Origin of the sequence: Pseudomonas sp. MF6751 (assembly GCF_016613265.1) — a bacterium.
GTDB lineage: Bacteria > Pseudomonadota > Gammaproteobacteria > Pseudomonadales > Pseudomonadaceae > Aquipseudomonas > Aquipseudomonas fluorescens_BV.
In genome coordinates this window covers 171,443-283,678 of sequence record NZ_JAENSV010000002.1, presented here as the reverse complement: position 1 = coordinate 283,678, position 112,236 = coordinate 171,443, and the positions used below count along the sequence as shown (strand labels likewise).

Below are 112,236 nucleotides of genomic sequence, written 5' to 3'. Positions count from 1 at the left end.
CTGAGCAAGCATTGCAGTACCGTGGATGTGTGGCGCACCACCTATCAACACCCCTTGGCGGACCACGCAGCGGTGGTGGAGTGGTTCAAGGCTTCGGCATTGCGGCCTTTTCTTGCGCCGTTGACGGACGATGAAAAAGCCGCCTTCCTGCAGCAATACCAGGCGCGAATTACCCAGGCTTATCCAGCCCTGGCCGATGGCACGGTGTTGTTGCCCTTTCCGCGGCTGTTCATCATTGCCACACGCTAAAGCGATCAGCCCAGGTGGCGGTCACGCAGCCGCTGTTTGGGCTTTCAGATATTCCTCTGCCGACACTACACCCGCATAGCCAAATGCCAGGGAGGCCATGTACGCCCCGTGCACCTGTGCCGCCGGAATCACCTGGCCGTTGAATTCCTGGTCGCGGGTCGCGCAGGCGTCATGGATCACCGTAACCTTGTAGCCCAGGTCCGCTGCCGCCCGCACCACGGCGTCAACGCACATATGGCTCATGCTGCCCACTACCACCACATCGGTGATGCTGCGCTGTTCCAGCAGTTCGCGCAGGTTGGTTTGGCGAAACGCATTCACGAAGTGTTTGAGCACCACCGGTTCATCGCCCTCGTTGAGCACCTTGGCATGCAAATGCGCGCCTTCGGAGCCCGGTGTGAAGAACGGTGCGTCGTCGCCAGCGAACTCATGCCGTACATGAATCACCGCATCGCCTGCTTGTCGAAACGCTTGGAGCACCTGCGCCGCCTTGTCCGCTGCGGCTTCCACGCCGTCGAGCGGCCACTTGCCCTGGGGGAAGTAGTCGTTCTGGATATCGATTAGGATGAGCGCCTGCTTGGCCATGTGTGTTGCCTCGTGATGGGTTGATGGGCCTAGTATCTTAGCTGGCGATCACACCGAGAATTGGCTGCACCGACAATAACAGGGGGAAAACTGACAATGGCCGCGCAACGCAGCACTGTCGAGCTGGGTGTGTTGATCTACCAGGGCGCGCAACTCGCCGCAGTCCACGGGCTGACCGACCTGTTCGGGGTCGCTAACCGCATCGCCGCCGAGCATGAATCTGCGCAATTACCGCTGCTGCGGGTCAGCCACTGGCAGGTAGATGCCCACGGCACGCCCGCGCGCACGTTCGACAGCCACCCAGGCCCCGAGCAACCGATGATGGCCGTGTTGGTGCCGCCCTCGATTGCAGAGTTCACCGAAGACCAGGCGCCGCTTGCGCTGCTGGAATGGCTGCGCCTGCAACATGCGGGCGGCACCGTGCTGGGCGGCGTGTGCATCGGCTCGATCATGCTGGCGCGCAGCGGCCTGTTGGATGGCCGCAGTGCCACCACCCACTGGTCCTCCGCGAAGTCTTTTGCGGCCTGTTACCCGGCGGTGCGACTGGAAGCGGATAAACCTATTGTCGATGACGGCGACCTGATCACCTCCGCTGGGCTGATGGCCTGGTCGGAATTGGGCCTGCGCCTGGTCGATCGGCTTATGGGGCCGAGCATTGCAGCTGACACTGCGCGCTTTCTGGTGATCGAGCACAGCGCCAGTGCCAGCCAGTGCGGTAGCAACTTTGCGCCGATTCTCAGGCATGGTGATGGTGCGGTCCTCAAGGTCCAGCATTGGCTGCAGGCCAGTGGCGCGGTGGATGTGTCCGTGGCGGCGATGGCGCAGGAGGCGAACCTGGAGGAGCGCACGTTCTTGCGCCGCTTTCGCAACGCCACCGGGCTGAAACCCACCGAGTACTGTCAGCATCTGCGAGTCGGCAAGGCGCGGCAGATGCTGGAGTTCACTAACGGCACGATCGATCACATTGCCTGGACCGTCGGCTATCAGGACCCCAGCGCCTTTCGCGCCATCTTCAAGAAAATCACCGGCCTGTCCCCCAGTGATTACCGCAACCGCTTCGGGGTTTGAATCGTGCAGAACGCCGCAGGGTTCGCCCCGGGTCGTGCAAAATAAAACAGGCTAACGGCCATCACTTTTTGCGCAATTGATTGATTTAACAGCTCTCCCCTCAATCCCCGCGTTGGCCTGATCCATGCAACCTCACTGCTACACAAAGGTTGATGGAAAAGGGGACCGCATGACCCCCATAAGTCGCAAGAAGTTGGTGGTCGCCCACTCCATGCGAGAGGGGGCGCCCCTGCATGAAATCGAAACCAACCGAGCCCTCGCACGCTGGCTCGCGCAGATCCTGGGGCTCAAGTTCGGGGGCAGTTACGACCCGGCCCTGCATGCGGGTCGGGAATTGTATCTGCTGCCCACGCAAACCCTGGTCGGGCCAGCCCAAGCGCGCCAGCTCAATATCAAGGGGCCACAAGATCTGTGGGGCGGCTATGTCGATCACGCGTTCATCTGCACCAAAGCCATCAGTCACGGGCTGCTGAGTCCCGAGGCCAAGGCGCCCGAAGGCTGGTCGCCGTCATTCTGCGAACGTGTGCGTGACGTGGTGTTGGACGGTGTGAGTGTGTTCGCCCTTGAGGATGCACGGTCTGCCGCGACCCGCTTGCTCTACAGCGGCCCGATTCGTCTGAAACCCGTAAATGCTTGTGCAGGGCGGGGGCAGGAAGTTATCCACAGCCTGGATGAGTTCGACGCGATAGTGGCGCGCCCGGAAGCGGCGAGAATGTTCAATGAAGGTGTGGTGCTGGAACAAGACCTGCACGCGGTGGTCACCCACAGTGTGGGCCAGAGTTTTATCGGCGATCACCTATTCAGCTACTGCGGCGAGCAGCACTTGACGCAAGACGGGCAGGGGGAAGAGGTCTACGGCGGTTCCGATCTGCTGGTCGTCCCCGGTGATTACGCTGCCCTGCTCAAACTGGATCTGCCTGAAGACGTGCGTGAGGCCATCGAACAGGCGCTGGTTTTCGACCGTGCTGCGAATGAGGCCTACCCAGGCTTCTTCGCTTCGCGCCGCAACTACGACATCGCCCAAGGCCTGGACAGCACAGGCCAGCGCCGTAGTGGTGTGCTCGAACAATCCTGGCGCATGGGCGGGGCCAGCAGCGCGGAAGTCGCGGCGTTGCAGAGTTTTATCAACCATCCGGGCCTTAAGGCCATCCGTGTGTCCTCGGTAGAAACCTATGTAGACCAGGCGCTGCCGGCGGATGCCATCGAGGTATACCGAGGCCCGGCCGAAAACAGCGACTTTCTACTCAAGTATGTGACGGTCAAGACTTATGACGGCTAGAAGCGAGAGCATCACCATCGATATAGACGACGAACAGATGAGTGGGACATTCCTCAGTCCCAAGTCCAAAGTGCCCGGCGTATTGTTCGTGCACGGCTGGGGCGGCAGCCAGGAGCGCGACCTGGAGCGGGCCAAAGGTATCGCAGGCCTTGGATGTGTGTGCCTGACCTTCGACCTGCGTGGCCATGCTGGCACCGGCATCCCCTTGTCCCGCGTCACCCGCGAAGACAACCTGCGCGACCTGTTGGCCGCTTACGATCGCCTGCTGTCCCACCCGGCTATCGACACCTCGGCGGTGGCAGTGGTGGGCACCAGTTATGGCGGGTACCTCGCGGCGATCCTCACCTCGTTGCGCCCGGTACGTTGGCTGGCGCTGCGAGTGCCGGCACTGTACCGCGACCAGGAATGGCTCAAGCCCAAGCGCGACTTGGATAAAGCCGACCTGATGGATTACCGTGGCACCCTCGTGCACGCCGAAACCAACCGCGCCCTGCATGCCTGCGCGCAATTTACCGGCGATGTGCTGATTGTCGAATCGGAAACCGACGACCATGTGCCCCACGCCACCATCATGAGTTACCGCGCGGCGTGCCAGCAGACCCATTCGCTGACCCACCGCATCATCGACGGCGCCGACCATTCCCTGAGCGACCCGGTGTCGCAGCAGGCGTACACCTCGATCCTGGTGGACTGGATTACCGAGATGGTGGTGGGGGAGCGGTTGAGCATCATTCAGTCCCGATAGGTGTTGCCTTGGTGATCGCTATCGCGGGCAAGCCCGGCTCCCACCTTGGAATGCATTCCCCTGTGGGAGCCGGGCTTGCCCGCGATAGCGATTCAACAGTCACCACCGCCTCATCAGGCTGTCTTCTTTACTCGCAACGCCTTGGCCTTGGCCTCCACCCCCAAATACATCACCAATGCAATCAACAACGGGCAGATAAAGTAAATCGCCCGATACGCGATCAGCCCCGCCAGCAAACTCCCCCGCGACGCCTCATGCTGCAACAGCGCAATGAACACCGCCTCCAACACCCCCAACCCGGCGGGGATGTGGGTGACCACTCCGGCAATCGCACTGATCAACAGCACGCCCAGCACCAGTGGGTAATCCAGTTTGGCCGGCAGCAAGGTAAAGATAACCGCGGCCATCAATGACCAGTTCAACGCACCCAGGGCCAACTGCAAACAGGCCATGCGCAACGACGGCAAGTTGATCTCGATACCGCGAATCGACCACGCACGCTTTTTCGAAAACCGGCACGCCGCCAGGTAGCCCAGGCTCGCGATCACCAATAACACTCCGACACCTTGCAAGGCGCCGCTGCTGAGCTTCCAGCCTGGCGGCAGGGTCACCAATCCGCTGCTGAACACCACCCCGGCCAACGCCATATAGCCGAACCAATTGGTGGCCAGGCTCAGGCCGAGGATCTTGGCGATATTGCTGGTGCTCACGCCCAGGCGTGAATACAGCCGATACCGCATGGCGATGCCGCCGACCCAGGCGCTGAGGTTGAGGTTGAACGCGTAGCTGATGATGCCCACCGGCAATATCTGCTTCCAACGCAATGGCTGGCGAATGTAGGTGCGGCCGATCAAGTCGAAGCAGGCATAGACGATAAAACTGCACAGCGTCAGCGCGCCGGCGATGAACAATGTGCGTAGCTTGAACTCGCTCAGGGTCTGGAACACTTCGCTCCAGTCGATGCGCCGGGCCAGCAGGGTAAACAACACAATCAGCAGCACGAAGAACGCGATCGTCAGCGGTTTCTTCCAGCGCTTGAACCCAGAGGCTTGCGCTTGGGGGCGGGCTTCAGACGTCATGGGGCGTGGCCTCAAAAGGTTTCAAGCGCGGTTTGTGGGCCGGCAACCAACTGGCCAGTACCGGGAAATGGCGCATCACATGAAACACCAGGAAACCCACGGTCAAGCGCCAGAGCCACAGGCGTGGCTTGCGCTTTTCCGGCATGGTCTGGCAATGATTGTGGGCGAGGGCTTCCAGGCGTTCGTAGAGCTGCTGATTGAAAGCCCGGTCGCGAATCAGCACATTGGCCTCCAGGTTCAATGCCAGGCTCAGTGGGTCCAGGTTGCTCGAACCGACGGTGCTCCATTCGTCATCCACCAGCGCCACCTTGCCGTGCAATGGGCGTTGGCAGTATTCGTGAATCACCACGCCATCCTTGAGCAGATAGTCATAGAGCATGCGCGCGGCCAGTTTCGCCAACAGCACGTCGGGCTGGCCCTGCATGATCAACTGCACCTGCACGCCACGGCGCGCCGCGTTACGGATCTCGCGAAGCAAGCGGTAGCCGGGGAAGAAGTACGCGTTGGCGATCACCACCCGCTGCCGGGCCTGGCTCAAGGCGTGGATATACGCTTCTTCGATGTCGTCACGATGCTGGATATTGTCGCGGTAAATCAGGCGTACCAGGCCGTCGCCTGGCTCGTTCGTCCAGGGTGAAGGCCGCTGTTGGCGCCGCCGCCAACCGCGACGGCTGCGCACCTGGCGGCCACTTTGGGCAAGGGCGAAATGGTGCAGGTCGGCCACGGCCGGGCCGATCACCTGCACGGCGTAATCCTGCTTGGCTTCGGGGCCGAAATCCGCCAAGTGGTCAGCAGAAAAATTGATCCCGCCGATAAACGCCACGCGGGCATCCACCACTACAATCTTGCGGTGCAGGCGGCGAAACCAGTTAGTGCGTATGCCGAAGGTCTTGGGCGCCGGGTCGAACATCTGCACCATCACCCCGGCTTCGGCCAACTCCCGCAGGAAGCCCGGGCTCAGCTCGCCGCAACCAAAACCGTCGAGGCTGACCACCACCTTTACCCCACGCTTGGCCGCCTCGATGAGGATGCCGTGCAGCTCAAAGCCGACCTTGTCTTCAAAAAGGATGAAGGTCTCCAGCAGGATCTCGCGCTCGGCGCTGCGCAATGCCTCGAACACGGCAGGAAAGTACGCCTCGCCGTTCTCCAGCAACGCCACCTGGTTGCCGCTCTGCCAGCCGTAATCCAGATCTCGCGCCTTGCTGTCATCTGGCGGTTGGTCTGTGGCGATATGGTCTACCGCAACGTTCATAACTCAACCTCCACCGACAGCGGCACATGGTCTGATAAATGGGACCAGGGGCGAGTGGTGAGCACGCGAGGGTTGTGCACCGTCAGGTTACGCACATAAATGCGGTCCAGCGGCAGCAACGGCAGGCGTGCCGGGAAGGTGCGCGCCGGTTTGCCGAGGGTGTGCATGAACACTTCCTGCAGGCCGCTTTGGCTCAGGTCGGCTTTTTGCCGCCAGTCGTTGAAATCGCCAGCGACCACCAACGGCGCATCGGCGGGAATCTCGCTGATACGTTGTTCCAGCAAGCGCAATTGTTGTTGGCGATGCACCTCGCGCAAGCCCAGGTGGATGCAGATCGCGTGCACCTGCTGGCCGCTGCCCGGCAGGCGCAACACGCAATGCAGCAGGCCGCGGTTTTCATGGCCGCTTTGCGAAATATCGAGGTTGTCGTAGCGGATGATCTGGAATTTCGACAGCAGTGCATTGCCATGATCGCCATGGGGGTACACCGCATTGCGCCCATAGGCAAATTGCGGCCAGATGCTGTCGGCGAGGAATTCATACTGCGGCATTTTTGGCCAGTCGCTGTAGCGCTGGGGATGGCGTTCGTGGGTGCCATGGATCTCCTGCAAGAACACCATGTCTGCGCCCACGCTGCGCACCGCTTCACGCAGCTCGGGCAAGATGAAGCGGCGATTCAGTGCGGTGAAACCCTTGTGGATATTAACCGTCAGCACCGTGAAACGGGTGATGGCGGTGGTCGGCGGGGTGGGGATCAGCTCTGGATGCGTCATGGCAATACTCCTGGTTCCGGCAGCCGGCCAGGTTCGGTGAGCAAGTGTTGGTCCAGCCCGAAACGTTGCAGCAATTGGCGTGCATCGAAGGGGGCGCGAACTTTGATGTCGTTGTCGAAAAAGCAGAACACATCGCGCTGTTTACGCCTGCGGGGTGTGTGGTGAGGGTCGATTAGGTGTGCATCGGCAGGCTGCTTGCCTTGGGCCCAGCGTTCGATTCGGTCACCCCAGCGCTGGAGCGCTTCGGCGCTATAACCGCTGGCGTATAACTGCTTGTCGCCGTGCAAGCGCAGGTACATGAAGTTGGCGGTCACGTCTTCCACGTACGGCCACTTGCCGGCAGTGTCCGCAACCACCAGCGCCACACCGTGCTTATCCAGCATCTTGATGAACTCGGGCACGGCAAAACTCTTATGGCGAATCTCCACGGCATGGCGCAACGGCTTCTTGGCATAGGCCTTCATGCTCGCCTTGCCGTTCAGGCGTGGCTCATGCTGGCGGGCGAGGGCGGCGGCCTGTTGCGTGTTGGTGGGTAACTCGGCGAGGAAGGTTTCGAACAGCGTGGCGTCGAATTTGAAGCTGGGCGGAAACTGCCAGAGGATGGGGCCGAGTTTTTCTTTGAGTTCCAGCACCCCGGAAGCGAAGAAATTTGCCATCGGCTTGTGCACGTCGCGCAGGCGCAGGATATGCGTGATGAAACGGGGCGCCTTGACACTGAACATGAAACCTTCGGGCGTATCGGCATACCACTCGGCGTAGCGCTTGGGGGTTTGCAGCGCGTAGAACGAGCCGTTGATTTCGATGCTGTTGACGGCGCGTGACGCAAACTGCAACTCGCGTTTCTGGGTCAGCCCTTCGGGGTAAAAGTCCCCGCGCCAGGGCGTGTAGCGCCAGCCGGAAATGCCGATGTGAATCGCCGCCATGTGTGCTCCCGTGGATGGTGGGTGAGGTGACCTCCGTTATGGGATGACTGCGCTATTTGGCTGAAAGTTTCCACATTCCTACAGGCGGTACAGGGTATGAAAATAGGGGAGGGCATAGCCCATGCGGGGAACGATCAAGGCCCAAACCCGTCAGTTCCTTACAGACCCTGCTGAAGGAGCTCGCTGTTTTGCTGAATCTAAAGACTGCATTACTGCTTGGCGCACTGCTGCTCTGCGGCAACGGCGCATTGCAGGCCGCGGCCTCTGCGCCTGCTGCCGACACACCGGCCAAGCCGGAGCTGCTGGTGGAGGGCGGGCTGCTCGGGGCCATCAGTTCCAGTATTGATGACGTGCAGAACAAGCTCGACCTCAACCAGAACCTCATTGACGCCTGGCGCCTGCGTGCCGACCGCGCCGCGGATGAAGTAGGGCGCCTGGTAGACCAGACAGCTGCACGCTCGCCCTGGAGCGTGGCTGGCGATTTCCTGCTGTTGTCCGGGGTGTGGATCGGTGCCTTTGCGGTGTTGACGATGCTTGGGCGCTTGATTGTGCGACGGTCGAGCCAGCGCCCACTCCTCGCGCGGCGCCGGCGCCTGCAAGGCCTGCTGAGCTATGTGGTGCCCTACACGATTCCAGCGCTGATCTGCCTGCCGCTGACCCTGTATGTCAGTCACTTCTTACCTGCGTCTGTCGGCCGAGCCCTGGCACTGTGTTTTGCCTACGCCACCAGCAGTGGCATCTTTTCCACCTCGCTGTTGCTGTGCGTCATTGTCATGTTCAACGTCGGCCACAAGCGACCTGCCGTGCGGATCATTCGTGACTATTGCCCCAAGCCTCTATTCCTGATCGGCTTTCTCGCGGCCCTCAGCGATGCGCTGACCAGCCCGCAAATCGCTCGGCAACTGGGCGGCAATATCACCAGCAGCATCGCCGTGTTTACCGGCCTGTTTGCAGCGGTCATCTTTGGCGTGCTGGTGGTACGCCTGCGTCGGCCGGTGGCCCATTTGATCCGCAACCGGCCATTGGCCCAGCGCCTCAAACATCCGGCATTACAACAGTCGCTGCGGGTGTTTTCCGGGCTCTGGTACTGGCCGATTCTGTTGATGGTGCTGGTGTCGGCGGTCAACCTGATCGGTGCCGGTGACGACAACCAAGAGGCCCTGCGCTGCGCGCTGCTCACCACCTTGTTACTGATCGGCACGGTATTTCTCAGCACCGTGGTGCAACACCTGTTCAAGTCCCGCAGCCAGGTATCGATCCAACGCAGCAGCGCCTACAAGGAACGCTTCCTGAGTTTGCTGCACGCGATTTTGCGTATCGTCATGGCCATCGTGTTTATCGAGATACTCGGGCGTATCTGGGGTGTTTCGCTGTTCGAATTCGCCCAGCGCAACTCGGTGGGCCGGGCCATCAGTGATTCCCTCAGCAGTATCGGCCTGATCCTGTTGGTGACCTGGCTGTTCTGGGTGGTGCTCGACACCGCGATCCAGGAAGCCCTCAAACCACCGGTGAATAAGCGCTCCAGTCGCCAGCCCAGTACCCGGGTCAAAACCATCCTGCCGCTGCTGCGCAATGCGGTGAAGATCATCCTGGTGGTGATCTGCGCGATCACCACCATGGCCAACCTGGGCATCAATGTCGCGCCGTTGCTGGCGGGCGCCGGGGTGGTGGGACTGGCGATCGGTTTCGGTTCCCAGCAATTGGTGCAGGACGTGATCACCGGCCTGTTCATCATTATCGAAGACACCCTGTCCATCGGCGATTGGGTGGTGCTCGACTCCGGCCACGCCGGCACCGTGGAGGGCCTGACCATCCGCACCCTGCGCCTGCGTGACGGCAAGGGGTTTGTGCATTCGGTGCCGTTCGGGCAGATCAAGGCGGTCACTAACCAGTCCCGTCAATTTGCCTATGCGTTCTTCTCGGTGCAATTCACCTACGACACCGATGTGGACAGGGCCGTGGAGCTGATCCGCGAAGCGGGCCAATCGATTCGCGACGACGTGTTCCTCAAGTACAACCTGCAAGGGCCGCTTGAAGTATTTGGCGTGGACAAGATGGACCTCAATGGCGTGGTGCTCACGGCGCAGTTCCGTACGGTGTCGGGTGGCCAATACGCGGTCAGCCGCGCGTTCAACCAGCGTTTGAAAAAGCTTGTGGATAATTGCGAGTCGGTGCATTTCGCCCAGACTTATCCACAGCAGGTGCTGCTTGCACCCCGTACGGCGCTGAAACAGGAGGCCGCCGAACCCGACGTCAAGACACTTAATCCGTGACGGTTGCGCTACAAGCCCGCAAAATGCAACGATTCTGGCAATGACCTACGACAGGGCACACGCGCCTGTCGATAATAACCATCGTTCCAAACAGACCGGGCCTGCTCAATCTATGCGAATGCGCCTTATGTTACTGGGCGGCGGGAATGCCCTCGGGCAGGCGCTGATTCGCCTCGGTGCGGAGGAAGACATCGGTTTCCTCGCCCCCAAACCGCCCCAAGACGGCTGGGATGCCGCAAGCCTCACCCAATTGCTCGACGACACCCGTCCCGATGCCTTGATCAACCTCGCCTACTATTTCGACTGGTTCCAGGCCGAAGCCGTGAGCGAAACCCGCTTGGCCGCCCAGGAGTTCGCCATCGAACGCCTGGCCGAGCTGTGCCAGCATCACAGCATCACCCTGCTGCAACCCTCCAGCTACCGCGTGTTCGATGGCTCCCGCGCCACCGCCTACAGCGAGAAAGACGAGCCGGTGCCCTTGGGCCTGCGCGGCCAGGCGTTGTGGCGTATCGAACAAAGCGTGCGCGCTACGTGCCCGCAGCATGTGCTGCTGCGGTTTGGCTGGTTGCTCGATGACAGCGTCGACGGCACGCTCGGGCGCTTCCTGGCCCGGGCCGAGAGCGCCGACGAGCTACTGATGGCCGACGACCGCCGGGGCAACCCGACGCCGGTGGACGATGCGGCGCGGGTGATTATCTCGGTGCTCAAGCAACTCGATTGCGCTGCGCCGCTGTGGGGCACCTACCACTACGCCGGCCACGAGGCGACTACCCCGTTGGCGCTGGGGCAGGCGATTCTGACTGAAGCGCGCAACTTCCATCCGCTGGCCATCGAGTCCCCCACCGCCCAGGCTCACGCAGCGCGGCCGGATGCGGCGGATGAACCGCAGCATGCGGTGTTGGCCTGCAAGAAAATCCTCCACACCTTTGGCATCAAACCACGGGCATGGCGGGCAGGTTTGCCGGCTCTCCTGGATCGCTTCTACCGCCATAGCTGACACCCTCAAAACACAAAATGTGGGAGGGGACTTATGTGGGAGCTGGCTTGCCTGCGATAGCATCACCTGGGTATCACTGATACACCGTGGTGTCTGCATCGCGGGCAAGCCCGGCTCCCACATAAGCCCCCTCCCACATGGGTTATGCGGTGTGGCTTAAACCGAACTCAGAATTTGTAACCGATACCCACCATGTAAACCATCGGGTCTACATCCACATTGACCTTGGCCCGAGTGCCCTGGCCCAGCGCGTTGTTATCCACAGTCGCTTTGGTGCTGATGTCGATGTAGCGCGCTTGGGCGTTGATCATCCACTTGTCGTTGATCATGTAGTCGGCGCCGATCTGTGCAGCCCAGCCCCAAGAGTTCTCGGCCTTGAAGTTGCTGAAACCAGCCTGTTCGGCGCGGCTGCCCACGTGCTCGTCGTAGATCCAGGTGTAGTTGATACCGGCGCCCACATACGGTTGGAACGCGGATTTGTGGTCCAGCGGGTAGTACACGACGCTCAAGGTCGGCGGCAGGTGTTTCAGCGTGCCGAGCTTGCCATTGGCGGCGCCCAGGGCGGTGTTCTTGATCTTCACGTCATGCTCGAACGGCGTGGCCGCGAGCAATTCGATGCCGACGTGGTCGGTGATCATGTAGGCGAAGTTCAAGCCCAGTTGGGTGTCGCTGCTCATGGTCGCCTTGCCGCCCAGATTGGTGCCGGCCAATGGGCCCTGGTCAACCTTGACGCTGCTGCTGTCGGCCTTCGGGTTCACGGTAATTGCACCGGCGCGAACCAGAATATCGCCCGCCTGGTGAGCGTGAGCGACAGGGGCGACGAGGGCGAGCGCGAAGAGGGACGCGCCGAGCAGAGACTTGTTCATGGGAGCTCCAAAGGACGTTTAAAAGTTGTACGTCCAATGGTAAAGATCGTTCCGCTCGGTCTTTTGACTCAGCTCAATGAAAGGGTGATCAGTCACTTTCGCCACTGATCTAAACCTGTGGGAGCTGCGGTGTGTGGGGGTTATTCCTCGAGCTCGTACATGTAAATCTTCTGAGCGTTCATCTGGTAACCCGCGTCCGCCAATTCGCTGGACGATGGCTTGACCTGCATCGCGCCTTCGATCCAATACGGCTGATACAGCTCATCGAGCTTCACCCCCACCTCGCTTTTCACATGCACGATCTGGTTCGACGGCGGTGGCGGCACATGGATACAGGCGCCGAAATACGGCACCAGCAGAAACTCCGTGGTGCGGCCTTCTTCGCTGACTTCCAGGGGCACGATATACCCCGGCAGGCGAATGTGCTGGCCGTCCAGGCTCTGTACCACTGGCGCATTAGGCATGTCCTGCTTGGCCGCCGGCGCGGCTTCGACGGACAAGGCATCGGCCATGTTCGACAGGTCGTGCAGCGGCTTCATATTGGGCACTTCCGGTGGCGCATCCGGCGGGATCATCTCCTGCCAGGACAGATCCTTGGGCTGTTCCTGCGCCCAGGCAGGCACGGCCATCAACAACAACAGGGCAAACAGGGCACGACGCATCGAAGCCTTCCTCATAAACGGATGGACAGGCCATCGGCCAAAGATTGGCGGTAGGCGCGCCACGCGGGCACGCTGCCCATCAACAGGGCGGCTGCCAGGATACCGGCGAGCAACGTCCATTCATATTCGCTCGGCCACGACATCGGCAGGTCCAGACCGTAGTTTGCCTGCAAATAACCCCGCGAGGCCGCGATGCACAGGTACAGCAACCCCAGGCCCGCCATTACGCCGGACAAGGCCAGAGCGAAGGCTTCGAAGATCAGCAGCGTTGCGATGTGCCAAGGCCGCGCGCCCACCGACCGCAGGATCGCCATCTCGCGGCGGCGCTCGTTAAGGCTGGTGAGAATCGCGGTGAGCATGCCGATCAAGCCGGTCAGCACCACGAACAGCGAGATCACAAACAAGGCTTTTTCGGCAGTGCCCATCATGCTCCAGAGTTCTTGCAGCGCGACACCGGGCAGGATCGCCAGCATTGGCTCGCCACGGAATTCGTTGATCTCTCGTTGCAAGGCAAAGGTGGAAATCTTGTTGTTCAGGCCGAGCATGAACGCGGTAATGGCCTGCGGCGTCAGGTCCATATTGCGCGCCTGGTCAGCACTGATGCGGCCTTTGCCCTGGGCCGGCACACCGTTGTGCCAGTCGATATGGATCGCTTCCATGCCGCCGAGGCTGATATGCAGCGTGCGGTCCACCGGCGTGCCGGTGCGCTTGAGAATGCCCACCACCGTGAACGGCTTGTCGTCATGCTTGACCAGGCTGACCACCGCCACGCCGTGGGCCAGCACCAGCTTGTCGCCGAGTTTGTAATGCAGCGCGTCGGCCACTTCGGCGCCGAGCACCACCTCGAACGGGTCGGTGGCGAAGGCGCGGCCGCTGGCCAGCTCGAGGTTTTGCTTGCGCCCGTACTGGTAGTGCTCGAAGTAGGATTCGTTGGTGCCCATCACCCGGTAGCCGCGATGGGAGTCGCCGAGGGAGATCGGGATCGCCCATTTCACTTGAGGGTTGGCAGCGAAGTGCTCGTAGCTGTCCCAACGGATGTTGTTGGTGGCGTTGCCAATGCGGAACACCGAATACAGCAGCAGGTTGACCGAGCCGGAACGGGCGCCGACGATCAGGTCGGTGCCGCTGATGGTGCTGGCGAAACTGTTGCGCGCCTCGACGCGCACACGCTCCACCGCGAGCAGCAAGCAGACGGAAAGCGCGATGGCAAACGCGGTGAGGATCGCGGTAAAGCGGCGGTTAGCCAGGCTGGCCATGGCTAGACGGAACAGATACATCTCAAACCTCTGCGGGCATGGCGGCGCGATTGAGTTCGGCCAGCGACAGGTTGCGGTCGAACAGCGAGGCCAGGCTCTGGTCATGGCTGACAAACAACAGGCTGGCGCCCGCTTCGCGGCATTCTGCGAACAGCAACTGCAGGAAGGCTTCGCGGGCGTCGTAGTCCAGGGCCGAGGTGGGTTCGTCGGCAATCACCAGTTCCGGTTGTCCGATCAGCGCTCGGGCAGCGGCCACCCGTTGTTGCTGGCCGATGGACAGCGAATCGGCACGGCGTTCCAGCAGGCTCTGGTCCTTCAAACCCAAGTGTGCGAGCAAGGTCGCAGCGGCCTGGTCGACACTGCCGTGGCGCTGTTTGGCCCGTTGCGCGCGCAGCTTGGAAAAGTGGCAAGGCAGCTCGACGTTCTCGCGCACCGACAGAAACGGCAGCAGGTTGAACTGCTGGAAGATATAGCCGGTGTGGTCCACACGGAAACGGTCACGAGCACCGGCCGAGAGTTCGGTCAACTCCTGGCCGAGCAGGCGGATGCTGCCCTGGCTGGGCTTCTGCACGCCTCCCAACAGCCCGAGCAGAGTGGTCTTGCCACTGCCGCTCGGGCCCTTGAGGAACAGGGTTTCCCCGGGTTCCAGGCGGAACGCGGGAATGTCCAGCAACTGCGGGTGTCCGGGCCAGTTGAAGCCCAGGTCGGACAGTTCGATTAACGCTTGAGTCATGGGAAGTCAGTGTCGCCTGGTAGTCGAAAATGGCGCCGATCCACTGTGGGAGCTGGCTTGCCTGCGATGGCATCGCTACGGTGTGCCTGTTGCACCGCATCGCCTGTATCGCAGGCAAGCCAGCCCCCACAGGGACTGTGCTTTCAAGTCAGAACTTCAGGGTGGCGGCGGTGGCCGTCGCTTCAACACCTTGCTGACCGCTCGGGCCGATCAGTTGTACCTGAATTTTCTGCGTGGCGGGGAAGGTCTTGAACACTTGGCTCAAGTCCAGGTTGCCCAGGGCCGCCGGCGTGGCGCAGGTGAACTGGTAATGGGCGTGAATTTCACTGTGGTCGTGATCATGCTTGTGGGCGGCTGCGCCCTTGCCGTCGGTGGCGTGGTCATCGTCGTCATGCTCAGCTTCTGGTTTGTCACCGAACAACGGGCTGTTGAGTTCCTGGCTGCTGACCACGCAACCTGCGGCCTTGGGCAGGTTGAACAGTGCCGATGGATTTTCCAGCTGCTTGCGCACGGCGGCGACCTTGGCTTTGTCGGCGGCGCTGGTGGCGGCATGTTCGAAACCCACCAGGTTCATGGCCGGGCTGTCCAGTTCCAGCTCCAAGGCCTGGCCGTCCAATACGGCATTCAGGCGCCCGACGCCATGTTCATGGGCGCCGAGGCTGCCGTGCTCGTGGTCGTGGTCTTCGTGAGCATGAGCGACAGCCAGTGGCAGCAGGGCAAACGGCAAAGCAAGCAGCAAACGGCGCATGAGAGGGCTCCAGGATGAAAGTTTTGTTATGTGATCTTATAACAATTGATCCGAGAGTTTGACCGCCCGCTTGGTGTTGCGCAAGCTGCATGGGAGCATGCCCGTCAGAAAAATGCAGGAGTAAGGACGATGTTGCGAATTCGTGGAACCATCGGTGAGTTGCCGGTGGACTTGACCTTGGAGCTTGACGACGGCGATTGGGCGCGATTGGGCGCCCAACTGCAGGCCGCCCCAACCCCCAGCGCACCGGCTGCGGCGCCGGTCAAACAGAACGAAGACCTGTGGCAGAACGCCCAGGATTTGCTACGCAAGGCCGGGCAACTCAATGGCCTGGAATTGCTCGACCAACTCGAAGGCTTGGCTGGCGATGCCGGGGCAGGCAAGCGCCTGTTGGTGCGCCTGCGCCACAGCGCCAAGGTGAAGGTAAGCAGCGGCGGGGATACGCCGCTGTACAGTTGGATCGGTGATTAATACAACGCGGCAAACAACTTGCGGCGGTACACCGTGACCAGCGGGTGATCATTGCCCAGCAATTCGAACACCTGCAGCAAGGTCTTGTGGGGCAGGCCTTCGCTGTAGCTGCGGTTGCGGATAAACAACTTGAGCAAACCTTCCAGTGCCGCGTCGTATTGCTGGCGCGCCAGTTGCTGGATCGCCAACTGATAGGCCGCTTCGTCATCCTGCGGGTTTTGCGCCAGGCGGCTTTTCAGCTCGGCAGCGTCCGGCAAATCCGCAGCCTGGCGCAGGAAGGTGATTTGCGCCTTGGCCCCGGCCAGGGCGGCCTTGTGGTCGTCGTTCTTGACCGCGTCGAGCACGGCCTGGGCTTCACCCAATTCACCGCGTTCGGCCAGGCAGCGTGCATACAGGATCAGAGCGGCGGCGTTGGTATTGTCCTCGCCCAATAATTGCACCAGCAACGCTTCGGCCTCGCTGATACGGCCTTCGCTGAACAGCGCCTGAGCCTGCTCCAACGGGTCCGCCGCAGCCGGCGGTGGCATTTGCACATGGGGCTCCAGCATCGCCCGCACTGCCGACTCCGGCTGTGCACCGGCAAAACCGTCCACCGGTTGACCATCCTTGAACAGCACCACCGTCGGCAGGCTTTGAATGCCAAAACGCGCCACGATGTCCTGTTCGGCTTCGCAGTCGATCTTGGCCAGCAGCAACTCACCCTGATAACTCTCGGCAATCTTCGCCAGCATTGGCATCAGTGCTTTGCAGGGTGCGCACCACTCGGCCCAGAAATCGACCAATACGGGCTTTTCGAAGGAGTTCTGGATAACGGCCTGGTCGAAGTTGGCGGTGGTGACGTCGAAGATGTACGGCGTGGGCTCACTCATGGGGCGTCTCGAATAAAGCAGGAATGGGGGCAACTATAAGGGCTGGCGAGGTTGGCTGAAAGCATCCTGGATTCAAGACCGCTATCGCAGGCAAACCAGCTCTCACCTTTGAAATGCATTCCCCTGTGGGAGCGGGCTTGCCCGCGATGGCCTCAAGCGCGCCGCGAATGGTACAGGCTCACCTTGCGAAACTCCCAAGGCTCGGCCAGGTCCGGCAGGGTCAAGGCCTCGAGGATCTCCAACCGCTGGTAATCCGGATGCTGGAAGTCCCGTACCCGCGAATCCGCCACCAGCGCTTCGCGGCCGCGGGTGAGGAACTGATCCAGCAACGGCAGGTTGGCGCGGTCGTAGAGTACATCGGCCACCAGGATCAGGTCGAAGCGGTCGGCTTCGGCAAAAAAGTCTGCCGAATAACTCAGTGACACCTGGTTGAGCTCGGCATTCGCACGGCAAGCGGCCAAGGCCAGTGGGTCCAGGTCGCAGGCCACCACCTCCAGGGCCCCAGCCTTGACGGCGGCGATCCCGGCTACGCCCGAACCTGCGCCGAAATCCAGCACGCGTTTGCCGGCGACCCACTCGGGATGCGCCGCCAGGTAGCGGGCCAACGCCAGGCCGCTGGCCCAGCAAAAGCTCCAATAGGGCGGCTCATGCAGGATGCGCCGGGTTTCTTCCTGGCTGAAGGCGCGGTCCATGTTGTCGGCGTCGAGCAGCCACAGCGACAATTCGGTGCCCGGCAGTGGGCAGGGCACTAATTGCGCGTCGCCGATCAGTTCGCTCAAGGCACGCTGCAGGTGCAGCGGTGGTGTCATGGTGCCTTGACGAGTTGCAAGGGGCCGGTGCTCTGGGTGATCGCCTGGGTGACGCGCACGGCAGGCAGATGCAGGATCAACTGGCCGGACTGGCTGGCGCGACCGCGCAATTCAACGCGGGCACCGGCCGGGAAGGCTTCAGGGTTGAAGCGCAGGCGGAAGGCCAAGGGCTTGCCGTTGCCGCTCAGTACGCTGCTGGCGAGCAGTTGCTGCGGGCGCGAACGGTCGTCGATCACCAAGAGCGCCATCTCGACTTCGGCACCGGCTGGCACGTTGGTCAGGCTGCCGCTGATTTCGCGCTGATAGGCGGGCAGGGGGCCGAGGTCTTCAATGCCCGGGACTTTCTTCTCTTGCGCGGGTGTCGGTTGAGGCGCGGCCGGCTTGGGGGCTTCGCTGCTGCAGGCGACCAGAAAACTGAACAGGCTGAGTAGAACGAGTGGTCGTAACTGCATGTACGGCTCCAGAAAGGACAAAATCCGTGACTTAAACAATATCAAACATATAAGCCTGCCTATATACCGTAAAGGCTATGGCTTGTCTTGCCACAGGGATGCGCTACCATGGCCCTCCCATTTTTTGTTGCCTGCCAACCATGCACTGTCCCTTCTGCGGTGCCAACGACACCAAGGTCATCGACTCGCGTCTGGTCGCCGAGGGCGACCAAGTGCGTCGCCGGCGCGAATGCCTGGCCTGTGGTGAACGTTTCACCACCTTTGAAACCGCCGAACTGGTGTTGCCGCGTCTGATCAAGTCCGACGGCAGCCGCCAGCCTTTCGACGAAGAAAAACTGCGCGCCGGTATGCAGCGCGCCCTGGAAAAACGCCCGGTGAGTGTCGAGCGCCTGGAAGCGGCGCTGGTGCATATCAAGCACAAGCTGCGGGCGACCGGCGAGCGCGAGGTCAAGAGCCTGGTGGTCGGCGAGTTGGTGATGGGCGAGCTGCAAAAGCTCGACGAAGTCGCCTATATCCGTTTTGCCTCGGTGTATCGACGCTTCCAGGACCTCAATGAGTTCCGCGAAGAGATCGACCGCCTGGCCCGTGAGCCCTCCAAACAATGACATCTGAACAGGCTGTGCTCGACGCCCACTACATGGCCCGCGCCCTCGAATTGGCGCGCAAGGGCCTGTACACCACCCACCCCAACCCGCGGGTTGGCTGCGTGATAGTGCGTGACGGGCAGATTGTCGGCGAAGGCTGGCATGAGCGCACCGGCGAGCCCCATGCCGAGCCCAATGCCCTGCGCGCCGCTGGCGACAAGGCCCGTGGCGCGACGGTGTACGTGACCCTTGAACCGTGCAGCCATCATGGCCGTACGCCGCCCTGTGCCGATGCGCTGGTGACCGCCGGCGTCGCCCGGGTGGTGGCCGGCATGCAGGACCCGAACCCCGAAGTGGCTGGCCGAGGTATGCAGCGCCTGGCCCAGGCGGGTATCGAGGTGCGCAGCGGTGTGCTGGAAACCGAAGCGCGGGCGCTTAACCCCGGCTTCCTCAAGCGCATGGAGCACGGTCTGCCGTTTGTGCGGGTCAAGCTGGCGATGAGCCTGGACGGCCGCACGGCGATGGCCAGCGGCGAAAGCCAATGGATCACCGGCCCCGCCGCCCGTGCTGCGGTGCAACGCTTGCGTGCCGAGGCCAGCGTGGTGCTGACCGGTGCCGACACGGTACTGGCCGACGGTGCCCGCTTGACCGTACGCGCCGCCGAACTGGGCCTGGACGACGCAACCACCGCCCTGGCCATGTCGCGCCCGCCGTTGCGTGTGCTGATCGATGGCCGCCTGCGGGTGCCGCTCAACGCACCGTTCTTCAAGGCCGGCCCGGCATTGGTCATCACCTGCGTGACTCCGGAGAACCAGTTCCCCCGGGGCCCTGAGTGCCTTGTGGTTCCAGGTGTGGAGGGCCAGGTTGACCTGCGCTCGGCATTGGTCGCCCTGGCTGCCCGTGGCGTCAACGATATGTTGGTGGAAGCCGGCCCAAGCCTGGCCGGCGCGTTTGCCCAACAAGGCCTGGTGGATGAATACGTGATATTCATCGCCGGCAAGTTCCTCGGCTCCGCTGCCCGCCCGTTGCTGGACTGGCCGCTTGATAAGTTGGCCGATGCTCCCCAACTCAAGATCACCGAAATGCGCGCTGTGGGCGACGACTGGCGAGTCACTGCCATCCCCGTCCCAGCAGTGAGCGTATAATTCCCGGCCTGCGCTTGAGCGTCAGCCCCCTCGTTTTCAGGAGAACGAAATGTTCACCGGCATTATCGAATCCATCGGCAGCATCCGTGCAATGACCCCCAAAGGCGGGGATGTCCGCCTGCTGGTTGAAACCGGCAAGCTGGACCTCGGCGACGTCAAGCTCGGCGACAGCATCGCCGTCAGCGGCGTGTGCCTGACCGTCATCGAGCTGCCGGGCAACGGCTTTGCTGCCGATGTCAGCCGGGAAACCCTGGACTGCACCGCGATGAACGATCTTGCGGCCGGCAGCCCGGTCAACCTGGAAAAAGCCCTGACGCCCACCACCCGCCTGGGCGGTCACCTGGTCAGCGGTCATGTCGACGGTGTCGGCGAAGTGGTGGCCCGCAGCGAAAACGCCCGCGCCGTGGAATTCCGTATCCGCGCGCCAAAAGAGCTGGCCAAGTACATCGCCCACAAAGGCTCGATCACCGTCGATGGCACCAGCCTGACCGTGAACGCCGTGAATGGCGCTGAATTTGAACTGACCATCATTCCCCACACCCTCAGCGAAACCATCATGGCCTCGTACCAGCCGGGTCGCCGGGTGAACCTGGAAGTGGACTTGCTTGCCCGTTACCTGGAGCGCCTGTTGCTGGGCGAAAAGGCCGCAGAGCCTGCATCAGGCAACATCACCGAAAGTTTTCTGGCCGCTAACGGCTACCTGAAATCCTGACCAAGGGGGTGCCGCGTGGCGCTCAATAGCATCGAAGAACTGGTTGAAGACATCCGCCAAGGCAAGATGGTCATCCTCATGGATGACGAAGATCGCGAGAACGAAGGCGATATCATCATGGCCGCCGAAGCGTGCAAGCCCGAGCACATCAACTTCATGGCCAAGCACGCCCGTGGGCTGATCTGCATGCCCATGAGCCGCGAACGCTGCGAATTGCTCAAGCTGCCCTTGATGGCGCCGCGCAATGGCTCGGGTTTCGGCACCAAGTTCACCGTATCGATTGAAGCCACCACGGGCGTCACTACTGGCATTTCCGCCGCTGACCGCGCCCGCACCGTGCAAGCTGCGGCGGCGAAAGACGCCAAGGCTGAAGACATCGTCAGCCCCGGCCACATCTTCCCGCTGATGGCCCAACCGGGCGGTACCCTGGCCCGCGCTGGTCACACCGAAGCCGCCTGCGACCTGGCGCGCATGGCCGGTTTCGAGCCAAGCGGGGTGATCTGCGAAGTGATGAACGACGATGGCACCATGGCCCGTCGTACTGAGCTCGAAGCCTTTGCCGCAGAGCACAACCTCAAGATCGGCACCATCGCCGACCTGATTCACTACCGGATGATCCACGAACGTACCGTTCAGCGGATTGCCGAGCAGCCACTGGACAGCGAGCTGGGCCAATTCAATTTGGTGACCTACCGTGATTCAGTGGAAGGCGACGTGCACATGGCCCTGACCCTGGGCAACATTTGCGCCGAAGAACCGACCCTGGTACGCGTGCACAACATGGACCCACTGCGTGACCTGTTGATGGTCAAGCAGCCGGGCCGCTGGAGCCTGCGCGCCGCCATGGCTGCGGTTTCCGAGGCCGGCAGCGGTGTGGTGCTGTTGCTCGGTCACCCGCTCGATGGTGATGTGTTGCTGGCGCACATCCGCGAAACCGCCGACGCTGTGCCGGTGAAAAAACCGACCACCTACAGCATCGTCGGTGCCGGTTCGCAGATCCTGCGCGATCTGGGCGTGCGCAAAATGCGCCTGATGAGCGCACCGATGAAATTTAATGCGATATCCGGATTCGACCTGGAAGTTGTAGAATACGTGCCCTCCGAATAAAGGCCGGCGATTTTTGCCCCTTGTTCGCGGTTAAATCATCACTGAGGGACGCACTTTTCGCGTCCCGGCTCTTTAAGAGATTTGTCGAATGACCCTGAAGACCATCGAAGGTACCTTCATCGCCCCCAAAGGCCGCTATGCCCTGGTGGTTGGCCGCTTCAACAGCTTCGTGGTTGAAAGCCTGGTAAGCGGTGCGGTTGACGCCCTGGTTCGCCACGGTGTGAGCGAGAGCGATATCACCCTTATCCGTGCCCCTGGCGCCTTCGAAATTCCACTGGTTGCGCAAAAAGTTGCTCAGCAGGGTGAATACGCGGCGATCATCGCCCTGGGCGCGGTCATTCGTGGCGGCACCCCGCACTTCGAATACGTAGCCGGCGAATGCACCAAGGGCCTGGCCCAGGTGTCCATGGAGTTCGGCGTGCCAGTCGCTTTCGGCGTACTGACCGTGGATTCCATCGAGCAAGCCATCGAGCGTTCCGGCACCAAGGCCGGTAACAAAGGCGCTGAAGCTGCCTTGTCCGCCCTGGAAATGGTCAGCCTGCTGTCGCAGTTGGAGGCCAAGTGATTTCCGACGAAAGCGATCAGTTCAACCCTCAGGACCCGCGTCCTGCCGATGCCGGCAAACCGTCCAAGAGCGAGAAGCGCCGCAAGGCGCGTCAACTCGCGACCCAGGCGCTGTACCAGCGTCACTTGGCGGGCGCTTCGCTGAACGAAATCGAGGCACAGTTTCGCGTCGATAACGATTTCACCTTCGCCGACCAGAGCTACTTCCACGACATCCTGCACGGCGTACATGCCAACTTGACCGAGATCGACACAGCCCTGGCGCCATGCCTGGACCTGACCATCGAAGAACTCGACCCGGTTGAGCTGTGCGTGATGCGCCTGTCCACCTGGGAGCTGCTCAAGCGCGTCGACGTGCCGTACCGCGTCGTGATCAACGAAGGCATCGAACTGGCGAAAGTCTACGGTTCGACCGACGGTCACAAGTTCGTCAACGGCGTGCTCGACAAGCTGGCCCCGCGCCTGCGTGAAGCCGAAGTGAAGGAACACAAGCGCTAATCTGCGCTTGATTCCTCAATGGGTGAGTTTGAGCTGATCCGCACATACTTCGCCGCCGCGCCTTGTGCGCAAGGCGGCGAAGGCATTGCCCTGGGGATCGGCGACGACTGCGCCTTGCTGGCGCTTCCCGCCGGGGAGCAATTGGCAGTCTCTACCGATACGCTGGTGGCTGGCGTGCATTTTGCCGACCCCTGTGACCCGTTCCTGCTCGGCCAGCGCTCGCTGGCCGTGGCGATGAGCGACCTGGCCGCCATGGGCGCCCACCCCCTCGCCTTTACCCTTGCCCTGACCACGCCGAGCGTCGAAGCCGATTGGCTGCAACGCTATGCCCAAGGCTTGAACGCCATGGCGCAAAGCTGCGGCGTAGGCTTGGTGGGCGGCGATACCACCCGTGGGCCGTTGAGCCTGACCCTGACCGTATTCGGCCGTGTGCCGGCTGGCCAGGCCTTGACGCGTAGCGGTGCACAGCCCGGCGACCTGCTTTGTGTGGGGGGCGAGTTAGGCAATGCCGCTGGCGCCTTGCCGCTGGTATTGGGGCAACGCACGGCTGACGCAGCAATCGCCGAGCCGCTGCTGGCGCATTACTGGTCGCCGCAACCGCAGCTGGCCCTGGGGCTGGCGCTGCGGGGCAAGGCGACAGCGGCGATGGATATCTCCGATGGGCTGTTGGCTGACTGTGGGCATATCGCCAAGGCGTCAGCGGTGCGCCTGGTGGTTGAGCGCCAGCGGTTGCCGTTGTCCGAGGCCTTGCTGGCGTTTGTCGGTGAAGACCAGGCTCAAGTAGCGGCGTTGAGCGGGGGCGACGACTATGTGTTGGCGTTCACCTTGCCACCGTCCGAGTTGGCCCCGTTGCAGGCGGATGGCTGGCCGGTGCATGTGGTCGGTCGGGTCGAAACGGGGCACGGCGTGACGCTGCTCGACGTCGACGGCCAGGACATTACCCCGGCTGTGCGCGGCTACCAGCATTTTCGCCAGACGCCCTGAGCCGGCGGTCTGCGCTACCCTTTAGACGATTATCCCGAGTAAGAGGCCGTGACTATGGCTGCATGCCGCTGGCTGCTGATCGTGCTGTGTACCTTCGTTTCCCTGGCCCAGGCGGACACTCCCGTGCCCGGCAAAATCGTGCTGGCCAGTGAGGAGTGGAACGACTACACCAACAAAGATGGTAGCGGCCTGGCCTGGGACCTGCTGCGCCACGTCTTCGAGCCAGCAGGCATTACCTTGCAAACCCGCAGCGTGCCCTACACCCGATCGGTCGGCCTGGCCCAGCGTGGTGAGGTAGATGGTTGTGTCGGCACCTATCGCGATGAGGCCAGCGCAGTGCTGTACCCGCACTGGAACTTCGACGCCGATCATGTCTACGCTCTCGGGCTGGCAACTTTACCCACGCCGACATTGGCGACCCTGGGCAACTACCGCCTGGCCTGGGTGCGCGGCTATAAATACGAGGGGTATCTGCCCAACGTGCAGCGCTTCAACCAGATCGAGCGGCGCAGCGGCATTCTGCCGATGCTGCAACACGGCCGTGCCGATTTTTATATCGACGCCCTCACCGAAGCCAAATACGTGCTCAGCCAGGCGCAAGACCCGGCGCTGTTCAAACTCACCCATATCGCTGAGCTGCCGCTCTACGTAGGCTTTTCCGACACCGAGCGCGGCAGGGCATTGATGGCCGTGTATGACCAGCGTTTGGGCATCCTGGTCCAGACCGGTGAGTTGAAAGCGATTTTCGAACGCTGGAAACAGCCGTATCCGTTCTGACGCCCATAGAACTGACTCAAAGGCCAATCGAACCTATTGATCTTTATCAGCGATAATTCAGCTTAAGCGTCTGTAGGAACGTGCTGTTACAATGCCCGCCTCTGTGAAATCTGAAATCAGGAGCACACGGTGCCCGTCGTTTTCGTCGCCGCTTCCAAGCTGCCTACCCCTTTTGCCACGTTCACCATGCACGGCTTTCTTGAAGAAGCCACCGGGCGCGAGCACGTTGTGCTCAGCCTCGGCGACATCGCCGATGGCGCGCCGGTGCTGGGGCGTGTGCATTCCGAGTGCCTGACCGGCGATGCGCTGTTCAGCCAGCGCTGTGACTGCGGCTCGCAACTGGAGGCCGCACTGCAAGCCATCGCCCGTGAAGGTCGTGGCGTGTTGCTGTACTTGCGCCAGGAAGGCCGGGGCATTGGCCTGTTGAACAAGATTCGTGCCTACGAGCTGCAAGACGGCGGCGCCGACACCGTCGAGGCCAACGAGCGCCTGGGCTTTGCTGCCGACCAGCGCGACTACGCCATCTGCCTGCCGATGCTCGAGCACCTGGGGGTCAAATCCCTGCGCCTGATGACCAACAACCCCCGCAAGGTCAAAGCCTTGACCGAGATGGGCATCACCGTGGCCGAGCGCGTACCACTGCACACCGGGCATAACCCGCACAACAAACTCTACCTGGCCACCAAAGCCAGCAAGCTCGACCACATGATGGGCAACGAGCACCAGGGCGAGGTCGACCGCGCGTGACCCGTGGCCAGGTGAAACGGCGACTGTCCTTCAACTGGTGGCAGTACCTGGCCCTGGCGTTGCTGCCCTTGTTCGTGATCAACCAGCTGTTTGGCCGTGCTGAATCCTTGTTGCCCGTATTGGCCATGCCATTCTTCATCGCCGGCGTGGCCTCGATGTTTCTCAGCCTGCGTTATTTTCACGCCTACAAACACGCGCTGATCGCCACCTCCAAAGCCCTTGATACTGCTGACGAACCCGCGGCCTGGATCACCCTGGCGGCGCGTCGGCGCACGGCCTTGCTGGTTGCAGCGTTACCGGCCTGGATCGGTGCGCTGGCGGTATTCGTCGGCCTGGAGGCGGTGCCGCTGTTTCTGTTGGCGCTGTCGACGCTGGTGCTGTTCTACCTCTATCGCATACCGCGCCAGTTAGGATGAAGCGCTATTGGCTGGCGCTGCTGGTATTCAGTGCCCAGGCGTTGGCGGTCGAACGCGTCGTCAGCCTGGCGCCGTCACTGTCTGAAATCGTGCTTGAACTGGGTGCCGAGGACTTGCTGATCGGCGTGCTTGACGGTGGTGACCGCCCGGCGGCGTTGGCGAAGGTGCCTTCGGTCGGGCACTACGGCCAGTTGGACATGGAGCGCCTGCTCAGCCTCAAGCCCGACTTGATCCTGCTGTGGCCTGGCAGCGTCGGCCCGGCCCAGCGCGAGCAGCTCCAGCGGTTGAATATCCCGGTGTACGTCGCTGAACCCCACAGCCTTGAACAACTGACCGCCCAGGTGCAGGCCATTGCCGAGCAATTGGGCCGCGCTGAGGCAGGGCGCCAGTTCGCGGTACAACTGCGCCAGCGCTTGGCCGAGTTGCGCCAGCGCTACCAGCGGGCCGAGCCGCTGCGGGTGTTTTACCAAGTGTGGAACCAGCCGCTGTACACCGTGGGCGGTGGGCAGATCATCAGCGACGCCCTCAGCGTGTGCGGGGCGCGCAATGTGTTTGATGACCTGAAGTTGCCGGCGCCGCAGGTGAATATCGAATCGGTGTTGGCGCGAGACCCCGAGGTGATCCTGGTGGGGGATCAGGCTCAGAAGGAGGCCTGGAAGGCGTGGCCGGCGATGGCTGCTCGGGTGCGGTTGGTGCCGGACAAGGGCCTGGAACGGCCCAGCGGGCAGATGCTGGAGGCGGTGGGGCGGTTGTGTCAGGTTTTATCACCTAACCTTTGAAACCGCTATCGCAGGCAAGCCAGCTCCCACAGGGGAATGCATTTCAATTGTGGGAGCTGGCTTGCCTGCGATGACATCGGTGCAGGCCCCTCAGAACTCAGGTGTCCATGTCACCCCAACCACCCACACCCGACCTTCTTCACGATAATTCTGGCTTTCCCCGAGGTAGCTGTACTTCGCCCGTGCGTAAGACTTGTCCAGCACGTTATCCACCTTCAACGACAACGACACCTCCCGGTTCAACGCCCAACTACTGCGCAGCCCCAACAAGGCATAACCGCCCAGACGGTTGCGGTTGGCTTCATCGTCGTAGCTGCTGCTGATCGCTTGCCAGCTGGCGCCGAGACCGAGTTGATCAAATTGCCGGTCCAGATCCAGGTTCACCGTTCGCCGTGCGCGACGTGCCAGGGTGTGGCCGCTGTCACGGTCACGCGGGTCGATAAGCGAAAGGCCCAGGTTGCCCTGCCAGCCAAACAGTTCCTGCTTGAGCGCCGCTTCAAAGCCGTTGATCCGCGCCGACGCCACGTTTTGCGGCTTGCCAGCGTCAAGGATAATCGCGTCGCTCAGGTCGGTGCGATACAGCGAGGCTTCCAGGCGCGTGCTGTCGCTCAGTTGGCTGCGCCATTGCAGCTCGTAGCTCTTTGATGTCTCGGGCTGCAGGTTGGGGTTGCTGTACTGGGTGTCGGGGTAATAGAGGTCGTTGAAGTTCGGCGCGCGAAAGCCTTCGCTGTAGCTCAAGAGCAGGTCATTGTCGGGGTTGACCGGCAAGGTCAGGGTGCCGCTCCAACTGTTCTGGCCGCCGAACTGCTGGTTCTGGTCACGGCGCAGGCCCAGCTCGGTGGAAAACCATTGGCTTTGGAAGCGGTGCTGCACGAAGGCCGCCCGGTTCCAGCGGCTGTTCTCGGTAAAGGTGGTGGAACCGTGGAAACGGTCTTCATACCAGTCGCCACCCACGATCAGGCTGTTTTGCTCGTCCAGGGTCAGGTCGTTCTGCCAATTGACCGAGTCGCGGTAGGTGTTGAATGCGCTGTAATCATCGCTGAGGGTATCGCGCTTGGTGTCGCGGTTTTCACTGTGGCCCAGCTCCAGGCGCGACCGCCAGCTGTCATTGAGCTTGGCATCGAGATAGCCGCTGGCGCTGCTCACGGTGTAGTCGGTGTAGGGTTTCTGGCCCAGGCTCTGCCCGGTGGCGCCGTCGTAGCGGCCATAACTGTTGTCGTACTCCGACTTGCCACGGTTATCCAACAGGTTGAAGCCCGCCTCCAGCTCATCGCTGAACGAATGGCTGAGGTTCAGGCTGATGGACTGGTTGCGGTAGGCATCATGGTCGCCGTCACTGGGAAACGACGTGTGGCTCGCGTTGATACCGGCGGTTTCATCCAGGCTCGCTCCCAGGTTGAAGCGCGTGTGTTCATCGCCGCCCGACAGGCCCAGGCTGCGCTCCCAGGTCTGGTTGCTGCCAAAGCCCAGTTTCAAGCGCGGCTGCAAGCCTTGCTCGGCATTGCGCCGGGTAAACACCTGAATCACCCCGCCAATCGCATCGCTGCCGTAAATCACCGAACGTGAACCGCGCAGCACTTCCACCCGTTCAATCTGATCGACGTTGAGGTATTGCAAGCCGCTGTCGCCGGAGGTGGTGTTGGCGATGCGTTGGCCGTCCACCAGCACCAGGCTCTGCGCCGACTTGGTGCCGCGAATGAAAACCCCCGGCAAACTGCCACGCCCACCGGTTGGCGCAACTTGCACGCCCGGCACGCGGTTGAGCAGGTCGGTGACGCTGGTGGGCTGAAGGCGGTCGATGTCGGCGCGGGTGAATACGGTGTTGGCGGCGCTGCTGTCATTACGCGCCTGGACTTGGCGGTTGGCGCTGATGACCACGTCGGAGAGCTTCAGGGCCTGGTCGCGGGTGTCGGCGAGCAGGTCAGCGCAGGGTAGCAGCAGCAGGGCAAGGCACAGGCGTTTCATGGGCTGTCCATCGCATTCGAAGGTCATGCAAAACCACTGTGGGAGCTGGCTTGCCTGCGATAGCGGTGTATCTGACACATTGTTAGCGAATGTGCCGCCGTCATCGCAGGCAAGCCAGCTCCCACATTTGGGGCAGATTACAGATTCAGTAGCGCCAGGCGCTCGCGAACGGACGCCTCGATACCCGCCTCATCCAACCCGCATTCAGCCAGCATCTGCGCCGGCTTGGCGTGCTCGACGTATACATCCGGCAAGCCCAGGTGCAGCACCGACTTGAGGATATTCTCCCGCGCCAGGAACTCGCTGACCGCCGCACCGGCGCCGCCCATGATGGCGTTCTCTTCGACGGTCACCAGCAGCTCATGGCCAGCGGCGATCTCGCGCACCAACGCGTCATCCAGTGGCTTGACGAACCGCATGTCGACCACGGTGGCGTCGATCTTCTCAGCGACTCTCAAGGCTTCGGCCAGTTGTACGCCAAACACCAGGAATGCAGTCTTGCTGCCTTGGCGACGCACGATGCCTTTACCGATTTCAATCGGCTCCAGGTCTTTCTCGATCACGGCATTCGGGCCTGTGCCGCGCGGGTAGCGCACGGCGGCCGGGCCGTTGTACAGGTGGCCGGTGCTGAGCATCTTGCGCAGTTCGTTCTCGTCGCTCGGAGTCATCACCAGCATGCCGGGAATGCAGCGCAGGTACGAGAGATCGAAACTGCCGGCATGGGTCGGACCGTCTTCGCCTACCAGGCCGGCGCGATCGATGGCGAACAGCACATCGAGGTTCTGCACCGCCACATCGTGAACCAGTTGGTCATAACCGCGTTGCAGGAAGGTGGAGTAGATCGCCACCACTGGCTTGGCGCCTTCGCAGGCCATGCCGGCCGCGAAGGTCACGGCGTGTTGTTCGGCAATCGCCACGTCGAAGTAACGCAGCGGGAAACGCTCGCTGAACGCCACCAGATCGGAGCCTTCCTTCATCGCCGGGGTAACACCCACCAGGCGCGGGTCGGCGGCGGCCATGTCGCACAGCCATTCGCCAAACACCCCGGAATACTTCGGCCCGCTGGCTTTTTTCGGCGCGGCGGCGGGGGCATCGAGGGGTTCGAGCTTGGTGATCGCGTGGTAACCAATCGGATCGACTTCCGCCGGAGCGAAACCTTTGCCTTTTTTGGTGACGATATGCAGGAACTGCGGGCCCTTGAGGTCGCGCATGTTGCGCAACGTGGCGATCAGGGTGGGCAGGTCGTGGCCGTCGATAGGGCCGATATAGTTCCAGCCCAGCTCTTCGAACAGGGTGCCGGGTACCAGCATGCCCTTGGCGTATTCTTCGGTGCGACGCGCGATTTCCCACGCGCCAGGCAGGCGCGACAGCACTTTCTTGCTGCCTTCGCGCATGCTGGCGTAGGTACGGCTGGAGAGGATCTTCGCCAGGTAATTGGACAGGCCACCCACGTTGCGCGAAATCGACATGTCGTTGTCGTTGAGGATCACCAACATGTTGGCGTCCACTTCCGGCGCATGGTTCAGCGCTTCGAAGGCCATGCCGGCGGTCAGCGCGCCATCACCAATCACCGCAATCGCCTTGCGCTCACTGCCTTGCAGGCGGGCGGCAATCGCCATGCCCAGCGCTGCACTGATGGACGTGCTGGAGTGGCCGACGCCAAAAGTGTCGTACTCGCTCTCGGCACGGCGCGGGAAGGCGGCCAGGCCGTCCTTCTGACGCAGGCTGGCCATGCGCTCGCGACGGCCGGTGAGGATTTTATGCGGATACGCCTGGTGGCCCACGTCCCACACCAGCCGGTCGTCCGGGGTGTCGAACACGTAATGCAAGGCGATGGTCAGCTCGATCACGCCCAGCCCGGCGCCAAAATGCCCACCGGTCTGTCCGACCGTGTAGAGCAATTCCAGGCGCAGCTCATCGGCCAGGGTTTCCAGCTCGGCTTCACCCAGTCGACGCAGGCCGTCCGGCGTGGCAGCACGGTCGAGCAGGGGCGTAGACGGGCGTTTGCGGGGAATCTCTTGAAACGTCGTGGGCATCAGGCGAATCGTTATAGGTATAGAAGAGGCGGCAGTTTACCTCAAGCCGTGCAAACTGCCCACGCAGAGGGCCTAACTTGGCCGATATGCGGCGCAAATGGCCGCGGCTGTCAGTGGCGACGTTCGACGATATACCGCGCCAGGTCACGCAGTGGCTCGGCCGCCGCGTCGAAAGGTCGCAGGGCATCCAGGGCCTGGTCGCGCAGCTCGACGGCATACGCCTTGGCGGCTTGCAGCCCCAGCAAGGCAGGATAAGTCGGCTTGTCCCGTGCGATATCGGCGCCTTGGCGTTTGCCGAGGGTGGCGGTATCACTTTCCACGTCGAGAATATCGTCCTGCACCTGGAAGGCCAGGCCGATAGCGCGTGAGTAGGTCTGCAGGGCCGCCAATTGCTCGGCGCCGGCGCGGCCACTGGCCAGTGCGCCCAACTGCACGGCCGCCTCAATCAGCGCGCCGGTCTTGTGGCGATGCATATGTTCCAGGGCTTTTTGATCCAGCTTGAGGCTGACCGATCCCATGTCGATGGCTTGCCCGCCGACCATGCCAGCCGGGCCTGCGGCGTGGGCCAGGGCGGTGACCATGCGCAGGCGGATCTCGGCGTTGACGCTGCTCAAGCGCGGGTCCAGCAATGCGCTGAACGCCAGGCTCTGCAAGCCGTCACCGGCCAGGATCGCATAGGCTTCATCAAAGGCTTTATGGGTGGTGGGCTGGCCGCGACGCAAATCGTCATCGTCCATTGCTGGCAAATCGTCATGCACCAGGGAATAGGCGTGGATCAACTCGACCGCACAGGCCGCACCATTCGCCTCGGCTGCCGGCGCCCCGAGAGCTTCGCAGGCGGCATAGGCCAGCAACGGGCGCACACGCTTGCCGCCATTCATCACGCTGTAGCGCATGGCTTCATACAGGCGCGTCATTTCCGGGCTTGGCGCAACAAACAGGGGCTCCAGCGCGGCATTCACCCGGGCTTGGCTACTGGCCTGATATGCGCTGATCATTCCGGCTGTTCCGCATCGAAAGGTTCTTCGGCCAACTCCCCGTCACGCTCCAGCAACACCTGGACCTTCTGCTCCGCCTGCGCCAACGCGCTCTGACAGTCGCGGGTCAGGCCGATGCCTTGCTCAAACGCTGTCAACGAGTCTTCCAGCGACAACTCGCCGTTCTCCAGACGCTCGACCAGGGCTTGCAGGTCGGCGAGGGATTGTTCGAAATCGAGTGCAACTTTTTTGCGGGCCATGGCGGCAATTCCGGTAGACGGTAAACCGGCGCGACACTAGCAGACATGGGGGATTGGGGCAAATGAGTGGGGGTTACTCGTAAGGGGGATTGACGTGATAACGCGTACTGCGGCCACCCCCGGGGAGGCGCACCAGGCAGTTTTTCTCCAGCAGGTCTGCCAGGTGCCGCGTCGCAGTGGCCTTGGACACTTTGGCCACCGCTTGGTATTGCGCGGCGCTGATGCCCTGTTCGAAGCCCCGCTCACCACCCTCGAGCAGGCGATTGAGTACCTTGACTTGCTCGACGCAGAGCGAGACGCCACGGTGCTGCTGCCAGAACCGGCTTTTGGCCAACACCCGGTCTATCCGTGTCATCGCCTGTTGCAGGCTGCGCAACAGGGTTTTAAGAAACCATTCCAGCCAGTCGGTGATATCCAGCGTGGCCTTTTGACTGGACTCCAAGGCGGTGTAGTAACCGGCCCGGTCCTCCAGGATGCTGGCCGACATGGCGTAAAAGCGAATGGCGTGGTGTTCGCCTTGGGCCAAGGCCAAGTCAGTGATGGCGCGCGTCAGGCGACCATTGCCGTCATCGAAAGGATGCAAGGTGATGAACCAGAAGTGCGCAACACCTGCACGAACCAATGGATCCAGTTCAGGTTGATTGCGACTGGTTTCGAACCACTCCAGGAAATCCTCCACAGCGTGCTCCAGGCCGTGACGTGGCGGCGCCTCAAAATGCACGGTTGGCCGATCAAGCCTGCCCGACACCACCTGCATCGGCTCATTGCCCCTCAACGCGCCGACGCTGAGCTCGCGTGTGGCAAAGCCTGCCTCAGGCTCTGGGAACAACAAATGGTGCCAATTCATCAGGCGCGCGAGGGTGAACGGCTGCGCAAATTGCTCGGTGGCATCCATCATCAGATCGGCCAGCCCTTCACTGCGGCGGCTGACCTGGCCGTCCTTCGTGACTTCCAAACCCATTCGTCGTGCCAGGGAGGAGCGCACCGAACCAACGTTCAACTGCTCACCCTCGATGGCCGAAGAGGTCAGGATATTTTGCAGCAGGGCATCCAATTCATTCTGCGCGCTGACTGCCTGGGTGACAGAACCCAGCATGCCCAGTAGCTTGCCTTGGGCCTGCCCACACTCGCGCAGCAAGGCCGCCAGCCGCCCAGGCTGCCAGTGAAAGTGAGGCCAGTCGGTGTGTTGCCAGATCCAGTTCGGATGATCCATGGATGAGTGCCTGGGTGCGTGAGCCGAATAGAGGGTCTATTCGGCTCATTTTGTGAGCCGATTGTGCTGGGTATTCGGCTCATCGTCTAGGAGGCACCGAGCCAAAGAATTCGTTTTCATGCGGGCTCGCTTGATGATCAACGAAAGCTGACGTCGATTCTGTCGACTTTTAGTTTTATGAAATGCTCGTTATATTCAGGGTGGTCATAGTGTATATCCTCATCGTTTAATGAGGCGAAGCTGTAAAACTGTGTGTCGCATAGGTTTCCATAAAGCAGGTAGGCGTAGCCGGGGCTTATCTTTTCAATCAATGGTGCTCTCGGTTCGACCTTCTCGATCTCATAATCGTCAGATAGATTCATTGTCAGCTCGACGTTGTAGGTCTTCCCGATCTCTATGTCATATGGGCAGTAGCTGACGAAGCAATTTATGATGGTTCCTTCAATGAGCAGAGTTATGTCTTCCTCTATATGCTCATTGAGTGCTAACACCTGTGCTTTTATATAGCTATTTTCTGTATGGTCTAATGGTTTTGTCAGAGGGGTCGCCATTTATCATCCTCCAGAAGTCTTTTCCGCTTTTTGCATGCAACGTCGTAATATGACCGCTTGTATTCGTTCCCGCAAACGCAAATTTCGCTTGCCCTGTTCTATTTGTTCCCATTAGTAAAACGTATCCGGTTGTTGGGGTATTTCTATACGAATAATGAACCGGCGTGCCTTCATTTATTACATGTTGTGCGGTGAGTAAGTATTCGTGACTAGAGCCAGCGCCGAATTCAGGTCCATGCTTCTCGTAATGCTCATTTAGTTTTGACTCGCTGGCAAATGCTGTCGGATGTTGTGTTGCAGAGGGCCTATTTGGTTCGCCTGCATTGACTTTGGCATCAATCGCGGGATCCTGAGGCTCTGTTCTAGCATTGCATCCGTTTTGCCCCGGGCAATTATTCAAGCCTAACGGGTCTGTCCATCCCGTTGGATTGAGTACGTACTGGTACCCATTGATCCCCCCCGCCAACTTCACCGGGTCCGGTGTCAGGTAACGACCAATATCCGGATTGTAGTATCGATGGCGGTTGTAATGCAGCCCGCTTTCCGCATCGAAATACTGACCTTGAAAGCGCAGCGGGTTGTCGATTTTGCCCGCGTCGAGCCGGGCGATCTGGCCGTAGGCGCGGTAGTGGGCGGACCAGACGATTTCGCCCTCGGGGCTGGTGAGTTCCTGCGGGGTGCCGAGGTGGTCGAGTTGGTAGTGGTAGGGCGTTGTGGCTTGGGGGCCGAAGCCTTCCAGTAGCGCCAGTGGGCGGAAGCTGTCTGGTTCGTAGAGGTAGCTTCGATGGCGTTCTGCGTGGTGTTCGGCAATCAGCTTGTCGCCTTGCCAGAAAAACTCGGTGGTCTTGCCGTCGACGGTTTTGCTGATGCGTCGCCCAAATGGGTCGTAGCGATAGCTGGCTGGCCGTTTGGTTGGGTGATGCCGATCAGCCGATGCTGGCAGTCGTAGTGGTATTCGGTGATGAGTTGCTGGCCTTTGCCGCGCCGCTCACGAATCAAGTTGCCGAAGGCGTCGTAGTCGTAATGGCGGTCGCCCTGGATCATCAGGCGGTTGGCCGCGACAATGTCCGGGCCGGGGCGGTCTTGCATCAGCAGGTTGCCGGCCGGGTTGTGGCCGAAGCGTTCCTGCACGTCTTGGGAGTGGTCGGCGCGGGTCAGGCGGGCGAGGGGGGCGTAGTGGTAGCGGTGTTCGCCTTTGCGGGTGTCGAGCAGGCGGGTGAGGTTGCCGGCTTTGTCGTAGTCGTATTGGCGTTGGTAGAGGTGCTTCTGTTGCTGGGTGACCGCGTGGGCGTGCAGGCGGTGTTGATCGTCGTAGTGGTAGTGGCTGAGCAGTTGGCCTTGCTGGCGCTGGTGTTCGCGGCCGCTGTTGAATAGATGTGAGGTGAGTACTTCACCGTTGAGTTCGACCGTGGCGAGGTGGCCGCCTTTGTCGTGGTTGAAGGTGATGCGATTGTTGTCTGGCAGGCACAGGTTTTTCAGTTGCCCGCAGGCGTCGTAGCCGTAGCGCAGGGTGCCCCAGCCTTGGTGTTCGGCGGTGAGGCGGTTTTGGCGGTCGTATTCGTAGGCCAACGCCCAGTGGCCGTCTTCGACGCTGAGGAGGTTGCCTTGGCGGTCATAGGCATAGTCGACAACGCTGTCATCGGGCAGGGTTTTTCTTACGAGGCGCCCGGCGTAATCGCGCTGGTAGCGGGTGATGAGCTGACTGTCATCGTCGCCGTACTCGGTTTTTTCCAGCAGGTTGCCGTTGAGGTCGTAGGCATACGCGGTGCGTTGGCCGTCGAAGCCGGTTTCCTTGCGGATCAGGCCGTTGGGGTGGTAGTCGAGTTGGTAGGTTTCGCCGGCTTCGTTTTCGATCTCGGTGAGGAGCAGCCGGGCGCTGTCGTAGCGGTACTTGACCTGGGTGCCATCGGCGTTAAGGCGGCGGCTGATCAGGTGCAGGCCGTCTGCGTATTCGTAGCGGGTGACGTGGCCGAGTTCGTCGCGTTCGGCGATGATTTTGCCGTAGGGGTTGTAGCTGAATTCCCTGCAAGCACCACTGGGCTGGATCAGTTTCAGCAAGCGTCCTGCGGCGTCCCACTGATACTGGATTAGTGCGCCATGCTCATCCTCACGGGCAACCTGTCGCCCCAAGTCGTCATAGCGATAACGCTTGATCCCACCATTGGGCAATTGCTCCTCCAGCAACTGCCCACGCTCGTTCCACACCAGCCGATGACAACTGCTGTCCGGGTACCAAATCCCCGTCAGTTGCCCATGTTTGTTGTAGCTGTAGTCAGTCGAGTTGCCATCGGGATCGGTCCTGCGCGTAATGTCGCCTTGGCCATTACGCTCATATTTCCAGACCGCCTCACCACGCCGTATAACCCGTACGAACCCATTGTCATGCTCGTAGGCAGTCGGCTCATCATCCCCCGGAAACAGCGCCACCAAGCGTCCGGCATCGTCATACTGATAGGCTGTCACCGCGCCCATCGGGTCTTGCTCGACGGTCAGCCGGCCTTGGTCATCGTAGGATTTGTAATGCTGAGCGCCGTCCGGATCGATGCGCTGCACCAACCGCGCCCGCTGGTCATGGACATACACCTCCTGGCTACCGTCGGCGTTATGCACGGTGACGCGCCCGTCATCGCCCCAGGCATAACGCGTGTCCATCTGCGAAAAGCTCGCCCAATGCCGCACACATCGCGCCGCCTTGCCTGCGCGTTCCCATTCCCAGAAGAAACTCGCGCCACCGGCCAGTTGGCGTTCAAGAATGACGTGCTGATCGTCATACCGATAACGCTCGCTTTCCCCGACAGCATTGGTCGCGCAGACCAGTCGTCCGTGTTCGTCATAGGCGTAGGAAACAACGTTCTGCTCGGTCTCCCACACGTAGGGCTCTCGCCCTTTGGCGCGATGCATCTGGTAGTCCACCGCGACGATGCGATCCAGCTCATAACGCAAAAGCAGCGAACGGCCAGCACCGTTATCCAGCCGCTCAATCCGCCCTGAACGATCACGGAAAAGACGCAGGCGGTTGTCATACGCATCGCTGATGGTTGTCAGCACACCATCGCGAAAGTGATAGAGGCGCGAGGCCTGGGCCAACACCAACTCGTCAGGCGCCGAACCCAAGTAGATCGCCGCTTCGGCCAGGCTATTGGTGATCGCGGGCCGAGAGTCGGTGGGCAAGGGAAACTGAGTACGGCGGTTCTCATGGTCAGTCCACACCACCAAATCGCCCGACACCACCAGCCGATGGGCCAGCGCATGGCTCCAACCAAACCCCAACCCACAATCGATCTCCACCGCGCTGGTGCGGTACAGCCGCGTCCACTCAAACGGCAAGATCCCATCCAGCGCGCCGTCGGTAAGGGTCAGCAACTCCTCGCCAGTGACCATCGACACCGGGCAACCGTGAGTGACCGTTTTATCCGCAGACGCCGCAGCATCCCCCTTCGGATTTGAAGCCACGGCGGGCACATCATCCACATGCTCTTTCTGCGTCAGCACCGCGTTCTGCCGCGCCCGCCAGCGCATCTGCATCGTGCCTTGCTTCAGCTTACCCACCACCCCGCGAACCGCCACCGCTTTGTAGCGGTCCACCGCCTGCATGAACTTCGTGAGGATCGTCAGCACACCGGTCACGAAGCCCACGGCTGACTGAAGCACCCACGCACCGTACTTGACCAGGCGCATACTCAAATACGCCACGCCCGCTGCCGGCAGCGCGATGGTCAACACCACGCCAATCACCAGGTCAATCAGCAGCGACACCATAAAACCGGCGGCTGCTTGTGCGACTTCACTGGGCGGTAACGCCTCCAGCCAGATCATGGCGGTGCGCAGTAACAGGTACCGCGCCGCCTCATCACTGGCCAGCAACATCGCCTGTTCCATGACCTTGGGCGCATCAGTGGCGATTTGCGCCAACCTGGCCGCCTCGCTACCCAGTTGCTCGACGTACTTGAGCGGGTCTTCAAGAATCGCCTGCACCTGCTTGATGCTGTCCCACGCGTCACGGATCGCTGCCCAACTGCCGGCCAGCACGCCGTTGCCAATCGCGCTGGCGGTGGATTGCTGCCAGTGTGGCTTGAAGCCTTGCCACTGCTCGCGCAGCCATTGCTCCAGATCCGCTGTCAGCCCCGCATAGGAAGCAAACAAGGCGTCGACTTGCTGCGCTGAAACACCGCCTTGAACCCTCACCTGATAACGCCCGCCAGCGGCGCAGTCGTGGGAACCTTCGCCGTGCTCGTCGAGCAGGATGACCCTGGAACTGCCGTCATCCAGCCCGATCACCTCAACCGGGATATTGCCGATCGGCACGTCGTACGCTGACTCGAACCTGCTCTGGATCTTCAGCACACCACCCGCAGGACAGCGGGTCACGGTGGAAAAATCCGTATCGCCAAGACTCACCGACTGCTGTGCATCCCCAGCCCGCAACACCCGATCCATACCCAGCAACGACGGCATGTCCGCTGCATGACTGACCGTATCCAGCGCGCGCGAATACCAGGCGCCCATCTGCTGGCGGTACTCCGCCAGGCTCTGATGGAAACCATTTAGCTCGTGTTCGATAAAGTTGATGTGGGCAGGTTGGGTCATCCATGACGTCTCGTCGCAAGGCAAGGCGTCGGAGTCTGCCGCAGTAAAAAACGGCTGGATGAACGGTTGGAAAAATCAGATTGCGGCTACAACGGACGGGTAAAAGTCGGCGTTAACCCATACATAAAGGCCACTTCAAATCGCGAAGCTACTGATTGACGAGCAGTCCCCTTGAGCGCCTTTGAGTTGGGTTTCGAACGCAATCAGCCCAGCCTGCATCCGTCGCAATACGGCGATTTGCGCGGCCAGCGTGCGCTTCTTGTCGGCGATGGCTTGCTCAGCCCGGTCCCAAGGAAGCGCATCACCCTCGTACCCCAGCAAAATCTCCTGCAATTCCTTGAGCTTGAACCCCAGCTGTTGCGCGCACTTTATAAACATCAGCCGCTCGACATTCTGCGCGGTATAAACGCGATAACCGCCCTGACGCGCAGGCGCGGGCATCAGCCCGATCGCCTCATAGTGACGAATCGCCTTGATGGTTGTGCCGGACAACTGCGCGGCTTTGCCGATGTACATGAAAACTCCCTTTTTCAAATAGTGCGCTGGCCTGTTTCAGCCACTTGGCCCGCTGCGTCAGCGTTGAGCCCAGTACCGGCCCCAACAGCAGTGTCTTGCTCGTCGTGATGCCACAGAGCGCCAGTGTGGTACGACGCATCTGGTGGATGGCCGGCATGCGATAAACCCAGCGGTAATACCACGGCGGCGTATCGAGGGTCACTAACAAGTGCGCGGTTCGGCCCTTTAACAGCTTGTCTGGGAATGCCTTGCCTGCGCGGTATTTGAAGGCAAAGCCGGGTAGGAAAACGCGGTCGATAAAGCCCTTCATCAGAGCCGGGACTCCGCCCCACCAGACAGGGAAAACCCACGCCAGGTGCTCGGCCCAAAGGATGTCGGACTGGGCGCTGAGCAAGTCGGGCTCCAGCGTCTGTGCCTGGGTATAGCCATGATTAAGGATGGGGTCGAACCTGAGATCACCCAGGCGCAGGACGCGGACTTCGTGGCCGGCCGTTTTCGCAGCGTGGATATAGGTGCGCGCGAGGGCGGAACAAAAGCTATCGGAGGACGGGTGGCCGAGAATGACCAGAATGCGCTGACTCATGGTGATAAGTTCTGAGAAAAGGGCATTCAGGGTAGGGGGTGCCGTATAGGGTAGAGTCAAGTGCCAGCAGGACCTTTCTGTGAGGTACGCGGGATCCTTCCTGAACTGTTCTCGAATGCTTGTGACGGTACTGTCGGCTGGCTAGCCTGCCGAAAACACCAGAGTAAAAAAGGCATGAGCGAAACTTCTATCGGGTTGATCGCGCCTCCTGAGGGCTACGGCGATTGGCTGACAGACCTCAAGGGCCGCATCCATCAGGCGCAACAGCGCGCATCAATCAGGCCGTTAAACATAACTGGCCGCGCAACACCTTGGTGATGCACATTGAAAACCGCCTGCTGGAACGCAGTGGCAAGGCCGTCAGCAACTTCGAAAGCCACCTGCCCAAAGCGCAATCCGACCTGGCGCGCGAATCCCTCAAAGACCCGTACCGCTTTGATTTCCTCTGCCTCGGTCAGAATGCGCAGGAGCGCGAAATCGAAAACGCCTTGATCAAGCATGTCACTGACTTCTTGTTGGAGTCGGGCGCAGTTTTTGCCTTCGTTGGCGGGCTCTCTCGATGACTGAAAATTGTAAGGAAAAATCTCACGCGTGAGCTATTGAGTACCTTGCGGATTGCCTGTAGATTTTCTCACGCGTGATTTTTTCACAGCGAGGTCAGTACCATGAACAGCAGCTCTCCATCGAGCCCATCAACTGGGCCCGATACCGATTCAACAAGCCTCAAGGGAGAGCGCTTGAAGCCGTCCGCAAAAAAGCCGTCGAGCTTTTACATGAAGCAGATGCGTGCGGGGCTGGCGGCGGCGGGTTATGTGAAACACGAGACTTGGGTGCTTCCCGAAAATCGAAGCCTGCTCAAGCAAATGGAGAAACAGCTACGCCAACCGATCCTGGCTGGCTCATTCATGTCGGAGAATTTCATGAGCGCAGGTACCAACTGGAATATCGATCGCCTCTTCAGTGCTCTTCAGGCGCTGGATGACGTGACGTCCAATGACATTACGCTTTCTCTCGTCCAAGGCTCCGAGTCCAGCATCAAGCTGGAGATGAACGACTTTGGTGGCTTGCCGATTTACATCGCGGTGGTGGGCGAGCAAATCATCGTGGATACCGTCCTGGTCGACGCCGAGTCCATCAACGATGTCGCGAAATTCAACGACGCCGTGCTGCGCAGCCGGGAGATGTTCCCGTTGTCGTCCATCGGTATCGAGTCCATGCCGAACGGGCAGGTGGTTTACAACATGTTCGGTGCGCTCAGCTCCGACTCCAGCCTGACCAACATCGTGACCGAGGTGAAAACCCTGGTTGATAACGTGCAGCGCGCCAGCGAAGCCTTCGAACGTTTCTTCATTTAATTATTCGGGAAAATCCAATGACTCAGTCCATCTGGAGCAAATTGTTCACCGCGTTACGTGGCGGTGCCAGCGAAGTCGGCGAATCGATCGTCGACCAACAGGCCCTGCGCATCCTCGACCAGGAAATTCGCGATGCCGACAGCGCCTTGGCCAACGCCAAGCGTGAATTGGTAAGCATCATGGCCAAGCACAAACTGGCGGCTGATCGCGTTGGCGAGTACGACGCCAAGATCAAAGACCTGGAATCCAAGGCGATGGCCGCTATCCAGGCCAACCGTGAAGACCTCGCCCTGGAAGTGGCCGAAGCCATTTCGACCCTGACCAACGAGCGGGACGTGGAGCAAAAGCAGACCACCGAGTTCGGTGGGTACGCTGAAAGCATGCGCAAAGACATCACCAAAGCCGAGAGCCGCATCAAAAGCCTGCGCCAGCAAGTGGACATGGCCAAGGCTCGCGACAGCGTGCAAAAGGCCCAGGTCAGTGCCTCCATTGCCAGCGGTGGTGCCAACGGCAAGCTGGAAACTGCCGTCGGTACGCTCAATCGCTTGCAGGCCAAGCAGCAGCAACGTGCCGCTGAGCTGCAAGCCCAGGATGAGCTGGCTGATGCGTCAACGGGCACGGACCTGGAGCGCAAACTGCGCGATGCCGGCATCACGCCGAACGAAGGCAGTGCCAATGCGATTCTGGAGCGTCTGAAGCAAAAGTCGGCTGAGTAATCAACGCAGGTCAGTTAAGCCTGCAACTCTGTGGCGAGGGAGCAAGCTCCCTCGCCACAGTGGCAGTGCCCTTCTTTTGTATGTTGAGGTCAGGATGAACGCCTTGAAGGGTTTCAAGACAATCGCAGGCCTGGCCCTCTTCATGGTCGCGCTGCAACTGCTCAATGTGGCGACCGGTTACAGCCTCATGGCATTCGGGCTAATCCCGAGAACGATGCAGGGTCTGTTCGGCATCCTCACATCACCGTTTTTGCACGCCTCCTTCGCCCACCTGAGCGCCAACCTGATTGCCTTTGTGATCCTGGGTTCTTTGGTCATCATCGAAGGGGTCAACCGGTTCATCGCCGTCAGTGCCATCGTCATTCTGCTGGGCGGCTTGTTGGTCTGGCTGTTTGGTTTTTCAGGCGTACACGTCGGCGCCAGCGGCTGGGTGTTCGGGCTATGGGCCTATCTGCTGTCTCGCGCCTGGTTCCACAGAAGCTGGGGCAACCTGCTAACAGCCGCTGTCGTGGCTTTGCTGTATGGCGGGCTGATCTTGGGCTTCCTTCCGCGGCAGGGCGTTTCCTTCGAAGGGCATCTGTTTGGTGCGCTCGCCGGATTTATTGCAGCCAAGGTACTTCTATCCACGCCGCGCAGCGGGTTTAATGCCGGGTGAACGCACTTGAGCATCCAGACGCCGAGGCGATGCTGTCGTCAGGATTCAAGTACCCAGGGAGCCAGGGGCCAAATGTCGATTTTCCTACTGTTACGCATGTACGCCTCGTCCCTCTTTCACCGCTTCGGTTGGGCAGGACTGATCGTTGCCTTGGGTGTCCACCTGAGCACGGCTTACCTGGGCCTGGTGTTGCTGGGCGAACAACCCCTCACTGCTCCCGCCACGTTTATCTACTTCTACCTCACCACCACACTCACCGTCGGCTATGGCGACCTCGCGCCGCAGACCTCGGCGGGACGAATTTTCGTGGCGGCCTGGGTCATGCTCGGGGGCATTGCGCTGCTCACGGCCGCCATCGGCAAAACCACCAGCAGTGTTATCGATGCATGGAGAAAAGGCATGAAGGGCAAAGGTGATTTCACCGGCAAGGTCGGCCATACCGTGCTGATCGGCTGGGAGGGCGCGTCCAGCGAGCGGGTGATTGAGTTGTTGCTGCAAGACGAAACCTCGAACGACAACCTGATCGTGATCTGCGATTGCAGCCTTGAAGAAAACCCGATGCCGGGCAAAGCAGCGTTCATCCGCGGCGAAAGCCTGTCTTCCACCGCACTGTTGCTGCGTGCCGGTGTGCCCGGTGCCGAGCGTGTGCTGGTGCGAACCCCGTCTGATGACCTGACGCTGGCCACCGTGCTGGCGGTGAATCAACTGAGCCCCGTCGGGCATGTGGTCGCCCACTTCAACGAAAGTGAAATCGCTGCACTGGCCAGCTCCTACGCCCCGCGCCTGGAATGCACGTCCAGCATGGCGATCGAAATGCTGGTGCGCGCCTCCCAGGATCCGGGGTCGTCGGTGGTCATCAATGAGTTGCTGTGCGTGGGGCAGGGCGCCACCCAGTACCTGATGAAATTGCCCGATGCCTTTGAGGCAACGTTCGGCGAGCTGTACACGCAGATGAAGGAGCGCCACAACGCCACCCTCATCGGCTATCGCGCCAAAGGCGTTCAGCAGCCGTCGATCAATCCGCCCAGTGCCACACAGGTCAAAGGCGGCGAACTCTTCTACATCGCTTCCACTCGCCTTAAGGAAATCTCCCATGGGATGGCTTAAACAGTTGATGGGGCTTGAGGCCCCAAAAACCACTACCGACTCGAGCCGAACCGCCAGCCCAAGCCTGCCTGCTACCGGCCCTTTGGGCCTGGCGCCGGGCAAGGGCGTGATGTTCGACACCACCCTGAAATTGCTGCTCGATGAAAAAACCAACGTGGTGATCCCCGGCTCCCAGGAAATCTGGAGCAATGGCACCATCGATCTTGGCCAGTCCACCTGGCTGTCGCGTTATTACATGAACGACGAAGATTATTGGTTGCAGGTGCACACCACCGGCCAGATAGCGGGCCAGGTCGAGTCAGTGATTCTGTTCAACTACCTCAGCTACGTCACCATCAGCAGCGAAGCGGAACTGCGCAGGCTCGCGGGCCCACAGAGCCTGATCGGGCTGCCGACCTACACCCACGACGGCGTCGAGTACTTCCGGGAGTGGGGCAGCGAGAACGGCCAGACCGAATTGGTGGCGATGAGCGAACAGGTCACCAGCCCAGAAGCCACTTACAGCGTCGAGCACCGTTCGATGCTATACGCCCGCGACACCGGCCTGACCGACCGTCGAGAGTTCCTGCTGTTCTCCGTCGAAGAAGATGCCGAAGGCACCATCAGCCTGAGCACATCCCTGGGCATTTCGCTGTACACCACCGACCTGACTACGCTCTAAAAAAGGAAGCCGTCCATGCTAGAAGCACTCTCCATCTCCCTCAACAAAGCTGCGGTGCTCGGCTTTGTCCTCTACATCCTGGGGGCTGCGGTACTGTTCGCGCTGTTCCAGTTCATCTACACCCGCATCACCCCGCACAAGGAGTTCGAACTGATCCGTGCGGGCAACACCTCCGCAGCGGTCGCCCTGGGCGGTGCCATCGTCGGTTTCGCCATTCCGGCCAGCAACGTGATCGCCTACTCGATCAACGTTCTCGACTTCATCGTCTGGGCCGTGATCGCCGCCGTCGTCCAGCTGCTGGCGTTCCTGCTGACCAGCCTGGTGCTCAAAGGCACGTCCGAGCGCATCAAGAAGGGCGAACTGGCGGCCGGTATCTACGTGGCCGCGGTGGCCATCAGCGTCGGCATGCTGAATGCCGCGTGCATGACGCCCACCTCGAACTGATTGCGCACGGAGCTCCCGATGAAACGAAGCAAGTACGTCCAGCTGTCGCTGGCAGCGTCGGTCGCCATGGCGATATCCGGCTGCGGCCCAACGGAAAAAACCTACGACCTGCAAAAGAAGTACAACTTCCAGTCGGTACAGCAATGCGCCGATGAAAAGCTTCCGGTGGACGTCTGCTCGGACGCCTACATGACGGCCATGGCCGAGCATCGCCGCATTGCGCCGGTGTATGACAGCCAGGCCGATTGCGACGCTGACTTTGTCGCTGATTGGTGCCAGCAAGACTCCACCGGCAAATTCATCCCGCGCTTGGGCGGTTTCGAACTGACCGCCGAAGGCCAGGTGACCCAATCCCAGGTCGACGCTGCCAATGCGCAAGCGGCCAACGCTCAGGCCAGCGGCGGCGGCTCAGGCTTCTCCACCAGCAGCCTGCTGACCGGCTTGCTGATCGGCAACATGCTGAGCAACAACCGCAACAGCTACCGTTCGGAACCGGTGTACCGCTATCGCGATGATCGTGGCAACTATGGCAACTCGACGCTTAACCAACGCGTCTCCAATGGCGCGACCTTTGGCCGCTCCAACCAGGCCCGGTACGGCAGCAGCAATTACACCAACACGCTGCGCTCTTCACCTAAGTCGAGCTCGGTTTCATCGGCCACCTCCCGCGGCGGCTTCGGCAGCAAAGCCAGCGCACGCAGCGGCTGGGGCGGCGGGTCGAGCAGCTAAGGACACCGGCCATGAAGAAGATCCAATGCGCAGAGCGTCATGACTGGAAACACACAGCCGAGAGTCTTGGCTTCCTGTTCCATACCATCGACGACGAACCTTACTGGGACGAAAGCGCGTACTACCAGTTCACGCTCAAGCAAATCGAGCGCGACCTCGAAGACCCGACCACCGAGCTCCATGACATGTGCATGGACCTCGTCGCCCGCGTGGTCCACAGCGAAGAACTGCTTGAACGCCTGAGCATCCCCGCGCCTTTCTACGACATGATCCGAACCTCATGGCTCGAAGGTCACCCGCACCTGTACGGGCGCATGGACTTCTCCTACAACGGCAGCGGGCCCGCCAAGTTGCTGGAGCTCAACTACGACACCCCCACCAGCCTTTATGAAGCAGCCGCGTTTCAGTGGGGCTGGCTGGAACAATGCATCGAGCGCGGCCTGCTGCCCAAGCACGCCGACCAGTTCAATAGCATCGACACCAAACTGCACCAGGCCTTCGCCCAACTGCAGGTCAACCAGCCGTTCTACTTCGCCTCGATGAAAGACTCCATCGAAGACAAAGGCACCACCGACTACCTGCGTCTGGTTGCCGAAAAAGTCGGCATCGAATCGCGCCACATCGACGTCGAAGACATCGGCCTGACCAGCGAAGGCCGCTTCGTCGACCTTGAAGATCGCTGGATCCCCCACCTGTTCAAACTGCACGCCTGGGAGTTCATCTTCCACGAGCCCTTTGGTGCCGCGATTGCCCAGAGCGACACGCAGTTCTTCGAGCCCGCGTGGAAATCCGTCCTCTCCAACAAAGGCATCCTGCCGCTGCTGTGGGAATTCAACCAAGGCCACCCCAACCTGCTCGCGTCCCACCTGGACACCGACCCAGGCAAGGCCGTACCAAAAGGTTGGGTGCGCAAACCGTTCTTCTCCCGGGAAGGCGCCAACATCGAACTGCAAACCGCCGACGGCCTGATCGTAAAAGAAGACGGCCCCTACACGGATGCGCCATTCATCCTTCAGGAGTTCGCACCGCTGCCGAAATTTGGTGACAGCTACACGCTGATCGGCTCTTGGGTAATTGGCGACCAGGCCGCTGGCATAGGTGTGCGAGAGGACAATAGCTTGATCACCAAAGACTCAAGCCGGTTTCTGCCGCACTTGATCCTGGATTAAGGAAGTTGATCGTTCCCACGCTCCGCGTCACTGCACCTTGGTATTGAACGTACCCATTCACGATTGCAATCAAAAGCTTCGCAAGGATAGTCACGCTCAACTTTTCCGTGGTTTAATATTTTTCATATAAATACCCCTATAGGGTGATATCTATCATGAAAATAAACCGCCTTCTCGCTGATTGGCCACCGGGCTCTATTGCCACTCAAGCGTGGCTGCACGAGCACGGCGTTGGGCCGAGCCTCATTCAAAAATATCAGCACACGGGCTGGGTAGAGCGTGTGGGGCATGGTGCGTGGAAACGCAGCGGCGACGATCTTGACTGGCATGGCGGTGTTTTCGCACTGCAACAAGACGCAACGGTGCAGATTTGGCCGGGTGGTGCGACGGCGTTGAGCCTGGCCGGTTACAGCCACTACCTGACCTTCGGAAAGCAGATAGTCGATCTATTCGCCACACCAGAAGCCCTTCTACCAGGCTGGTTTCGCAAGCATGAATGGGGGGGGCAGGTAAGTTTCTACCGAGGCGCGCTTTTTGTGGAATTGAAAGATATGGCGTTACAAGTTTTCCAAGTGCCGTACCGCCAATTTGCGCTAAAAATCTCCACCCCGGAGCGTGCGGTGCTTGAGCTTATCCATCAAAGCGACGATGAAATGCTGTTCAGCGGTGTGACCGATGTATTGAGCGGTCTGGCCACACTCAGCCCCAAACGCCTGCAAAAACTGCTTGAATCGTGCAACTCGATCCGCGTCAAACGCGTGTTCCTGTTGCTGGCACGTAACGCGAACCATGCGTGGTATGGGCGAATAGATCGTTCCAGCATCGACATGGGTAAGGGCAAGCGGCAAATCATCCGGGGCGGTCGACTCGATAAAGAGTTCCTCATTACCGTTCCGGAGCGTTTTGCCAATGTCACTTGATCCACGTTATGCCGCTCAGGTTCGTCTGCTGGTGCAGGTCATTCCTTACGTAGCGGCAGAACGATGTTTCGCACTGAAAGGAGGGACCGCCATTAACCTGTTTGTGCGGGACTTGCCTCGGCTGTCGGTAGATATAGACCTGGCGTATCTGCCCAACACTGCCCGCCAGCAGGCATTGGCCGACGTTCGTCAGGCGTTGGGGCGCATTGCCGGTGCCATAGCACGAGGCCTCCCTTCGGGCATCGCGACCGTTCAAGCAAATCGAGACGATGAGCTTCGGATTCTCGTAAGAAACGCTCAGGCCCAGATTAAAATTGAAGTTTCGCCAGTGCTGCGCGGGACTGCCCTGCAGCCGCAGGAGCGTGACGTAGTGCCGTTGGTCGAGGATGAGTTTGGGTTTGCCTCGATAGCGGTGGTGGCCTTGCCCGACCTCTACGGCGGTAAAATCTGCGCTGCACTGGATCGGCAGCATCCAAGGGACCTTTTCGACGTGATGTTGATGCTTCGAGAAGAAGGGCTGACACGCGAAATTTTTGAGGGCTTCCTGGTGTATTTGATCAGTCATGGGCGGCCTATGGCTGAGCTGCTTGCCCCACGGTGGAGGCCACTGGCGGACATGTTTCAGGCTGAATTTGCTGGCATGACGCGAGCGCCGGTCACTCTTGAAGAATTAGAGGTAACCAGAGAGGCTTTGCTGACTGCGATCCAGCAACAATTCTGCGAGCAGGATGCCGCCTTTCTGATTTCGCTCAAACAAGGAGAGCCTGACTGGGTGAAGTTGAATTTGCCTGGGATCGAAGAGTTGCCTGCTGTGCAATGGAAGCTGCATAACGTCAGGCGGATATCTGCTGCGAAGCGAGTAGAAGCTGTGGCGAAGCTGGAGGCGGTGGTTGGGCAATTGCTGGTCGGGTAAGCCGTGAAATGAAAAAGCCTGCTTCTCAAAGCAGGCTTGTCATACAGCGTGGTTACTTACTTAGGCTGGGCAGTCAGCGCCGCATACCCATTCATCAAATTGCGATAGTTAGGAATCCGCTGGGACAACAAATTCCCCAGCCCTTCGATATCGTTGCGCCAGTCGCGGTGCAACTCACACGCCACCGAGAACCAGTTCATCAACTGTGCACCGGCCTGCGTCATCCGGCTCCACGCGGCCTGCTGCACCGTGGTGTTGAACGTGCCCGACGCATCCGTCACCACAAACACCTCAAACCCTTCCGCCAGCGCCGACAACGTCGGGAACGCCACACACACATCCGTCACCACACCGGCAATGATGATCTGCTTACGCCCGGTGGCCTTGATCGCCTTGACGAAATCCTCGTTGTCCCAGGCATTGATCTGACCAGGGCGAGCGATATACGGCGCGTCCGGGAACATCTCCTTCAACTCCGGCACCAGCGGGCCGTTAGGGCCTTGCTCGAAACTGGTAGTGAGGATGGTCGGCAAGTTGAAGAACTTGGCCAGGTCAGCCAGGGCCAGCACGTTGTTCTTGAACTCGTTGGGCGAGAAGTCCTGCACCAGGGAGATCAGGCCGGTCTGATGGTCGACCAGCAGAACAATGGCGTCGTCTTTGTTCAAGCGGTTGTAGGTTGCAGTGCTCATGGTTGAATCCTTTTTTTGTTTAGGTTGGTTGGGCGTTGCGTTCAACATGGGCACAGATTAATGGGTGGGTGACGGGGGATAAATCGGGTGGGAGGAGTATTACTGTCAACTTAAGGTGGACAATGCTTAAGGCTCGATTTCAGGCCTCAGGTCGCTGCGCAGAACAGGAATGAATTGTCTGCCTCAATGACATTGATTGAAGGGGGGGGCCAGCAGCTGTTGGGTAATTGGAACTGTGTTTTACGGGCATTAAAAAGCCGGCTTGTGGCCGGCTTCTCGGGGACTGCCTCAGCTTGTTTTTGACAAACCTCACCAGCCTTCAAATCGCTCAGCCCACATTGCGTCAGGCTGAATAGTAGGGGCATCCGCGGGAACTCCTCCGCTTCGCCAGCAGGGTGTCAGCTAAAAGCGACCCCTGCCAAATGTGCGGCGCATGATACCCACATTCACCTCAGTTGCCCACCTCCGGTTCCGATTTAGAGCCTTCCCAGCCCAGCAGGTGTTCATCCAGCGGCACCGGTGGGCGGCGGTTGTTGAGGGTGGACCACCAGAATACCCAGCCGACGATCTTGAAGCTTTGTTCGAAGCGTTCCTCATGGTTGAGGTATTCGTCCGGGTGTTCGCTGGCGTTGTGGCTGCGCATGCGCAGGCCGCCGCCAGGACGGTTGTAGAGGTATTTGATGCGCAGCATGCCATCGTGTTCGACGGCGTAGATTTCACCGTCGATGATTTGGGTGCGGCCTCGGTCGATGGCGAGGGTGGCGCCTTGTTGGATGATGTCGATCATGCTGTTGTCGACCATGTAGGCGCCTATCGCGCGGTCGGGGTTGACGTTGAGGGTTTCCAGATTGTGCAGGGAGACGCGGATGCGTTCGGTTGAGGTGAAGGTGGGGTGGAGAGGAATCTCCACGTCGGTTTTCTCCGGGCGGCAGGCGGGGCCTGTGAGGTATTTGCCTGTGTCTTCGCGGGTAGTTGCAATCCTTGCGATGGGGCCTTCCAACAGGTAGTTGGCAGGCGGGTGCTTGGGGCCTTTACCGTCGCTTAACCAGCGACTAGAGACGCACAGCAATTCTGCGATCTCGTTGAGTCGGCCCATGGGGACGCCGCGTTTGAACCAGTTGTTCACGTGCTGAGGCGTGACGCCGCGGTTCTTGGCGAAGTCGGAGGCGGAAAGATGAACTTCCCGTAGTAGTGCTTTTAAACGATCACCTGATGTATTCATAAACGCAGAGTTTACTGGCCGGAAAGTCCCATCAAATAAACCATGCGTTGATTTGCAGTTGTAGGATCTGGCTTAGTTATGGCTTGATCTTTCATATGTGCAACTTGGTTAAACGCTGCAACTAAACATTAAACTTAATGTTTAGTCTCGCCCATAAAAAAGCCCCGAATTAACGGGGCTTTTTATTTGCCGTGGCAATGAGGCGCGGGTATCAGCCTTTGTAGGCGGCAACCGACTTCATGATCTCGGCGCGGGCGGCGTCTGCGTTGCCCCAACCGTCGATCTTCACCCATTTGCCTTTTTCGAGGTCTTTGTAGTTCTCGAAGAAGTGCTTGATCTGTTCCAGCAGCAGTGGCGGCAGGTCGGTGTATTCCTTCACGTCCACATACAGCTGGGACAGCTTGTCGTGTGGCACTGCGATGACTTTGGCATCGCCGCCGCCGTCGTCGGTCATGTTCAGGATGCCGACTGGACGGGCGCGGATAACCGAGCCTGGGGTGACCGGGTAAGGGGTCACGACCAGCACGTCGAGGGGGTCACCGTCGTCAGCCAGGGTGTTGGGGATGAAACCGTAGTTGGCCGGGTAGAACATCGGGGTGGCCATGAAACGGTCAACGAACAGGCAGTCGCTGTCTTTGTCGATTTCGTATTTGATCGGCGCGTGGTTGGCCGGAATTTCGATGGCGACGTAGATGTCGTTCGGCAGGTCTTTGCCAGCCGGAATCTTGCTGTAGCTCATTGGGCGTTGCCCCCGTTAGTTGGCCATATGACATGGCCGGATTGGCCTAAAAGTGGCGGCGATTATAGGCATATTCTGACGCCGATGCCATGCGCCAAGCGTCGTACGGTCATTCGCCCTGTGGCGAGTAGCGCGGGTCGCTGGCTTGCAGTTGAATCAGGCGGGCCAGGGGATCCTGGCGATAAAAGCGGCTGAGTTGGGCGTACACCTGTGGATAACTGTTGACCAGTAAATCCGGGGCGCTGAAGAAATACTCACTGGTGACGGCAAAGAATTCCGCCGGGTTTTCCGCAGCGTAAGGGTCTATCTCGGTCTCGGCGTCTGGGTTGGCGTCCAACTGGCGGTTGAGGTCATCGAAGGCGCCTTGCATGACGCTGGCCCAGTCCTGCACGCGCATGTCATTGTGCAGAGGCGGCAGGCCGTTGGCGTCGCCGTTGAGCATGTCCAGCTTGTGCGCCAGTTCGTGGATGACCAGGTTGTAGCCTTCCCATTGGCCGCTGGCGAGCACACCAGGCCAGGCGAGGATCACCGGGCCTTGTTGCCAGGCTTCGCCGCTGTGTTCGCCGTCCCATTCGTGCTCCACGCCACTGGCATCGCGATGGCGTTGCGGGCTGAGGAAGTCGTCGGGGTACAGCACGATCTCATGGAAGCCCTGGTACCAGTCGAGGTCGCCCAGGTTCATCAGCGGCAATTGCGCCTGCGCGGCGAGCAGCAGGCGTTGTTCCTGGTGCAGTTCGACGCCGGGCAGGGCGGTGAGGTGTTTTTCGCTGAGGAACACCACGCAGGCTTCGCGCAGCCACTGGTCTTGCTCCGGCGTGATGCCGTCGAGGAAGGTCAGGTGGTGGCGCACCCGTTGCCAGGTGTCATCGGCAATCGGGTGCTTGGCCAGCAGGCGCCGGCGACGCCAGGCGCTGAGGGACCACACGGGGGGGTCAGTGCGGGTTGGCTTCGGAGGACGTGCGGCCAAAGCGGCTGCGCACTACGCCAATAATCATCGGCACCAGGGACAGCAGGATGATGAACACCACCAGCAGCGACAGGTTCTTCTTGATAAAAGGCACGTTGCCGAAGAAGTAACCCAAGGTCACCAAGCCACCGACCCACAGGATGGTGCCCAGTACGCTGAAGCCGAAGAAGCGCGGATACGGCATCTTGGCCACGCCCGCGACGAACGGCGCGAAGGTACGCAGGATCGGCAGGAAGCGCGCCAGGGTCACGGTCTTGCCGCCGTGTTTGTCGTAGAAGTCGTGGGTTTTTTGCAGGTAGTCGCGGCGGAAGATCTTGGAGTTCGGGTTGCTGAACAAGCGCTCGCCCGCCGTTCGTCCGATCACGTAGTTGGTGCTATCGCCGAGGATGGCCGCCAGCATCAGCAGGCCGGCCAGCAGGACTGGGTCCATACCGCCGCCAGCCGCTACAGCACCGGCGATGAACAGCAAGGAGTCGCCCGGCAGGAAGGGCATGACCACCAGGCCGGTTTCGCAAAAAATCACCAGGAACAGAATGGCGTAGATCCACGGACCGTAATTGGTTACCAGCATGTCGAGGTAGACATCGAGATGCAGGATAAGGTCGAGCGGGTTGAAATCCATGGATGGCACCTGTGTGAATAGCCCGACTCAGCGGGCTTGTGCGGAAGCTCAGGCAATAAGGCTACAAGTAATTGTCGCGGTTCTTACAACCCTGAAAGGTCGGCATTATACGGATTGAGAGGTGAAAAGCGTGTGGCTTTTGTAGCGGGGAGTGTCGCGAAATTGTGAAGGGGTTGGGCTTCAAGCCAGTCGCCGGATCCAATGTGGGAGCTGGCTTGCCTGCGATAGCGGTGGGTCAGTATGAGAAATGCTCGCTGACACTCCGCCCATCGCAGGCAAGCCAGCTCCTACAAGGATATTGCGGTGTCTGGCTGACTGGTTTTCAGTCTTCGTTGATCGGCAACACGTAGTTTTTGAATTCGGTGTCTTCGCGAAACCCAATCGATTCATAGGTCTTCTGCGCCACGTCGTTATCGCTGCTGGTCGATACCCGCAACCGTACAGCGTGGGTGTCCTTGGCCATTTTCTTGGCCGTGCGCATCAGGTTGTCGGCCACCAGTTGCCGGCGTGCGTCCTCGGCCACATAGATGTCGTTGAGGATCCACACTCGCTTGAGCGACAACGAAGAAAAACTCGGATACAGCTGGCAAAACCCCAGCAGCCGCTTGTCGTCATCGTCGGCCAGGGCCAGGTAGATCACCGACTCCTTGCGCCGCAGGCGCTTTTCAAGGAAGGCCCGTGACGAGTCCGGGAACGGCAAGGCCCCGTAGAACTCGCGGTATTTGACGAACAACGGGGTCAACAGGTCCAGGTGTTCCAGGGTCGCTTGAGTAATCCGCATGCCAGGCCTCAACTTCCAAATGGGGTATGACCACACGAGCGGCCGTGACTCGATGCTGCCTAATGACGCCAAAAAGCGCAATCGTGCCGCTAGCGGTCATCCGCTGGGCTGAGCAGGAAATTGCCCTTCATCAGGTCCGGGTCGTCGGATTCGAGGGTCTGAACCTGCGCCTCATCCTTGAGATTGACCCCCGACAACTGCCGGCGACACGCCTCTCGCATCAAGTACAGCAGGCGATGGGCCGCCATGCCGTAGCTCAAGCCTTCGAGCCGCACATTGGAGATGCAGTTGCGATAGGCATCGGTGAGGCCGACCTTGGGGTTGTAGGTGAAATACAGGCCCAGGCTGTCCGGCGAGCTGAGCCCCGGCCGTTCGCCGATCAGGATCACCACCATCTTGGCGCCCAGTAGCTGCCCGATTTCATCGGCCACTGCCACGCGGCCTTGCTCCACCAGGATCACCGGTGACAAGGACCAGCCTTCGGCGTGGGTCTGTTCTTCCAGGCGCGCCAGAAACGGCGCTGTATGTTTATGCACGGCCAGTGCCGACAGGCCATCGGCCACCACGATGGCCAAGTCCACACCACCGGGCTGGGCCAGGGCGTAGTCGCGCAGCGTTTGCGCCGACTCATCGCTCAGGCGTCGCCCAAGGTCCGGGCGTTGCAGGTAGATGTGCCGGTCCGTGGCGGCGCTGTGCAACAACAGGCTGTCTCGGCCACGTTCGGCCAGTTGGTGGCTGAGCCCGGCGTGATCGAAGGGCAGGTGCACCGCGTCCCGCGCCTGGGCATGGGCAAACTGGAAGTCCAGTTGGGCGCTGGTGGGAAGGCTGGTGCCGGTGCGGCCCAGGGCAATACGCGCCGGGGTCAGGCGGCGCAGTTCCAGCCACGGGTTGTCAGGCAATTCTGGTTGCACGGTCGGCTCCTTCATCCCAATTGCGCCAAGGCGTGGCGAAAGGCCGGTGGCAGGTTGTTGCCAAAGTGCACCTTGCCATCAGCCTGCGTGAAGATGCCCATTTTCGCCAGCCACTGCTCGAACTCCGGCGCCGGTTTTAAACCCAATGTTTGCCGCGCGTACAGAGCGTCGTGGAATGAGGTGGTCTGGTAGTTGAGCATGATGTCGTCGGAGCCGGGAATGCCCATGATGAAGTTGATGCCGGCCACGCCGAGCAGGGTCAGCAGGGTGTCCATGTCGTCCTGGTCGGCTTCGGCGTGGTTGGTGTAGCAGATGTCGCAACCCATGGGTACGCCCAGCAGCTTGCCGCAGAAGTGGTCTTCCAGGCCGGCGCGGATAATCTGCTTGCCGTTGTACAGGTACTCCGGGCCGATAAAACCGACCACGGTGTTCACCAGAAACGGCTTGAAGTGCCGCGCCACGGCGTAGGCACGGGTTTCACAGGTTTGCTGGTCGACGCCAAAGTGCGCATTGGCCGACAAGGCGCTGCCCTGGCCGGTTTCGAAGTACATCAGGTTCTGGCCCAGGGTGCCGCGCTTGAGGCTCAAGCCCGCGTCATAACCTTCCTGCAGCACGTTCAGGTTGATCCCGAAACTGGCATTGGCCGCTTCGGTACCGGCAATCGACTGAAACACCAGGTCCAGCGGTACGCCGCGGTTGATCGCTTCGATGGAGGTGGTGACGTGGGTGAGCACGCAGGCCTGGGTGGGGATTTCGTAGCGCTGGATGATCGCGTCCAGCATCTCCAGCATGGCGCAGATCGAGGCGATGCTGTCGGTGGCCGGGTTGATGCCGATCATGGCGTCGCCGTTGCCGTACAGCAGGCCGTCGAGAATGCTCGCGGCGATGCCGGCCGGTTCGTCGGTGGGGTGGTTGGGCTGCAAGCGCGTGGACAAGCGCCCGCGCAGGCCCAGGGTGCCGCGAAACTGGGTGACCACGCGGATCTTCTGCGCCACCAGCACCAGGTCTTGCACGCGCATGATCTTGGACACGGCCGCGGCCATTTCCGGTGTCAGCCCTGGCGCTAATGCGCGTAGGGTATGTTCATCAGCCGCATCGCTGAGCAGCCAGTCGCGCAGGCCGCCGACGGTGAGGTGGCTGACCGCTGCAAACGCCTGTTTATCGTGGGTGTCGATGATCAGCCGGGTGACTTCATCGCTTTCATAAGGAATCAGTGCTTCTTGCAGGAAGTGCTTGAGCGGGATATTCGCCAGCGCCATCTGCGCCGCCACACGTTCGCCGTCATTCTGGGCGGCGACACCGGCGAGGAAGTCCCCGGAGCGTGCGGGGCTGGCCTTGGCCATTACGTCCTTGAGGCTGTCGAAGCGGTAGGTTTGAGCGCCCACCGCGTGGGAAAAGCTTGCCATACAGTGTCTCCTTGATGACGCGGGCCTGCTGTGGGCAAGACGCCGCGTCGAGGTTTTCGGCAGTTAGTGCAGGGCGGCCTCTGCGGCCTGGATCGCCGCGAATTCCTCTTCCGGCGTGCCTGCTACCAAGTGATGCCGGCTGTAGAAAGCAAAGTAAGCAATTAATACTCCATAGATGATCGCCGCGCCAATCACCACGCGCGGGTCCACCAGAAAGCCTGCCACTACTGCCACGCAAGCCAGCACCAGCGCCACGCCCGAGGTGAAGATGCCACCCGGCGTGCGGTATGGCCGCTCCATTTTAGGGCGACGAATGCGCAGGGTGATGTGGGCGGCCATCATCAATACGTAGGAAATGGTGGCGCCAAACACCGCCACCAGGATCAGCAAGTCACCCTGGCCGGTCAGCGACAGGCCAAAGCCGATAATGCCTGGGATCACCAGTGCCAATACTGGCGCCTTGCTCTTGTTGGTCTCGGACAATTTGCGCGGCAGGTAACCGGCACGGGACAAGGCAAAGATCTGTCGCGAATAGGCGTAGATAATCGAGAAAAAGCTCGCGATCAAACCGGCCAGGCCGACCAGGTTGACGAAGCTGCCCATCCAGGTGGAACCGCCGTAGGACAATGCCAAGGCTTCAACCAGCGGGTTGCCGGACTTGATCAGCGCGTAAGTCCCCGCACCGCCCGGCGCGATCACCAGGATCAACAGGGCAAAACTGGTCAGCACCACAATCGCGCCGATCAGCCCGCGCGGCAGGTCGCGCTTGGGGTTCTTGGTTTCTTCAGCGGCCAGCGGCACGCCTTCCACCGCCAGGAAAAACCAGATGGCATAAGGGATCGCGGCCCACACGCCGACGTAGCCGAACGGCAGGAAGCTGCTGGCGCCCTTGGCCTCGGTCACGGGTATATCCAGCAGGTTGGCGACGTTGAAGTGCGGCACCATCGACACCAGGAACACGCCCAGGGCAATCGCGGCGACAGCGGTGATCACGAACATCAGCTTCAAGGCTTCGCCCACACCAAAGATGTGGATGCCGATAAAGATGATGTAGAACGCCAGGTAGATCATCCAGCCGCCAATGCCGAACAACGACTCGCAATAGGCGCCGATAAACACTGCGATGGCGGCGGGGGCGATGGCGTATTCGATAAGGATGGCAGTACCCGTGAGGAACCCGCCCCAAGGGCCGAATGCGCTGCGGGCAAAACCGTAGCCACCGCCAGCAGTGGGGATCATGGAGGACAGCTCGGCCAGGGAAAAGCACATGCACAGGTACATGGTGGCCATCAGCAAAGTGGCGAGGAACATGCCGCCCCAGCCGCCTTGGGCCAGGCCGAAGTTCCAGCCGGCGTAATCGCCGGAAATAACATAGGCGACGCCAAGGCCAACCAGTAGTACCCAGCCGGCGGCGCCTTTTTTCAGTTCGCGTTGTTGAAAATAATCGGTGCCGACTTTTTCGAAGTCGACAGAAGAACCAGTGGGTTCGCTAGGCATGGGAAGTACCTTTGATTGTTATTGTTTTTAACTCGGCATCTGTGTGCCGAACGAGGTAGCAATTACTGGCGAAGTTCAAGTGTAGGAGCAGGCAAGCCAGCTCCCAAACTTGATTGCATTTCAAGTTGGGAGCGGGTTGCTTGTTATGAGGCTAAGTTAGAAAAAGCCCAACGGATTAATGTCGTAGCTCACCAGCAAGTTTTTGGTCTGCTGGTAATGATCCAACATCATCTTGTGAGTCTCACGGCCCACGCCAGACTTCTTGTAACCACCAAACGCGGCATGCGCCGGGTACAGGTGGTAGCAGTTGGTCCACACGCGGCCGGCCTTGATCGCCCGGCCCATGCGGTAGGCGCGGTTGATGTCGCGGGTCCACAGGCCGGCGCCCAGGCCGAACTCGGTGTCGTTGGCAATCGCCAGGGCTTCGGCTTCATCCTTGAAAGTGGTGATGCTTACCACCGGGCCGAAGATTTCTTCCTGGAACACACGCATGTCGTTGGTGCCCTTGAGCAGGGTCGGCTGGATGTAATAACCGGTGGCCAGGTCGCCCGTGAGCTTCTCGACCTTGCCGCCGGTGAGCAATTGCGCGCCTTCGCCCTTGGCGATTTCCAGGTAGGACAGGATCTTGTCGAACTGTTGCTCGGACGCTTGGGCGCCGACCATGGTGTCGGTGTCCAGCGGGTCACCACGCTTGATCGACTCGACCTTCTTCATCACCACTTTCATGAAGTCGTCGTAGATCGACTCTTCCACCAGAGCGCGGGAAGGGCAGGTGCACACTTCGCCCTGGTTGAAGAACGCCAGCACCAGGCCTTCGGCGGCTTTTTCGATAAATGCAGGTTCCGCTTTCATGATGTCGGCGAAGAAGATGTTCGGCGACTTGCCGCCCAGCTCGACCGTGGACGGAATGATGTTCTCGGCCGCGGCATGCATGATGTGCGAGCCCACAGGCGTTGAACCGGTAAAAGCGATCTTGGCGATGCGCTTGCTGGTGGCAAGGGCTTCGCCAGCTTCCTTGCCGAAACCGTGCACCACGTTCAGCACGCCCGGTGGCAGCAGGTCGCCGATCAGCTCCATCAGCACGCTGATGCCCAATGGCGTTTGCTCGGCTGGCTTGAGCACCACGCAGTTACCGGCGGCCAGGGCCGGTGCGAGTTTCCACGCGGCCATCAGCAGTGGGAAGTTCCACGGGATGATCTGGCCAACCACACCCAGCGGTTCGTGGAAGTGGTAGGCGGCGGTGAGTTCGTTGATTTCCGCGCTGCTGCCTTCCTGGGCGCGGATGCAGCCAGCGAAGTAGCGGAAGTGGTCGGCGGCCAGAGGGATGTCGGCGTTGAGGGTTTCGCGCACGGCTTTGCCGTTGTCCCAGGTTTCGGTGATGGCCAGCAGTTCGAGGTTTTGCTCGATACGGTCGGCGATTTTCAGCAGTACCAGCGAGCGGTCCTGGGCGCTGGTTTTGCCCCAGGCGTCCGCGGCGGCGTGGGCGGCGTCCAACGCCTTGTCGACGTCTTTGGCGGTGGAGCGCGGGAAGTCGGCAATCGGCTTGCCGTTGACCGGCGAGGTGTTGGAAAAGTAGTTGCCATCGACCGGCGCCACGAACTCGCCGCCGATGTAGTTGCCGTACTTGGCCTTGAACGAAACGATGGCGCCTTCAGTACCGGGGTGTGCATAACGCATGGTGGGCATCTCCTGCTTTTATGTTTATTGGAGTACAGCGCTGCGAGCGCGTTATAAAGCGTAGAGCAAAGGTCGGGCCATCGCCGTGCGGGCCAGCAGAATCAAGAGGTTGGGCTTTGTTGCAAAGCTTTGCCGTGGCGGGAGTGATACAGGCAGGGTGACAGTTTGTGCCACAAACGATACAGCCTGTGACCGGTGGGTCGGGCCGGGATTGCAATGGCCGGATGGCTGGGGGATGCTGGGCGTTCTCACGCAGGGAGAATAATAAGAACATGCATAACGATCATTTCAGTCGCCATGCCCAGCAAGTCTTGACCGTCACCCGTGGCCAAGAGCTTTCCCAAGGGCCTGGCAGCGACCCGTCCATCGCACGCTCCTGGCTGCGCTGCGTGGAGGATTACCACCTCGACCCGGCGCTGACCATCGCGCCCACCGTGCTCGAGCACGGGCGCTTGCTGGAAAGTCGCGAGCGCCTGCGCCAAGTGCTGCACATCGCCGGCAGCGAAATGAACAGCCTGCACCAACAACTCTCCGGCGCCGGTCATGCGGTGCTGCTCACCGATGCGCGTGGGGTGATCCTCAACTGTGTCACCGCGCCGTCCGAGCGCAAGATCTTCGAGCGCGCCGGCTTATGGCTGGGCGCTGACTGGAGCGAAGCCTGCGAAGGCACCAACGGCATCGGCACCTGCCTGGTGGAGCGGCAGTCATTGACGATCCACCGTGACGAGCATTTTCGCGGCCGTCATACCGGGCTGACCTGTTCGGCGAGCCCCGTGTTCGACCCTCATGGTGAATTGCTGGCGGTGCTGGATGTGTCCTCGGCCCGCGAAGCCGTGTCGCGCCAGAGCCAGTTCCACACCATGGCGCTGGTGAACCTGTCGGCCAAGATGATCGAAAGTTGCTACTTCCTGCGCCACTTCGAACACCACTGGCTGCTGCGTTTTCACCTGCAGGCCGAGTCGGTCGGGTTATTCAGCGAAGGCTTGCTGGCGTTCGATGGTGAAGGGCGCATTTGTGCGGTCAACCAGAGCGCTCTGAACCTGTTGGGGCAGCTACGCGGCGGCTTGGTGGGCCAGCCGGTGGAAGCATTTTTCGACTGCTCCCTGGATCAGTTGCTGGGCCGGGCCAGCGCGAATGCCACGGCCAGTTGGCCGCTGCGCACCCGCGATGGTCGGCCTTTGTTTGCAGCGCTGCGAGGCCAGCCGCGCAGTGTGCCGGTACCCCTCATCAAGCCGCAGGCGCCACGGCCTTTGGGTATCTGCGTGGGCGACCCGGCGTTGCAAAATGAGCTACGCAAGGCCTCGCGAGTGTTCGAGCGCGACGTGCCCTTGCTGATCAACGGCGAAACCGGCTGCGGTAAAGAAGCTTTCGCCAAGGCCGTGCATCAGGGTAGCCAGCGGGGCGATAAGGCCTTTGTTGCGCTGAACTGTGCGGCGATTCCAGAAAACCTGATCGAGAGCGAATTGTTTGGCTATCGCGCCGGCAGTTTCACCGGCGCCCTTAAAGAAGGCATGCGCGGCAAACTGCAACAGGCCGACGGCGGCACGTTGTTTCTCGACGAAATCGGCGACATGCCCCTGGCGTTGCAAACCCGCCTGTTACGGGTGCTGGAGGATCGCCTGGTGGTGCCTATCGGCGGCGAACCTCAAGCGGTGAACGTGCGCATCATCAGCGCCACGCACCGAAATTTGCTGGAGCGCGTGGCCGATGGCAGCTTTCGCGAAGACCTGTATTACCGCTTGAACGGCTTGGAAGTGGCCCTGCCGCCGTTGCGCGAACGCAGTGACAAGTCGCAACTGTTGGACTTCCTCCTGGCCCAGGAAGCGGGCACCGAGCAGGTGCTGCTGGACGAACCTGCGCGCCAGGCCTTGCTAGCATTCCAATGGCCCGGCAACCTGCGGCAGTTGCGTACGGTGTTGCGCACGGTAGTGGCGCTCTGTGAGGGCGGGCGAGTCGGTCTTGAAGACTTGCCGGCCCTGATTCGCCAAGCGCAGCCGCAAGGGGCGAGGGTGGATGCGCCATGCGTGTCGCCGCTGGAGAACGCCGAGCGCCAGGCATTGCTCAACGCGTTGGCGCAGCAGCGCTGGCATATGAGCCATGTGGCTGAACAGTTGGGGGTCAGTCGCAATACGCTGTACCGCAAGTTACGCAAACATGGCATTTCACGGGACGCCATGCAGTAAGGGGCGCTGTCGGAGTAACCTGATTATTGCGAACTGCTCGTTTTTTGTCTCACGCGCTACCTTGAAAGACGCTGAGCTTAAAAACGCCGGCAGCGCGGTTTAAGAGCTCCCTTGTGCCGGATCCTACCGGCGAGCGTTTCGTGCTCAGCTAAAGCGTGCGAACTTTCCCACCCTACGCTAACCTGCCTCGATGTTTACGAGGTCAACTATGCACATTCATATTCTGGGTATCTGCGGTACGTTCATGGGTTCGATGGCGGTTCTGGCCAAAGAGCTGGGCCATCACGTAACAGGCTCCGATGCCAATGTTTATCCACCCATGAGCACGCAGCTACAGGCGCAAGGGATTGAGCTGACCCAAGGTTACGACCCTTCGCAATTCGACCCTGTGCCGGACCTGGTCGTCATCGGCAACGCCATGTCTCGCGGTAACCCGGCGGTGGAATACGTACTGAACAAAGGCTTGCCTTACGTCTCCGGCCCCCAGTGGCTGGCGGACCATGTGCTGCAGGGCCGTTGGGTCCTGGCAGTGGCCGGCACTCACGGCAAGACCACCACCAGCAGCATGCTCGCCTGGGTGCTGGAGCATGCGGGCATGACCCCGGGTTTCCTGATTGGCGGTGTGCCGCAGAACTTCTCGGTGTCGGCGCGCCTTGGGGAGACGCCGTTTTTTGTGATCGAGGCCGATGAATACGACAGCGCCTTTTTCGACAAGCGCTCCAAGTTCGTCCATTACCGCCCACGCACGGCGATCCTGAACAACCTTGAGTTCGATCACGCGGATATCTTTCCCGATCTGCCGGCGATTGAGCGCCAGTTCCACCACTTGGTGCGCACTATTCCAAGTGAGGGCCTTGTCATTCATCCCACCACCGAGCCTGCGTTGCAGCGTGTGATCGACATGGGCTGCTGGACCCCGGTGCAAACCACCGGCGCGGACGGGCAGTGGCAGGCGAGGTTGCTCAGCGAAGACGGTTCGCGGTTTGAAGTGCTGTTCGAAGGCCAGCCCCAAGGCATCGTCGATTGGGGCATGACCGGCCAACACAACGTGGCCAACGCTTTGGTGAGCCTGGCTGCCGCTCGGCATGTTGGCGTGGTGCCAGCCATGGGCATTGCCGCCTTGAGCGCGTTCAAGAGTGTGAAGCGGCGCATGGAGAAAGTCGCTGAAGTAAATGGAATTACCATCTACGACGACTTTGCCCACCACCCGACCGCAATTGCCACCACCCTGGATGGCCTGCGCAAGCGCGTCGGCGATGCGCAGATCATTGCCATCGTCGAGCCGCGCTCCAACTCCATGAAGCTGGGCGCGCACCGTGATGGCCTGCCCGAGAGCGTCAACGATGCCGACCAGGTGGTGTGGTATGCGCCGGCCAACCTCGGCTGGGATTTGCCCGCGATTGCTGCGCTATGCACCGTGCCCTCCACAGTCTGCGATTCGTTGGAAGGCATCATTGAGCATGTGAAATCCTTGGCCCAGCCCGGCACCCACGTGGTGGTCATGAGCAACGGCGGCTTTGGCGGCCTGCACGGCAAGCTGGCCGAGGCACTGAAATGAGCGGGCCGGAACGCATCACCCTGGCGATGACCGGCGCATCCGGTGCGCCCTACGGCTTGCGCCTGCTCGACTGCCTGGTGCGTGAAGACCGTGAGGTGCATTTTCTGATCTCCAAGGCGGCGCAATTGGTGCTGGCGACTGAGACCGATGTCGCGCTGCCTTCCAAGGTGCAGATGATGCAGGCATTCCTCACCGAGTACACCGGCGCAGCGGCGGGGCAGATCAAGGTCTACGGCAAAGAGGACTGGATGTCGCCGGTAGCCTCAGGCTCCGGTGCGCCAGCGGCGATGGTGGTGGTGCCGTGTTCCACCGGCACCTTGTCGGCGATTGCCACGGGCGCCTGCAACAACCTGATCGAACGGGCGGCGGATGTGACCTTGAAGGAGCGCCGCCAGTTGATCCTGGTGCCGCGCGAAGCGCCGTATTCGAGCATTCACCTGGAGCACATGCTCAAGTTGTCGAACATGGGCGTGACCATCCTGCCCGCGTCGCCTGGTTTCTATCACCAGCCACAGACCATTGATGACCTGGTGGACTTTGTGGTGGCGCGCATTCTCAACCTGTTGAACATTCCCCAGGACATGTTGCCGCGTTGGGGCGAGCACCATCTGGGCGGCGATGAATAAAGCACTGCTGCTGTTGATGGCGCTGCAACTCACCGGCTGTGCCACCGCGCGCACGCTGGATGCCGCGCAACCGGGCGCCCCGGTGGTGTATGCCGGCACACGCCTGGATCTGTACGCGATCAATGGCGGCTGCTGCGCCAAGGACCGCTTTGGTGCCGAGGCCCCGAGCTACCCCCATCTCGACCTGCCGGCCAGCGCGTTGCTCGATACCTTATTGTTGCCACTGTCGGTGTTGACGGTGCTGGGTGTGGGCTTCAACGCCACGGGCGGGCTGTAAGTTAGTGGCTGCCTGGGCCGGCCCCATCGCGGCATAGGTATCTACACAACTTCGGCACGACGCTAAATCTGTGGCGAGGGAGCTTGCTCCCGTGACGGCCTGGCAGCCGACACAGATATAGCTGATGCCCCGCGATCCAATGTGGGAGCTGGCTTGCCTGCGAAGACGGCCTGACAGTCAACACAGTTGGACCGTGTACATATCCATTCCTGCGGTAACGGCCACTTAGGGTTCCGCCCTGACGGCGGCTCACTTTGCAAAAGCGGCAAAGTAAGCAAAACGCTCTTGCCCCACCACTCGGCACCTCGCTTAGGCTCGGCGTGCCCGTAATCCGCCAGTGATTTGGGGGGCCGCCGCCACGCGCCATCCATGGCGCGGGGCGGCTAAACCGGCATCCCTGCCAGTTTACCCCCCAAATCACTGTCGAATTCCGGCCAGCGTGGTTTAACGGGGCGCCTAAGATCAAAAGCAGATCAAGATCAAGAGCGGCTCGCGTCGCATCGTGGTTACCGTTGAGCTAACAGAGTTATGTAGATACCTATGCCCATCGCGGGCAAGCCCGGCTCCCACAGTGGATCGAATTCCAGATAGGAGGGCTGCAGATCATTCTTACTGGGGAATGCATTTCAAGTGTGGGAGCAGGCTTGCCTGCGATGAGGCCAGTACAAGCGCTGCATCATTACTTGCCGAGCTTGCGCAACTCGTCCGATTCCACCACCCGCACGCCATCCTGTTCCTCCAGCGCCAGGCGCCACATGGCGCGGGCCAGTTCGCAGACTTCAATACCGTGGTACTTACCGGGAATCAGTCGTGACAGCGGCCCGGCCAACTGCTCGGCCAGGCGCGGTTCCAACCGCTCCCCCAGCAGCAGCGATGGACGTACGATGGTCAACTGCGGCCAGTCTTGCGCTCTCAGCGCCAGTTCCATTTCCCCCTTGACCCGGTTGTAGAACACCGAGGATTTCGGGTCGGCGCCAATCGCACTGATCACGATCAGATGCCGCGCGCCCAGTTCCCGTGCGCGCTTGGCGAAGGCCACCACCATGTCCAGGTCGACCGCACGGAACGCCGCTTCCGAGCCGGCCTTTTTGATCGTGCTGCCCAGGCAGCAGAAGGCAATATCCACGCGGCCGCTCAGTTGCGGCAGGAACACCGCCGGGTCGCCCACCGGGTTTTCCAGGCGTGGATGTTCAGCCAATGGTTTGCGGCTGGGTGCCAGCACGCGGGTCACGGTGGGTTCGTTGAGCAGGCGGTCGAGCAGGTGTTCGCCAGTGAGGCCGGAAGCCCCGGCCAGCAAGATATGCTGCGGTGTCAGGTACATGGTGTTTCCCCCCTTGTTACACGTTACAGCTTAGTTGCCTTTGGCTTCCTTGCTATTCATTGAGACGCTTTCGAGCGCCTTTCGTGCCTGCTGTTTACGTAATAATTGCCAATGGGCGATCACGCCTTTAGGGGCCCAGATCTGCGGTTCGGAGGCTTCGAAGTTGTCCGCCTGTTCGCGTTCGGCCACGTGCAGTTGCGCCAGTTTGAAGGCGTGTTGCAAATCATCCGTCTGGTTGAAAGCTTGTGCGAAAAGGGCATCACCGAAGTAGGTGAAGTCTGCTTCTTCCGAGCAGCCGAATGACACGCGGTCTGCACGGGAGGCGGTCATGATCAGGGTGCGCTCATCTTTGAGCGCCGGTATGAAACCGCCGGAGTAACACGCGGAGATCACGATGACCTTGTCGCGGTTTTTCAGCGGTGCGAGCACGGCGGCCAGCTCGTCGGCGGGCAGGTCGGCCAGTTCCATGCGCGGTTGGTCGAGCACCAGCTCATGCTCATGGGTGCCATGGCTGGTCATGTAAATGAACACCAGGTCTTCCGGTCCGGTCCGTTCGGCCAGGGTTTGCACCGAGCGGCGCAGGCTTTCGCGGGTGGCCAGGGGGCGGTCGGCGATATGGTCGCGGTGGTTGACCAGGCGCACCTGCCCGCGCGCGCCGAAGCGGGTGGCGAGCAGGTTGCTGACGTAGTCGGCCTCGCGCAGGAATACGCTTTGCTTGCCGTCGCCGGCCAGCACCAAGGTGTATAGCTCCACGGCCGGAGTGGACGCGGGCACTGTCGCCAGGGCGTCATCGAGCAAGCGGCCTTGAGCCAGTATGCCGGTCTCCAGAGGGTCGGGCAGCAGCTTGCCCTCGGCGTCGCGCACGCGCAGGCCGTTGACCCAGGTGCCGGACTGCACGGTGCCGTCGGTGAGTACCAGGGTGCCACGGCCTTGATAGTTGTCGCTGTCGAAGCCACCGATATAGAAACTGCCATCGGTGAGGTTCAGGCGCCCTTCGCCGGTAAAGCGCCAGTCACTGAACTGGCCGACATAGTGGCTGCCATCGACCCCGATCAATTCGCCTTTGCCGGTCAGCGCGCCTTCCTTGAACTGGCCGATCCACACATCGCCGTCGGCGTTCTCGTAGCGACCTTTGCCATTGAGCTGGTTCTGTTTGAACTGGCCGACATAGATATCGCCTTCGGCGCTATTGAAAGTGCCATTGCCTTCCAGTTGGCCATCGACAAAGCGGCCGCTGAACTGGTTGCCGCTGTCGTCATTGCGCTGGCCTTCGCCATTGGGCTTGCCGTGGGCGAACTGGCCCTGGTACTGGCTGCCGTCGGCCAGTTCCAGGCGGCCGAGGCCTGAGTACTGGTCGTCCTGGAATTCGCCGCGATAAGTCATCTGCCCCTCTTTGAGGGTGCCTTCGCCGTTGCGTCGGCCGTTCTTGAAACCGCCCACGTAGCTGCTGCCCGAGGTGGTCAGGCTACCCTGGCCATCAAACAGGCCCTGCTTGAATTCGCCTTTATAGACTTCGCCATTGCTGCCATGCCATTCGCCCTGGCCGTGCCACTGGCCTTTGTCGAACTGGCCGGCGTACCAACTGCCATTGGGGTAGTCCACACGGCCTTGGCCTTGCAGCAAACCGTTGACCACATCGCCACGGTAGCGGCCGCCATCGGGCAAACGCGCATCGGGCGGCAACAGCGATTCGCCGTCTCCGCAAGCGGTGAGCAACAGGGCAAGGGCAAGAGGAGCGAGTGGGCGCATAGCGGGATCCGGATAATTGAGCGCCGAGTATGCCGTAGCCGGGGTGCCGAACCTAGTGGTCTATGCGCAGGATCTACCACCTGTAGGAGCGGGCTTGCCCGCGAAAAACTCACAGGCGCCGCATTTGTTCAGCAAGCACGCGTTATCGCTGACGACCTTCGCGAGCAAGCTCGCTCCTACAGTTGGGGGGTGGCGATCATACGAAGCAGAGTGACAGCGACTCGGCAATGTAGGCCGGCTTCTCCTGGCCTTCGATTTCCAGGGTGGCGGTGGCCTTGAACAGCCATTGGCCCGGTTTTTTCTCGGTGACGTCAGTGAGGGTGACGTTCAGGCGCACCTTGGAGTTCACTTTCACCGGCTGGATAAAGCGCACGCTGTCCAGGCCGTAGTTGACGGCCATCTTCAAGCCTTCGGGCATGATCAGGATGTCTTCCATCAGCTTGGGCATCAGCGACAGCGACAGGAACCCGTGGGCGATAGTGCTGCCGAACGGGGTCTGCGCCGCCTTGACCGGGTCGACGTGGATGAACTGATGATCGCCCGTGGCTTCCGCGAACAGGTTGATACGCGCCTGGTCGATGGTGAGCCATTCGGAACGTCCCAGTTCCTTTCCGACGTAATCTTTGAGCTGCGCTACGGGTACATAGGGCATTGCGTCTCTCCTTGGTTCATCACTTATGTGCCCGTTGATAAGGGGCGTTTTTATGGGTTACAGAGAACCAATGTAGATCATCATGGGCATTCAGCCTGGTCAACCCAACATGCTTTTGGCGAATGCCGGAGCATAGGGCGGGCATGCTTATAATGCGCGCGAGTTTTGAGGGGGGAGAGCGGGATGCTGTTACGTGGCCTGACCTGGCTGGTGCTGTTTCAACTGATCGGCACCGCGATCAATCATTTGCTGGTGCCGGTACTCCCGGGGCCGATCATCGGCTTGTTGCTGATGCTGGGCTTTCTGGTCTGGCGCGGTGAAGTCGGCGAGCCCCTGAGCTTGGCGGCCGGCAGCCTGTTGCGTTACCTGCCGCTGCTGCTGGTGCCGCCGGCCGTGGGAGTGATGGTGTATGCCAAGGACATCGTGGCGGATTTCTGGGCCATCGTCGGGGCGCTGGTGCTGTCGCTGGTGATCGCCATGGGCTTTGTCGGTGTGCTGATGCAGCAGATGGTCAAGCGCAAGGAGAAGGACCAATGATCCTCGACTGGCAGGGCGCCTGGACGGCGGTCATTCATCACCCGCTGTTCGGTATCGGTATCACTCTGGGCGCCTATCAGCTGGTGCTGGCGGGGTTCGAGAAAACCCGCTGGATCTTCCTGCAGCCGGTGCTGGTGTCGATGTTGCTGGTGATCGGCGTGCTGCTCACCTGCGGGCTGAGCTACGCCGAATACCGCAAGAGTACCGAGATCATGGGCATCCTGCTTGGGCCTGCGACCGTGGCCCTGGCGGTGCCGCTTTATCTGAACCTGCGACGGATTCGCCAATTGTTCTGGCCGATATTTACTACGCTGGTGGTAGGCGGGGTATTGGCCACCGGCCTTTGTGTGGCGTTGGGATGGTGGTTCGGGGCCGAGCACAGGGTGCTGATGACCATGGCGCCCAAGTCGGTCACCTCGCCGATTGCCATGCTGGTGGCCGAACAGATCGGCGGCGTGGCGGCCTTGGCGGCGGTGTTTGTATTGATCACTGGGGTGGTCGGCGCGATGATCGGTCCAGCGCTCTTGTCGCGCCTGGGTGTACGCAGCCCCGAAGCGCGGGGCATGGCCCTGGGCATGACCGCCCACGCTGTCGGCACTTCGGTAGCCCTGCAGGAAAGCGAAGAATGCGGCGCCTTCGCGGCGCTGGCCATGAGTTTGATGGGCGTGGCCACGGCGGTGTTCCTGCCGTTGGCGGTGTCGGTCATTGTTTAACCCAGGTTTTAAGGAAACCGTTATGAGTCTGGCGCTATTCCCCCTCAACACTGTGCTGTTCCCGGGCTGCACCCTCGACTTGCAGATATTTGAGGCGCGCTACCTGGACATGATCGGCCGTTGCATGAAAAAGGGCGAAGGCTTTGGTGTGGTGTGCATCCTGGATGGCTCAGAGGTAGGCACGGCCCCGGACGGTTATGCGCTTGTCGGTTGTGAAGCGCTGATTCGTGACTTCAAACAGCAGGACAACGGCCTGCTGGGCATTCGCGTCGAAGGTGGCCGTCGTTTCCGCGTGCGTGAGGCCGGCGTGCAGAAAGACCAGTTGCTGGTAGCTGATGTGCAATGGCTGCAAGAATTGCCGGACCAGCCGCTGGGCGAAGAGGACGCCGACTTGCTGGCGTTGCTTGAGGCTCTGGCCGAGCACCCGATGGTGGCCTCGCTGGACATGGGCGGCCAGGCCGAAGGCCAGCAAGCCCTGAGCAATCAGTTGGCCTATCTGCTTCCATTTAACGAGGCCGACAAGATCGACTTGCTGCAACTGGACGACCCAGGGCAACGCCTGGATGCGATCCAGCTGTTGCTCGATGAATTGCAGGGCGAGCTGTTCACCTGATGTTCGGATTTGCCTTACAGGACTTTCAGACTTTGCTCGGTCGCCTCCACTGCGCCGCCTGCACTATTTTCCGATCGCACAACAATGATCGGAGATAACCATGATTCGGCTGACCCCCTCGGAACAAGTCGCGTGGGACGCTTATTTTGTCAGCGTGACCACGCAATTACTCCAGCAGGAAGCCACGCGTGGCGCAGAGTACATCACCGAGCGCGCCGCCGAAATGGCCGATGAGATGCTGCTGGAGCGCCGCGAGCGTTGCGCTGAACGGCGCAGCGCCTCCGTGGGCTGGATCGGCCCGGCCAAGGGTCAATAGGCGTACCTGAGCAGTGCGTGGGGCGTACCGGTAAAGGCGATGAAACCGAGCACGGCCACCACGGCGGGCAGCACCAGCCACCAGGCTTTTTGCGACATGGCTGGCAATGGGTTGCGGTGCTCGATCGCCGTCAGGCTGAACGCACACACGGTCATTGCCAGCAAGGTGCCGGCCAGGATGTCCGTGGGCCAATGGGCGCCCAGGTACACCCGCGACAAGGCAATGAACGCCGCGGGAATGCAGCCCAGCAGCATCCAGGTCAGGCGCAGCCGCGTAGGTTGGCCGCGACCGGCCAATACCGCGAGCGCCAGGAAGAAGGCAAAGGCCCCGGAGGCATGGCCGCTGGGCATGCTGAAGCTGGTCAGCGGGTCCGTTAGGATTTCCGGGCGGCCACGGGCGAAAAACAGCTTGGTGCCGGTGTTGATCACTGCCGCGCCAGCGAGGGTGGCGCCGACAAACACGGCGTGGCGCCACTGCCGTGCCAACAGCAACAGGCCAGTGAACACGGCGCTGGCGAAAAACATCTTCTTGAACTCACCCAGTTGGGTGACCCGCACCATCACCTCGTCCAGCCACGGGCTGCGATGTTCCTGCACCAGTGCGCTCAGGCCCTGGTCGAAGTCATTGAGATGGGGGTAGCCGATAAACAGCGCGATCAACAACACCAGGCTGGCGCAACCAATCCACAAGGTGGTGCGCCGATGCCCGCGCCAACTGCTGTTCAAACTTATCCCCAGCAGTACCGCCAGGCACGCCGCGATAATCGCCGCTTCCGGCCAGAAGCCTTCCGGCAAGGGCAGACGGAACGCGGCGCCGGCAGCCCAGCCCGGCAGCAGATAGGCCACGGTCCAACCCGCTGCGGCAATGATGCTCACAGCGGCAAAGCGCGGGAAGGGCATGTCGCACATGCCGGCGACCATGGGCAGCATGGGACGCAATGGGCCGATGAAGCGCCCGACCAACAAGCTGGCGATTCCGTACTTGTGGAAGTAGGTTTCTGCGCCGTTCATCCATTCAGGATGCTGGCGCAGGCCGGGCAGGCGCCGGATGTTCTGATGGAAATGGCGGCCCAGGTAATAGGAAACGCCGTCGCCCAATAAGCCGCCGAGGAAGCCCAGCAGCAGGGTTTCACTCAGCGACAGCGCACCGCTGCCAGCCAACGCGGCGATTGCAAACAGCAATACCGTGCCTGGCACGATCAACCCGGCAATCGCCAGGCATTCCACGCACGCGACGATAAACACTGCCGCTGCCAGCCATTGTGGGTTGAGGGTCAACCAGCCGGTGATGCTATCGAGCCATTGGCCCATACAATCCACTCCATGCATACAAAACAGAATTTGAGACGGTGAAATTCAACTGTGGGAGCTGGCTTGCCTGCGATGGCTGCGGTATGGCCAGCATTGAAGTTGCCTGACGCACCGCTATCGCAGGCAAGCCAGCTCCCACATGGGATGTGTTGCTTGGTTCTGCCCGGTCAAATCAAAAAATAATCCCGGCCTTCGACCTGCCCCCGACGCAGCGGGTTCCGCGTGCAATAAGGCGCATAGCCAGCATCGACGAAGCGGTACATCAAGTGCTCATCGCGCCCGCTGGGAATGCCCAGGCGCGTGGTCTGGATAATCTGCGTGGGCACCTGGCCCACGTCTTCGACATACAGCAGTTCCTGGTCGAAGCGCTTGGCATCCCACATCGGCACTTTCAGGCCCAGTGCCTTGCACAGCAGCGTCTGGCCCGCACACAGCTTCTGCGAGGGGCGTGGGCTGCCATCGGGGTTGGGGTTGTTCAACAGCATCTGCGCCAGGCTCGCCGCACCGGAAATTTCGTCGACCCAGGGATAGGCCGATTTGATCAGCACTGCATTGCCCGGGCCGTGGGCGCTGAAGTTCAACGAATCACCGCCACGGGCGTAGTACATGTAGATATGGCCACCATCCAGAAACAAAGCCTTACGCTTTTCTGTGTAGCCGAGTGAGGCGTGGCTGCCTTTTTCGGCCACGTAATAGGCTTCGGTTTCAATAATTCGCGCCGAAAGCCAGAGATCGCCCACACGATGACGAATGACTTTTCCGAGTAATTCACGCGCAAGCAGTTGCGCATCGCGGTCGAAGAAGCTATCGGGCAGCGGGCTGGCGGGGAGCAGGAAGGGGAAGTCGGGCATGGCGGTCAAGGGTTGATACGGCTAAATGTGACCGAATCATAACAACTCTCACCTTAATTACGGCTGAACCCGGGGTTTTTACAGTTCATTTCGACCATCCGCCCCTCACCGCTGTCAGTCGGGCGGCGTCACAGCTATAATCTGCCGCTTTCCTCTTTGCCAAGACTCCCTGACCATGACTGAGTCCGTTCTTGACTACATGACCCGCCTGGGTCGCGCTGCCCGGCAGGCCTCGCGGTTGATCGCCCGTGCGAGCACCGCGCAGAAGAACCGTGCGCTGCTGGCGGCTGCGGATGCTCTGGATGCTTCGCGCTCCGAGTTGACCGCCGCCAACGAGCTGGACCTGGCCAATGGGCGCGCTAATGGCCTGGAGCCAGCCCTGCTGGACCGCCTGGCGCTGACCCCGGCACGTATCGACGACATGATCGAAGGCCTGCGTCAGGTAGCCAAGCTGCCTGACCCCATCGGTGAAATTCGCGACATGCGCTACCTGCCGTCCGGCATCCAGGTGGGCAAGATGCGCGTGCCCCTGGGCGTGATAGGCATCATCTATGAGTCGCGCCCGAACGTGACCATCGACGCCGCGAGCCTGTGCCTGAAGTCAGGCAACGCCACCATCCTGCGTGGCGGTTCCGAAGCGATCAATTCCAACCGCGCCATCGCCGCCTGCATCCAGCAGGGCCTGGCCGTGGCCGAGTTACCGGCTGAAGTGGTGCAAGTGGTGGAAACCATCGACCGTGCTGCCGTGGGCGCGCTGATCACCATGCCGGAATTCGTCGACGTGATCGTGCCGCGGGGTGGCAAGAGCCTGATCGAGCGCGTCAGCCGCGATGCCAAGGTGCCAGTTATCAAGCACCTGGACGGCGTCTGCCATGTGTTCATCGACATCGCCGCCGACCTCGACAAGGCGATCCGCATTGCCGACAACGCCAAGACCCACCGCTACGCGCCGTGCAACACCATGGAAACCCTGCTGGTGCACGCTGGCATTGCCGAGCGCGTGCTGCCGCCGCTGGCTGCCATCTACCGTGACAAGTCGGTAGAACTGCGCGGTTGCGAGCGCACCCGGGCGTTGCTGGGCGCGGACGTCATCGAGGCGACTGAGCAGGACTGGTACACCGAGTACACGGCCCCGATCCTGTCGATCCGCATCGTCGACGACCTGGACCAGGCCATCGAACACATCAATACCTATGGCTCCAAGCACACCGACGCCATCGTTTCCGAGCATTTCAGCGATGCCCGGCGTTTCCTCAACGAAGTGGATTCCGCTTCGGTGATGGTCAACGCCTCGACGCGTTTTGCCGACGGCTTCGAGTACGGCCTGGGGGCTGAGATCGGTATTTCCACCGACAAGCTCCACGCACGCGGCCCGGTGGGCCTCGAAGGGCTGACCAGTGAGAAGTACGTGGTGTTTGGCGACGGTCATGTGCGCACTTGATGACTAAACGCATCGGGCTGCTCGGCGGTACTTTCGACCCCGTGCACATTGGCCATTTGCGCAGTGCCCTCGAAGTTGCGGATGCCCTTGCGCTGGATGAGCTGCGCCTGCTGCCCAATTTCCGGCCGCCCCATCGCGACACGCCGCAGGTGGCCGCCGAGCAACGCCTGGAAATGGTGCGTGTTGCCGTAGAGGGTATATCGCCGCTGGTGGTGGACGATCGCGAACTCAAGCGCGATAAACCGTCCTACACTATCGACACCCTGGAGCTGATGCGCGCCGAATTGGCCGCGGATGACCCACTGTTTCTGCTTTTGGGCTGGGACGCATTTTGCGGCCTGCCCTCTTGGCACCGCTGGGAGGAACTCCTCCAGCATTGCCACATCCTGGTTTTGCAACGCCCGGATGCCGACAGCGAACCGCCGGATGCCTTGCGCAACCTGCTGGCCGCGCGGTCGGTAAGTGACCCCTTGGCCCTGACCGGGCCGAACGGGAATATTGCATTCGTCTGGCAGACCCCGCTTGCGGTGTCCGCCACCCAGATCCGTCAACTGCTGGCCAGCGGGAAGTCGGTACGTTTCCTGGTGCCTGACGCGGTCCTGGCCTACATCGATGCGCACGGGCTTTACCGTGCGTCGAACTGAAAAGGCGCGCTTGAACGCACGAACCGTGCAGCAAGCGCCCGAACATACGAGCAAAACGAGTTTTATATGACGAACAAAGACGTAAGCAAAGTTAAGCGCAAAGGCACCTTCAAAAGCGCGCCGCTGCCGGTTGAAGCCCATGTCGGCCCGGAATTGGCTGGCGAAGAGCTGGTGAAAGTCGCCGTGGCTGCCCTGGAAGACGTTAAAGCCCAGGACATCCAGGTGCTGGACGTGCGCGACAAGCAGAGCATCACCGACTTCATGATCATCGCCACCGGTACCTCCAACCGCCAGATCGGCGCGATGCTGGACAAGGTTCGCGAAGCCGTCAAAGCCCAGGGCGTCAAGCCACTGGGTGAAGAAGGCAAGGGCGACAGCGACTGGGTGCTGCTGGACATGGACGATGTGATCGTTCACATGATGACCTCCAACGCTCGCCAGTTCTACGACCTGGAACGTCTGTGGAAAGGCGCCGAGCAGAGCCGTGCCGCCGATGGCAAGCACCACAGCCCGGAAGTGGGCCACGCGCACTTCGACAAGCTCAACAAAGACCAGGAATAAGGAACGGCTGTGCGCCTGCGTCTGATCGCTGTCGGTTCACGCATGCCCAAGTGGGTGGAAGAAGGCTGGCACGAATATGCCAAGCGTCTGCCCGCTGAGCTGTCGCTTGAGCTGGTGGAAATACCGCTCAATACCCGGGGCAAGAACGCCGACGTGGCGCGCTTTATCCGTCAGGAAGGCGAAGCCATGCTGGCCAAGGTCGGCCCCAATGAGCGCATCGTCACCCTTGAAGTGCACGGCAAGCCCTGGAGCACCGAGCAACTGGCGGTGGAACTGGATCGCTGGCGCCTGGATTCGCGCACGGTCAATTTCATGGTCGGCGGCCCGGAAGGGCTGGCGCCGGAAGTCTGTGCGCGGGCCGATCAGCGCTGGTCGCTGTCGGCGCTGACGTTGCCGCACCCGTTGGTAAGGATTCTGATCGGTGAACAGCTGTATCGCGCCTGGACAGTCCTGTCCGGGCACCCTTACCACAAATAGTCTGCGCCGCCCCCGATGACCCAGCCGATCCGCATCAAGGACCACGAGAAAGACGCACGTCTGGTACGCGCGCGGGTGGTGTTCGGTGCTGTCTTGGTGGTGGTGCTGATGTGCGTGCTGATTGCGCGGCTGTATTTCCTCCAGGTGATCCAGTACGACTATCACTCCACGCTGTCGGAAAACAACCGGGTGCATGTGCAGCCGATTCCTCCGACCCGTGGGCTGATTTTCGACCGCAATGGCGTAGTGGTTGCCGATAACCGGCCCAGCTTCAGCCTGAGCATGACCCGTGAACGCTCCGGCGATTGGAAGCAGGTCCTCGATGTCATCGTCGAGGTGCTGCAACTGACGCCGGAAGACCGGGCCGTCTTCGAGAAGCGCATGCGGCAGGGGCGCCGGCCGTTCGAGCCGGTGCCGATCCTGTTCGAGCTGACCGAAGAGCAGATCGCCCGGATTGCGGTGAACCAGTTCCGCCTGCCGGGTGTGGAAGTGGTGGCGCAGTTGGTGCGGCATTACCCGCAAGGGCCGCACTTTGCCCACTCCGTTGGTTACATGGGGCGGATCAACGAGAAAGAGCTGAAAACCCTCGACCCGATCAACTACAGCGGCACCCATCATATCGGCAAAACCGGCATCGAGCGTTTCTACGAGGCCGAGTTGCATGGCCAGGTAGGTAACGAGGAAGTCGAGACCAATGCGCGTGGCCGCGTATTGCGCGTGCTCAAGCGCACCGACCCGGTGCCGGGCAAGGACATTGTCCTTAGCCTGGACATCAAGTTGCAGGAAGCTGCCGAGATGGCCCTGGGCGGTCGGCGGGGTGCCGTAGTGGCGCTGGACCCGAAGACTGGCGAAGTGCTGGCGATGGTCAGCCAGCCCAGCTTCGACCCCAACCCCTTTGTGACTGGCATCAGCTTCAAGGCCTACGCCGAGCTGCGTGATTCCATCGACCGGCCACTGTTCAACCGTGTGTTGCGCGGCCTGTACCCGCCGGGCTCGACCATCAAGCCGGCGGTGGCGATTGCCGGCCTGGATGCTGGCGTGGTCACGGCCTCAAGCCGGGTGTACGACCCTGGCTACTACATGCTGCCCAACTACGACCACAAGTACCGTAACTGGAACCGCTCCGGTGACGGCTATGTCGACTTGGACACCGCGATCATGCGCTCCAACGACACCTATTTTTACGACCTGGCCCATAAACTGGGAATTGATCGGCTGTCTGCCTACATGGGCAAGTTCGGCCTCGGTCAGAAAGTCTCCCTGGACATGTTCGAAGAATCCCCCGGCCTGATGCCGTCTCGGGAGTGGAAGCGTGCGACCCGCCGCCAGGCGTGGTTCCCCGGCGAAACCCTGATCCTGGGTATCGGCCAGGGCTATATGCAGGCCACTCCGCTGCAACTGGCCCAGGCCACGGCGCTGGTGGCGAACAAAGGCGTGTGGAACCGACCGCACCTGGCCAGAACCATCGAAGGCGAAAAACCGGTGGACGACAATCCGATTCCTGACATCGTGCTGCGTGACCCGTCCGACTGGGCCAAGGTCAACCACGGCATGCAGCAGGTGATGCACGGCGCTCGCGGCACTGCGCGCAAGGCGGCGGTCGGCGCGCAGTACCGCATTGCCGGCAAGAGTGGTACGGCCCAGGTGGTCGCGATCAAACAGGGCGAAAAGTATGACCGCTCCAAGGTCCAGGAACGCCACCGCGACCACGCCTTGTTTGTCGGCTTTGCCCCGGCGGAAGACCCGAAAATCGTGGTGGCAGTGATGGTCGAGAACGGCGAGTCCGGCTCCGGCGTCGCGGCCCCAGTGGTACGCCAGGTGATGGACGCCTGGCTGCTGGCCGACGATGGCCGGCTCAAGCCCGAGTATGGCGGCCCCCCTTCAAGCCCCGAGGTTACGGCCCGTGAAGAGTAATTTTGACCGCATCCTCTCCAGCGAAGATGTGATGCGTCGCCGTGCGACGTTGCTGCAACGCATGCACATTGATGGCCCCCTGCTGATCCTGCTGCTGACCCTGGCAGCCGGCAGCCTTTTTGTACTGTATTCGGCCAGCGGCAAGAACTGGGACCTGCTGATCAAGCAGGCGTCCTCGTTTGGCCTGGGCCTGCTGTCGATGGTGGTGATCGCCCAACTGGAGCCGCGTTTCATGGCGCGCTGGGTGCCCTTGGGGTATGTCGCCGGCGTGTTGTTGCTGGTGGTGGTGGACGTCATGGGCCACAACGCCATGGGCGCCACACGCTGGATCAACATCCCCGGGGTGATTCGCTTCCAGCCGTCGGAATTCATGAAGATCCTGATGCCCGCCACCATTGCCTGGTACCTCTCCAAGCGCACCTTGCCGCCGCAGCTCAAGCACGTGGCGATCAGCCTGATCCTGATCGGCGTGCCCTTTGTGTTGATCGTGCGCCAGCCGGACCTTGGCACCTCGTTGCTGATCCTCGCCGGTGGCGCGTTCGTATTGTTCATGGGTGGCCTGCGCTGGCGCTGGATCCTCAGCGTGCTGGCAGCCGCCGTGCCCGTGGCCGTGGCCATGTGGTTCTTCTTCATGCACGACTACCAGAAGCAACGGATCCTGACGTTCCTCGACCCGGAGAGCGATCCGCTGGGCACTGGCTGGAACATCATCCAATCCAAGGCGGCCATCGGTTCCGGCGGGGTATTTGGCAAGGGATGGTTGCTGGGCACCCAGTCTCACCTGGACTTCTTGCCCGAGAGCCACACCGACTTCATCATCGCGGTGATGGGCGAAGAGTTCGGCCTGGTGGGCATTTGCGCGTTGTTGCTGATTTATCTGCTGTTGATTGGTCGCGGCCTGGTGATCACTGCCCAGGCGCAAACGCTGTTCGGCAAATTGCTCGCCGGCAGCCTGACCATGACTTTTTTTGTTTACGTTTTCGTCAACATCGGTATGGTCAGTGGCCTGCTGCCGGTGGTTGGGGTGCCGTTGCCATTCATTAGCTACGGCGGAACTTCGCTGGTGACATTGCTGTCAGCGTTTGGGGTTTTGATGTCGATTCATACGCATCGCAAGTGGATCGCACAGGTTTGAATAAGGTGAAGATGTCAATGCAAGTAATGCGCGGCTGGGCGACTCGGCATGCGACCTGGATGGGCCTGATCGGGCTGCTGGGTGCAACGCAAGAGGCGCAGGCCGGTGACTACGATGGCTCTCCCCAGGTTGCCGAATTTGTCGGTGAGCTGACCCGCGACTACGGTTTTGCCGGCGAGCAACTGATGGGCGTGTTCCGCGAAGCCCAGAAAAAGCAGGCGATCCTCGACGCCATTTCCCGGCCCGCCGAACGTGTGAAGCAGTGGAAGGACTATCGCCCGATGTTCCTCACTGATGCGCGCATCGCCCGTGGCGTGGATTTCTGGCGCCAGCACGAGGCGGTACTGGCCCGCGCCGAGCAGGAGTACGGCGTGCCGGCGCAGGTGATCGTCTCGATCATCGGCATCGAAACCTTCTATGGGCGCAACACTGGCAGCTACCGGGTGATCGACGCCTTGTCGACACTGGGCTTCGATTACCCGCCCCGCGCCGAGTTCTTCCGCAAGGAACTGCGCGAATTCCTGTTGCTGGCCCGCGAAGAGCAGGTCGACCCGCTGAGCCTCAAGGGCTCCTACGCCGGGGCGATGGGCTTGCCGCAGTTCATGCCGAGCAGCTTTCGCGCCTATGCGGTGGATTTCGACGGTGACGGGCACATCAATATCTGGAGCAACCCCGACGATGCCATCGGCAGCGTGGCCAGCTACTTCAAGCGCCACGGTTGGGTCGCCGGCGAGCCGGTGGTTATCCGCGCCGATGTCACGGGCGAGCGCGCCGACGAGGGCCTGACCCAAGGTATCGAACCGGTCAAGACCGTCGGGGAGTTGCGAGCGCTGGGCTGGTCGAGTCAGAATGCGCCACGCGACGACATGCCGGTGACGGCATTCCGCCTGGAAGGCGCAAATGGCCCTGAATACTGGATGGGCCTGAAGAATTTCTACGCAATCACGCGTTATAACCGCAGTGTGATGTACGCCATGGCCGTGCATCAGCTGTCAGATGAGCTGGTTCAAGCACGGGGCAACAAGTAATGCGGGTATCGCCGTTCAAAAAACCGCTCAAGCTGGTGGCGTTCGCCGCGTTGTCCTTGTTGGTAGCCAGTTGTTCCACCACCCCTAACCGTGCGCCGGCCAAGAAGGCGGGCGGTGCGGTCGTGCGCGCCCAGCCGGGCCTGGACATCAACCGTGCGCACAAAGATGGCGCGCCGTGGTGGGATGTGGATGTATCGAAAATCCCGGACGCCACGCCAACCCTGCACACTGGCCCCTACAAGGCCAACCCCTACACCGTGCTGGGCAAGAATTACTTCCCGCTGCAGGAATCCAAGACTTACGTGCAGTCGGGCACCGCGTCCTGGTACGGCACCAAGTTCCATGGCCAGAATACCGCCAACGGCGAAGTGTATGACCTGTATGGCATGAGCGCGGCCCACAAGACCCTGCCGCTGCCCAGCTATGTGCGCGTGACCAACCTGGACAACAATCGCACCGTGATCCTGCGGGTCAATGATCGTGGGCCGTTCTATTCGGACCGGATCATCGACTTGTCCTACGCGGCCGCCAAGAAGCTCGGTTATGCCGAAACCGGCACCGCACGGGTCAAGGTCGAAGGTATCGACCCGGCGCAGTATTGGGCTCAGCGTGGCAAACCCGCGCCATTGATGCTCAACGAACCGCCAACCCCGCAACCGCAAGTGACGGCCTCCACCGGCAAGATCGAGCAATGGACCCCGCCACCTGCGCAGCATGCGCCTGATACCGTAGTGGTGCCTCACGCGGCAGCGGGCGCCTCCATGGCCGGTGGGCAATACCTGCAGGTCGGCGCTTTCGCCAACCCGGATGCGGCAGAACTGTTAAGGTCCAAGCTCAGCGGCATGGTCAGCGCGCCGGTCTTCATCAGTTCCATCGTGCGTAACCAGCAAACCTTGCACCGTGTACGCATGGGCCCTATCGGCTCGCCGAGCGAGGTGGCGCAAGTGCAGAACAGTGTGCGCCTGGCCAACCTGGGGCAACCCAGCGTGGTCACCGCAGAATAAGCAGTAACGGATTGATGGCTCAGACGCGCATGCGCGCTTGAACCCTGGTTGTTGGCTCGTTGAACAATAAAAACCCAGGGGCAAGGGGTGAGCGGGCAACCGAACACGTGACAGTCTGGAAGCGGGCTGTCTGAATAGTTTTGCCCGCGAGGGCAAGTTTCCATAAGCAATTTCGAGAGACGGATGAACATCACCACCTTAGCCAAACGTACGTGCCTGCTTATCTCGCTGATCATCACCCCAGCCGCCTGGGCGGTTGAAATGGTGCCGGCCTCCCCGCAACTGGCCGCCAAGTCGTGGGTCCTCATGGACGCCGCCAGTGGCAACGTGCTGGTCGAAAGCGGCGGTGATGTACGCCTGCCGCCTGCCAGCCTGACCAAGCTGATGACCGCCTACATCGCGACCCTGGAAATCCGTCGCGGCCAGATCGGCGAAAACGACCCGGTTACCGTCAGCGAAAACGCCTGGCGTACCGGTGGTTCGCGGATGTTCATCAAGGTGGGTTCGCAAGTCACCGTGAGCGACCTGCTGCACGGCATCATCATCCAGTCCGGTAACGACGCCAGCGTCGCCCTGGCCGAGCACATCGCCGGCAGCGAAGACGCCTTCGCCGACATGATGAACAAAACCGCCGGTGAGCTGGGCATGACCAACAGCCACTTCATGAACCCGACCGGCCTGCCGAACCCAGAGCACTATTCGTCGGCTCATGACATGGCGATCCTGGCGCGCGCCATCATCCGCGTTGACCCGGTGCACTATGCGATCTACTCCCAGAAGGAATTCTTCTGGAACAACATCAAGCAGCCTAACCGCAACCTGTTGCTGTGGCGCGACAAGACCGTCGATGGCCTGAAGACCGGCCACACCGACGAAGCCGGCTACTGCATGGTGTCGTCCGCCGTACGTGATGGCCAGCGCCTGATCGCCGTAGTATTCGGTACCAACAGCGAGCAGGCCCGTGCGGCCGAGACGCAAAAACTGCTGACTTACGGCTTCCGCTTCTTCGAAACCCAGACCTTCTACCAGAAGGGTGCTGAGCTGGCGACCGCACCGGTTTGGAAGGGCGCAACCTCGCAAGTCAAGGCCGGCCTGGCCGACGACCTGACCCTGACCATGCCTAAAGGCCAGCTCAAAAAGCTCGCCGCCAGCATGACCCTGAACCCGCAATTGGTTGCGCCAATCGCCAAGGGTGATGTGATCGGCAAGGTCGAAGTGAAGCTGGACGACAAGGTGGTGCACAGCGCCGACCTGATCGCGCTGGACGCTGTCGAGGAAGGTGGTATCTTCCGCCGCGTATGGGATAGCATCCGTCTATTCTTCTACGGCTTGTTCAACTGATTGTGTGCACCTGCAAAGCCCCGCGTTGATCCAGCGCGGGGCTTTGCCCGTCGCCACGGCTTAGCGCTTACGAGGCTGTTCTGCCATGACCGATAAAGACGTAGAAGTAAAGGCGCCAAAGATCGAATTCCCTGTGACGGATTATCCCGTCAAGGTGATCAGCGATACCGGTGTCGGCCGCAAGGACAAGATTCTCGAGATCGTCAGGAAGCACGCGACGATCAACGACAACCGCGTGGACGAGCGCCAAAGCTCCACCGGCAAGTACACCACGATCCAGTTGCACATCGTTGCGACCGATCAAGACCAGCTCTACAACATCAACAGCGAACTGCGAGCCACCGGCTTCGTGCATATGGTGCTGTGATGTCGCAAGTCCTGGGCTTTCGCGAGCTCGGCCGGATGGCATACGAGCCGGTCTGGCATGCCATGCAGCGCTTTACCAATGAGCGCGGCACTTCGGCCCCGGATGAAATCTGGCTGGTGGAACACCCGCCGGTATTCACCCAGGGCCAGGCCGGCAAGGCCGAGCACTTGCTGCTGCCGGGTGATATTCCGGTGGTGCAGGTCGACCGAGGGGGTCAAGTGACTTACCATGGGCCCGGTCAACTGGTGGCCTACCTGCTGCTGGACGTGCGCAAGCTGGGGTTTGGCGTGCGCGACCTGGTCAGCCGCATGGAGACGTGCCTGATCGAGCTGTTGGCCAGTTACGGCGTGACCGCCGTGGCCAAGCCCGATGCACCGGGTGTATACGTGGATGGCGCGAAAATCGCCTCCCTGGGGCTGCGCATTCGCCACGGTTGTTCCTTTCATGGCCTGGCCTTGAATGTGGACATGGACCTGGCGCCGTTCCGGCGAATCAACCCGTGCGGTTACGCCGGGCTTGCGATGACCCAGTTGAGTGACCATGCAACATCCATAGAATTTGCCGAGGTAAGTGCCCGGCTGCGCGCGCAGCTCGTCAAACACCTCGACTATGCAGAGCAGACGACCCTGACGGGCGGAATCGATTGATATGACTACTGATGTTGTGCAAACCATGATCCCGACGCTGGACATCACTGAGCGTCCAGCCCCGGCCCCGCGTGCCAAGGTGGAAGCCGGCGTCAAGCTGCGCGGCGCCGAGAAGGTTGCACGCATCCCGGTCAAGATCATCCCGACCACTGAACTGCCGAAGAAACCTGACTGGATTCGCGTGCGCATCCCGGTTTCGCCGGAAGTCGACCGTATCAAGTCGCTGCTGCGCAAACACAAGTTGCACAGCGTATGCGAAGAAGCCTCCTGCCCGAACCTGGGCGAGTGCTTCTCTGGCGGCACCGCCACGTTCATGATCATGGGTGACATCTGCACCCGTCGCTGCCCGTTCTGCGACGTCGGCCACGGCCGTCCGAAGCCGTTGGACGTCAACGAGCCAGAAAGCCTGGCCATCGCCATCGCCGACCTGAAGCTCAAGTATGTGGTGATCACCTCGGTAGACCGTGACGACCTGCGTGACGGTGGTGCCCAGCACTTTGCCGACTGCATCCGCGAGATCCGCAAGCTGTCGCCCAACGTGATGCTCGAAACCCTGGTGCCGGACTACCGTGGCCGTATGGACGTCGCCCTGGAAATCACCGCTGCCGAGCCGCCGGATGTGTTCAACCATAACCTGGAAACCGTGCCGCGCCTGTACAAGGCGGCGCGCCCGGGTTCGGACTACCAGTGGTCGCTGACCCTGCTGCAGAAATTCAAGCAGATGATGCCGCACATCCCGACCAAGTCCGGCTTGATGCTGGGCCTGGGTGAAACCGACGAAGAAGTCATCGAAGTCATGAAGCGCATGCGCGAACACGACATCGACATGCTGACCCTGGGTCAGTACCTGCAACCGTCCCGCAGCCACTTGCCGGTGCAGCGCTTCGTGCACCCGGACACCTTCGCCTGGTTCGCCGAGGAAGGCTACAAGATGGGCTTCAAGAACGTGGCCTCGGGCCCGTTGGTGCGGTCTTCGTACCACGCCGATGAGCAGGCCAAGCTGGTCAAGGCGAGCCTGGTTTCGTAAGCCGCTCCAGGATCAATGTGAAATGCGGGCTTGTGTGGGAGCTGGCTTGCCTGCGATAGCATCACCTCGGTGTCACTGATACACCGAGGCGCTTGCATCGCAGGCAAGCCAGCTCCCACATTTCGTTCTGCGTCATATAGGGAGAACCATGGATGACCGCCGCCGTACCTGCACTGCGCCCCGAAGGCACCCTCGGCCTGATCGCCCCCGCCGGCCCCGCCGCGCTGGATGTTGAAAAAGCCCGGCAATGGATGCGTGCCCGTGGCTACGACCTGCACATTTTCCCTGGTGTACAGGAGCGCGACGGCTACCTGGCCGGTAGCGATGAAGTGCGCCTGCGCGATTTGCATGCCGCCTTCGCCAACCCCGACATCGATGCCATCCTCTGCCTGCGTGGCGGCTATGGCACGCCCCGTTTGCTGGATGCCGTGGACTTCGACCTGCTACGCGCCAATCCCAAGCCGTTCGTGGGCTACAGCGATATCACCGCCTTGCACCTGGCGATCAACTGTTATGCCGGCTTCGTGACCTTTCACGGCCCAATGCTCAACGCCGACCTGCTCGGCGGCAAACAGCCACCCACCGAGTCCTCCTTGTTCAGCCTGCTGCGTGGCCAACGGGGCGCCGGCAGTGTGCTGCCGCACCCGATGGCCTACCCGCTGACCACAATCGAGCCAGGTGTGGCTTGTGGGCGCTTGCTGGGCGGTAACTTGTCGATGATCGCCGCGGTCATGGGCACGCCGTACGAAATAGACGCTGACGGCATCATCCTGTTTATCGAAGACGTCAACGAACCGCTCTATCGCATCGACCGATTGCTGACTCACCTGCGCTTGGCTGGCAAGCTGGCTCAGGTCGCCGGTGTGCTGGTAGGGGATGTGGCCGGTGTGGATAGCGCGGCGTTGGCGCATCTGCTGAAGCAGACCTTTGAGCCGCTGTGCATTCCAGTGCTGGCAGGCTGGCGCAGTGGGCATTGCGACCCGAACCTGACATTGCCGATGGGCGCCTTGGTGCGCCTGGATGCGGGGGAGCAGCGGGTGGTGTTGGAGCAGGATGTAGTGTTCAAGGCTTGAGATAGTTATCGCTTATCAGGGCCTATCGGGAGCAAACCCCCTCCCACATTTTGAAATGCATTCCAAGTGTGGGAGCTGGCTTGCCTGCGATGGCGGTGGTCGCGGTTTACTGACCCTGCAGCGATTCCAGCAACTTCACCGTCGGATACCCATCCGCCGGCCAGCCCAACGCCTGCTGTGCAGCCCGAATCGCCTTGCGCGTGTTGGCGCCAATAATCCCGTCGGCATTACCCGCGTCATACCCTTTGGCGCTGAGCGCCGTCTGCAGGTCAATGCGTTGCGAACGGCTCAGTGGCCGCTCATCTTTTGGCCAACTGCCCCGAATCACACCGCCGCCGCCAAATCGCTCCGACAGCAAGCCAACCGCCAGTGCATAGGACGACGAATTGTTGTACTTGAGGATCGCGCGGAAGTTATCCAATACCAGGAATGCCGGGCCACGGTAGCCGGCCGGTAACAGCAGGGCGGCGGACAACTGGTCGACATTGGCCGGCAGGCTCACGCCAGGGGGGAGTTGGATGCCCAGCTGCAACCATTGCGCCACGGTCTTGCGCACGCCGCCATCGGCCAGGCTGTAGTCGAAGCCCGACGGTAGCGGCTGCACTTCAACGCCCCATGGCTGGCCTTTCTGCCACCCCGAGCTTTGCAGGTAATGCGCGGTGGAGGCGAGGGCGTCGGACGGGCTGTTCCAGATATCGCGGCGACCGTCACCGTCGAAGTCCACGGCATGGGTGTTGTAGGTGGTCGGGATGAACTGGGTCTGGCCCATCGCCCCGGCCCAGGAACCTTTCATCTGGTCGGCCTGAATATCGCCATGCTGGATGATCTGCAGCGCGGCCAGCAACTGCGCTTGCGCAAAGGCCGGACGACGTCCTTCATAGGCCAGGGTGGCCAGGGAGCGGATCACCGAGTTATTGCCCTGGAAAGCGCCGAAGTTGCTCTCCATGCCCCACACCGAGACCAGCGCCTGGCGGTCGACGCCATAGCGTTGCTCGATGCTTTGCAGAATATCGGCGTACTTGACCAGCAGTGCCTGGCCATTGCGCACGCGCACCGGCGACAGTGCACCGTCGAGGTATTCCCACACCGGGCGGGAGAATTCCGGTTGGCTGCGGTCGGCGCGAATCACCGCCATATCAGGGGTGACGCCGGCAAAAGCGTTATCGAACACGGCCGCAGTGATCCCGGCTTGCAGCGCTTGAGCACGGAAGCCAGCTTGCCATTCGGCAAAGGTCTGGGTCGGCTGGATATCGAGATTGTCCACCGCCAACGGGGCCACCACGGCAGGCGCGATAGCCGGGGCCGTCTGGAGCTTGGGCAGGGGTTGAGCGTCCGCAGCGGTAGGTTTTTCGGCGCAGGCGACGAGCAGAATGAGGCTGGAGGCAGCGATCAATTGGCGTAGGTGCCAATGACGAGAAAGACGAGAGGGCATGCACAGGTCCAGGGGGTTACAAATCAGGTACAGACCTTATCATGCCAGAGGGGCGCTTGCCTTCAGGCAGCCAGAAAGTAAGAAGCCTCCCAGCTATTAGACTGGAAGGCTTCGCGGCGGTAGCTGCCTTTGCCCTTGCCGGCGCGTTCCTGACGGCTGCGGAACAGTGGCTGGGCGATGATGGATTTGGCTTTGTTGGGGCCATGCTTGGATGGCTTTTTGCTCATGATGGATTCTCTCGCTTGGGGGTGGAATGCAGCGGTGCAAATCATCTGCCGAAGTGGGCCGGCTGTAAAGCCCGTCGATAGGTGGGAAATGACGCAAATAATTGGTGGGCAGAGTCCATGTGGGGGCTTGCTCCCGCGACGGCCTGACAGCCGGCGCCTATCTCCCTGGCGCCCCAGGATCCAAATGTGGGAGCTGGCTTGCCTGCGATGGCGGCCTGAAAGTCAACACAGTTGGATTGTGTACATATCCATTGCTGCGGTAACGGCTACTTAGGGTTCCGCTCTGACAGCGGGTCACTTTTGGAAAAGAGCCCGGAATTCCGGCCAGCGTGGTTTAACGGGGTCCCTGAGATCAAAAGCAGATCAAGATCAAGATCAAGAGCGGCTCGCTTCGCATCGTGGTTACCGTTGAGCGCTACAGAGCTGTGTCAGGAGCAAATGGGTCAACTGGCCCATCGCCATCGCAGGCAAGCCAGCTCCCACAGGGTTTTGTGGTGTTGTGCAGAGGGAGATTATTCGGCAGGCAACGCCAGGCGCTGGCCGGCCATCAACAGCGACAGACGGCTCAGGCTCATCCACGGCGAGCCGGCCGCCTGGCCTTTGATCTGTGCATCGATGCGCTGCGCTTCCAGCAACAGTTGCGCCCAGCGTTGCGCCGAGTGCCGTTGCAGGGCTTTGCTCATCAGGGGTTTGCGCTTGTCCCAAACCGGTGGGCGGGCCTGGCTGAAGCATTTGTCCAGCGGTGTGCCCTGGCTGTATTGCAGGGCAATGTTCGCCAACACGCGCAGCTCACGGGCCAGGGCCCAGAGAATCACCGGTGGTTCCACCCCTTCGCCGCGCAGGCCTTCGAGCATGCGCAGGGCGTGGGCGGGTTCGCCGTTGAGGATGGCGTCCACCAGGCCGAACACATCAAAGCGCGCGCTATCGGCCACTGCGCCTTGCACGGTTTCGACGGTGATCTGCCCGTCTTCAGCCATCAGCTTGAGCTTTTCGATCTCCTGGGCGGCGGCAAGCAGGTTGCCCTCGACCCGAGCGGCGATCAGCTCCACGGCATCCTGTGTCGCTGCGAGCCCTGATTGCGACAGGCGCTGACGAATCCACTGCGGCAACTGGTTGCTGTCCACCGGCCAGATCTGGATGAACTGAGTCTGTGGACCTTCAACCAGGGCCTTGCCCCACTTGGTTTTCTGCGCGCTGCCGTCGAGCTTGGGCAGGCTGACCAGCAACACGGTGTCTTCGGCGGGGCGCGAGCAGTATTCCATCAGGGCCGCCGCGCCTTTATCGCCCGGCTTGCCCGAGGGCAGGCGCAGTTCCAGCAGGCGTTTCTCGGCAAACAGCGACATGCTCGCGCCAGCTTGCAGCAGCGTGCCCCAGTCGAAACTGGCGTCGGCGCTGAAGACCTGGCGTTCATCGAAGCCTTGTTGGCGTGCGGCGGTGCGAATAGCGTCGGCCGCTTCCTGGCACAGCAGCGGGTCATCACCGCTGACGATATAGACAGGCGCAAGGCCACCTTGCAGGTGCTTGGCGAGTTGGGCGGGGGCAAGTTTCATAGGCGGGGCGAACGGGGCGCCAGGGGCGCCCCGTCTGGCTTACTCGACAGGGACTTCAACAGGCGACTGTTTCGGTGTGTTGTCTTCATATTCCTGCGCAGCTTTCAGGGCGTCGGCGTCAGCCTTGGCCTTGTTATCGGCCACTTGCTGCAGCTCAGCCAGTTTTTCCGGGGTGAGCATTTGCAGGCGAGTCATCATGCGCTGGATCAGCTCACGACGCATTTCCTTGCGCACCTGGATGGTCTCGGAGTCCGAACCCACCAGGTTGTTGCCATCGTGGCTCACCACTTTCTGCACCTGAATCTTGTCACCCATCAACGGCAACTGATCACGGCCTTGTATTTCGAACATCAGCGCTGTGTTCAGCTCGACGTCGGACGCACGGCCAGCACTGGCGTAGCTGATATTGCGCTGGGTTTCTCGCTCATCCGTCAGGATCAGTTTGTAGGTTGCGCCGTTGTACACGTGCACACCGCTGTTTTCCAGGGTCTGGCGCAGCTGGGTGACGGTTTCGCCGTAGGCGTTGCGGGCGCTGACGTCGAGTTCCTTGAGCGACAGCTCATTGGTGCCGGTGCCGCGCAGCTGGAAGCCGCAAGCGCTCAACAGCACGGCAAGGCCCATAACCAGCAGATTGCGTTTGATCATTTTGTTGCTCCCCTTGAAACCAGGTGGGCCTTATCGGGCCCTAAAGGTTTAGTTCGGCGCGGGGCCAAGCCCCGCGCCCGATCCGATTTAGCTGGCGACGATATTGACCAGTTTGCCGGGTACCACGATCACCTTGCGGATGGTCAGACCTTCGGTAAAGCGCAGCACGTTCTCATTGATACGTGCAGCTGCTTCAACCTCTTCACGGCTGGCGCTGGCCGGCATGTCGATCTGGCCACGCAGTTTACCGTTAACCTGGATGACCAGTTGCAGCGTGTCCTGTATCAGGGCGCTGTCATCCTGCACCGGCCAGGCGGCATCGATGACGGCACCGCTGTGGCCCAGACGGCTCCACAGTTCATGGCTGATGTGCGGCGTGATCGGCGCGAGCAACAGGGTAACTGTTTCCAGGCCTTCCTGGATCAGCGCACGATCTTGTTCGGTCGCCTGCGAGGCTTTTTCCAGCACGTTCATCAGCGTCATCACCTGGGCGATGGCGGTGTTGAATTTGTGGTTCTGCCCAACGTCCTGGCTGGCCTGGCGGATAGCCAGGTGGATGCTGCGGCGAACGGCTTTCTGCTCGTCGTTCAACGCGCCGATATCCAGCTTGCCCGGCAGGCCCTGGCTGACATGAGCGTGGGCCAGGCGCCAGACACGCTTGAGGAAACGGTGCGAGCCTTCGACGCCCGAGTCGGACCATTCGGCGCTCATGTCAGGCGGCGAGGCGAACATCATGAACAGGCGGCAGGTGTCGGCGCCGAACTGATCGATCATCGACTGTGGGTCGACGCCGTTGTTCTTGGATTTGGCCATCTTCTCGGTGCCACCGATTTCCACCGGCAGGCCGTCGGCTTTCAACTTGGCGCTGATGACCTTGGCCTTGCTGTCACGCTCAAGCTCGACATCCGCCGGGTTGAACCAGGTGTAGGCGCCGTTGGCTTCGCGGCGATAGTAAGTGTCGGCGATCACCATGCCCTGGGTCAGCAGGTTCTTGAATGGCTCATCGGAGCTCACCAGGCCTTCGTCACGCATCAGCTTGTGGAAGAAACGCGCGTACAGCAGGTGGAGGATGGCGTGTTCGATGCCACCGATGTACTGATCCACTGGCAACCAATGGTCGGCTGCGGATTTCTCCACCAGGCCGCCTTCATAGTGCGGTGAGGCATAACGAGCGTAATACCACGAGGACTCGACGAAGGTGTCCATGGTGTCGGTTTCACGCTTGGCCGGCGCGCCGCATTTAGGGCAGCTGCACTCGTAGAACTCGGGCATGCGCGCCAACGGCGAGCCAGCACCATCCGGCACCACGTCTTCTGGCAGCACGACCGGCAGTTGGTCTTCCGGTACCGGCACGTCGCCGCAGGTTTGGCAGTGGATGATCGGGATCGGGCAGCCCCAGTAGCGCTGGCGGCTGATGCCCCAGTCACGCAGGCGGAACTGGGTGCGCGAGGCACCGAGGTTTTTCTTGATCAGGGCCACTTCCATGGCGTCGAATGCGCCCTGGAAGTCCAGGCCGTCGAATTCGCCGGAGTTGATCAGCGTGCCGTGCTCGCCGTAGGCGTCTTGCCACGGAGCGGGGTTGGTATCACCCGAGCTGGTGCGCACGACCGACTTGATAGGCAGGCTGTACTTGGTGGCGAATTCGAAATCGCGCTCGTCGTGGGCCGGCACGGCCATGACGGCGCCATCGCCGTAGTGCATCAATACGTAGTTGGCGACCCAAACCGGCAGTTTCTCGCCGGTCAACGGGTGCTCGACGAACAGGCCGGTTGGCAGGCCTTTTTTCTCCTGGGTGGCGACGTCGGCTTCGGCCACGCTGCCGCCTTTGCATTCAGCGATGAACGCCTGCAGCTCAGGGTTGTTCTGTGCGGCCTGGGTGGCCAGCGGGTGTTCGGCGGCGACGGCGACGTAGGTCGCGCCCATCAGGGTGTCGGGGCGGGTGGTGAACACCTTGAGTGCGCCGGCTTCGCCGATGGAGTCGACGTTGTACGGGAACTGCACTTCCATGCCCTTGGATTTGCCGATCCAGTTGCGCTGCATGGTCTTGACCTGTTCAGGCCAGCCCGGCAGATCGTCAAGGCTCGACAACAGTTCATCCGCGTAGGCGGTGATCTTGAAGTAGTACATCGGGATTTCGCGCTTCTCGATCAGCGCGCCGGAACGCCAGCCGCGACCGTCGATGACCTGTTCGTTGGCCAGTACGGTCTGGTCGATCGGGTCCCAGTTCACGGTGCCGCTTTTTTTGTAGATCACACCTTTTTCGAACAGGCGAGTGAACAGCCATTGTTCCCAGCGGTAGTAATCCGGCTTGCAGGTGGTGACCTCGCGGGACCAGTCCACCGCCAGGCCCAGGCTGCGCAGCTGGGTCTTCATGTAGGCGATGTTTTCGTAGGTCCACTTGGCGGGCGCCACGTTGTTTTTCATCGCGGCGTTTTCTGCCGGCATGCCGAAGGCGTCCCAACCCATGGGTTGCAACACGTTCTTGCCGAGCATGCGCTGGTAGCGCGAAATCACGTCGCCGATGGTGTAGTTGCGCACGTGCCCCATGTGTAGCTTGCCGCTGGGGTAAGGGAACATCGATAGGCAGTAGTAAGTCTCCTTGCCTGGCTGTTCACTGACTTCAAAGGACTTTTGCTCGTCCCAGAAGGTTTGGGCGGCATTTTCTATTTCACGGGGCTGATATTGTTCGTGCATGGCTACTTTTGAACTGGATAGGGGTGGCCTAATCCTCTTCGGTGCACTGTCCGGGTTGTTCGACACCAAGAAGCGGCGCGTCCGTGCCCAAACCCTGCGGGAAGTGGAGTTACAGGAAGCGCCGTAGCATACATGACCCCACTCTATCGAGGGAAACCCTGATTGCGCGCCAAGGGCCGTCTGTCGCGGCACCGGGCAGGCGCAGCAACGGGGGCTACGCTGTTTAGTGGGGAGCAAGTATTTCTTCAATGAGGTGAGGGGATGGTTGAATCGCAGCGAACTTTAACGAAACCGCAGTTGTATGAAGGATTGATCGACCGTTTGGGTCGGGCATTGGATGCCGCAAGAACCGCAGGCCGATTGCGTGATGAACGGCCTCTGGAGCTGGAGTTGCGAGGCTTGAGCCAAGCGGAGCTTGAATTGATCAAGAACTACCTGGCGTTGAATCACGACCGCGCCTCCCATGGGCAGGCTTCCCTGCCTGCTCATTCGGCCAAGGTCATCTGGCTGAAGGACTTGGCGCCCGGCCGCGGGCCAGAGAACTTCCGGTCCGTGCGGTGCAAGTGAGCCCCGCGTTATCCGTTAGCGTTATCAAAATGTTGTCGGTAAGGATTGTTGCAAAACCCCGATGCATCTAGGCTTCGGGCATCTTTGGAGATGCCCGATGCCTTTTCGTTATTTCATTAAACAACTGTTGTTGCCTCCCGGTATTTTTCTGCTGTTGTTGGCGTGTGCCTGGTGGTTTCGCCGCAGCCGTCCGCGCCTGGCGGGCTTGTGCTTTGCCCTCGGGCTGGGCGGGATGTGGTTGATCAGCCTGCCAGTGATGGTGCAATGGGGTGCCCGTGCGCTGGAGACAGAGCCGCCTTTGGCCCGGGAAGACTGGGCCACCCTGGCCCAGCGTGCCGATGCGATTGTGGTGCTGGGCTCGGGGCGCGAGCGTGGAGATATTGCGTGGGGCAGCGACCAGCCCACCGGTATTGGCCTGGAACGTGAGCGTTTTGCCGCGCGGCTGGCCAAGGCATCCGGTTTGCCAGTGCTGACCAGCGGCGGCTTGCACTACGGCACGCCGCCCAGTGAGGCCGAGCTGATGGCCGTGTCGATGCAGGATGACTTCGGTGTCACCGTGCGCTGGAAAGAAGAGCGCAGCCGCACTACCTGGGAAAACGCCCAGATGAGCGCCGAGATTTTGTTGCCGCAAGGCATCAAGCGTGTAGTGGTAGTGACCCAGGCCTGGCACATGCCGCGTTCGGTGTGGAGTTTTGAAAAGGCCGGCTTCACCGTGGTGCCGGGGCCGGTGGGCTTTTTGGGTGTCGACCATGGCCGACCGCTGGGTGGCTGGATGCCGGAGGTCAAGGCGGTGTGGCAAAGCGGGCAGTTGATCAATGAAGCGGTGGGGCAGGTGGGGTATCGGTTGTTCTACCGATAGGTGTAACACAGGAGATCAATTGTGGGAGCAGGCAAGCCAGCTCCCACAGGTCAGACCGTTTTGGCCATCCGAGCCGCCAACAGCGCCCAGCCAAAGAGCAGCACACACACAATGATCAACGGCCACGAACGCCATTGCAGGTATGGCGTAAGGTTATGCATCGGCACCACCTCCCCATAGAGAATGCCACGCTCGAACTGCGGGATCTGCGCGGTGATCTGCCCAAACGGGTTGATCAGCCCGGTCACGCCGTTGTTGGTGGCGCGGATCATCCAGCGGCCAGCCTCCAGCGCACGCATTTGCGCCATTTGCAGGTGCTGCAGCGGGCCGATGGAGCGGCCGAACCAGGTGTCGTTGCTGATGGTCAGCAGCAGGTCGCTCTGGGCCGACAGGCCGGCGGCGAATTCGGGGTACACCACTTCATAGCAAATGAACGGCGCAATCTGATACCCCTTGGCCTGCAGCATGGCCTGGTCAGAAGGGCCGCGGGCGAAGTCCGACATGGGCAGGTCGAAGAAGGCAATCAGCCCGCGCAGCATGTCCTGCAGCGGCACGTACTCGCCAAACGGCACCAGTTTTTGCTTGAGGTAGGTGCCGTCGCCTTCGCCGACCACGGTGATGCCGTTGAAGTAGCGCTTCTGGTGGTGCACTTCCTGGCGAATCGGTACCCCGGTGATCAGCGCACTGTCCCGGTCGGCGGCAAACTTGCCCATCATGCCCAGGTAGCCCTCCACGGACTCCTTGAGCACCGGCACGGCAGTTTCCGGCCAGACCAGCAGGTCGACACGCTTGGAACTCAGGCTCATGTCGCGGTACAGCGCCAACTGCGCATTGAGCTGGTCCGGGTCCCACTTCATGCTTTGCTCGACGTTGCCCTGAATCGCAGCCACGCTCAGGGGCGCACCAGACGGCGATGTCCAGGCGTGATGCTTGAGTGCCAGGCCAATCGCCCAGGGCGCAACCAGCAATAACAGGCCCGCGCCGATGAAGGCATTGCGCTTGCTGACCAGCAGGCGCGGCAGGTTGCACAGCAATGCGGCAGTGAGCGCGAGGGCGAAGGAAATCAGCCACATCCCACCCAATGGCGCGAGGCCGGTCAACGGCCCATCGAGTTGACTGTAACCGGAGTACAACCACGGGAAACCGGTAAGGAACCAGCCACGAAAGGCTTCCTGGCCGACCCACAACGCGGCGAACGTCAATGCATCCGCCAGTGGTGCTTCGTTACGGCGCAACCAGCGCGCCCATAGCCAGGCGGGCAGGGCAAAGAACCAGGCGATGGCGGCGGTGAACAGCAGCATCAGGAACCCCGCCAGCAGCACCGAAGCGCCGCCGAAGTGGTGGATGCTGTAGTAGATCCAGCTGGTGCCGGCACCAAACAGGCCGAAGCCGAAACACCAGCCACGGCCCAGGGCCTGGCGGGGTGTCAGCTCCCGCAGGCCGATATAGAACAGGCCGACCGCTACCAGCGCCAACGGCCAGATATCGAACGGCGCCAGCGCCAGGGTTGTGATGGCGCCGGCCACCACGGCCAGCAAGTTACCGGGCCAGCCGGGTGAGGTGAGACGGCGCATGTCAGTCCTTAGCGGGCGATGGGTGTCAAACGGATCAGATGGATACGACGGCTATCAGCATTGAGGATGCGGAAGCGATAGGCGCCGATCTCGGTGGTTTCATTACGCTTGGGCAGGTGCCCGAACGCACTCATCACCAGGCCGCCGACGGTGTCGAACTCATCGTCCGAAAACTCGCTGTCGAAGAACTCGTTGAAGTTCTCGATGGGCGTCAGCGCCTTGATCAGGAAGTCACCGCTGGGCAGCGGCTTGATGTAGCTGTCTTCTTCGACGTCGTGCTCGTCTTCGATGTCGCCGACGATCTGCTCCAGCACGTCCTCGATGGTGACCAGGCCGGCCACGCCGCCGTATTCGTCAATCACAATGGCCATGTGATTGTGGTTGGCGCGGAACTCGCGCAGCAGCACATTCAGGCGCTTGGACTCGGGCACGAAGGTGGCCGGGCGCAGCAGGTCCTTGATGTTGAAGCTGTCGCCATTCTCCTTGAGGATCAACGGCAGCAGGTCCTTGGCCAGCAGGACACCCATGACGTCGTCATGGCTTTCACCGATCACCGGGTAGCGCGAATGCGCCGAGTCGATCACGGCCGGGAGGAATTCCCGTGGGGTCTGGGTCGCCTTGATGCTGATCATCTGCGAGCGCGGGACCATGATGTCACGTACTTGCAGGTCAGCCACCTGGATGGCGCCCTCGACGATGGCCAGCGCTTCGCTGTCCAGCAACTTGTTCTGGTGTGCATCGCGCAGCAGCTCCAAGAGCTCCTGGCGGTTTTTCGGCTCGTGGGCAAAAGCCTGGGTCAGTTTACCCAGCCATGACTTCTGCCCGTTGCTCGATCGGTCTTCGCTCATAGCGATTACTCTAAATCCTTTGATATGACAGTTGAGTGTTGATCAGCTTTCGTCGTCTGCATATGGGTCGCGGTGACCCAGTTCTGCAAGCAACGTTCGTTCCAGTGCTTCCATTTCCTCGGCTTCGTCATCGTCTATATGGTCGTAACCCAAGAGATGCAAGCAGCCGTGGATGACTAGATGGGCCCAATGGGCCTCAAGTTCCTTGCCTTGTTCCGCCGCTTCTCGCTCGACTACCGCGACGCAGATCACCAGGTCGCCCAGCAGCGGGATATCCAGCAATTCGTCGGGCACGTCGGCGGGGAAGGACAGCACGTTGGTCGCGTAGTCTTTCTGGCGCCAGGTGTGGTTCAGCTCACGGCCTTCGGCCTCGTCCACCAGACGAATGGTCAGCTCCGAGTCAGCGGTGCGCTGGCGCAAAGCCAGTTCACACCATTGGCGGAACTGGGCTTCGCTGGGGGCGGGCGCTTCGGTGGCCAGCTGCAGGTCTAGCTCAAGCATCGTGGCGAGCGTCCTTGGCGGGCGCGTCGTCGCGGTGTTCGAAACGCTCATAGGCTTCGACAATGCGCTGCACCAGCGGGTGGCGCACCACGTCCTTGGGCATGAAGTGCGTGAAGCTGATACCCGGCACGTCCTTGAGCACCTCGATCACCTGGCCCAGGCCCGACTTGGTGCCCTTGGGCAGGTCGACCTGGGTGATGTCGCCCGTGATCACGGCAGTGGAGCCGAAACCGATACGGGTGAGGAACATCTTCATCTGCTCGACGGTGGTGTTCTGGCTTTCGTCGAGAATGATGAAGCTGTTGTTGAGCGTACGGCCACGCATGTAGGCCAGCGGGGCGATCTCGATCACCTGGCGCTCGATCAGCTTGGCCACGTATTCAAAACCGAGCATCTCGTACAGCGCGTCGTAGAGCGGGCGCAGGTACGGGTCGATCTTCTGGGCCAGGTCGCCGGGCAGGAAACCGAGCTTTTCGCCGGCCTCGACCGCTGGGCGCACCAGTAGGATGCGCCGCACTTGCTCGCGCTCCAGGGCGTCGACGGCGCAGGCCACTGCGAGGTAGGTCTTGCCGGTACCGGCCGGGCCGATGCCGAAGTTGATGTCGTTGCCCAGGATTTCCTTGACGTACTTCTGCTGATTCAAGCCGCGTGGGCGAATCATGCCTTTTTTGGTACGCAAGGCCACGCTGGCTTCGGCCACCGGGTTATTGGCCAGGTCTTCCACAGCCGACTCCTGCAGGTACAGGTGCACGGTCTCCGGCGACAGCTCGCTACCCTTGGTTTCGCGGTAGAGACGGCGCAGCAGGTTTTCTGCAGACGTGGTGTGTTGGGGTTCACCAATGAGCTCGAACTGATTGCCGCGGTTGCGGATCTCGATGCTCAGGCGTTGTTCGATCAGGCGCAGGTGCTCGTCGAACTGTCCGCACAGGTTGGCGAAACGGCGAGCCTCAAAAGGCTCGAGGATAAAACGATGGGGTTCTGCTATGGGTGCGTTCAAGGTTGCTTTTAGCCGCCCTTTGGCTGATGAGGTGAGAGAGAGAATAACGCCAGGCGCTGGTGTGCGAAAGCACTTAAATAGCCTGGCCCCACTCTCGATAACCCTGAAGAACCCCTGTGGGAGCTGGCTTGCCTGCGATAGCGGTGGGTCAGTTGGCACATTGGGCACTGATACATCGCTATCGCAGGCACGCCAGCTCCCACATTTTGATCTTCATCCGGTCAGCGAGATCAGTTGATCAACGAGCCGCGCAACGAGTGTGGCTGCGCCGCATCAATGTGCACATCGGCAAACTGGCCGATCAGCGTGGGATTGTCGCAGCGGAAGTTGACGATTCGGTTGTTCTCGGTACGACCCTGCAATTCACCCGGGTCTTTCTTCGAATAATCGGTCACCAGAATGCGCTGGATCGAACCGACCATTTGTCGGCTGATTTCGAAGCCCTGCTGATTGAGGCGATGTTGCAGCGCGTTCAAACGCTCTTTTTTCAACGCCTCCGGGGTTTCATCCAGCAGGTCGGCAGCCGGGGTGCCTGGGCGCTGGCTGTAGACAAACGAGTAGGAGAAGTCGAAACCCACGTCTTCGATCAGCTTCATGGTCTGCTGGAAGTCTTTCTCGGTTTCGCCCGGGAAGCCGACGATAAAGTCCGAACTGATGCAGATGCCCGGCACGGCGGCGCGAAGTTTGCGCAGTTTGGATTTGTATTCCAGTGCGGTGTGGTTGCGCTTCATCGCCGAGAGAATGCGGTCCGAACCCGATTGCACCGGCAAGTGCAGGTGCTTGACCAGCTCTGGTACTTCGGCGTGGGCCTGGATCAGGCTGTCGGAAAACTCCAGCGGGTGCGAGGTGGTGTAGCGGATGCGCTCGATGCCATCGACGGCGGCGACCACGCGGATCAGTTCCGCCAGGTCGGCCAGGCGGCCGTCATCGGTCTGGCCACGGTAGCCGTTGACGTTCTGGCCCAGCAGGGTGACTTCGCGCACGCCGTTTTCAGCCAGGTGGATGATTTCCGACAGCACATCGTCAAACGGCCGGCTGACTTCTTCGCCACGGGTGTAAGGCACTACGCAGAAGGTGCAGTACTTGCTGCAGCCCTCCATCACCGACACATAGGCGCTCGGCCCATCGATACGCGGTTCGGGCAGATGGTCGAATTTTTCGATTTCGGGGAACGACACGTCGACCTGCGGCAGCTTGGTGATGCGTGCGGCGTCGATCATCTCTGGCAGACGGTGCAGGGTTTGCGGGCCGAACACCACATCGACATAGGGCGCGCGGTCGCGGATCGCGGCGCCTTCCTGGCTGGCCACGCAACCGCCGACGGCGATCACCATGTCCGGGTTGGCCAGTTTCAATTCGCGCCAGCGGCCCAACTGCGAATACACACGGTCCTGGGCCCGCTCGCGGATCGAGCAGGTATTGAGCAGGATCACGTCGGCATCTTCGGCGCGGGCAGTGACTTCCAGGGCCTGGTGTTCGCCCAGCAAGTCGACCATGCGCGAGCTGTCGTACTCGTTCATCTGGCAACCGTGGGTTTCGATGTAAAGCTTCTTGGCCATGGGAATCGTCAACTGGTGGTAAAGAACCGCGCATTATAGGGGGCATGCCCATTGGTTCCTAGCGCTGTGCATCGGGTGCCATGCTATAGTTCGCGCCCTCTTTTATATCCCCATGTGTTGTTCGCCCACCATGACCAAACGTGAAGCTCCAATCTATAAGGTGATTTTCCTCAACCAGGGCCAGGTGTTCGAAATGTACGCCAAGCAGATCTATCAAAGTGATCTGTGGGGCTTCCTGGAGGTGGAAGAGTTCGTCTTTGGCGAGCGCACCCAGTTGGTGGTCGATCCGGGCGAAGAAAAGCTCAAGGCCCAGTTCGAAGGTGTGGTGCGCAGCTTTGTGCCGATGCATTCGATTGTGCGCATCGATGAAGTCGAGCGCCTGGGGACGCCGAAGATCAGTGAGGCTCGGGGCATGAGCAATGTGATGCCGTTTCCGATGCCGATGCCTGAGAAGTAGGGCTTTAGACCGAGGTGTGCCTATCGCAGGCAAGCCAGCTCCCACACTCGACCGCGTTTTAATGCTGGAATGCAGTCAACTGTGGGAGCTGGCTTGCCTGCGATAGCGATGTAAGGTCTACAAAAAATCAGGGAAGGGGTGAGAATGGCGAACGCCCATCAGCACTCTGCAATTCTTGCAGGTAGTTGCGGAAAATCTGCCCCAGCACCTGGGTTGCCACTTCCAGTTCATCGCGCTGCATGTGCTCGGCGACTTCGTCGGCAGTGTCCAGTGCGTCTTCGGCGCCGTTGACCGCGGCCATTTTCAGCACGATGTACGCCTGGACGTTGTTGGCCGGCACGCCTTCGCCTTTGAAGAACATGTTGCCCAACTGGTATTGCGCCTGGGCGTGGCCCTGCAACGAGGCTTTCTCGAAGTAGCTCAACGCTTTGTTGAGGTCAACGGCCGGGTTCTTGCTGTCGTGGTAGTACTCGCCCAACTCGTATTGCGCTTGCGCATCCCCTTCCTCGGCCTGTTTCTGGCACGCGCTCAGGGCTTCGGCCTGGCTCTCTGGCTGGGTATTGAGGGTGCAACGACCCATCGCTGGGATTAACAACGAGTTGCCGCCGGCCTGGGCATGTGCCAGTAGCGGTTGAAGGAGCAACAGGCAGCCCAGAACCAGGGTGCGGCCGGTGCGTTTCATGGGAATCGACTTACCTCTGACGGGGCGCGCGGACCCTCGAGGGAGTCCAATAAGCGCGCATTATGAAATAAGCAGGCCTCTGCTTACAAAGTCTTTACTCGTTTTTCTGCTGCTTGGGCAAGTTATCTGCCGGATTGCAGGGCAATTCTCGAAAAAACCAGGAATTCTCTGTAAGCAAAGTAGCAAATCTGACGCTGCCAGGGGCAACGTCAGAGGTTGCCGTCACTTATTTCAGGGCCGCGAACGCGCGCTCGGCAGCATCCAGGGTCAATTTCAGTTCGGCTTCGCCATGGGCGATCGAAGTGAAGCCGGCTTCAAAGGCGCTCGGTGCCAGGTACACGCCGCCTTCGAGCATCAGGTGGAAGAAGCGCTTGAACAACTCGGCATCGCTGCCCATCACGTCATCGAAGGTGACGATATCGTCGGCGCCGCTGAAGTACAGGCCGAACATGCCACCGGCCTGGGTGGTCACAAACGGGATGCCGGCGGCATCGGCGCGCTGTTGCAGGCCGTCGAGTAGGCGTGTGGTGTAGTCGGTCAGCTCGGCGTGGAAGCCCGGGCGGCTGATCAGGCGCAGGGTGGTCAGGCCGGCGGCCATTGCCAGCGGGTTACCCGACAAGGTGCCTGCCTGGTATACCGGGCCGAGCGGGGCGATGTGTTGCATGATCTCGCGCTTGCCGCCGAAGCAGCCTACCGGCATACCGCCGCCGATGATCTTGCCGAAGGTGCTCAGGTCTGGCGTGACGCCGTAGTAAGCCTGGGCGCCACCGAGGGCGACCCGGAAACCGGTCATCACTTCGTCAAAAATCAGCACCACGCCATGCTTGTCGCACTGCTCGCGCAGGCCCTCAAGGAAACCCGGGGCCGGTGGAACGCAGTTCATGTTGCCGGCGACTGGCTCGACGATGATGCAGGCAACGTCCTGGCCGACTTCGCTGAGCATCTGCTCGACGGCCGCGATGTCGTTGAACGGCAAGGTCAGGGTGTGCTTGGCGAACGCCGCAGGTACGCCAGCGGAATTGGGTACGCCTTGGGTCAGCGCGCCGGAGCCGGCTTTTACCAGCAGGCTGTCGGAGTGCCCGTGGTAGCAACCTTCGAACTTGATGATGTTGTCGCGGCCGGTGTAACCACGGGCCAGGCGGATCGCGCTCATGGTGGCTTCGGTGCCGGAGCTGACCATGCGCACCATTTCCATCGACGGCACGATCGAGCAGACCAGGTCGGCCATCTCGGTTTCCATCGCGGTCGGGGCGCCGTAGGACAAGCCGTGCTGCAGTTGCTGGCGCACCGCGTCCAGCACGTCCGGATGGCTGTGGCCGAGGATCATCGGGCCCCAGGAGCCGACATAGTCGACATAGCGCTTGTCGTCTTCATCGGTGACGTAGGCGCCTTCGGCATGCTTGAAGAACAACGGCGTGCCGCCCACGCTCTTGAACGCACGCACGGGGGAGTTCACACCGCCGGGGATGTGCTTCTGGGCGTTGGCAAACAGGGTTTCGGAACGGGACATGATCGGTCTCTCTAAACTGAAGATTTAAGTAGGTCGTTGAACGCACGGGCGCGGCGAGTGACTTCCTGGGTGCTGTCGGCACCGAACAGGCCATGGACCACGGCGAGCAGGTCGGCCCCGTGGGCCACCAGCGGTTCGGCGTTTTCCAGGGTGACGCCGCCGATCACGCAGATCGGCAGGTGCAGGCGCTTGCGGGCCTGGGCCAGCATGTCAACGGTGGCGGCGGGTGCGCCGGGTTTGGTCGTGGAATTGAAGAAGCGGCCGAAGGCGACGTAGCTGGCGCCTTCTTTGGCGGCCTGTTCGGCCAGTTCGATCTGGCTGTGACAGGTGGCGCCGATGATCGCCTTGGCGCCGAGCAATGCCCGGGCCGAGGTCAGCGGGCCGTCGGTCTGGCCCAGGTGCACGCCGACGCCCAGGCGCGCGGCCAGTTCGGCATCGTCGTTGATGATCAACTGGGTCTTGTAGCGCGAGCACAGTTCGTACAGCTTTTCGGCTTCACGCAGGCGCCGTGCCTCGTCGCTGCTTTTGTCGCGGTACTGCAACAGGGTGACGCCACCGTCCAGCGCCGCCTCGACGTAGGCGAGGAATTTGCCGGCCAACAGCTGGCTGTCGGTAATGGCGTAAAGGCCGCGTAGTTTCATCGGACAAACCCCTTGCTGACGAGCGATAAGTTACGAGCAGAAATCCAGCGGCAATCGGCGCGGCACGAACTGGCCCTGGCCGAGTTGTTCGGCATCACGCAGGGTACGCCACGTGTAGTTGAGGGCCGATTGCACGGCGCTGGCCAGGCCTTCACCCTGGGCAATGCGCCCGGCCAGCGCACTGGCCAAGGTGCAACCCGAGCCGTGATAACTGCCGGGCAAGCGCTGGCAGGTAAAGGTCTGGCGCGTGCCGTCGCGGCTGTACAGGCGATTGTGCACTTCGTGCTCATCGCCATGGCCGCCGGTGATGAGCAGGTGCTTGATGTACGGCAGCAGCTTCTCGGCGCAGTCGTCGGCGCTGCCGTCGGGCAGTTCCGCGAGGATGCGCGCTTCTGGCAGGTTGGGGGTGGCGATCAATGACAGGGGCAGCAGCCGCTCGCGCATCGCATAACCGACCTCGTCCTTGCCCAGGCTACCGCCGCCGCCGGCGCGCAGCACCGGGTCGCAGACCACCGGCAAATGCGGGTGCGCCTGCAGCAGTTCGACCACGGTGTCGACCATCGCGGTGGAGCCGAGCATGCCCAGCTTGACCGCCGCGACTTCAGAGTCGCCGAGCACGGCATTGGCCTGGGCCAGTACCCACTCACGGTCAAGCACACGGAAATCACTGACATTGACGGTGTTCTGCACGGTCAGCGCGGTGACGGCCGGGGCCGCGTGGCAACTCTGGGCGAGCAGGGCTTCGATATCTGCCTGCAGGCCGGCGCCACCACTGGGGTCGTGGCCGGAGAGACAGAGGACAACGGGGCGAGAACTGTAGATATTCATGGTGCGCGAGCTTACCACCAAACGCTTTTTGCGTGGCTGCCTGACGATGGCAGAAGTTTGCTGCTGCAGCGTCGCTTTGCGTGGCCGAACGCTGCAACGCAGTGGTCTGAAAGCATTGCGCTAGAGCTGTTCTAAAAAAAGTTCCGGCAGTGGCTAATGGCTTTTACTGGCTATGCTAAAGTGCATCCCAATAACTTACTGTATCGCCGGTGTACGTCTTCTCAAAAGGAATGGGGGGCTTTTGACACAACCGGACCAGGCTACGCTGGGGCTCTATGCGCTATTTGCTGATGTTTATATTGTGCGGGCTACCGATGCTCGCCGGCGCTGTCGAGTTCAACCAGGACACGCGCAGCCTCCCGTTGGGCCGGGTCATGCAAGTGCTCGAAGACCCAACCGATACCCTCACCATCGCCGATGTCAGTTCCCCCGCCTATACCGCCCAATTCAAGACCCACGACAAAGACACGCTCAATGCCGGCTATTCACGCTCGGTGTTCTGGCTGAAGGTCAACCTGCACTACACCGCCAAAGATCCCCGCGCACCACGCACCTGGTTTCTGGAACTGGCCTACCCGCCGCTCAATCGCCTGGACCTCTACCAGAACGACGGCACCGGCCACTACCGCCTCACCGCCCGCACCGGCAGCGCATTGCCGTTTTCCAGCCGTGAGGTGAGCCAGAGCAACTACCTGTTCAAGCTCAGCTTCTTGCCCGACCAGCAACAAACCGTCTACCTGCGCTTGCAAAGCCAAGGCTCGATCCAGGCACCGCTGACGTTGTGGGCGGGCACCGCCTACATGGAAGAGCAACCGTTGCGTTTGTACGTGCTCGGCGCCATCTACGGTGTGTTGCTGGGCATGTTGATCTACAACCTGTTCATCTACCTGAGCGTGCGCGACACCAGCTACCTCTATTACATCTTCTATATCGCTTCGTTCGGCTTGTATCAGCTGTCGGTCAATGGCGTTGCGGTGGAGTATTTCTGGCCGAACAACCCCTGGTGGGCGAATGCGGCGGTTCCCTTCCTGATCGGCTCGGCGGCTTTGTTCGGCAGCCTGTTCGCGCGCAGTTTCCTGCACACCGCGCAGCACAGCCGCTGGCTCAACCGCATCCTGCTGGCGCTGGCGGCCTGTGGCGGGTTGGTGATGGCACTGGCGCTGTTGACCAGTTACGCCGTGGCCCTGCGCCTGGCCACTGCGCTGGCGCTGGTGTTTACCGTGACCATCTTCGTAGCGGCCATCAAGGCCTGGTATTGCGGGCAGCGCATGGCGCGTTATTTCATCATCGCCTGGTCGGCCTTCCTGCTTGGCGGGGTGATCAATACTCTGATGGTGCTGGGTTACCTGCCTAACGTGTTCCTGACCATGTACGCCAGCCAGCTCGGCTCAGCCATTGAAGTGGCGCTGTTGTCCCTGGCCCTGGCTGACCGCATCAACGGCATGCGCGAACAGCAGGCGCAGATTCTCCTCGATGCCAGCCAGAAGCTGGAAGCGCTCAACCAGCAACTGGCTCGCAGCAATCGCCTCAAAGACGAATTTCTCGCCACCCTGACCCACGAATTGCGCACGCCGATGAACGGTGTGATCGGCTCTTTGGAACTGATGCAAACCGTGCCTTTGGACGATGACCTGACGCAGTACCAGCAAACCGCCGCCGGCTCGGCGCGGGACATGATGCGCATGGTCAACGGCATCCTCACCCTCACCGAGTTGCAGGCCGGTCGCCTGGTGGCCCAGCCGCAAGTGTTCAGCCTGCGCGGCGAGCTCGATACCTTGCGCCAGCAGTTCACCGCCAGCGCCCAGGCCAAGGGCCTGGCGTTCTCCATTGACGTCGCGGATGAGCTGCCAGACCGGCTCATCGGCGATGCCCAAAAGTTGCGTCAGTGCCTGGATTGCCTGCTCGACAATGCGTTCAAATTCACCCACGTCGGCGCGGTGCGTTTGCGTGTGGTGGGTGTGCCGCAAGGGGGGCACGCTTTGCACCTCAGCTTTATCGTCACCGACACCGGTATCGGCTTTGCCTTTCTCGATGAGGCCACGTTGTATCAGCGTTTCTTTCAGTTGGACGGCTCGATGACGCGTGAATACGGCGGCCTGGGCATTGGCCTGGCGATTTGCCGGCAGTTGATCGAACTGCTGGGCGGGCGCCTGACCCATCATTCGGAGCCCCGTAAAGGCAGCCGCTTCCAGTTGGAAGTGGACGTCAGTGCGGTGCCGCAGCAGGTGACACCGGCCGCGCAGGCTTTGCCTGCACAGCGTGCGCCTCAGGAGTGCACGGTGCTGTTGGTGGACGACAACAGCGTGGGCCAGTTGGCGGTGCGTGGCATGTTGCTCAAGCTCGGTTACCGGGTCAAAACCGTGGACAGCGGCCCGGCGGCGCTCGCTGCATTGCAGGGGCACAGCTTCGACGCCGTGCTGCTGGATGTGCCAGAGGGTGGCTTTTCGTTGTGCTGCCAGATTCGCGCATTGCCCGGCTGCGGTGAATTGCCGGTGATCGCCCTGAGTACATCGTCCAATGGGCCGGAGCGTGAGCGCTGCCATGGTATTGGCATGACGGACCGACTGGCCAAACCGGTGCGTTTCGACGCCTTGCAGGCGGCGCTTGAGCGCAGCGTACTGTATGTGGATGAGGGTGAAAGCGCCGAGCATTCGGCGCGTATGCCACTTTTTTAAGGCCCTGTACGGTGCTTAACTGAATTGAAGGTCACTTTTCATGCGGCCTTTTTTTCAGGAGGCCCGTCATGAACCTGCATCAGTTTGCCGAAACCCACGACGTCACCAACCAGCCACCGTCCCTGGACGGCACCAACCTGTATCGCATCGACTTGCCTTTGCAGGAATGGTCACGCCGCTTTGGCGCCGGTTGGGCCCAAGCGCGAATTGATGCCTACGGCGCGCTGGCGGGTGGGCCGTTGATGGCAGCCGGGTTCCTGGCCAACCAGAACAAACCGGTGTTCAGTAGCCATGACCGTTACGGCCATCGCATCGACCTGGTGGAGTTTCACCCGGCTTATCACGAGCTGATGCGCACCGCCGTCGAGCATGGCCTGCCGTCGCTGCCCTGGGCCCATCCGCAGCCTGGCGCCCATGTGGCGCGTGCGGCGATGACCTACCTGCATAGCCAGGCCGAAGCCGGCAGCGGCTGCCCGCTGACCATGACCTTCGCCTGCGTTCCGGCCCTGCGCCTGCAACCGGAGCTGGCGGACCTCTGGCTGCCTAAAGTGCTCAATACCCACTACGACCCACGCAATGTCGGCATCGCCCACAAGGCCGGCGCCACTATCGGCATGGCCATGACCGAGAAGCAGGGCGGCACCGACGTACGCGCCAACACCACTCGCGCTTACCCCGTGGGCGCGGGTGGCCCCGGCCAAGCCTACGAACTGGTGGGGCATAAATGGTTCTGCTCGGCACCGATGTGCGATGGCTTCCTGACCCTGGCCCAGACCGACAAGGGCCTGACCTGTTTTTTGCTGCCCCGGCACCGCCCGGACGACACGCGCAACGAGTTCTACATCCAGCGCTTGAAGAACAAACTCGGCAACTGCTCCAACGCGTCCAGCGAAGTGGAGTTTCGCGGTGCCCTGGCCTGGATGGTCGGTGAAGAAGGCCGCGGCGTTCCCACCATCATCGAAATGGTCGCCATGACCCGCTTCGATTGCATGGTCGGCTCCAGCGCCTTGATGCGCCAGGCGCTGACCCAGGCCAGCCATCACTGCGCCCATCGCCAAGTGGGTGGCCGCGTGCTCAGCGAGCAGCCGCTGATGCAGAACGTGCTGGCCGACCTGGCCCTGGAAAGCGAAGCGGCCCTGGCCTTGAGCCTGCGCATGGGGCGCGCCCTGGATCATCTTGATGATGAACATGAAGCCAAGTTCGCCCGGCTGGTCACAGCCGTAGGCAAGTATTGGATCTGCAAGCGCGCGCCGGCGATGATCAACGAAGCTGCCGAATGCATGGGCGGCGCCGGGTACGTGGAAGACAGCATCCTGCCGCGTCTTTACCGTGAGGCGCCGGTTAACTCCACGTGGGAAGGCTCTGGCAATGTGCAATGCCTGGACGTGCTGCGTGCGTTGTCCAAAGAGCCGGGTGTGCTGGAGGCGCTGTTTGTCGAGCTGGGCGATGGCCACGGCGACAAACAGCTGGCGCGGCATATCGAGCAGTTGAAGGCGGCGTTCATGGACACCCAGGATATCCAGTATCGGGCACGGCAACTGACCGAGGACATTGCCCTGGCGTTGCAGGCCAAGTTGCTGTTGGAGGCGGGTAATGCGGCGGTGAGCGACGGGTTTATCGCCAGTCGGTTGGGTGAGTCGTCGGGGCGGGTATATGGCACCTTGCCGCGCGGGGTGGATGTGCAAGCTATTGTCGCCCGCTCAACCCCACAATCCCTCTGAATAAACACAATCAAATGTGGGAGCTGGCTTGCCTGCGATAGCGGTGGTCCAGCCAGCAATTATGTGGCTGATAGACCGCTATCGCAGGCAAGCCAGCTCCCACCTATCAAAGCATTCCACTTCCGGTGTTTCGGTGAGGCCTGGATACAGGCAAGATAAAGGCCTGCAAGTCAGAACACAGGATGCTTACCGTGACCGAAGCTTTTGTTGTCGTTAAAACCGCCGAAGAAGCCGTGGACCGGCTGGCGGCGCTGCATGAGCGTGCGACTGGCGCGCTCAACCAAGCGCTCAAGCAATACCTCAAGGACCGCGTCGAACCCGACGCCGCTCAACGCGCACTGTTTCGCTACCCGGAACTGCGCCTGACCTACCACTGCCACGGCGAAGTCCCACAGACCACCCGTGCGTATGCCAAGGTGCAGTTGCCCGGTACCTATAGCGTCACCGTCACCCACCCCGGCGCGTTTCGTAAGTATCTGCTGGAGCAACTGGTGCCGCTGATGCACGACTTCACCGTGACGGTGGAAGTGGGCGTCAGCCAGCAGAACATCCCGTACCCCTATGTGGTGGAGCAGGGTGATGAACTGGCCGGCTCCGGCGTCACCGCCGCGACCCTGGCTCGTGTATTCCCCAGTACCGACCTGTCCGCCGCCACCGACGGCATTGCCGATGGCCTGTACGACTGGGAAAACACCGACCCGCTGCCCCTGGCCCTGTTTGATGCCGCCCGCGTGGACTTTTCCCTGCGTCGCCTTGTGCATTACACCGGCAGCGACTGGCGCCATGTGCAGCCGTGGATCTTGCTGACCAACTACCACCGCTACGTGGACCAGTTCATCCTGCATGGCCTGGAGCAACTGCGCAGCGACCCGCGGTTTATCCGTATGGTGCTGCCCGGCAACGTGGTGATCGACAAGAGCATGGACCACGGCGAAGCCTCGGCCATTGCCGCCGGCGTGGTCTGGCACCGCTACCAGATGCCGGCGTATCACCTGCAGGCCACTGACGGCCACGGCGTGACCTTGGTGAACATCGGCGTAGGCCCGTCCAACGCCAAGAACATCACCGACCACCTGGCCGTACTACGCCCGCATTGCTGGCTGATGATCGGCCACTGCGGCGGCCTGCGCCAATCCCAGACCATCGGCGACTACGTACTGGCCCACGCCTATATGCGCCGCGACGGGATTCTCGACCGCGTGGTACCGCCGAACATCCCCATCCCGGCCCTGGCCGAAGTGCAGCTGGCGCTTCAGCAAGCTGCGGCGAAAGTCACTGGCGAAAAAGGCGAAGAGCTGAAAAAACGCCTGCGCACCGGTACCGTGCTGACCTATGACGACCGGAACTGGGAACTGCGCTGGGCCCAGGAGCGGCCGCTGATCAACCTGTCCCGCGCCGTGGCCGTGGACATGGAAAGCGGCACCATCGCCGCCCAGGGTTACCGTTTGCGCGTGCCTTACGGCACCTTGTTGTGCGTATCGGACAAACCCTTGCACAGCGAGATCAAGCTGCCGGGTTCGGCCAACGCGTTCTATGAGCGTGCGGTCAGCCAGCACTTGAAGATCGGCATCGAGGCGGTCGACCTGTTGCGCACCGAACTCAACTCCCTGCACTCGCGCAAACTGCGCAGCTTCGACGAGCCGCCGTTCCGCTAAGCGGTTGGGATGGTCATTTAGCGGTCAGGCCACTAGCATTGTCGGTCCTGACCGTTAGATGTTCCTTTGCCATGTCCCGTCCCAGCCGTCCCGATTCGCGCCACCCTGGCGTGAAACCACCGCACTCTGCCGCTCGCCGCGTTGCCAAGGCGCCACCGGCCGAGCCCAAGTTGATCCTGTTCAATAAACCCTTCGATGTGCTGACCCAGTTCAGCGACGAAGGTGGGCGCGCCACCCTCAAGGACTTTATTGATATCCCCGGCATTTACCCGGCGGGGCGCCTGGACCGTGACAGCGAGGGCCTGCTGCTGTTGACCAACGATGGTCAGCTACAAGCGCGCATCGCCGACCCCAAGCACAAACTGGCGAAAACCTACTGGGTGCAGGTAGAAGGTGAACCCACCGAAGAGCAGTTGCAACGCCTGCGCGAAGGCGTGGAGCTCAACGACGGCATGACCCTGCCGGCCGAGGCGCGGCAACTGGATGAGCCGGCATTATGGCCGCGCAACCCGCCGGTACGTTTTCGTAAAAGCGTGCCCACCCACTGGCTGGAATTGGTGATTCGCGAAGGGCGCAACCGCCAGGTACGGCGCATGACCGCGGCGGTAGGCTTGCCGACACTGCGCCTGGTGCGCGTGCGTATTGGTGAGTGGTCGATCGACGGCTTGGATCAAGGCCAGTGGAAGGCAGTGCCGGCGCGCTTATAAGGCGCCGGATTCAATCAGGCCGATCACCACGCTCTTGATGATGAACGCCGCCACGCCCAGGCCCAGCACGAAAAACAGGATGAACGAACCAAAGCGCCCGGCCTTTGATTTCTTTGCCAGGTCCCAAACGATGAAGCCCATGAAAATGATGAGGATAGTGACCAGGCCGGTCATCATCCATTCTTCAAACAGGGCGGGGTCGATGTTGTTCATGGGGCTCTTCCGACAAGACAAGCGAGCAGTATACGGCAGCGTCAGAAACGCAACATTGACCTGAGTCGTACGCGGTCAAACTGTGGGAGCTGGCCTGCGATAGCGGTCTGTCAGTGATCGTGAGGCAAACTGGCCCGCCGCCATCGCAGGCAAGCCAGCTCCCACCGTTGAACATCGTTGCTCTCAGGTGCGCAGGTGGGTCAGGGGCAGTTCGGTGCTGTTCAATACCTGGTTGAGCACAAAGCTGGACCGCACGCTGGTCACCCCTTCGATCCGGGTCAAATGCCCCAGCAGCAATTTCTGATAGTGATCCATGTCCGGCACTACCACCTTCAACTGGTAGTCCGCATCCATCCCGGTCACCAAACTGCACTCCAGCACTTGCGGCAGGGTGCGGATGGCGGCTTCGAAATTCTCGAAGCGTTCCGGCGTGTGACGGTCCATGCCGATCAGCACGTAGGCCGTAAGGCTCAGGCCGAGCATCTTGCGGTCGAGCAGGGCGACCTGGCGGGCGATGTAGCCGTCGTCTTCCAATTGCTTGACCCGGCGTGAGCAGGGCGAAGGCGACAGGCCGATGCGTTCGGCCAGCTCCTGGTTGGAGATCCTCGCGTCGCGCTGCAATTCCGCCAGAATACTCAGGTCGTATCGGTCAAGCTTGCTCATTGGGTTGGCCTTTGTCGTAACTATTGCGGTTAATTATCCATGAAGGGTTAAAAATTGCGCAAGCACTGTTTATTGACGCAATCTTCGCAATCCTCTGCCCGCCCGGCACGCCTATGATTACCAACAGAATCACCGCCTGGACAACAGTCCACAGCAGCGCGCCCAATCAGGCCCGTTGCGGCCGCCGCCCCAGCAGGGTTGAGCCGGCCTCCAGGCTGCACACTGTCCACAAGACGGCGTGAGGTGAGCCAACGTCAAAAGCGTTGAGCGCGGACGAAATTCTCAAGGGGTGGCCGACGGGTCACCCCTTTTTCTTTGTGCGCGTTTTGCCTTCAGAAAATAGTTCTCGTGACTGATAACCTGTCTCAGAACCGGGCGAGGCTTTTCCAGTCTCATGATCAAGCCCCAATCCGCAGTGAGGAAAAGCATGAAGCGCATCTGGCGTATGGCAGGTGTTGGTTTGCTGGTGGTCAGCGTCAGCTCCCAGGCGATAGCCGACGAACGCGATAACTCTCCGGGCCAGGGGCAACGGCCTGAGCACAATCAGCCACGCCCACAAAACCCACAGGGTGATCGTGGCGGCCAGCACGAGGGTGGTCAATGGCAAGGCCGGCCTCAAGGTCATGAGCCGGGGCGACCGGCACCGCAACCGCAACCCTCCAATAACCTGCCCATCCAGGGCCGGCCCGATACCGTGCGCCAGACCCAGGAGCCGCGCCAGGGTTATTACCGTGATATTCCCCGACGCAACGATGACAACAGGCATTGGGAGGCCGGTGGCCCTGGGCCGCGTGCGGGCAATGACCATCCCAACGATAACCGTTGGCCCGGTCGTCCCGACGGGCATGGCAATGGCTGGGGCCCAGGCCCGCAGCATCGCCCTGGATATGTCATCGACCGTTTCCCCGATCGCAATTACCGCGTGCCCTACCGTGGCCAGGATTACTTCTTTTCGGGTGGCTACTGGTACCGGCCCCAAGGCCCACGCTACGTAGTGGTGACGCCGCCCTATGGCATTCGCGTGCATTACCTGCCGGACTACGCACGTGAAGTGTGGGTAGGCGGCTCGCTGTTGTTCCTCGCCGCAGGCGCCTATTACGCCTACGAGCAAAGCACCCAGCAATACGTGGTGGTACAACCACCGACGCAGGTGCCATCACCTGCGCCGACGCCTCAAGGCAACGGTTATGACGTGGTGGCTTACCCGGCCAACGGCCAATCGCCAGCCCAGGTACAGCAGGACGGCTACGACTGTTATCGCTGGGCGGTGCAACAAAGTGGCTTCGACCCGCGCACCGTTACCTACGCCCCGGACCCTGCGGTAGTACAAACCTATCGCCAGGCCCAGGGCAACTGCCTGGGCAGTCGCGGTTATCAGGTGCAGTACTAGGTTTTGTTACCGGTGACCACTTCCCGCGGGTCGGCGTGCACCAGCACTTCGGCCTTCGGATATTCCCGGTGGATGGCATCGGCGGCCTGGTCGCTGATGCCGTGGGCCACCGACAGCGTCAACTCCCCCGGCAATTCCAGATGCAACTGCACAAACCAGTGGTTACCGGAAACCCGCGTGCGCAAGTCGTGGGCCCCCAGCACGCCGGGTACGCCACGGGCCAGTTCGAGCATGTGCTGGCTGACATCCGGCGGTAGCTCTTCGTCCATCAACACCGCAAAGGTTTCCCGGGCGATCTGGATCGCGCTCCACAGAATGTAGGCGGCGATCCCCAGGCCGAACCAGGCGTCGACCTGATGAAAGCCCACCCCAGCCAACACCAGCGCAATCAGGATGCTGCCATTGAGCAGCAAGTCCGAGCGGTAATGCAGCGAGTCGGCGCGCACCGCATTGGAGCCGGTCTCGCGCACCACGCGGTGTTGCAGCACCAGCAGAGCCACGGTCAGCGCCAGGGACAAGATAATCACGCCGATACTCAACCACGGTGCGCCAACCGGCTCTGGGTGCTTGAGCCGTTCATACGCCTGGAGCGCAATCAGCACCGCACTGCCGGCGATAAACAAGGCCTGCGCCATCCCCGCCAGCGACTCCGCCTTGCCATGCCCATAACGGTGATCGTCATCGGCCGGGCGCAAGGCGTAATGCACTGCCAGCAAATTCAACAGCGAAGTGACGCCGTCGAGCAGTGAGTCGGTCAGCCCGGCGAGCATGCTCACCGAGCCGCTGAGCCACCAGGCGATGGCCTTGGTCACAATCAACACACAGGCCACGCCCACCGAGGCGCGGGTGGCCAGGCGCAGAAGCCTTGCGTGTTCGGGGCTGCTGGTCATGAGCTGTCCTTACGCGGCAGGCTGCAGGCCCAGGGCCGCCAGTTGCTGCACGCTGCCCTTGAACTGGATCAGGCGCGGGTCATCCAGCGGCAAGGTGCGGCCGGTTTCCTTCTGGATGATGCTTTGCAGCTTGGCGTTATCGACCGTGCCGTCGGCGCCGATGGCTTCGTGCAGTTTCTCGGGGGCGACCTGGGCGGTCTTGCCCGGTTCGAAGTAAATGGCGCCCGTGGCGAAGTCGACACCGAAGGCGATCAGGCCGGGGATCACATAAAACAACAGGCCGAGGGCATCGAGTACCGTGATGGTCGGGTCGATCTTGCCGTCGATCTGGCCACGGCGGTCGGGGTAGAAAATCGAGCCGCAGGCGGTGAGTTGGCTCAGCAGGGTAACGGCGAGGACACCGCCGATGACACGGGAAGCGATACGCATGAAAAAGTCTCCTGAACATATTTAAGGGTGACTATAAGCCAGATCGGCCAGGCGCCGATGAACCCATGTGGGAGCTGGCTTGCCTGCGATAGCGTCGGCTCGGGGAATACAGCGGCAACTGTCACACCGCTATCGCAGGCAAGCCAGCTCCCACCCTCGACTGCATTCACAGCCCAAAGCGCGGGTGTTTTTGAGACCCGCATCGGCATCCGGCAGTTCGCCGTTATACTCGCCGCTCTGCTTTGGAGCCAGTATGAATTCGTTGCCGATCGATGATGTTTTACCCGCCCTGCGTGACGCCTTGGCTCATCGCCATGAAGCCGTGCTGGAAGCGCCCCCCGGCGCCGGTAAAACCACCCGCGTGCCCTTGGCTTTGTTGCATGAGCCCTGGCTCGCCGGGCAAACCATCCTGATGCTCGAACCCCGGCGCCTGGCTGCCCGTGCTGCTGCCGAGCGGCTGGCCAGTGAGCTGGGTGAAAAGGTCGGTGAGACCGTGGGTTACCGCATTCGCCTGGACAGCAAAGTCGGCCCCAACACGCGCATCGAGGTCGTCACCGAAGGTATCCTCACCCGCCGCCTGCAGGACGATCCGGCGCTGGACGGCGTGGGCTTGTTGATCTTCGACGAGTTCCACGAGCGCAGCCTCGACGCCGACCTGGCGCTGGCCCTGAGCCTTAACGGCCGCGA

112 protein-coding genes and 2 pseudogenes (2 of these 114 only partly in view) are annotated in these 112,236 nt (G+C 61.1%); 59 read left to right on the top strand and 55 right to left on the bottom strand.

The window, feature by feature from the left end:
- Positions 1–249, top strand: partial view of a trans-aconitate 2-methyltransferase gene (gene tam / locus JJD66_RS03150; protein ID WP_054896951.1) — the end only. Its footprint begins 513 nt before the window's first position; only the last 249 of its 762 coding nucleotides appear in the window; its start codon lies beyond the left edge, outside the window; it ends in the stop codon at positions 247–249.
- A gap of 21 nt (positions 250–270) precedes the next feature.
- On the opposite strand, the gene JJD66_RS03145 is transcribed toward tam, so the two are convergent.
- The gene (locus JJD66_RS03145; RefSeq protein ID WP_200647584.1) at positions 271–834 is read right to left on the bottom strand and encodes a cysteine hydrolase family protein; all 564 of its coding nucleotides are present in this window, start codon (positions 832–834) and stop codon (positions 271–273) included.
- 96 nt (positions 835–930) lie between these two features.
- Between JJD66_RS03145 and JJD66_RS03140 the strand changes: the two genes are divergently transcribed.
- The 3 genes from JJD66_RS03140 (at position 931) to JJD66_RS03130 (ending at position 3,926) form a co-directional block, all read left to right on the top strand.
- The gene (locus JJD66_RS03140; RefSeq protein ID WP_200647583.1) at positions 931–1,902 is read left to right on the top strand and encodes a GlxA family transcriptional regulator; all 972 of its coding nucleotides are present in this window, start codon (positions 931–933) and stop codon (positions 1,900–1,902) included.
- 169 nt (positions 1,903–2,071) lie between these two features.
- Positions 2,072–3,181, top strand: coding sequence for a DUF3182 family protein (locus tag JJD66_RS03135; protein ID WP_200647582.1), 1,110 nt, complete (start codon positions 2,072–2,074; stop codon positions 3,179–3,181).
- On the top strand, positions 3,171–3,926 hold the full coding sequence (locus JJD66_RS03130) for an alpha/beta hydrolase family protein (protein WP_043050059.1): 756 nt from the start codon (positions 3,171–3,173) through the stop codon (positions 3,924–3,926). Before JJD66_RS03135 ends, JJD66_RS03130 begins: the two co-directional genes overlap by 11 nt.
- A 113-nt stretch (positions 3,927–4,039) precedes the next feature.
- Here the strand turns inward: JJD66_RS03130 and JJD66_RS03125 are convergent, their stop codons facing one another.
- From JJD66_RS03125 to JJD66_RS03110, 4 genes are read right to left on the bottom strand one after another with little or no spacing between them, the layout of a single operon-like run.
- Entirely contained in the window at positions 4,040–5,005 is a 966-nt protein-coding gene (locus tag JJD66_RS03125; RefSeq protein ID WP_198714486.1) for a lysylphosphatidylglycerol synthase domain-containing protein, read from the bottom strand.
- A complete protein-coding gene (gene clsB, locus JJD66_RS03120; RefSeq protein WP_200647581.1) occupies positions 4,995–6,257 on the bottom strand; it encodes a cardiolipin synthase ClsB in 1,263 nt (420 codons plus the stop codon). The genes JJD66_RS03125 and clsB overlap by 11 nt, the downstream gene beginning before the upstream one ends.
- Entirely contained in the window at positions 6,254–7,030 is a 777-nt protein-coding gene (locus JJD66_RS03115; protein WP_032895083.1) for an endonuclease/exonuclease/phosphatase family protein, read from the bottom strand. The genes clsB and JJD66_RS03115 overlap by 4 nt, the downstream gene beginning before the upstream one ends.
- Entirely contained in the window at positions 7,027–7,953 is a 927-nt protein-coding gene (locus tag JJD66_RS03110) for a DUF72 domain-containing protein (protein ID WP_200647580.1), read from the bottom strand. Before JJD66_RS03110 ends, JJD66_RS03115 begins: the two co-directional genes overlap by 4 nt.
- 188 nt (positions 7,954–8,141) lie before the next feature.
- Here JJD66_RS03110 and JJD66_RS03105 point away from each other — a divergent pair, with 188 nt between their 5' ends.
- Together JJD66_RS03105 and JJD66_RS03100 are read left to right on the top strand one after the other, a co-directional pair.
- Positions 8,142–10,226, top strand: a complete 2,085-nt coding sequence (locus JJD66_RS03105) for a mechanosensitive ion channel family protein (RefSeq protein ID WP_200647579.1) — start codon at positions 8,142–8,144, stop codon at positions 10,224–10,226.
- 112 nt (positions 10,227–10,338) lie between these two features.
- Positions 10,339–11,223 (top strand): sugar nucleotide-binding protein, encoded by an 885-nt coding sequence (locus JJD66_RS03100; RefSeq protein WP_105228716.1) that lies wholly within the window; start codon positions 10,339–10,341, stop codon positions 11,221–11,223.
- A gap of 167 nt (positions 11,224–11,390) precedes the next feature.
- On the opposite strand, the gene JJD66_RS03095 is transcribed toward JJD66_RS03100, so the two are convergent.
- The 5 genes from JJD66_RS03095 to JJD66_RS03075 form a co-directional block, all read right to left on the bottom strand.
- Positions 11,391–12,089 (bottom strand): OmpW/AlkL family protein, encoded by a 699-nt coding sequence (locus tag JJD66_RS03095; RefSeq protein ID WP_014720136.1) that lies wholly within the window; start codon positions 12,087–12,089, stop codon positions 11,391–11,393.
- Positions 12,090–12,229: 140 nt separating this feature from the next.
- A complete protein-coding gene (locus JJD66_RS03090) occupies positions 12,230–12,751 on the bottom strand; it encodes a DUF3299 domain-containing protein (protein WP_200647578.1) in 522 nt (173 codons plus the stop codon).
- A gap of 11 nt (positions 12,752–12,762) precedes the next feature.
- Positions 12,763–14,028, bottom strand: a complete 1,266-nt coding sequence (locus JJD66_RS03085; RefSeq protein ID WP_105228714.1) for an ABC transporter permease — start codon at positions 14,026–14,028, stop codon at positions 12,763–12,765.
- Position 14,029: 1 nt separating this feature from the next.
- Positions 14,030–14,740 carry an ABC transporter ATP-binding protein gene (locus JJD66_RS03080; protein ID WP_054896940.1) on the bottom strand — a complete coding sequence of 237 codons (711 nt, stop codon included), beginning with the start codon at positions 14,738–14,740 and terminating at the stop codon, positions 14,030–14,032.
- 148 nt (positions 14,741–14,888) lie between these two features.
- The gene (locus JJD66_RS03075; RefSeq protein ID WP_054896939.1) at positions 14,889–15,488 is read right to left on the bottom strand and encodes a DUF2796 domain-containing protein; all 600 of its coding nucleotides are present in this window, start codon (positions 15,486–15,488) and stop codon (positions 14,889–14,891) included.
- A 129-nt stretch (positions 15,489–15,617) separates the two neighbouring features.
- On the opposite strand from JJD66_RS03075, the gene JJD66_RS03070 reads away from it, so the two are divergent.
- Positions 15,618–15,959, top strand: a complete 342-nt coding sequence (locus tag JJD66_RS03070) for a hypothetical protein (protein ID WP_200647577.1) — start codon at positions 15,618–15,620, stop codon at positions 15,957–15,959.
- On the opposite strand, the gene trxA is transcribed toward JJD66_RS03070, so the two are convergent.
- From trxA to JJD66_RS03055, 3 genes are all read right to left on the bottom strand, one after another.
- Positions 15,956–16,828, bottom strand: a complete 873-nt coding sequence (gene trxA, locus JJD66_RS03065) for a thioredoxin (protein ID WP_200647576.1) — start codon at positions 16,826–16,828, stop codon at positions 15,956–15,958. The two genes, JJD66_RS03070 and trxA, sit on opposite strands and share 4 nt — an antisense overlap.
- 152 nt (positions 16,829–16,980) lie before the next feature.
- Positions 16,981–17,637, bottom strand: coding sequence for a class I SAM-dependent methyltransferase (locus JJD66_RS03060; RefSeq protein ID WP_034126854.1), 657 nt, complete (start codon positions 17,635–17,637; stop codon positions 16,981–16,983).
- Positions 17,634–18,089: a YbaY family lipoprotein gene (locus JJD66_RS03055; protein ID WP_003194586.1), complete on the bottom strand. Its 456-nt coding sequence runs from the start codon at positions 18,087–18,089 to the stop codon at positions 17,634–17,636. Before JJD66_RS03055 ends, JJD66_RS03060 begins: the two co-directional genes overlap by 4 nt.
- A 140-nt stretch (positions 18,090–18,229) precedes the next feature.
- On the opposite strand from JJD66_RS03055, the gene nrdR reads away from it, so the two are divergent.
- The 11 genes from nrdR (at position 18,230) to JJD66_RS03000 (ending at position 26,402) form a co-directional block, all read left to right on the top strand.
- Positions 18,230–18,694, top strand: a complete 465-nt coding sequence (gene nrdR, locus JJD66_RS03050; RefSeq protein ID WP_019818855.1) for a transcriptional regulator NrdR — start codon at positions 18,230–18,232, stop codon at positions 18,692–18,694.
- Positions 18,691–19,818 (top strand): bifunctional diaminohydroxyphosphoribosylaminopyrimidine deaminase/5-amino-6-(5-phosphoribosylamino)uracil reductase RibD, encoded by a 1,128-nt coding sequence (gene ribD, locus JJD66_RS03045; RefSeq protein ID WP_200647575.1) that lies wholly within the window; start codon positions 18,691–18,693, stop codon positions 19,816–19,818. Before nrdR ends, ribD begins: the two co-directional genes overlap by 4 nt.
- 49 nt (positions 19,819–19,867) lie before the next feature.
- Positions 19,868–20,530: a riboflavin synthase gene (locus tag JJD66_RS03040; protein WP_014720128.1), complete on the top strand. Its 663-nt coding sequence runs from the start codon at positions 19,868–19,870 to the stop codon at positions 20,528–20,530.
- A 15-nt stretch (positions 20,531–20,545) separates the two neighbouring features.
- Positions 20,546–21,637 (top strand): bifunctional 3,4-dihydroxy-2-butanone-4-phosphate synthase/GTP cyclohydrolase II, encoded by a 1,092-nt coding sequence (gene ribBA / locus JJD66_RS03035; RefSeq protein WP_003194579.1) that lies wholly within the window; start codon positions 20,546–20,548, stop codon positions 21,635–21,637.
- Between the two features lie 88 nt (positions 21,638–21,725).
- Positions 21,726–22,202, top strand: a complete 477-nt coding sequence (ribH, locus tag JJD66_RS03030; protein ID WP_003194576.1) for a 6,7-dimethyl-8-ribityllumazine synthase — start codon at positions 21,726–21,728, stop codon at positions 22,200–22,202.
- The gene (gene nusB / locus JJD66_RS03025; RefSeq protein WP_014720126.1) at positions 22,199–22,699 is read left to right on the top strand and encodes a transcription antitermination factor NusB; all 501 of its coding nucleotides are present in this window, start codon (positions 22,199–22,201) and stop codon (positions 22,697–22,699) included. Before ribH ends, nusB begins: the two co-directional genes overlap by 4 nt.
- Positions 22,700–22,717: 18 nt before the next feature.
- Complete coding sequence (gene thiL / locus JJD66_RS03020; protein ID WP_200647574.1) at positions 22,718–23,683, top strand: thiamine-phosphate kinase; 966 nt, start codon at positions 22,718–22,720, stop codon at positions 23,681–23,683.
- Positions 23,684–23,737: 54 nt separating this feature from the next.
- Complete coding sequence (locus JJD66_RS03015; RefSeq protein ID WP_200647573.1) at positions 23,738–24,460, top strand: substrate-binding periplasmic protein; 723 nt, start codon at positions 23,738–23,740, stop codon at positions 24,458–24,460.
- A 129-nt stretch (positions 24,461–24,589) separates the two neighbouring features.
- Entirely contained in the window at positions 24,590–25,207 is a 618-nt protein-coding gene (ribA, locus tag JJD66_RS03010) for a GTP cyclohydrolase II (protein ID WP_057724861.1), read from the top strand.
- The gene (locus tag JJD66_RS03005) at positions 25,204–25,623 is read left to right on the top strand and encodes an MFS transporter (RefSeq protein WP_200647572.1); all 420 of its coding nucleotides are present in this window, start codon (positions 25,204–25,206) and stop codon (positions 25,621–25,623) included. Before ribA ends, JJD66_RS03005 begins: the two co-directional genes overlap by 4 nt.
- Entirely contained in the window at positions 25,620–26,402 is a 783-nt protein-coding gene (locus JJD66_RS03000; protein ID WP_200647571.1) for a cobalamin-binding protein, read from the top strand. The genes JJD66_RS03005 and JJD66_RS03000 overlap by 4 nt, the downstream gene beginning before the upstream one ends.
- Before the next feature lie 90 nt (positions 26,403–26,492).
- On the opposite strand, the gene JJD66_RS02995 is transcribed toward JJD66_RS03000, so the two are convergent.
- The 9 genes and pseudogenes from JJD66_RS02995 to JJD66_RS02955 form a co-directional block, all read right to left on the bottom strand.
- Complete coding sequence (locus JJD66_RS02995; protein WP_200647570.1) at positions 26,493–28,367, bottom strand: TonB-dependent receptor domain-containing protein; 1,875 nt, start codon at positions 28,365–28,367, stop codon at positions 26,493–26,495.
- 137 nt (positions 28,368–28,504) lie between these two features.
- The gene (gene dxs, locus JJD66_RS02990) at positions 28,505–30,403 is read right to left on the bottom strand and encodes a 1-deoxy-D-xylulose-5-phosphate synthase (RefSeq protein WP_200647569.1); all 1,899 of its coding nucleotides are present in this window, start codon (positions 30,401–30,403) and stop codon (positions 28,505–28,507) included.
- 110 nt (positions 30,404–30,513) lie between these two features.
- Positions 30,514–31,401 carry a (2E,6E)-farnesyl diphosphate synthase gene (gene ispA, locus JJD66_RS02985; RefSeq protein ID WP_034126861.1) on the bottom strand — a complete coding sequence of 296 codons (888 nt, stop codon included), beginning with the start codon at positions 31,399–31,401 and terminating at the stop codon, positions 30,514–30,516.
- Positions 31,398–31,640: an exodeoxyribonuclease VII small subunit gene (locus tag JJD66_RS02980; RefSeq protein WP_003194556.1), complete on the bottom strand. Its 243-nt coding sequence runs from the start codon at positions 31,638–31,640 to the stop codon at positions 31,398–31,400. The genes ispA and JJD66_RS02980 overlap by 4 nt, the downstream gene beginning before the upstream one ends.
- Positions 31,641–31,713: 73 nt before the next feature.
- Positions 31,714–32,853 (bottom strand): Fic family protein, encoded by a 1,140-nt coding sequence (locus JJD66_RS02975; RefSeq protein ID WP_200647568.1) that lies wholly within the window; start codon positions 32,851–32,853, stop codon positions 31,714–31,716.
- A gap of 137 nt (positions 32,854–32,990) precedes the next feature.
- The gene (locus JJD66_RS02970) at positions 32,991–33,404 is read right to left on the bottom strand and encodes a hypothetical protein (protein ID WP_200647567.1); all 414 of its coding nucleotides are present in this window, start codon (positions 33,402–33,404) and stop codon (positions 32,991–32,993) included.
- Positions 33,361–37,991 (bottom strand): annotated as a pseudogene (locus tag JJD66_RS02965) (RHS repeat-associated core domain-containing protein). The gene JJD66_RS02970 and the pseudogene JJD66_RS02965 overlap by 44 nt, the downstream one beginning before the upstream one ends.
- A 135-nt stretch (positions 37,992–38,126) precedes the next feature.
- Positions 38,127–38,507, bottom strand: coding sequence for a MerR family transcriptional regulator (locus JJD66_RS02960; protein ID WP_200647566.1), 381 nt, complete (start codon positions 38,505–38,507; stop codon positions 38,127–38,129).
- Positions 38,446–39,090, bottom strand: a complete 645-nt coding sequence (locus JJD66_RS02955; RefSeq protein ID WP_200647565.1) for an NAD(P)H-dependent oxidoreductase — start codon at positions 39,088–39,090, stop codon at positions 38,446–38,448. The genes JJD66_RS02960 and JJD66_RS02955 overlap by 62 nt, the downstream gene beginning before the upstream one ends.
- 272 nt (positions 39,091–39,362) lie before the next feature.
- Here JJD66_RS02955 and JJD66_RS02950 point away from each other — a divergent pair.
- The 11 genes and pseudogenes from JJD66_RS02950 to JJD66_RS02900 all read left to right on the top strand — a co-directional run.
- Positions 39,363–39,638, top strand: a pseudogene (locus JJD66_RS02950) (PDDEXK nuclease domain-containing protein); the annotation flags it as partial.
- Between the two features lie 225 nt (positions 39,639–39,863).
- Positions 39,864–40,445: a YjfI family protein gene (locus tag JJD66_RS02945; protein ID WP_034126864.1), complete on the top strand. Its 582-nt coding sequence runs from the start codon at positions 39,864–39,866 to the stop codon at positions 40,443–40,445.
- Between the two features lie 17 nt (positions 40,446–40,462).
- A complete protein-coding gene (locus JJD66_RS02940) occupies positions 40,463–41,161 on the top strand; it encodes a PspA/IM30 family protein (RefSeq protein ID WP_057975573.1) in 699 nt (232 codons plus the stop codon).
- A gap of 94 nt (positions 41,162–41,255) precedes the next feature.
- On the top strand, positions 41,256–41,816 hold the full coding sequence (locus JJD66_RS02935) for a rhomboid family intramembrane serine protease (protein WP_200647564.1): 561 nt from the start codon (positions 41,256–41,258) through the stop codon (positions 41,814–41,816).
- Positions 41,817–41,888: 72 nt separating this feature from the next.
- Entirely contained in the window at positions 41,889–42,923 is a 1,035-nt protein-coding gene (locus JJD66_RS02930; protein ID WP_200647563.1) for an ion channel, read from the top strand.
- On the top strand, positions 42,910–43,584 hold the full coding sequence (locus JJD66_RS02925) for a DUF2491 family protein (RefSeq protein ID WP_200647562.1): 675 nt from the start codon (positions 42,910–42,912) through the stop codon (positions 43,582–43,584). Before JJD66_RS02930 ends, JJD66_RS02925 begins: the two co-directional genes overlap by 14 nt.
- A gap of 15 nt (positions 43,585–43,599) precedes the next feature.
- Positions 43,600–44,028 carry a DUF350 domain-containing protein gene (locus tag JJD66_RS02920; RefSeq protein WP_003194539.1) on the top strand — a complete coding sequence of 143 codons (429 nt, stop codon included), beginning with the start codon at positions 43,600–43,602 and terminating at the stop codon, positions 44,026–44,028.
- 18 nt (positions 44,029–44,046) lie between these two features.
- Positions 44,047–44,757 carry a DUF1190 domain-containing protein gene (locus JJD66_RS02915; protein WP_034126869.1) on the top strand — a complete coding sequence of 237 codons (711 nt, stop codon included), beginning with the start codon at positions 44,047–44,049 and terminating at the stop codon, positions 44,755–44,757.
- Positions 44,758–44,768: 11 nt separating this feature from the next.
- A complete protein-coding gene (locus JJD66_RS02910; protein WP_034126870.1) occupies positions 44,769–45,926 on the top strand; it encodes a glutathionylspermidine synthase family protein in 1,158 nt (385 codons plus the stop codon).
- 155 nt (positions 45,927–46,081) lie between these two features.
- Positions 46,082–46,846, top strand: coding sequence for a type IV toxin-antitoxin system AbiEi family antitoxin (locus tag JJD66_RS02905; RefSeq protein ID WP_198714468.1), 765 nt, complete (start codon positions 46,082–46,084; stop codon positions 46,844–46,846).
- Positions 46,836–47,759 carry a nucleotidyl transferase AbiEii/AbiGii toxin family protein gene (locus JJD66_RS02900; RefSeq protein WP_198714467.1) on the top strand — a complete coding sequence of 308 codons (924 nt, stop codon included), beginning with the start codon at positions 46,836–46,838 and terminating at the stop codon, positions 47,757–47,759. Before JJD66_RS02905 ends, JJD66_RS02900 begins: the two co-directional genes overlap by 11 nt.
- A 56-nt stretch (positions 47,760–47,815) precedes the next feature.
- Here JJD66_RS02900 and ycaC read toward each other — a convergent pair whose 3' ends face one another.
- The 10 genes from ycaC to exaC form a co-directional block, all read right to left on the bottom strand.
- Complete coding sequence (ycaC, locus tag JJD66_RS02895) at positions 47,816–48,448, bottom strand: isochorismate family cysteine hydrolase YcaC (protein ID WP_198714466.1); 633 nt, start codon at positions 48,446–48,448, stop codon at positions 47,816–47,818.
- 451 nt (positions 48,449–48,899) lie between these two features.
- On the bottom strand, positions 48,900–49,670 hold the full coding sequence (locus JJD66_RS02890) for a LexA family transcriptional regulator (protein ID WP_034126892.1): 771 nt from the start codon (positions 49,668–49,670) through the stop codon (positions 48,900–48,902).
- Positions 49,671–49,881: 211 nt separating this feature from the next.
- Positions 49,882–50,409 (bottom strand): inorganic diphosphatase, encoded by a 528-nt coding sequence (gene ppa, locus JJD66_RS02885; protein WP_003176323.1) that lies wholly within the window; start codon positions 50,407–50,409, stop codon positions 49,882–49,884.
- A 109-nt stretch (positions 50,410–50,518) separates the two neighbouring features.
- Positions 50,519–51,334 carry a zinc-dependent peptidase gene (locus JJD66_RS02880; protein WP_198714465.1) on the bottom strand — a complete coding sequence of 272 codons (816 nt, stop codon included), beginning with the start codon at positions 51,332–51,334 and terminating at the stop codon, positions 50,519–50,521.
- Positions 51,335–51,341: 7 nt separating this feature from the next.
- Positions 51,342–51,998, bottom strand: a complete 657-nt coding sequence (locus JJD66_RS02875) for a DedA family protein (protein ID WP_003194521.1) — start codon at positions 51,996–51,998, stop codon at positions 51,342–51,344.
- A 322-nt stretch (positions 51,999–52,320) separates the two neighbouring features.
- Positions 52,321–52,779 carry a GNAT family N-acetyltransferase gene (locus JJD66_RS02870; RefSeq protein WP_014720105.1) on the bottom strand — a complete coding sequence of 153 codons (459 nt, stop codon included), beginning with the start codon at positions 52,777–52,779 and terminating at the stop codon, positions 52,321–52,323.
- Positions 52,780–52,868: 89 nt separating this feature from the next.
- Entirely contained in the window at positions 52,869–53,705 is an 837-nt protein-coding gene (gene eutC / locus JJD66_RS02865; protein WP_034126894.1) for an ethanolamine ammonia-lyase subunit EutC, read from the bottom strand.
- Positions 53,702–55,096: an ethanolamine ammonia-lyase subunit EutB gene (locus tag JJD66_RS02860; protein ID WP_198714464.1), complete on the bottom strand. Its 1,395-nt coding sequence runs from the start codon at positions 55,094–55,096 to the stop codon at positions 53,702–53,704. The genes eutC and JJD66_RS02860 overlap by 4 nt, the downstream gene beginning before the upstream one ends.
- A 63-nt stretch (positions 55,097–55,159) precedes the next feature.
- Positions 55,160–56,593, bottom strand: a complete 1,434-nt coding sequence (eat, locus tag JJD66_RS02855) for an ethanolamine permease (RefSeq protein ID WP_003194515.1) — start codon at positions 56,591–56,593, stop codon at positions 55,160–55,162.
- Positions 56,594–56,749: 156 nt separating this feature from the next.
- Positions 56,750–58,270, bottom strand: a complete 1,521-nt coding sequence (gene exaC / locus JJD66_RS02850; protein WP_200647561.1) for an acetaldehyde dehydrogenase ExaC — start codon at positions 58,268–58,270, stop codon at positions 56,750–56,752.
- A gap of 272 nt (positions 58,271–58,542) precedes the next feature.
- On the opposite strand from exaC, the gene JJD66_RS02845 reads away from it, so the two are divergent.
- The 4 genes from JJD66_RS02845 to JJD66_RS02830 all read left to right on the top strand — a co-directional run bounded on the left by JJD66_RS02845 (position 58,543) and on the right by JJD66_RS02830 (position 62,914).
- Positions 58,543–60,453 carry a sigma-54-dependent Fis family transcriptional regulator gene (locus JJD66_RS02845; RefSeq protein WP_200647560.1) on the top strand — a complete coding sequence of 637 codons (1,911 nt, stop codon included), beginning with the start codon at positions 58,543–58,545 and terminating at the stop codon, positions 60,451–60,453.
- Positions 60,454–60,661: 208 nt separating this feature from the next.
- Positions 60,662–62,011 carry a UDP-N-acetylmuramate:L-alanyl-gamma-D-glutamyl-meso-diaminopimelate ligase gene (mpl, locus tag JJD66_RS02840; RefSeq protein ID WP_200647559.1) on the top strand — a complete coding sequence of 450 codons (1,350 nt, stop codon included), beginning with the start codon at positions 60,662–60,664 and terminating at the stop codon, positions 62,009–62,011.
- On the top strand, positions 62,008–62,637 hold the full coding sequence (ubiX, locus tag JJD66_RS02835) for a flavin prenyltransferase UbiX (RefSeq protein WP_032895136.1): 630 nt from the start codon (positions 62,008–62,010) through the stop codon (positions 62,635–62,637). The genes mpl and ubiX overlap by 4 nt, the downstream gene beginning before the upstream one ends.
- On the top strand, positions 62,630–62,914 hold the full coding sequence (locus JJD66_RS02830; protein WP_003194502.1) for a YceK/YidQ family lipoprotein: 285 nt from the start codon (positions 62,630–62,632) through the stop codon (positions 62,912–62,914). Before ubiX ends, JJD66_RS02830 begins: the two co-directional genes overlap by 8 nt.
- A 679-nt stretch (positions 62,915–63,593) precedes the next feature.
- On the opposite strand, the gene JJD66_RS02825 is transcribed toward JJD66_RS02830, so the two are convergent.
- From JJD66_RS02825 to JJD66_RS02815, 3 genes are all read right to left on the bottom strand, one after another.
- The gene (locus JJD66_RS02825) at positions 63,594–64,235 is read right to left on the bottom strand and encodes an oxidoreductase (protein WP_105228673.1); all 642 of its coding nucleotides are present in this window, start codon (positions 64,233–64,235) and stop codon (positions 63,594–63,596) included.
- A 30-nt stretch (positions 64,236–64,265) separates the two neighbouring features.
- Positions 64,266–65,984: a C13 family peptidase gene (locus tag JJD66_RS02820; protein ID WP_054896193.1), complete on the bottom strand. Its 1,719-nt coding sequence runs from the start codon at positions 65,982–65,984 to the stop codon at positions 64,266–64,268.
- Between the two features lie 196 nt (positions 65,985–66,180).
- The gene (locus tag JJD66_RS02815; RefSeq protein WP_003194496.1) at positions 66,181–66,636 is read right to left on the bottom strand and encodes a MaoC family dehydratase; all 456 of its coding nucleotides are present in this window, start codon (positions 66,634–66,636) and stop codon (positions 66,181–66,183) included.
- 183 nt (positions 66,637–66,819) lie between these two features.
- On the opposite strand from JJD66_RS02815, the gene JJD66_RS02810 reads away from it, so the two are divergent.
- The 4 genes from JJD66_RS02810 (at position 66,820) to JJD66_RS02795 (ending at position 68,815) form a co-directional block, all read left to right on the top strand.
- Positions 66,820–67,173 (top strand): CidA/LrgA family protein, encoded by a 354-nt coding sequence (locus tag JJD66_RS02810; protein WP_003194494.1) that lies wholly within the window; start codon positions 66,820–66,822, stop codon positions 67,171–67,173.
- Positions 67,170–67,886, top strand: a complete 717-nt coding sequence (locus tag JJD66_RS02805; RefSeq protein WP_034126899.1) for an LrgB family protein — start codon at positions 67,170–67,172, stop codon at positions 67,884–67,886. Before JJD66_RS02810 ends, JJD66_RS02805 begins: the two co-directional genes overlap by 4 nt.
- Positions 67,887–67,908: 22 nt before the next feature.
- Positions 67,909–68,499 carry an LON peptidase substrate-binding domain-containing protein gene (locus tag JJD66_RS02800; RefSeq protein WP_054896191.1) on the top strand — a complete coding sequence of 197 codons (591 nt, stop codon included), beginning with the start codon at positions 67,909–67,911 and terminating at the stop codon, positions 68,497–68,499.
- 100 nt (positions 68,500–68,599) lie between these two features.
- The gene (locus JJD66_RS02795; protein ID WP_198715273.1) at positions 68,600–68,815 is read left to right on the top strand and encodes a hypothetical protein; all 216 of its coding nucleotides are present in this window, start codon (positions 68,600–68,602) and stop codon (positions 68,813–68,815) included.
- Here the strand turns inward: JJD66_RS02795 and JJD66_RS02790 are convergent.
- On the bottom strand, positions 68,809–70,125 hold the full coding sequence (locus JJD66_RS02790; RefSeq protein ID WP_200647558.1) for a bifunctional DedA family/phosphatase PAP2 family protein: 1,317 nt from the start codon (positions 70,123–70,125) through the stop codon (positions 68,809–68,811). The two genes, JJD66_RS02795 and JJD66_RS02790, sit on opposite strands and share 7 nt — an antisense overlap.
- Before the next feature lie 167 nt (positions 70,126–70,292).
- The gene (locus JJD66_RS02785) at positions 70,293–70,976 is read right to left on the bottom strand and encodes a DNA-3-methyladenine glycosylase (RefSeq protein ID WP_198715271.1); all 684 of its coding nucleotides are present in this window, start codon (positions 70,974–70,976) and stop codon (positions 70,293–70,295) included.
- 175 nt (positions 70,977–71,151) lie between these two features.
- On the opposite strand from JJD66_RS02785, the gene JJD66_RS02780 reads away from it, so the two are divergent.
- The 13 genes from JJD66_RS02780 to JJD66_RS02720 all read left to right on the top strand — a co-directional run bounded on the left by JJD66_RS02780 (position 71,152) and on the right by JJD66_RS02720 (position 83,635).
- Positions 71,152–72,417 carry a glutamate-5-semialdehyde dehydrogenase gene (locus tag JJD66_RS02780; RefSeq protein ID WP_198715270.1) on the top strand — a complete coding sequence of 422 codons (1,266 nt, stop codon included), beginning with the start codon at positions 71,152–71,154 and terminating at the stop codon, positions 72,415–72,417.
- On the top strand, positions 72,417–73,061 hold the full coding sequence (gene nadD, locus JJD66_RS02775) for a nicotinate-nucleotide adenylyltransferase (protein ID WP_003194480.1): 645 nt from the start codon (positions 72,417–72,419) through the stop codon (positions 73,059–73,061). The genes JJD66_RS02780 and nadD overlap by 1 nt, the downstream gene beginning before the upstream one ends.
- Before the next feature lie 66 nt (positions 73,062–73,127).
- Positions 73,128–73,622: a ribosome silencing factor gene (gene rsfS, locus JJD66_RS02770; RefSeq protein ID WP_003176298.1), complete on the top strand. Its 495-nt coding sequence runs from the start codon at positions 73,128–73,130 to the stop codon at positions 73,620–73,622.
- Between the two features lie 9 nt (positions 73,623–73,631).
- On the top strand, positions 73,632–74,099 hold the full coding sequence (gene rlmH / locus JJD66_RS02765) for a 23S rRNA (pseudouridine(1915)-N(3))-methyltransferase RlmH (RefSeq protein ID WP_003176297.1): 468 nt from the start codon (positions 73,632–73,634) through the stop codon (positions 74,097–74,099).
- 15 nt (positions 74,100–74,114) lie between these two features.
- Positions 74,115–76,013, top strand: coding sequence for a penicillin-binding protein 2 (gene mrdA, locus JJD66_RS02760; protein WP_105228663.1), 1,899 nt, complete (start codon positions 74,115–74,117; stop codon positions 76,011–76,013).
- Positions 76,014–76,044: 31 nt separating this feature from the next.
- Positions 76,045–77,148 (top strand): rod shape-determining protein RodA, encoded by a 1,104-nt coding sequence (gene rodA / locus JJD66_RS02755; RefSeq protein WP_044268991.1) that lies wholly within the window; start codon positions 76,045–76,047, stop codon positions 77,146–77,148.
- 17 nt (positions 77,149–77,165) lie between these two features.
- Positions 77,166–78,176 carry a lytic murein transglycosylase B gene (gene mltB, locus JJD66_RS02750; RefSeq protein WP_054896188.1) on the top strand — a complete coding sequence of 337 codons (1,011 nt, stop codon included), beginning with the start codon at positions 77,166–77,168 and terminating at the stop codon, positions 78,174–78,176.
- Positions 78,176–79,180, top strand: coding sequence for a septal ring lytic transglycosylase RlpA family protein (locus JJD66_RS02745; protein ID WP_032895156.1), 1,005 nt, complete (start codon positions 78,176–78,178; stop codon positions 79,178–79,180). Before mltB ends, JJD66_RS02745 begins: the two co-directional genes overlap by 1 nt.
- A gap of 183 nt (positions 79,181–79,363) precedes the next feature.
- Positions 79,364–80,521 carry a D-alanyl-D-alanine carboxypeptidase family protein gene (locus JJD66_RS02740; protein WP_105228659.1) on the top strand — a complete coding sequence of 386 codons (1,158 nt, stop codon included), beginning with the start codon at positions 79,364–79,366 and terminating at the stop codon, positions 80,519–80,521.
- Positions 80,522–80,606: 85 nt separating this feature from the next.
- Positions 80,607–80,888, top strand: coding sequence for a DUF493 domain-containing protein (locus tag JJD66_RS02735; RefSeq protein ID WP_005791752.1), 282 nt, complete (start codon positions 80,607–80,609; stop codon positions 80,886–80,888).
- Positions 80,888–81,535, top strand: a complete 648-nt coding sequence (gene lipB, locus JJD66_RS02730; protein WP_034126907.1) for a lipoyl(octanoyl) transferase LipB — start codon at positions 80,888–80,890, stop codon at positions 81,533–81,535. The genes JJD66_RS02735 and lipB overlap by 1 nt, the downstream gene beginning before the upstream one ends.
- 25 nt (positions 81,536–81,560) lie before the next feature.
- The gene (gene lipA, locus JJD66_RS02725; RefSeq protein WP_161794304.1) at positions 81,561–82,562 is read left to right on the top strand and encodes a lipoyl synthase; all 1,002 of its coding nucleotides are present in this window, start codon (positions 81,561–81,563) and stop codon (positions 82,560–82,562) included.
- A 152-nt stretch (positions 82,563–82,714) separates the two neighbouring features.
- Positions 82,715–83,635, top strand: a complete 921-nt coding sequence (locus tag JJD66_RS02720; protein ID WP_200647557.1) for a S66 peptidase family protein — start codon at positions 82,715–82,717, stop codon at positions 83,633–83,635.
- 106 nt (positions 83,636–83,741) lie between these two features.
- Here JJD66_RS02720 and JJD66_RS02715 read toward each other — a convergent pair whose 3' ends face one another.
- From JJD66_RS02715 to leuS, 5 genes are all read right to left on the bottom strand, one after another.
- Positions 83,742–85,067: a lytic murein transglycosylase gene (locus tag JJD66_RS02715; RefSeq protein WP_200647556.1), complete on the bottom strand. Its 1,326-nt coding sequence runs from the start codon at positions 85,065–85,067 to the stop codon at positions 83,742–83,744.
- 62 nt (positions 85,068–85,129) lie between these two features.
- The gene (gene arfA, locus JJD66_RS02710) at positions 85,130–85,294 is read right to left on the bottom strand and encodes an alternative ribosome rescue factor ArfA (protein ID WP_003176285.1); all 165 of its coding nucleotides are present in this window, start codon (positions 85,292–85,294) and stop codon (positions 85,130–85,132) included.
- Between the two features lie 512 nt (positions 85,295–85,806).
- Entirely contained in the window at positions 85,807–86,844 is a 1,038-nt protein-coding gene (gene holA / locus JJD66_RS02705) for a DNA polymerase III subunit delta (RefSeq protein WP_003194456.1), read from the bottom strand.
- Positions 86,845–86,883: 39 nt separating this feature from the next.
- On the bottom strand, positions 86,884–87,489 hold the full coding sequence (locus JJD66_RS02700) for an LPS-assembly lipoprotein LptE (RefSeq protein ID WP_014720078.1): 606 nt from the start codon (positions 87,487–87,489) through the stop codon (positions 86,884–86,886).
- Between the two features lie 87 nt (positions 87,490–87,576).
- The gene (gene leuS / locus JJD66_RS02695) at positions 87,577–90,183 is read right to left on the bottom strand and encodes a leucine--tRNA ligase (RefSeq protein ID WP_200647555.1); all 2,607 of its coding nucleotides are present in this window, start codon (positions 90,181–90,183) and stop codon (positions 87,577–87,579) included.
- A gap of 261 nt (positions 90,184–90,444) precedes the next feature.
- Here leuS and JJD66_RS02690 point away from each other — a divergent pair, with 261 nt between their 5' ends.
- Positions 90,445–90,750, top strand: a complete 306-nt coding sequence (locus JJD66_RS02690) for a hypothetical protein (protein ID WP_200647554.1) — start codon at positions 90,445–90,447, stop codon at positions 90,748–90,750.
- Between the two features lie 97 nt (positions 90,751–90,847).
- The gene (locus JJD66_RS02685; RefSeq protein WP_034126912.1) at positions 90,848–91,609 is read left to right on the top strand and encodes a YdcF family protein; all 762 of its coding nucleotides are present in this window, start codon (positions 90,848–90,850) and stop codon (positions 91,607–91,609) included.
- 50 nt (positions 91,610–91,659) lie between these two features.
- On the opposite strand, the gene lnt is transcribed toward JJD66_RS02685, so the two are convergent.
- From lnt to miaB, 5 genes are all read right to left on the bottom strand, one after another.
- The gene (gene lnt / locus JJD66_RS02680) at positions 91,660–93,183 is read right to left on the bottom strand and encodes an apolipoprotein N-acyltransferase (RefSeq protein ID WP_200647553.1); all 1,524 of its coding nucleotides are present in this window, start codon (positions 93,181–93,183) and stop codon (positions 91,660–91,662) included.
- Between the two features lie 8 nt (positions 93,184–93,191).
- Positions 93,192–94,031 carry an HlyC/CorC family transporter gene (locus JJD66_RS02675; RefSeq protein WP_003194444.1) on the bottom strand — a complete coding sequence of 280 codons (840 nt, stop codon included), beginning with the start codon at positions 94,029–94,031 and terminating at the stop codon, positions 93,192–93,194.
- 42 nt (positions 94,032–94,073) lie between these two features.
- A complete protein-coding gene (ybeY, locus tag JJD66_RS02670) occupies positions 94,074–94,532 on the bottom strand; it encodes an rRNA maturation RNase YbeY (protein ID WP_105228643.1) in 459 nt (152 codons plus the stop codon).
- A complete protein-coding gene (locus JJD66_RS02665) occupies positions 94,525–95,529 on the bottom strand; it encodes a PhoH family protein (protein ID WP_019818064.1) in 1,005 nt (334 codons plus the stop codon). The genes ybeY and JJD66_RS02665 overlap by 8 nt, the downstream gene beginning before the upstream one ends.
- 230 nt (positions 95,530–95,759) lie before the next feature.
- On the bottom strand, positions 95,760–97,088 hold the full coding sequence (gene miaB, locus JJD66_RS02660; protein WP_014720071.1) for a tRNA (N6-isopentenyl adenosine(37)-C2)-methylthiotransferase MiaB: 1,329 nt from the start codon (positions 97,086–97,088) through the stop codon (positions 95,760–95,762).
- Between the two features lie 130 nt (positions 97,089–97,218).
- Here miaB and JJD66_RS02655 point away from each other — a divergent pair, with 130 nt between their 5' ends.
- Positions 97,219–97,545 carry a DUF1820 family protein gene (locus tag JJD66_RS02655; RefSeq protein WP_003215457.1) on the top strand — a complete coding sequence of 109 codons (327 nt, stop codon included), beginning with the start codon at positions 97,219–97,221 and terminating at the stop codon, positions 97,543–97,545.
- Positions 97,546–97,672: 127 nt separating this feature from the next.
- On the opposite strand, the gene JJD66_RS02650 is transcribed toward JJD66_RS02655, so the two are convergent.
- The 4 genes from JJD66_RS02650 to JJD66_RS02635 form a co-directional block, all read right to left on the bottom strand.
- Positions 97,673–98,227 carry a tetratricopeptide repeat protein gene (locus JJD66_RS02650; RefSeq protein WP_034126914.1) on the bottom strand — a complete coding sequence of 185 codons (555 nt, stop codon included), beginning with the start codon at positions 98,225–98,227 and terminating at the stop codon, positions 97,673–97,675.
- 226 nt (positions 98,228–98,453) lie between these two features.
- The gene (gene hemL / locus JJD66_RS02645; RefSeq protein WP_060764046.1) at positions 98,454–99,737 is read right to left on the bottom strand and encodes a glutamate-1-semialdehyde 2,1-aminomutase; all 1,284 of its coding nucleotides are present in this window, start codon (positions 99,735–99,737) and stop codon (positions 98,454–98,456) included.
- Between the two features lie 11 nt (positions 99,738–99,748).
- The gene (thiE, locus tag JJD66_RS02640; protein WP_014720063.1) at positions 99,749–100,378 is read right to left on the bottom strand and encodes a thiamine phosphate synthase; all 630 of its coding nucleotides are present in this window, start codon (positions 100,376–100,378) and stop codon (positions 99,749–99,751) included.
- 30 nt (positions 100,379–100,408) lie between these two features.
- Positions 100,409–101,206: a hydroxymethylpyrimidine/phosphomethylpyrimidine kinase gene (locus JJD66_RS02635; RefSeq protein ID WP_200647552.1), complete on the bottom strand. Its 798-nt coding sequence runs from the start codon at positions 101,204–101,206 to the stop codon at positions 100,409–100,411.
- Positions 101,207–101,481: 275 nt separating this feature from the next.
- Between JJD66_RS02635 and JJD66_RS02630 the strand changes: the two genes are divergently transcribed.
- The 4 genes from JJD66_RS02630 (at position 101,482) to JJD66_RS02615 (ending at position 107,964) form a co-directional block, all read left to right on the top strand.
- A complete protein-coding gene (locus JJD66_RS02630) occupies positions 101,482–103,881 on the top strand; it encodes a hybrid sensor histidine kinase/response regulator (protein ID WP_200647551.1) in 2,400 nt (799 codons plus the stop codon).
- Positions 103,882–103,949: 68 nt separating this feature from the next.
- On the top strand, positions 103,950–105,602 hold the full coding sequence (locus JJD66_RS02625) for an acyl-CoA dehydrogenase family protein (protein ID WP_200647550.1): 1,653 nt from the start codon (positions 103,950–103,952) through the stop codon (positions 105,600–105,602).
- A gap of 182 nt (positions 105,603–105,784) precedes the next feature.
- The gene (amn, locus tag JJD66_RS02620; RefSeq protein ID WP_198715261.1) at positions 105,785–107,257 is read left to right on the top strand and encodes an AMP nucleosidase; all 1,473 of its coding nucleotides are present in this window, start codon (positions 105,785–105,787) and stop codon (positions 107,255–107,257) included.
- A gap of 71 nt (positions 107,258–107,328) precedes the next feature.
- Positions 107,329–107,964: a pseudouridine synthase gene (locus JJD66_RS02615; RefSeq protein ID WP_234452147.1), complete on the top strand. Its 636-nt coding sequence runs from the start codon at positions 107,329–107,331 to the stop codon at positions 107,962–107,964.
- Here the strand turns inward: JJD66_RS02615 and JJD66_RS02610 are convergent.
- Positions 107,959–108,168 carry a DUF2788 domain-containing protein gene (locus JJD66_RS02610; RefSeq protein ID WP_025999909.1) on the bottom strand — a complete coding sequence of 70 codons (210 nt, stop codon included), beginning with the start codon at positions 108,166–108,168 and terminating at the stop codon, positions 107,959–107,961. The two genes, JJD66_RS02615 and JJD66_RS02610, sit on opposite strands and share 6 nt — an antisense overlap.
- Before the next feature lie 192 nt (positions 108,169–108,360).
- Positions 108,361–108,840, bottom strand: coding sequence for an Lrp/AsnC family transcriptional regulator (locus tag JJD66_RS02605; protein WP_003194418.1), 480 nt, complete (start codon positions 108,838–108,840; stop codon positions 108,361–108,363).
- Positions 108,841–109,267: 427 nt separating this feature from the next.
- Between JJD66_RS02605 and JJD66_RS02600 the strand changes: the two genes are divergently transcribed.
- Positions 109,268–110,230, top strand: coding sequence for a DUF6515 family protein (locus JJD66_RS02600; protein WP_200647549.1), 963 nt, complete (start codon positions 109,268–109,270; stop codon positions 110,228–110,230).
- Here JJD66_RS02600 and JJD66_RS02595 read toward each other — a convergent pair.
- Positions 110,227–111,120 carry a cation diffusion facilitator family transporter gene (locus JJD66_RS02595; protein WP_200647548.1) on the bottom strand — a complete coding sequence of 298 codons (894 nt, stop codon included), beginning with the start codon at positions 111,118–111,120 and terminating at the stop codon, positions 110,227–110,229. The genes JJD66_RS02600 and JJD66_RS02595 overlap by 4 nt on opposite strands.
- Positions 111,121–111,129: 9 nt before the next feature.
- Entirely contained in the window at positions 111,130–111,549 is a 420-nt protein-coding gene (locus JJD66_RS02590) for a polyribonucleotide nucleotidyltransferase (RefSeq protein ID WP_200647547.1), read from the bottom strand.
- Between the two features lie 253 nt (positions 111,550–111,802).
- Between JJD66_RS02590 and hrpB the strand changes: the two genes are divergently transcribed.
- A protein-coding gene (hrpB, locus tag JJD66_RS02585) for an ATP-dependent helicase HrpB (RefSeq protein ID WP_200647546.1) crosses the window boundary here: on the top strand, positions 111,803–112,236 show its beginning. 2,077 nt of this gene lie beyond the right edge of the window; 434 of the gene's 2,511 nt are visible here — the first part of the coding sequence; it begins with the start codon at positions 111,803–111,805; its stop codon lies off the right edge, out of view.

Bases quoted from the DNA above. Each gene is read 5' to 3' on its own strand.
- leuS (WP_200647555.1), bottom strand. From the start codon at position 90,183: ATGCACGAACAATATCAGCCCCGTGAAATAGAAAATGCCGCCCAAACC.
- JJD66_RS02795 (WP_198715273.1), top strand. From the start codon at position 68,600: ATGATTCGGCTGACCCCCTCGGAACAAGTCGCGTGGGACGCTTATTTT.
- JJD66_RS02915 (WP_034126869.1), top strand. From the start codon at position 44,047: ATGAAACGAAGCAAGTACGTCCAGCTGTCGCTGGCAGCGTCGGTCGCC.
- JJD66_RS02925 (WP_200647562.1), top strand. From the start codon at position 42,910: ATGGGATGGCTTAAACAGTTGATGGGGCTTGAGGCCCCAAAAACCACT.
- JJD66_RS03135 (WP_200647582.1), top strand. From the start codon at position 2,072: ATGACCCCCATAAGTCGCAAGAAGTTGGTGGTCGCCCACTCCATGCGA.
- JJD66_RS03055 (WP_003194586.1), bottom strand. From the start codon at position 18,089: ATGCAGTTACGACCACTCGTTCTACTCAGCCTGTTCAGTTTTCTGGTC.
- JJD66_RS02860 (WP_198714464.1), bottom strand. From the start codon at position 55,096: ATGGCAAGCTTTTCCCACGCGGTGGGCGCTCAAACCTACCGCTTCGAC.
- JJD66_RS03090 (WP_200647578.1), bottom strand. From the start codon at position 12,751: ATGCGTCGTGCCCTGTTTGCCCTGTTGTTGTTGATGGCCGTGCCTGCC.
- JJD66_RS02955 (WP_200647565.1), bottom strand. From the start codon at position 39,090: ATGAGTCAGCGCATTCTGGTCATTCTCGGCCACCCGTCCTCCGATAGC.
- JJD66_RS02945 (WP_034126864.1), top strand. From the start codon at position 39,864: ATGAAGCAGATGCGTGCGGGGCTGGCGGCGGCGGGTTATGTGAAACAC.
- exaC (WP_200647561.1), bottom strand. From the start codon at position 58,270: ATGCGTTATGCACACCCCGGTACTGAAGGCGCCATCGTTTCGTTCAAG.
- amn (WP_198715261.1), top strand. From the start codon at position 105,785: ATGCTTACCGTGACCGAAGCTTTTGTTGTCGTTAAAACCGCCGAAGAA.
- rsfS (WP_003176298.1), top strand. From the start codon at position 73,128: ATGACGAACAAAGACGTAAGCAAAGTTAAGCGCAAAGGCACCTTCAAA.
- JJD66_RS02970 (WP_200647567.1), bottom strand. From the start codon at position 33,404: ATGGCGACCCCTCTGACAAAACCATTAGACCATACAGAAAATAGCTAT.
- ispA (WP_034126861.1), bottom strand. From the start codon at position 31,401: ATGATCAGCGCATATCAGGCCAGTAGCCAAGCCCGGGTGAATGCCGCG.
- JJD66_RS02740 (WP_105228659.1), top strand. From the start codon at position 79,364: ATGAACATCACCACCTTAGCCAAACGTACGTGCCTGCTTATCTCGCTG.
- JJD66_RS03000 (WP_200647571.1), top strand. From the start codon at position 25,620: ATGAAGCGCTATTGGCTGGCGCTGCTGGTATTCAGTGCCCAGGCGTTG.
- JJD66_RS03085 (WP_105228714.1), bottom strand. From the start codon at position 14,028: ATGTATCTGTTCCGTCTAGCCATGGCCAGCCTGGCTAACCGCCGCTTT.
- JJD66_RS02735 (WP_005791752.1), top strand. From the start codon at position 80,607: ATGACCGATAAAGACGTAGAAGTAAAGGCGCCAAAGATCGAATTCCCT.
- JJD66_RS02745 (WP_032895156.1), top strand. From the start codon at position 78,176: ATGCGGGTATCGCCGTTCAAAAAACCGCTCAAGCTGGTGGCGTTCGCC.
- eutC (WP_034126894.1), bottom strand. From the start codon at position 53,705: ATGAAGGAGCCGACCGTGCAACCAGAATTGCCTGACAACCCGTGGCTG.
- JJD66_RS02590 (WP_200647547.1), bottom strand. From the start codon at position 111,549: ATGCGTATCGCTTCCCGTGTCATCGGCGGTGTCCTCGCCGTTACCCTG.
- JJD66_RS02595 (WP_200647548.1), bottom strand. From the start codon at position 111,120: ATGACCAGCAGCCCCGAACACGCAAGGCTTCTGCGCCTGGCCACCCGC.
- JJD66_RS02975 (WP_200647568.1), bottom strand. From the start codon at position 32,853: ATGGATCATCCGAACTGGATCTGGCAACACACCGACTGGCCTCACTTT.
- JJD66_RS03125 (WP_198714486.1), bottom strand. From the start codon at position 5,005: ATGACGTCTGAAGCCCGCCCCCAAGCGCAAGCCTCTGGGTTCAAGCGC.
- JJD66_RS02930 (WP_200647563.1), top strand. From the start codon at position 41,889: ATGTCGATTTTCCTACTGTTACGCATGTACGCCTCGTCCCTCTTTCAC.
- JJD66_RS02980 (WP_003194556.1), bottom strand. From the start codon at position 31,640: ATGGCCCGCAAAAAAGTTGCACTCGATTTCGAACAATCCCTCGCCGAC.
- thiE (WP_014720063.1), bottom strand. From the start codon at position 100,378: ATGAAACTACGCGGCCTTTACGCCATTACCGACAGCCAGCTGTTGGCC.
- dxs (WP_200647569.1), bottom strand. From the start codon at position 30,403: ATGCCCACGACGTTTCAAGAGATTCCCCGCAAACGCCCGTCTACGCCC.
- JJD66_RS02700 (WP_014720078.1), bottom strand. From the start codon at position 87,489: ATGATCAAACGCAATCTGCTGGTTATGGGCCTTGCCGTGCTGTTGAGC.
- hemL (WP_060764046.1), bottom strand. From the start codon at position 99,737: ATGTCCCGTTCCGAAACCCTGTTTGCCAACGCCCAGAAGCACATCCCC.
- JJD66_RS03080 (WP_054896940.1), bottom strand. From the start codon at position 14,740: ATGACTCAAGCGTTAATCGAACTGTCCGACCTGGGCTTCAACTGGCCC.
- mpl (WP_200647559.1), top strand. From the start codon at position 60,662: ATGCACATTCATATTCTGGGTATCTGCGGTACGTTCATGGGTTCGATG.
- mrdA (WP_105228663.1), top strand. From the start codon at position 74,115: ATGACCCAGCCGATCCGCATCAAGGACCACGAGAAAGACGCACGTCTG.
- JJD66_RS02800 (WP_054896191.1), top strand. From the start codon at position 67,909: ATGAGTCTGGCGCTATTCCCCCTCAACACTGTGCTGTTCCCGGGCTGC.
- JJD66_RS03075 (WP_054896939.1), bottom strand. From the start codon at position 15,488: ATGCGCCGTTTGCTGCTTGCTTTGCCGTTTGCCCTGCTGCCACTGGCT.
- eat (WP_003194515.1), bottom strand. From the start codon at position 56,593: ATGCCTAGCGAACCCACTGGTTCTTCTGTCGACTTCGAAAAAGTCGGC.
- JJD66_RS02910 (WP_034126870.1), top strand. From the start codon at position 44,769: ATGAAGAAGATCCAATGCGCAGAGCGTCATGACTGGAAACACACAGCC.
- JJD66_RS02830 (WP_003194502.1), top strand. From the start codon at position 62,630: ATGAATAAAGCACTGCTGCTGTTGATGGCGCTGCAACTCACCGGCTGT.
- JJD66_RS03040 (WP_014720128.1), top strand. From the start codon at position 19,868: ATGTTCACCGGCATTATCGAATCCATCGGCAGCATCCGTGCAATGACC.
- JJD66_RS03110 (WP_200647580.1), bottom strand. From the start codon at position 7,953: ATGGCGGCGATTCACATCGGCATTTCCGGCTGGCGCTACACGCCCTGG.
- trxA (WP_200647576.1), bottom strand. From the start codon at position 16,828: ATGAGTGAGCCCACGCCGTACATCTTCGACGTCACCACCGCCAACTTC.
- lipB (WP_034126907.1), top strand. From the start codon at position 80,888: ATGTCGCAAGTCCTGGGCTTTCGCGAGCTCGGCCGGATGGCATACGAG.
- JJD66_RS02920 (WP_003194539.1), top strand. From the start codon at position 43,600: ATGCTAGAAGCACTCTCCATCTCCCTCAACAAAGCTGCGGTGCTCGGC.
- JJD66_RS02875 (WP_003194521.1), bottom strand. From the start codon at position 51,998: ATGGATTTCAACCCGCTCGACCTTATCCTGCATCTCGATGTCTACCTC.
- ycaC (WP_198714466.1), bottom strand. From the start codon at position 48,448: ATGAGCACTGCAACCTACAACCGCTTGAACAAAGACGACGCCATTGTT.
- miaB (WP_014720071.1), bottom strand. From the start codon at position 97,088: ATGGCCAAGAAGCTTTACATCGAAACCCACGGTTGCCAGATGAACGAG.
- JJD66_RS02675 (WP_003194444.1), bottom strand. From the start codon at position 94,031: ATGAGCGAAGACCGATCGAGCAACGGGCAGAAGTCATGGCTGGGTAAA.
- JJD66_RS02685 (WP_034126912.1), top strand. From the start codon at position 90,848: ATGCCTTTTCGTTATTTCATTAAACAACTGTTGTTGCCTCCCGGTATT.
- JJD66_RS02635 (WP_200647552.1), bottom strand. From the start codon at position 101,206: ATGAATATCTACAGTTCTCGCCCCGTTGTCCTCTGTCTCTCCGGCCAC.
- ubiX (WP_032895136.1), top strand. From the start codon at position 62,008: ATGAGCGGGCCGGAACGCATCACCCTGGCGATGACCGGCGCATCCGGT.
- JJD66_RS02655 (WP_003215457.1), top strand. From the start codon at position 97,219: ATGACCAAACGTGAAGCTCCAATCTATAAGGTGATTTTCCTCAACCAG.
- JJD66_RS03015 (WP_200647573.1), top strand. From the start codon at position 23,738: ATGGCTGCATGCCGCTGGCTGCTGATCGTGCTGTGTACCTTCGTTTCC.
- JJD66_RS02825 (WP_105228673.1), bottom strand. From the start codon at position 64,235: ATGTACCTGACACCGCAGCATATCTTGCTGGCCGGGGCTTCCGGCCTC.
- JJD66_RS02720 (WP_200647557.1), top strand. From the start codon at position 82,715: ATGACCGCCGCCGTACCTGCACTGCGCCCCGAAGGCACCCTCGGCCTG.
- JJD66_RS02890 (WP_034126892.1), bottom strand. From the start codon at position 49,670: ATGAATACATCAGGTGATCGTTTAAAAGCACTACTACGGGAAGTTCAT.
- JJD66_RS02650 (WP_034126914.1), bottom strand. From the start codon at position 98,227: ATGAAACGCACCGGCCGCACCCTGGTTCTGGGCTGCCTGTTGCTCCTT.
- JJD66_RS02845 (WP_200647560.1), top strand. From the start codon at position 58,543: ATGCATAACGATCATTTCAGTCGCCATGCCCAGCAAGTCTTGACCGTC.
- JJD66_RS02600 (WP_200647549.1), top strand. From the start codon at position 109,268: ATGAAGCGCATCTGGCGTATGGCAGGTGTTGGTTTGCTGGTGGTCAGC.
- JJD66_RS02615 (WP_234452147.1), top strand. From the start codon at position 107,329: ATGTCCCGTCCCAGCCGTCCCGATTCGCGCCACCCTGGCGTGAAACCA.
- JJD66_RS02905 (WP_198714468.1), top strand. From the start codon at position 46,082: ATGAAAATAAACCGCCTTCTCGCTGATTGGCCACCGGGCTCTATTGCC.
- JJD66_RS02935 (WP_200647564.1), top strand. From the start codon at position 41,256: ATGAACGCCTTGAAGGGTTTCAAGACAATCGCAGGCCTGGCCCTCTTC.
- JJD66_RS02810 (WP_003194494.1), top strand. From the start codon at position 66,820: ATGCTGTTACGTGGCCTGACCTGGCTGGTGCTGTTTCAACTGATCGGC.
- JJD66_RS02960 (WP_200647566.1), bottom strand. From the start codon at position 38,507: ATGTACATCGGCAAAGCCGCGCAGTTGTCCGGCACAACCATCAAGGCG.
- nrdR (WP_019818855.1), top strand. From the start codon at position 18,230: ATGCACTGTCCCTTCTGCGGTGCCAACGACACCAAGGTCATCGACTCG.
- clsB (WP_200647581.1), bottom strand. From the start codon at position 6,257: ATGAACGTTGCGGTAGACCATATCGCCACAGACCAACCGCCAGATGAC.
- lipA (WP_161794304.1), top strand. From the start codon at position 81,561: ATGATCCCGACGCTGGACATCACTGAGCGTCCAGCCCCGGCCCCGCGT.
- JJD66_RS02870 (WP_014720105.1), bottom strand. From the start codon at position 52,779: ATGCGGATTACTCAAGCGACCCTGGAACACCTGGACCTGTTGACCCCG.
- arfA (WP_003176285.1), bottom strand. From the start codon at position 85,294: ATGAGCAAAAAGCCATCCAAGCATGGCCCCAACAAAGCCAAATCCATC.
- JJD66_RS03095 (WP_014720136.1), bottom strand. From the start codon at position 12,089: ATGAACAAGTCTCTGCTCGGCGCGTCCCTCTTCGCGCTCGCCCTCGTC.
- JJD66_RS02625 (WP_200647550.1), top strand. From the start codon at position 103,950: ATGAACCTGCATCAGTTTGCCGAAACCCACGACGTCACCAACCAGCCA.
- JJD66_RS02900 (WP_198714467.1), top strand. From the start codon at position 46,836: ATGTCACTTGATCCACGTTATGCCGCTCAGGTTCGTCTGCTGGTGCAG.
- JJD66_RS03115 (WP_032895083.1), bottom strand. From the start codon at position 7,030: ATGACGCATCCAGAGCTGATCCCCACCCCGCCGACCACCGCCATCACC.
- mltB (WP_054896188.1), top strand. From the start codon at position 77,166: ATGCAAGTAATGCGCGGCTGGGCGACTCGGCATGCGACCTGGATGGGC.
- holA (WP_003194456.1), bottom strand. From the start codon at position 86,844: ATGAAACTTGCCCCCGCCCAACTCGCCAAGCACCTGCAAGGTGGCCTT.
- thiL (WP_200647574.1), top strand. From the start codon at position 22,718: ATGGGTGAGTTTGAGCTGATCCGCACATACTTCGCCGCCGCGCCTTGT.
- ybeY (WP_105228643.1), bottom strand. From the start codon at position 94,532: ATGCTTGAGCTAGACCTGCAGCTGGCCACCGAAGCGCCCGCCCCCAGC.
- JJD66_RS02995 (WP_200647570.1), bottom strand. From the start codon at position 28,367: ATGAAACGCCTGTGCCTTGCCCTGCTGCTGCTACCCTGCGCTGACCTG.
- lnt (WP_200647553.1), bottom strand. From the start codon at position 93,183: ATGCGCCGTCTCACCTCACCCGGCTGGCCCGGTAACTTGCTGGCCGTG.
- JJD66_RS02790 (WP_200647558.1), bottom strand. From the start codon at position 70,125: ATGGGCCAATGGCTCGATAGCATCACCGGCTGGTTGACCCTCAACCCA.
- JJD66_RS03070 (WP_200647577.1), top strand. From the start codon at position 15,618: ATGTTGCGAATTCGTGGAACCATCGGTGAGTTGCCGGTGGACTTGACC.
- ppa (WP_003176323.1), bottom strand. From the start codon at position 50,409: ATGAGCTACAGCAAGATTCCGGCTGGCAAAGACCTGCCGAACGACATC.
- rodA (WP_044268991.1), top strand. From the start codon at position 76,045: ATGCGTCGCCGTGCGACGTTGCTGCAACGCATGCACATTGATGGCCCC.
- JJD66_RS02785 (WP_198715271.1), bottom strand. From the start codon at position 70,976: ATGCCCGACTTCCCCTTCCTGCTCCCCGCCAGCCCGCTGCCCGATAGC.
- JJD66_RS02940 (WP_057975573.1), top strand. From the start codon at position 40,463: ATGACTCAGTCCATCTGGAGCAAATTGTTCACCGCGTTACGTGGCGGT.
- ribH (WP_003194576.1), top strand. From the start codon at position 21,726: ATGACCCTGAAGACCATCGAAGGTACCTTCATCGCCCCCAAAGGCCGC.
- JJD66_RS02815 (WP_003194496.1), bottom strand. From the start codon at position 66,636: ATGCCCTATGTACCCGTAGCGCAGCTCAAAGATTACGTCGGAAAGGAA.
- JJD66_RS02605 (WP_003194418.1), bottom strand. From the start codon at position 108,840: ATGAGCAAGCTTGACCGATACGACCTGAGTATTCTGGCGGAATTGCAG.
- JJD66_RS02805 (WP_034126899.1), top strand. From the start codon at position 67,170: ATGATCCTCGACTGGCAGGGCGCCTGGACGGCGGTCATTCATCACCCG.
- JJD66_RS02715 (WP_200647556.1), bottom strand. From the start codon at position 85,067: ATGCCCTCTCGTCTTTCTCGTCATTGGCACCTACGCCAATTGATCGCT.
- JJD66_RS03060 (WP_034126854.1), bottom strand. From the start codon at position 17,637: ATGACACCACCGCTGCACCTGCAGCGTGCCTTGAGCGAACTGATCGGC.
- ribD (WP_200647575.1), top strand. From the start codon at position 18,691: ATGACATCTGAACAGGCTGTGCTCGACGCCCACTACATGGCCCGCGCC.
- JJD66_RS02630 (WP_200647551.1), top strand. From the start codon at position 101,482: ATGCGCTATTTGCTGATGTTTATATTGTGCGGGCTACCGATGCTCGCC.
- JJD66_RS03130 (WP_043050059.1), top strand. From the start codon at position 3,171: ATGACGGCTAGAAGCGAGAGCATCACCATCGATATAGACGACGAACAG.
- nadD (WP_003194480.1), top strand. From the start codon at position 72,417: ATGACTAAACGCATCGGGCTGCTCGGCGGTACTTTCGACCCCGTGCAC.
- JJD66_RS02780 (WP_198715270.1), top strand. From the start codon at position 71,152: ATGACTGAGTCCGTTCTTGACTACATGACCCGCCTGGGTCGCGCTGCC.
- JJD66_RS02690 (WP_200647554.1), top strand. From the start codon at position 90,445: ATGGTTGAATCGCAGCGAACTTTAACGAAACCGCAGTTGTATGAAGGA.
- JJD66_RS03100 (WP_105228716.1), top strand. From the start codon at position 10,339: ATGCGAATGCGCCTTATGTTACTGGGCGGCGGGAATGCCCTCGGGCAG.
- JJD66_RS03145 (WP_200647584.1), bottom strand. From the start codon at position 834: ATGGCCAAGCAGGCGCTCATCCTAATCGATATCCAGAACGACTACTTC.
- JJD66_RS03140 (WP_200647583.1), top strand. From the start codon at position 931: ATGGCCGCGCAACGCAGCACTGTCGAGCTGGGTGTGTTGATCTACCAG.
- JJD66_RS02820 (WP_054896193.1), bottom strand. From the start codon at position 65,984: ATGCGCCCACTCGCTCCTCTTGCCCTTGCCCTGTTGCTCACCGCTTGC.